This window comes from Streptomyces sp. JLBG701 (genome assembly GCF_058544905.1).
The window spans coordinates 54,457-165,329 of the sequence record NZ_CM178588.1 but is presented as its reverse complement, the minus strand read 5'-3'; the positions used below and the strand labels follow the sequence as shown (position 1 = coordinate 165,329).

At 70.8% G+C, this 110,873-nt stretch carries 103 protein-coding genes and 9 pseudogenes (2 of these 112 only partly in view); 65 read left to right on the top strand and 47 right to left on the bottom strand.

The genetic code is table 11. From position 1 onward, the window contains the following. From AC5DRG_RS00865 to AC5DRG_RS00835, 7 genes are all read left to right on the top strand, one after another. Window positions 1–950, top strand: partial view of an Acg family FMN-binding oxidoreductase gene (locus tag AC5DRG_RS00865; protein ID WP_491807368.1) — the 3' portion only. It extends 280 nt beyond the left edge of the window; the window shows 950 of its 1,230 coding nt (coding positions 281–1,230); its start codon lies off the left edge, out of view; it ends in the stop codon at window positions 948–950. Then, on the top strand, window positions 947–1,636 hold the full coding sequence (locus AC5DRG_RS00860; protein WP_491807367.1) for a hypothetical protein: 690 nt from the start codon (window positions 947–949) through the stop codon (window positions 1,634–1,636). The genes AC5DRG_RS00865 and AC5DRG_RS00860 overlap by 4 nt, the downstream gene beginning before the upstream one ends. 185 nt (window positions 1,637–1,821) lie before the next feature. Beyond that, a complete protein-coding gene (locus AC5DRG_RS00855; protein WP_491807365.1) occupies window positions 1,822–2,700 on the top strand; it encodes an alpha/beta hydrolase in 879 nt (292 codons plus the stop codon). 76 nt (window positions 2,701–2,776) lie between these two features. After that, window positions 2,777–3,067: a hypothetical protein gene (locus tag AC5DRG_RS00850; protein ID WP_491807363.1), complete on the top strand. Its 291-nt coding sequence runs from the start codon at window positions 2,777–2,779 to the stop codon at window positions 3,065–3,067. 75 nt (window positions 3,068–3,142) lie between these two features. Beyond that, window positions 3,143–3,364, top strand: coding sequence for a hypothetical protein (locus tag AC5DRG_RS00845; RefSeq protein ID WP_491807361.1), 222 nt, complete (start codon window positions 3,143–3,145; stop codon window positions 3,362–3,364). Window positions 3,365–3,896: 532 nt separating this feature from the next. Beyond that, window positions 3,897–5,036 (top strand): site-2 protease family protein, encoded by a 1,140-nt coding sequence (locus AC5DRG_RS00840; RefSeq protein ID WP_491807359.1) that lies wholly within the window; start codon window positions 3,897–3,899, stop codon window positions 5,034–5,036. Between the two features lie 193 nt (window positions 5,037–5,229). Beyond that, window positions 5,230–5,460 carry an OsmC family protein gene (locus AC5DRG_RS00835; RefSeq protein WP_491807357.1) on the top strand — a complete coding sequence of 77 codons (231 nt, stop codon included), beginning with the start codon at window positions 5,230–5,232 and terminating at the stop codon, window positions 5,458–5,460. Window positions 5,461–5,632: 172 nt separating this feature from the next. Here the strand turns inward: AC5DRG_RS00835 and AC5DRG_RS00830 are convergent, their stop codons facing one another. Beyond that, the gene (locus AC5DRG_RS00830; protein WP_491807356.1) at window positions 5,633–6,358 is read right to left on the bottom strand and encodes a hypothetical protein; all 726 of its coding nucleotides are present in this window, start codon (window positions 6,356–6,358) and stop codon (window positions 5,633–5,635) included. A 240-nt stretch (window positions 6,359–6,598) separates the two neighbouring features. Between AC5DRG_RS00830 and AC5DRG_RS00825 the strand changes: the two genes are divergently transcribed. The 8 genes from AC5DRG_RS00825 to AC5DRG_RS00790 all read left to right on the top strand — a co-directional run bounded on the left by AC5DRG_RS00825 (window position 6,599) and on the right by AC5DRG_RS00790 (window position 14,054). Next, the gene (locus AC5DRG_RS00825; protein WP_491807355.1) at window positions 6,599–7,198 is read left to right on the top strand and encodes an Rv1733c family protein; all 600 of its coding nucleotides are present in this window, start codon (window positions 6,599–6,601) and stop codon (window positions 7,196–7,198) included. A 97-nt stretch (window positions 7,199–7,295) separates the two neighbouring features. Further along, window positions 7,296–7,718, top strand: a complete 423-nt coding sequence (locus AC5DRG_RS00820; RefSeq protein WP_491807354.1) for an Hsp20/alpha crystallin family protein — start codon at window positions 7,296–7,298, stop codon at window positions 7,716–7,718. A gap of 464 nt (window positions 7,719–8,182) precedes the next feature. Next, the gene (gene acsA / locus AC5DRG_RS00815; RefSeq protein WP_491807353.1) at window positions 8,183–9,985 is read left to right on the top strand and encodes an acetate--CoA ligase; all 1,803 of its coding nucleotides are present in this window, start codon (window positions 8,183–8,185) and stop codon (window positions 9,983–9,985) included. Continuing rightward, window positions 9,982–10,995, top strand: coding sequence for a pyruvate dehydrogenase (acetyl-transferring) E1 component subunit alpha (gene pdhA / locus AC5DRG_RS00810; protein WP_491807352.1), 1,014 nt, complete (start codon window positions 9,982–9,984; stop codon window positions 10,993–10,995). The genes acsA and pdhA overlap by 4 nt, the downstream gene beginning before the upstream one ends. 15 nt (window positions 10,996–11,010) lie before the next feature. After that, the gene (locus AC5DRG_RS00805; RefSeq protein ID WP_491807351.1) at window positions 11,011–12,021 is read left to right on the top strand and encodes an alpha-ketoacid dehydrogenase subunit beta; all 1,011 of its coding nucleotides are present in this window, start codon (window positions 11,011–11,013) and stop codon (window positions 12,019–12,021) included. A gap of 1 nt (window position 12,022) precedes the next feature. Further along, window positions 12,023–13,489: a dihydrolipoamide acetyltransferase family protein gene (locus tag AC5DRG_RS00800; RefSeq protein ID WP_491807350.1), complete on the top strand. Its 1,467-nt coding sequence runs from the start codon at window positions 12,023–12,025 to the stop codon at window positions 13,487–13,489. Window positions 13,490–13,494: 5 nt separating this feature from the next. Then, window positions 13,495–13,767 (top strand): acyl carrier protein, encoded by a 273-nt coding sequence (locus AC5DRG_RS00795; RefSeq protein ID WP_491807349.1) that lies wholly within the window; start codon window positions 13,495–13,497, stop codon window positions 13,765–13,767. A gap of 89 nt (window positions 13,768–13,856) precedes the next feature. Then, window positions 13,857–14,054 carry a hypothetical protein gene (locus AC5DRG_RS00790; RefSeq protein ID WP_491807348.1) on the top strand — a complete coding sequence of 66 codons (198 nt, stop codon included), beginning with the start codon at window positions 13,857–13,859 and terminating at the stop codon, window positions 14,052–14,054. Between the two features lie 38 nt (window positions 14,055–14,092). On the opposite strand, the gene AC5DRG_RS00785 is transcribed toward AC5DRG_RS00790, so the two are convergent. From AC5DRG_RS00785 to AC5DRG_RS00745, 9 genes and pseudogenes are all read right to left on the bottom strand, one after another. Beyond that, complete coding sequence (locus AC5DRG_RS00785; protein WP_491807347.1) at window positions 14,093–14,602, bottom strand: flavodoxin domain-containing protein; 510 nt, start codon at window positions 14,600–14,602, stop codon at window positions 14,093–14,095. 60 nt (window positions 14,603–14,662) lie between these two features. Next, window positions 14,663–15,226 (bottom strand): universal stress protein, encoded by a 564-nt coding sequence (locus AC5DRG_RS00780; RefSeq protein WP_491807345.1) that lies wholly within the window; start codon window positions 15,224–15,226, stop codon window positions 14,663–14,665. A 285-nt stretch (window positions 15,227–15,511) separates the two neighbouring features. Continuing rightward, the gene (locus tag AC5DRG_RS00775) at window positions 15,512–16,249 is read right to left on the bottom strand and encodes a CBS domain-containing protein (protein WP_491807344.1); all 738 of its coding nucleotides are present in this window, start codon (window positions 16,247–16,249) and stop codon (window positions 15,512–15,514) included. A gap of 31 nt (window positions 16,250–16,280) precedes the next feature. After that, window positions 16,281–19,004, bottom strand: coding sequence for a bifunctional acetate--CoA ligase family protein/GNAT family N-acetyltransferase (locus tag AC5DRG_RS00770; RefSeq protein WP_491807343.1), 2,724 nt, complete (start codon window positions 19,002–19,004; stop codon window positions 16,281–16,283). Between the two features lie 131 nt (window positions 19,005–19,135). Continuing rightward, window positions 19,136–20,125: a GerMN domain-containing protein gene (locus AC5DRG_RS00765; protein WP_491807342.1), complete on the bottom strand. Its 990-nt coding sequence runs from the start codon at window positions 20,123–20,125 to the stop codon at window positions 19,136–19,138. A gap of 301 nt (window positions 20,126–20,426) precedes the next feature. Next, window positions 20,427–20,627, bottom strand: a pseudogene (locus AC5DRG_RS00760) (hemerythrin domain-containing protein); the annotation flags it as partial. Window positions 20,628–20,660: 33 nt separating this feature from the next. Then, window positions 20,661–21,551 (bottom strand): universal stress protein, encoded by an 891-nt coding sequence (locus AC5DRG_RS00755; RefSeq protein ID WP_491807341.1) that lies wholly within the window; start codon window positions 21,549–21,551, stop codon window positions 20,661–20,663. A 388-nt stretch (window positions 21,552–21,939) separates the two neighbouring features. After that, window positions 21,940–23,040 (bottom strand): annotated as a pseudogene (locus AC5DRG_RS00750) (ABC transporter ATP-binding protein); the annotation flags it as partial. A 537-nt stretch (window positions 23,041–23,577) separates the two neighbouring features. Then, window positions 23,578–24,444 carry a CBS domain-containing protein gene (locus tag AC5DRG_RS00745; RefSeq protein WP_491807340.1) on the bottom strand — a complete coding sequence of 289 codons (867 nt, stop codon included), beginning with the start codon at window positions 24,442–24,444 and terminating at the stop codon, window positions 23,578–23,580. A 182-nt stretch (window positions 24,445–24,626) separates the two neighbouring features. Here AC5DRG_RS00745 and AC5DRG_RS00740 point away from each other — a divergent pair, with 182 nt between their 5' ends. From AC5DRG_RS00740 to AC5DRG_RS00700, 9 genes are read left to right on the top strand one after another with little or no spacing between them, the layout of a single operon-like run. After that, the gene (locus AC5DRG_RS00740) at window positions 24,627–25,085 is read left to right on the top strand and encodes a hypothetical protein (protein ID WP_491807339.1); all 459 of its coding nucleotides are present in this window, start codon (window positions 24,627–24,629) and stop codon (window positions 25,083–25,085) included. Between the two features lie 10 nt (window positions 25,086–25,095). After that, on the top strand, window positions 25,096–26,022 hold the full coding sequence (locus AC5DRG_RS00735) for a serine/threonine-protein kinase (protein ID WP_491807338.1): 927 nt from the start codon (window positions 25,096–25,098) through the stop codon (window positions 26,020–26,022). Then, window positions 26,006–27,442, top strand: coding sequence for a V-type ATPase 116kDa subunit family protein (locus tag AC5DRG_RS00730; protein WP_491807337.1), 1,437 nt, complete (start codon window positions 26,006–26,008; stop codon window positions 27,440–27,442). The genes AC5DRG_RS00735 and AC5DRG_RS00730 overlap by 17 nt, the downstream gene beginning before the upstream one ends. Beyond that, a complete protein-coding gene (locus tag AC5DRG_RS00725; protein ID WP_491807336.1) occupies window positions 27,439–27,861 on the top strand; it encodes an ATP synthase subunit C in 423 nt (140 codons plus the stop codon). The genes AC5DRG_RS00730 and AC5DRG_RS00725 overlap by 4 nt, the downstream gene beginning before the upstream one ends. Before the next feature lie 2 nt (window positions 27,862–27,863). After that, window positions 27,864–28,085, top strand: a complete 222-nt coding sequence (locus AC5DRG_RS00720) for a hypothetical protein (protein WP_491807335.1) — start codon at window positions 27,864–27,866, stop codon at window positions 28,083–28,085. Further along, on the top strand, window positions 28,082–28,609 hold the full coding sequence (locus AC5DRG_RS00715) for a hypothetical protein (RefSeq protein WP_491807334.1): 528 nt from the start codon (window positions 28,082–28,084) through the stop codon (window positions 28,607–28,609). Before AC5DRG_RS00720 ends, AC5DRG_RS00715 begins: the two co-directional genes overlap by 4 nt. Further along, window positions 28,606–30,342 (top strand): V-type ATP synthase subunit A, encoded by a 1,737-nt coding sequence (locus AC5DRG_RS00710; protein WP_491807333.1) that lies wholly within the window; start codon window positions 28,606–28,608, stop codon window positions 30,340–30,342. The genes AC5DRG_RS00715 and AC5DRG_RS00710 overlap by 4 nt, the downstream gene beginning before the upstream one ends. Further along, window positions 30,339–31,733, top strand: a complete 1,395-nt coding sequence (locus AC5DRG_RS00705) for a V-type ATP synthase subunit B (protein ID WP_491807331.1) — start codon at window positions 30,339–30,341, stop codon at window positions 31,731–31,733. Before AC5DRG_RS00710 ends, AC5DRG_RS00705 begins: the two co-directional genes overlap by 4 nt. 4 nt (window positions 31,734–31,737) lie before the next feature. After that, the gene (locus AC5DRG_RS00700) at window positions 31,738–32,358 is read left to right on the top strand and encodes a V-type ATP synthase subunit D (RefSeq protein ID WP_491807330.1); all 621 of its coding nucleotides are present in this window, start codon (window positions 31,738–31,740) and stop codon (window positions 32,356–32,358) included. Between the two features lie 204 nt (window positions 32,359–32,562). Here the strand turns inward: AC5DRG_RS00700 and AC5DRG_RS00695 are convergent, their stop codons facing one another. From AC5DRG_RS00695 to AC5DRG_RS00685, 3 genes and pseudogenes are all read right to left on the bottom strand, one after another. After that, window positions 32,563–32,820 (bottom strand): DUF1876 domain-containing protein, encoded by a 258-nt coding sequence (locus AC5DRG_RS00695; RefSeq protein ID WP_491807329.1) that lies wholly within the window; start codon window positions 32,818–32,820, stop codon window positions 32,563–32,565. A gap of 301 nt (window positions 32,821–33,121) precedes the next feature. Then, window positions 33,122–34,729 carry an MFS transporter gene (locus AC5DRG_RS00690; protein ID WP_491807328.1) on the bottom strand — a complete coding sequence of 536 codons (1,608 nt, stop codon included), beginning with the start codon at window positions 34,727–34,729 and terminating at the stop codon, window positions 33,122–33,124. 437 nt (window positions 34,730–35,166) lie between these two features. Continuing rightward, a pseudogene (locus AC5DRG_RS00685) lies at window positions 35,167–35,373 on the bottom strand (DUF1918 domain-containing protein); the annotation flags it as partial. Between the two features lie 223 nt (window positions 35,374–35,596). Between AC5DRG_RS00685 and AC5DRG_RS00680 the strand changes: the two are divergent. Continuing rightward, window positions 35,597–36,271 (top strand): CBS domain-containing protein, encoded by a 675-nt coding sequence (locus AC5DRG_RS00680; protein WP_491807326.1) that lies wholly within the window; start codon window positions 35,597–35,599, stop codon window positions 36,269–36,271. Between the two features lie 31 nt (window positions 36,272–36,302). On the opposite strand, the gene AC5DRG_RS00675 is transcribed toward AC5DRG_RS00680, so the two are convergent. Then, complete coding sequence (locus tag AC5DRG_RS00675; RefSeq protein WP_491807325.1) at window positions 36,303–36,470, bottom strand: hypothetical protein; 168 nt, start codon at window positions 36,468–36,470, stop codon at window positions 36,303–36,305. A 147-nt stretch (window positions 36,471–36,617) separates the two neighbouring features. Here AC5DRG_RS00675 and AC5DRG_RS00670 point away from each other — a divergent pair, with 147 nt between their 5' ends. Then, window positions 36,618–37,493 carry a universal stress protein gene (locus AC5DRG_RS00670; protein WP_491807324.1) on the top strand — a complete coding sequence of 292 codons (876 nt, stop codon included), beginning with the start codon at window positions 36,618–36,620 and terminating at the stop codon, window positions 37,491–37,493. Window positions 37,494–37,792: 299 nt separating this feature from the next. Here the strand turns inward: AC5DRG_RS00670 and AC5DRG_RS00665 are convergent, their stop codons facing one another. After that, window positions 37,793–39,214, bottom strand: a complete 1,422-nt coding sequence (locus AC5DRG_RS00665; protein WP_491807323.1) for a wax ester/triacylglycerol synthase domain-containing protein — start codon at window positions 39,212–39,214, stop codon at window positions 37,793–37,795. A gap of 717 nt (window positions 39,215–39,931) precedes the next feature. Here AC5DRG_RS00665 and AC5DRG_RS00660 point away from each other — a divergent pair. From AC5DRG_RS00660 to fdhF, 3 genes are read left to right on the top strand one after another with little or no spacing between them, the layout of a single operon-like run. Next, the gene (locus AC5DRG_RS00660; protein ID WP_491807322.1) at window positions 39,932–40,186 is read left to right on the top strand and encodes a hypothetical protein; all 255 of its coding nucleotides are present in this window, start codon (window positions 39,932–39,934) and stop codon (window positions 40,184–40,186) included. A 4-nt stretch (window positions 40,187–40,190) separates the two neighbouring features. Next, the gene (locus AC5DRG_RS00655) at window positions 40,191–41,876 is read left to right on the top strand and encodes an NAD(P)H-dependent oxidoreductase subunit E (protein ID WP_491807320.1); all 1,686 of its coding nucleotides are present in this window, start codon (window positions 40,191–40,193) and stop codon (window positions 41,874–41,876) included. Next, a complete protein-coding gene (fdhF, locus tag AC5DRG_RS00650; RefSeq protein ID WP_491807319.1) occupies window positions 41,873–44,554 on the top strand; it encodes a formate dehydrogenase subunit alpha in 2,682 nt (893 codons plus the stop codon). Before AC5DRG_RS00655 ends, fdhF begins: the two co-directional genes overlap by 4 nt. 208 nt (window positions 44,555–44,762) lie before the next feature. Here the strand turns inward: fdhF and AC5DRG_RS00645 are convergent, their stop codons facing one another. Both AC5DRG_RS00645 and AC5DRG_RS00640 read right to left on the bottom strand, forming a co-directional pair. Further along, complete coding sequence (locus tag AC5DRG_RS00645) at window positions 44,763–45,737, bottom strand: Acg family FMN-binding oxidoreductase (RefSeq protein ID WP_491807318.1); 975 nt, start codon at window positions 45,735–45,737, stop codon at window positions 44,763–44,765. Window positions 45,738–45,779: 42 nt separating this feature from the next. After that, window positions 45,780–46,682 carry a universal stress protein gene (locus tag AC5DRG_RS00640; RefSeq protein WP_491807317.1) on the bottom strand — a complete coding sequence of 301 codons (903 nt, stop codon included), beginning with the start codon at window positions 46,680–46,682 and terminating at the stop codon, window positions 45,780–45,782. Window positions 46,683–46,880: 198 nt separating this feature from the next. On the opposite strand from AC5DRG_RS00640, the gene AC5DRG_RS00635 reads away from it, so the two are divergent. Continuing rightward, the gene (locus tag AC5DRG_RS00635) at window positions 46,881–47,717 is read left to right on the top strand and encodes a universal stress protein (RefSeq protein ID WP_491807316.1); all 837 of its coding nucleotides are present in this window, start codon (window positions 46,881–46,883) and stop codon (window positions 47,715–47,717) included. 49 nt (window positions 47,718–47,766) lie between these two features. On the opposite strand, the gene AC5DRG_RS00630 is transcribed toward AC5DRG_RS00635, so the two are convergent. Genes AC5DRG_RS00630 through AC5DRG_RS00620 form a run of 3 tightly spaced genes read right to left on the bottom strand, consistent with a single transcriptional unit; the run spans window position 47,767 to window position 50,869 of the window. Next, window positions 47,767–49,362, bottom strand: coding sequence for an ABC transporter permease (locus tag AC5DRG_RS00630; RefSeq protein ID WP_491807314.1), 1,596 nt, complete (start codon window positions 49,360–49,362; stop codon window positions 47,767–47,769). Then, entirely contained in the window at window positions 49,359–50,357 is a 999-nt protein-coding gene (locus AC5DRG_RS00625; RefSeq protein WP_491807313.1) for an ABC transporter ATP-binding protein, read from the bottom strand. Before AC5DRG_RS00625 ends, AC5DRG_RS00630 begins: the two co-directional genes overlap by 4 nt. Next, the gene (locus AC5DRG_RS00620; protein WP_491807312.1) at window positions 50,354–50,869 is read right to left on the bottom strand and encodes a nitroreductase/quinone reductase family protein; all 516 of its coding nucleotides are present in this window, start codon (window positions 50,867–50,869) and stop codon (window positions 50,354–50,356) included. The genes AC5DRG_RS00625 and AC5DRG_RS00620 overlap by 4 nt, the downstream gene beginning before the upstream one ends. A 544-nt stretch (window positions 50,870–51,413) precedes the next feature. Here AC5DRG_RS00620 and AC5DRG_RS00615 point away from each other — a divergent pair. The 3 genes from AC5DRG_RS00615 to AC5DRG_RS00605 are packed head-to-tail and all read left to right on the top strand — an operon-like array spanning window position 51,414 to window position 55,548. Continuing rightward, window positions 51,414–54,239 (top strand): cation-translocating P-type ATPase, encoded by a 2,826-nt coding sequence (locus tag AC5DRG_RS00615; protein WP_491807311.1) that lies wholly within the window; start codon window positions 51,414–51,416, stop codon window positions 54,237–54,239. Next, complete coding sequence (locus tag AC5DRG_RS00610; RefSeq protein ID WP_491807310.1) at window positions 54,236–54,895, top strand: potassium channel family protein; 660 nt, start codon at window positions 54,236–54,238, stop codon at window positions 54,893–54,895. The genes AC5DRG_RS00615 and AC5DRG_RS00610 overlap by 4 nt, the downstream gene beginning before the upstream one ends. Further along, window positions 54,892–55,548: a potassium channel family protein gene (locus tag AC5DRG_RS00605; protein WP_491807309.1), complete on the top strand. Its 657-nt coding sequence runs from the start codon at window positions 54,892–54,894 to the stop codon at window positions 55,546–55,548. Before AC5DRG_RS00610 ends, AC5DRG_RS00605 begins: the two co-directional genes overlap by 4 nt. A gap of 150 nt (window positions 55,549–55,698) precedes the next feature. Here AC5DRG_RS00605 and AC5DRG_RS00600 read toward each other — a convergent pair. Both AC5DRG_RS00600 and AC5DRG_RS00595 read right to left on the bottom strand, forming a co-directional pair. Further along, window positions 55,699–55,957, bottom strand: a pseudogene (locus AC5DRG_RS00600) (multicopper oxidase domain-containing protein); the annotation flags it as partial. Between the two features lie 367 nt (window positions 55,958–56,324). Then, window positions 56,325–56,549, bottom strand: coding sequence for a DUF397 domain-containing protein (locus AC5DRG_RS00595; protein ID WP_491807308.1), 225 nt, complete (start codon window positions 56,547–56,549; stop codon window positions 56,325–56,327). Between AC5DRG_RS00595 and AC5DRG_RS00590 the strand changes: the two genes are divergently transcribed. After that, window positions 56,541–56,933, top strand: coding sequence for a hypothetical protein (locus AC5DRG_RS00590; protein WP_491807307.1), 393 nt, complete (start codon window positions 56,541–56,543; stop codon window positions 56,931–56,933). The genes AC5DRG_RS00595 and AC5DRG_RS00590 overlap by 9 nt on opposite strands. Before the next feature lie 366 nt (window positions 56,934–57,299). Here the strand turns inward: AC5DRG_RS00590 and AC5DRG_RS00585 are convergent, their stop codons facing one another. Further along, window positions 57,300–58,457, bottom strand: coding sequence for a nuclear transport factor 2 family protein (locus tag AC5DRG_RS00585; protein ID WP_491807306.1), 1,158 nt, complete (start codon window positions 58,455–58,457; stop codon window positions 57,300–57,302). A 95-nt stretch (window positions 58,458–58,552) separates the two neighbouring features. On the opposite strand from AC5DRG_RS00585, the gene AC5DRG_RS00580 reads away from it, so the two are divergent. From AC5DRG_RS00580 to AC5DRG_RS00565, 4 genes are all read left to right on the top strand, one after another. Further along, window positions 58,553–59,572: a LysR family transcriptional regulator gene (locus AC5DRG_RS00580; RefSeq protein WP_491807305.1), complete on the top strand. Its 1,020-nt coding sequence runs from the start codon at window positions 58,553–58,555 to the stop codon at window positions 59,570–59,572. A 198-nt stretch (window positions 59,573–59,770) separates the two neighbouring features. Further along, window positions 59,771–60,601: an IS5 family transposase gene (locus AC5DRG_RS00575; RefSeq protein ID WP_491807303.1), complete on the top strand. Its 831-nt coding sequence runs from the start codon at window positions 59,771–59,773 to the stop codon at window positions 60,599–60,601. Further along, complete coding sequence (locus AC5DRG_RS00570; RefSeq protein ID WP_491807302.1) at window positions 60,598–61,020, top strand: hypothetical protein; 423 nt, start codon at window positions 60,598–60,600, stop codon at window positions 61,018–61,020. Before AC5DRG_RS00575 ends, AC5DRG_RS00570 begins: the two co-directional genes overlap by 4 nt. A 309-nt stretch (window positions 61,021–61,329) precedes the next feature. Next, window positions 61,330–61,923: an RICIN domain-containing protein gene (locus tag AC5DRG_RS00565; protein ID WP_491807300.1), complete on the top strand. Its 594-nt coding sequence runs from the start codon at window positions 61,330–61,332 to the stop codon at window positions 61,921–61,923. A 196-nt stretch (window positions 61,924–62,119) separates the two neighbouring features. Here the strand turns inward: AC5DRG_RS00565 and AC5DRG_RS00560 are convergent. After that, window positions 62,120–62,332 (bottom strand): annotated as a pseudogene (locus AC5DRG_RS00560) (transposase); the annotation flags it as partial. Window positions 62,333–62,661: 329 nt separating this feature from the next. On the opposite strand from AC5DRG_RS00560, the gene AC5DRG_RS00555 reads away from it, so the two are divergent. Then, entirely contained in the window at window positions 62,662–63,501 is an 840-nt protein-coding gene (locus tag AC5DRG_RS00555) for an IS5 family transposase (RefSeq protein ID WP_491807299.1), read from the top strand. A 91-nt stretch (window positions 63,502–63,592) separates the two neighbouring features. On the opposite strand, the gene AC5DRG_RS00550 is transcribed toward AC5DRG_RS00555, so the two are convergent. Then, on the bottom strand, window positions 63,593–64,531 hold the full coding sequence (locus AC5DRG_RS00550) for an SDR family oxidoreductase (protein ID WP_491807298.1): 939 nt from the start codon (window positions 64,529–64,531) through the stop codon (window positions 63,593–63,595). A 92-nt stretch (window positions 64,532–64,623) separates the two neighbouring features. Next, window positions 64,624–65,256, bottom strand: coding sequence for an NADPH-dependent F420 reductase (locus AC5DRG_RS00545; protein WP_491807297.1), 633 nt, complete (start codon window positions 65,254–65,256; stop codon window positions 64,624–64,626). Between the two features lie 269 nt (window positions 65,257–65,525). Between AC5DRG_RS00545 and AC5DRG_RS00540 the strand changes: the two genes are divergently transcribed. Beyond that, window positions 65,526–66,437, top strand: coding sequence for a LysR family transcriptional regulator (locus AC5DRG_RS00540; RefSeq protein ID WP_491807296.1), 912 nt, complete (start codon window positions 65,526–65,528; stop codon window positions 66,435–66,437). Window positions 66,438–67,248: 811 nt separating this feature from the next. On the opposite strand, the gene AC5DRG_RS00535 is transcribed toward AC5DRG_RS00540, so the two are convergent. After that, entirely contained in the window at window positions 67,249–67,860 is a 612-nt protein-coding gene (locus AC5DRG_RS00535; protein WP_491807295.1) for a TetR/AcrR family transcriptional regulator, read from the bottom strand. Between the two features lie 144 nt (window positions 67,861–68,004). On the opposite strand from AC5DRG_RS00535, the gene AC5DRG_RS00530 reads away from it, so the two are divergent. Together AC5DRG_RS00530 and AC5DRG_RS00525 are read left to right on the top strand one after the other, a co-directional pair. After that, on the top strand, window positions 68,005–68,739 hold the full coding sequence (locus AC5DRG_RS00530) for an SDR family NAD(P)-dependent oxidoreductase (protein ID WP_491807294.1): 735 nt from the start codon (window positions 68,005–68,007) through the stop codon (window positions 68,737–68,739). Window positions 68,740–68,771: 32 nt separating this feature from the next. Beyond that, on the top strand, window positions 68,772–69,395 hold the full coding sequence (locus tag AC5DRG_RS00525; RefSeq protein WP_491807293.1) for an NADPH-dependent F420 reductase: 624 nt from the start codon (window positions 68,772–68,774) through the stop codon (window positions 69,393–69,395). 581 nt (window positions 69,396–69,976) lie between these two features. On the opposite strand, the gene AC5DRG_RS00520 is transcribed toward AC5DRG_RS00525, so the two are convergent. Together AC5DRG_RS00520 and AC5DRG_RS00515 are read right to left on the bottom strand one after the other, a co-directional pair. Continuing rightward, window positions 69,977–70,237: a hypothetical protein gene (locus AC5DRG_RS00520; RefSeq protein ID WP_491807292.1), complete on the bottom strand. Its 261-nt coding sequence runs from the start codon at window positions 70,235–70,237 to the stop codon at window positions 69,977–69,979. Then, window positions 70,213–70,473: a hypothetical protein gene (locus AC5DRG_RS00515; RefSeq protein ID WP_491807291.1), complete on the bottom strand. Its 261-nt coding sequence runs from the start codon at window positions 70,471–70,473 to the stop codon at window positions 70,213–70,215. The genes AC5DRG_RS00520 and AC5DRG_RS00515 overlap by 25 nt, the downstream gene beginning before the upstream one ends. Before the next feature lie 302 nt (window positions 70,474–70,775). On the opposite strand from AC5DRG_RS00515, the gene AC5DRG_RS00510 reads away from it, so the two are divergent. The 9 genes and pseudogenes from AC5DRG_RS00510 to AC5DRG_RS00470 all read left to right on the top strand — a co-directional run bounded on the left by AC5DRG_RS00510 (window position 70,776) and on the right by AC5DRG_RS00470 (window position 77,788). Next, on the top strand, window positions 70,776–72,062 hold the full coding sequence (locus tag AC5DRG_RS00510; protein WP_491807290.1) for a flavin-containing monooxygenase: 1,287 nt from the start codon (window positions 70,776–70,778) through the stop codon (window positions 72,060–72,062). 10 nt (window positions 72,063–72,072) lie between these two features. Beyond that, the gene (locus AC5DRG_RS00505) at window positions 72,073–72,543 is read left to right on the top strand and encodes a RidA family protein (RefSeq protein ID WP_491807289.1); all 471 of its coding nucleotides are present in this window, start codon (window positions 72,073–72,075) and stop codon (window positions 72,541–72,543) included. After that, window positions 72,540–73,214: a DUF1028 domain-containing protein gene (locus tag AC5DRG_RS00500; protein WP_491807287.1), complete on the top strand. Its 675-nt coding sequence runs from the start codon at window positions 72,540–72,542 to the stop codon at window positions 73,212–73,214. Before AC5DRG_RS00505 ends, AC5DRG_RS00500 begins: the two co-directional genes overlap by 4 nt. Further along, window positions 73,211–74,365: a M20 family metallopeptidase gene (locus AC5DRG_RS00495; protein WP_491807286.1), complete on the top strand. Its 1,155-nt coding sequence runs from the start codon at window positions 73,211–73,213 to the stop codon at window positions 74,363–74,365. Before AC5DRG_RS00500 ends, AC5DRG_RS00495 begins: the two co-directional genes overlap by 4 nt. 462 nt (window positions 74,366–74,827) lie before the next feature. Continuing rightward, window positions 74,828–75,754 carry a LysR family transcriptional regulator gene (locus AC5DRG_RS00490; RefSeq protein WP_491807285.1) on the top strand — a complete coding sequence of 309 codons (927 nt, stop codon included), beginning with the start codon at window positions 74,828–74,830 and terminating at the stop codon, window positions 75,752–75,754. Between the two features lie 126 nt (window positions 75,755–75,880). After that, a pseudogene (locus tag AC5DRG_RS00485) lies at window positions 75,881–76,126 on the top strand (ArsB/NhaD family transporter); the annotation flags it as partial. Between the two features lie 27 nt (window positions 76,127–76,153). Beyond that, window positions 76,154–76,576, top strand: coding sequence for a universal stress protein (locus AC5DRG_RS00480; RefSeq protein ID WP_491807284.1), 423 nt, complete (start codon window positions 76,154–76,156; stop codon window positions 76,574–76,576). Between the two features lie 181 nt (window positions 76,577–76,757). After that, entirely contained in the window at window positions 76,758–77,054 is a 297-nt protein-coding gene (locus AC5DRG_RS00475; RefSeq protein WP_491807283.1) for a hypothetical protein, read from the top strand. A 302-nt stretch (window positions 77,055–77,356) separates the two neighbouring features. After that, window positions 77,357–77,788: an SRPBCC family protein gene (locus AC5DRG_RS00470; protein WP_491807282.1), complete on the top strand. Its 432-nt coding sequence runs from the start codon at window positions 77,357–77,359 to the stop codon at window positions 77,786–77,788. A gap of 573 nt (window positions 77,789–78,361) precedes the next feature. Here the strand turns inward: AC5DRG_RS00470 and AC5DRG_RS00465 are convergent. From AC5DRG_RS00465 to AC5DRG_RS00450, 4 genes are all read right to left on the bottom strand, one after another. Beyond that, window positions 78,362–79,264, bottom strand: a complete 903-nt coding sequence (locus AC5DRG_RS00465) for a M56 family metallopeptidase (protein WP_491807281.1) — start codon at window positions 79,262–79,264, stop codon at window positions 78,362–78,364. Further along, window positions 79,261–79,644, bottom strand: a complete 384-nt coding sequence (locus AC5DRG_RS00460; protein WP_491807280.1) for a BlaI/MecI/CopY family transcriptional regulator — start codon at window positions 79,642–79,644, stop codon at window positions 79,261–79,263. Before AC5DRG_RS00460 ends, AC5DRG_RS00465 begins: the two co-directional genes overlap by 4 nt. A gap of 88 nt (window positions 79,645–79,732) precedes the next feature. After that, the gene (locus tag AC5DRG_RS00455) at window positions 79,733–80,359 is read right to left on the bottom strand and encodes a hypothetical protein (RefSeq protein WP_491807279.1); all 627 of its coding nucleotides are present in this window, start codon (window positions 80,357–80,359) and stop codon (window positions 79,733–79,735) included. 78 nt (window positions 80,360–80,437) lie between these two features. Further along, window positions 80,438–81,781: an RNA-guided endonuclease InsQ/TnpB family protein gene (locus AC5DRG_RS00450; RefSeq protein WP_491807278.1), complete on the bottom strand. Its 1,344-nt coding sequence runs from the start codon at window positions 81,779–81,781 to the stop codon at window positions 80,438–80,440. 25 nt (window positions 81,782–81,806) lie between these two features. On the opposite strand from AC5DRG_RS00450, the gene tnpA reads away from it, so the two are divergent. After that, entirely contained in the window at window positions 81,807–82,238 is a 432-nt protein-coding gene (gene tnpA, locus AC5DRG_RS00445; RefSeq protein ID WP_491807277.1) for an IS200/IS605 family transposase, read from the top strand. Between the two features lie 133 nt (window positions 82,239–82,371). Here tnpA and AC5DRG_RS00440 read toward each other — a convergent pair. Both AC5DRG_RS00440 and AC5DRG_RS00435 read right to left on the bottom strand, forming a co-directional pair. Beyond that, window positions 82,372–84,141: pseudogene (locus AC5DRG_RS00440) on the bottom strand (phosphatidylglycerol lysyltransferase domain-containing protein); the annotation flags it as partial. Between the two features lie 492 nt (window positions 84,142–84,633). Continuing rightward, complete coding sequence (locus AC5DRG_RS00435; RefSeq protein ID WP_491807276.1) at window positions 84,634–85,080, bottom strand: hypothetical protein; 447 nt, start codon at window positions 85,078–85,080, stop codon at window positions 84,634–84,636. Window positions 85,081–85,162: 82 nt separating this feature from the next. Between AC5DRG_RS00435 and AC5DRG_RS00430 the strand changes: the two genes are divergently transcribed. The 7 genes from AC5DRG_RS00430 (at window position 85,163) to AC5DRG_RS00400 (ending at window position 94,545) form a co-directional block, all read left to right on the top strand. Beyond that, complete coding sequence (locus tag AC5DRG_RS00430; protein WP_491807274.1) at window positions 85,163–86,671, top strand: hypothetical protein; 1,509 nt, start codon at window positions 85,163–85,165, stop codon at window positions 86,669–86,671. Then, window positions 86,668–86,865 (top strand): hypothetical protein, encoded by a 198-nt coding sequence (locus AC5DRG_RS00425; protein ID WP_491807272.1) that lies wholly within the window; start codon window positions 86,668–86,670, stop codon window positions 86,863–86,865. The genes AC5DRG_RS00430 and AC5DRG_RS00425 overlap by 4 nt, the downstream gene beginning before the upstream one ends. A 47-nt stretch (window positions 86,866–86,912) precedes the next feature. Next, window positions 86,913–87,038 carry a hypothetical protein gene (locus AC5DRG_RS00420; RefSeq protein WP_491807271.1) on the top strand — a complete coding sequence of 42 codons (126 nt, stop codon included), beginning with the start codon at window positions 86,913–86,915 and terminating at the stop codon, window positions 87,036–87,038. An 809-nt stretch (window positions 87,039–87,847) separates the two neighbouring features. Next, window positions 87,848–89,347 carry an Ig-like domain repeat protein gene (locus tag AC5DRG_RS00415; protein ID WP_491807270.1) on the top strand — a complete coding sequence of 500 codons (1,500 nt, stop codon included), beginning with the start codon at window positions 87,848–87,850 and terminating at the stop codon, window positions 89,345–89,347. A 140-nt stretch (window positions 89,348–89,487) separates the two neighbouring features. Next, window positions 89,488–91,122 carry a carboxylesterase/lipase family protein gene (locus AC5DRG_RS00410; RefSeq protein ID WP_491807269.1) on the top strand — a complete coding sequence of 545 codons (1,635 nt, stop codon included), beginning with the start codon at window positions 89,488–89,490 and terminating at the stop codon, window positions 91,120–91,122. Window positions 91,123–91,241: 119 nt separating this feature from the next. Continuing rightward, the gene (locus AC5DRG_RS00405) at window positions 91,242–92,825 is read left to right on the top strand and encodes a carboxylesterase/lipase family protein (protein ID WP_491807268.1); all 1,584 of its coding nucleotides are present in this window, start codon (window positions 91,242–91,244) and stop codon (window positions 92,823–92,825) included. 157 nt (window positions 92,826–92,982) lie between these two features. Beyond that, window positions 92,983–94,545 carry a carboxylesterase/lipase family protein gene (locus tag AC5DRG_RS00400; RefSeq protein ID WP_491807267.1) on the top strand — a complete coding sequence of 521 codons (1,563 nt, stop codon included), beginning with the start codon at window positions 92,983–92,985 and terminating at the stop codon, window positions 94,543–94,545. A 1,059-nt stretch (window positions 94,546–95,604) separates the two neighbouring features. Here the strand turns inward: AC5DRG_RS00400 and AC5DRG_RS00395 are convergent. The 4 genes and pseudogenes from AC5DRG_RS00395 to AC5DRG_RS00380 form a co-directional block, all read right to left on the bottom strand. Continuing rightward, complete coding sequence (locus tag AC5DRG_RS00395) at window positions 95,605–96,153, bottom strand: TetR/AcrR family transcriptional regulator (RefSeq protein WP_491807266.1); 549 nt, start codon at window positions 96,151–96,153, stop codon at window positions 95,605–95,607. Window positions 96,154–96,178: 25 nt separating this feature from the next. Further along, window positions 96,179–96,652 carry a nuclear transport factor 2 family protein gene (locus AC5DRG_RS00390; protein ID WP_491807264.1) on the bottom strand — a complete coding sequence of 158 codons (474 nt, stop codon included), beginning with the start codon at window positions 96,650–96,652 and terminating at the stop codon, window positions 96,179–96,181. 216 nt (window positions 96,653–96,868) lie between these two features. After that, window positions 96,869–97,174, bottom strand: a pseudogene (locus AC5DRG_RS00385) (IS110 family transposase); the annotation flags it as partial. 105 nt (window positions 97,175–97,279) lie between these two features. After that, window positions 97,280–97,726 (bottom strand): hypothetical protein, encoded by a 447-nt coding sequence (locus AC5DRG_RS00380; RefSeq protein WP_491807263.1) that lies wholly within the window; start codon window positions 97,724–97,726, stop codon window positions 97,280–97,282. A gap of 211 nt (window positions 97,727–97,937) precedes the next feature. Between AC5DRG_RS00380 and fxlM the strand changes: the two are divergent. From fxlM to AC5DRG_RS00365, 3 genes and pseudogenes are all read left to right on the top strand, one after another. Then, a pseudogene (fxlM, locus tag AC5DRG_RS00375) lies at window positions 97,938–99,704 on the top strand (methyltransferase, FxLD system); the annotation flags it as partial. Window positions 99,705–99,795: 91 nt separating this feature from the next. Continuing rightward, a complete protein-coding gene (locus AC5DRG_RS00370) occupies window positions 99,796–100,935 on the top strand; it encodes a hypothetical protein (RefSeq protein WP_491807262.1) in 1,140 nt (379 codons plus the stop codon). After that, window positions 100,935–101,666: a class I SAM-dependent methyltransferase gene (locus AC5DRG_RS00365; protein ID WP_491807260.1), complete on the top strand. Its 732-nt coding sequence runs from the start codon at window positions 100,935–100,937 to the stop codon at window positions 101,664–101,666. Before AC5DRG_RS00370 ends, AC5DRG_RS00365 begins: the two co-directional genes overlap by 1 nt. Before the next feature lie 102 nt (window positions 101,667–101,768). Here AC5DRG_RS00365 and AC5DRG_RS00360 read toward each other — a convergent pair whose 3' ends face one another. The 8 genes from AC5DRG_RS00360 to AC5DRG_RS00325 all read right to left on the bottom strand — a co-directional run bounded on the left by AC5DRG_RS00360 (window position 101,769) and on the right by AC5DRG_RS00325 (window position 109,656). Beyond that, window positions 101,769–102,011, bottom strand: coding sequence for a hypothetical protein (locus AC5DRG_RS00360; protein ID WP_491807259.1), 243 nt, complete (start codon window positions 102,009–102,011; stop codon window positions 101,769–101,771). Window positions 102,012–102,320: 309 nt separating this feature from the next. Then, window positions 102,321–102,908, bottom strand: a complete 588-nt coding sequence (locus AC5DRG_RS00355) for an RICIN domain-containing protein (RefSeq protein ID WP_491807258.1) — start codon at window positions 102,906–102,908, stop codon at window positions 102,321–102,323. Between the two features lie 300 nt (window positions 102,909–103,208). After that, the gene (locus AC5DRG_RS00350; protein WP_491807256.1) at window positions 103,209–103,514 is read right to left on the bottom strand and encodes a hypothetical protein; all 306 of its coding nucleotides are present in this window, start codon (window positions 103,512–103,514) and stop codon (window positions 103,209–103,211) included. Then, entirely contained in the window at window positions 103,480–103,821 is a 342-nt protein-coding gene (locus tag AC5DRG_RS00345) for a class I SAM-dependent methyltransferase (RefSeq protein WP_491807255.1), read from the bottom strand. The genes AC5DRG_RS00350 and AC5DRG_RS00345 overlap by 35 nt, the downstream gene beginning before the upstream one ends. Window positions 103,822–104,196: 375 nt before the next feature. Beyond that, complete coding sequence (locus AC5DRG_RS00340) at window positions 104,197–105,696, bottom strand: DUF2637 domain-containing protein (RefSeq protein WP_491807254.1); 1,500 nt, start codon at window positions 105,694–105,696, stop codon at window positions 104,197–104,199. Between the two features lie 167 nt (window positions 105,697–105,863). Beyond that, the gene (locus tag AC5DRG_RS00335) at window positions 105,864–106,430 is read right to left on the bottom strand and encodes a bacterial transcriptional activator domain-containing protein (RefSeq protein ID WP_491813386.1); all 567 of its coding nucleotides are present in this window, start codon (window positions 106,428–106,430) and stop codon (window positions 105,864–105,866) included. A 980-nt stretch (window positions 106,431–107,410) separates the two neighbouring features. Next, window positions 107,411–109,183, bottom strand: coding sequence for a LysM peptidoglycan-binding domain-containing protein (locus tag AC5DRG_RS00330; protein WP_491807253.1), 1,773 nt, complete (start codon window positions 109,181–109,183; stop codon window positions 107,411–107,413). Beyond that, window positions 109,183–109,656 carry a TadE/TadG family type IV pilus assembly protein gene (locus AC5DRG_RS00325; RefSeq protein WP_491807252.1) on the bottom strand — a complete coding sequence of 158 codons (474 nt, stop codon included), beginning with the start codon at window positions 109,654–109,656 and terminating at the stop codon, window positions 109,183–109,185. Before AC5DRG_RS00325 ends, AC5DRG_RS00330 begins: the two co-directional genes overlap by 1 nt. Window positions 109,657–109,875: 219 nt before the next feature. Here AC5DRG_RS00325 and AC5DRG_RS00320 point away from each other — a divergent pair, with 219 nt between their 5' ends. The 3 genes from AC5DRG_RS00320 to AC5DRG_RS00310 form a co-directional block, all read left to right on the top strand. Continuing rightward, the gene (locus tag AC5DRG_RS00320; RefSeq protein ID WP_491807251.1) at window positions 109,876–110,028 is read left to right on the top strand and encodes a hypothetical protein; all 153 of its coding nucleotides are present in this window, start codon (window positions 109,876–109,878) and stop codon (window positions 110,026–110,028) included. A gap of 173 nt (window positions 110,029–110,201) precedes the next feature. Then, the gene (locus tag AC5DRG_RS00315) at window positions 110,202–110,735 is read left to right on the top strand and encodes a DUF4262 domain-containing protein (RefSeq protein ID WP_491807250.1); all 534 of its coding nucleotides are present in this window, start codon (window positions 110,202–110,204) and stop codon (window positions 110,733–110,735) included. Between the two features lie 36 nt (window positions 110,736–110,771). Further along, a protein-coding gene (locus AC5DRG_RS00310; protein WP_491807248.1) for a hypothetical protein crosses the window boundary here: on the top strand, window positions 110,772–110,873 show its 5' end (the start). The gene runs 234 nt beyond the window's last position; 102 of the gene's 336 nt are visible here — the first part of the coding sequence; it begins with the start codon at window positions 110,772–110,774; the stop codon falls past the right edge of the window.

Here is a 110,873-nt window from a genome sequence, read left to right as displayed (position 1 = left end):
AGCCGTGGATCTTCCACGTCGGCGACACCGGGATCGACCTGTTCGCCGACCCGGCGCGGCGGATGGCCGCCCCCGACCCGTACGGCCGCGAGATGCGCGTCGGACTCGGCTGCGCGTTGGAAAATCTCGTGCTGGCCGCCCGGGCCCGCGGATACAAGCCCCGGGCCGTCCTGTTGCCCGACGCGTCCGCCTCCTCGCTGGCCGCCCGGGTCGAACTCACGACCGGCCCGGTACGGACCTCGGCCCTCTACGACGCGATCGGCGACCGCCGTACCAACCGCGGCCCGTACGCCGACAGGCCCCTGCCGGACGGCTTCCTGGACGAACTGACCGCCCTCAACGACACCTCCGGACCGGTCCGCCCGGTCTGGCTGACGACCGCCCGGGCCAAGAAGGAGATGGGCGCGCTGCTGGTCGAGGCCGCGCAGGCGGTGACGGCCGACGAGGCGCAGTCCAAGGACGGCTTCCGCTGGTTCCGTGGCGACGCGGACGCCATAGAGCAGCACCGGGACGGCCTCACCCTCGACGGTCAGGGCCTGGGTGCCCTGACCACCGCCGTCGCCAAACTGCTGCCGACGACCTCCCGCACTTCCGGCGACAGGTTCTGGGTGAACCAGACCCGCACCGTGCACACCAGGACGGCTGCCGCCTACGGCGTGCTGCTGGTGCCCGACCCGCGTGATGCGGCGCAGCAGCTCGCGGGCGGGCGGCTGCTGCAGCGCATCCACCTGGCCGTGACCGCGCGTGGGCTGGCCCTGCAGCACATGAACCAGATCACCGAACGCATCGACCGCGACCTCAGCCTGGGCCGGAAGCCGGAGTTCGGCCCGCGGCTGGCCGCCCTCGTGATGGACCCGGACCGTCAGGCGTTGGTCGCGTTCCGGCTGGGCCGTCCCGTACGCCCCGGGCGGCCGAGCCCGCGTCGGCCGGTGTCGGAGGTGGTCCTGTGAGTACGCGATCCGACCGGTACGCGGCACGGTCGGGGCTGCTGGGCGGCGCGCTCGGCGTGACGGCGGGCATCGTGCAGGCCGCCGCGGGCGGGGAGTTGGGGGCCTGGGCGGGGCACAAGGCGGATCCGGTCCCGTTGGGCCTGCTGACCATCGCCCTGTCGGGCCTGGCCCTGGTGGCGGCCGTGGTCCGACTACGGGCGACCCGGCCACCAACCGCCGTGCGCCGCACGGCTCTCGCGGGTGCCGGGCTGGTGGCGGGGACGGTGTGCTTCTCCACGGTCGGGCGGCTGTGGTGGCTGCCCGGGGCACTGCTGCTGTCGGCCGCGGTCGCCGAGATCCGTGCGGCTCCCGCCGACGTGGCCCGAGTCGTCCGCCGTGCCTGGCCGGCGATCCTCACCGGCGTGCTGGGTGCCTGCCTGATGCTGGTCGCGTCGGCCGCCGACTCGTCCCTGGTGCTGTGGACGGGCTTGGTCGGCGGGCTCGCCGTGGCGTTGGCACCGTGGATCGCGGGCCGCTCCGTTCCCATCGCGGTCGCCGCCCTCCTGCTCGGGGCAGTGCCGTTCGCGGTGATCACTTGGTGGTCCGCAGTCACCCCGCTCGCGGCCGCCCTGGCACTCCTCACCGGCACGGTGGCGATGCGTCGCCACCACCGGCACCGTTTCTTCGAACCCGGGGGCCCGAGTTGACGACCAGGCCCGTCCCGCGCCTCCCGAAGAGGACCACAGCCACGCAGCCTTGACCGCTCGTTCGAGGCCGGTGGCACGGTCTCACCGGCACACGTGTTCGAAGTGCCGGCCCGAACGCCGCACCGTCGATGCCGCCTTCGAACGGGCCGATCGGTGCACACCAGCGTGTGCAACGGACGTGCAAGGTGCCGGAGCGTACGTCACTTCAGGGCCGAACGCCCACCCGGATCACCGGCATCGCTCTGCTGTCCACGTCGGCCGGACAGCTGAACGGTACCCCGATGGGGCTGCCGCCCGCCGGTGCCCGCCTGCTGCACCGGGCCCTGGCAGTCGGCCTGCCCCAGCTCGCTCGCCTGCCCGCGACCGTCGACGCCGTAAGCCGCCACACGGGGCTCCTGGCCTTCCGGCTCACCCGCCCGCTGCTGTACCGGTCACCGGTCGAGCCGACCGCGGTCCGGGTCACCATCCACGCCATGGCGCGTGTCCCTGTCACCACCATCGCCGCCTGCTACCCGGCCCTGATGGCCCACGACCAGTACGCGGCCCTCCCTGCCCTGGGACGCTGCCCTGTCCTCGTCGCCGTCGGTATCAATGACCAGATCACCGCCGCCATCCACAGCGCCCCCCTCACCGAGCGGATCCCCTCTGCCGAACTCGCCGTCGTCCCCAGCGCCGCGCACCTGCTCCCGCTGGAACGCCCGGACGACATCAACGCGTTGCTCCTTGAGCTCCTGACACGCAGCACGGCAGCAGCCCTACCACCGGGCTCGGCGACCGCGCCCGGCGCCCCGAACCCGGAGAGCGCCCGGCCTTCGATCCCCGTACGCGGCCCCGACCAAACGCCCGTGCTGGAGCCGGGTCGCCCTCACCTGGCAGGACTCCGGCACCCGGACCCACCTGATGGTCCAGTCCGACCTGGTGACCATGCCTGTTTCCGGCATCAACTCCGACAAGTAGCTGTTCCGCCGTCGCCTCGGCCATCACCTCCGTCGTCACCAAGGGGCCTCTCGGCCGCGTGGAGGGCCTCTCGGCCCCTGTCGTCACGTCGGCCGGAGTGTGCATGATGACCGCACGCCCCGGCCGTGCCTCGACACGGTGGACGAAGCGGGTCCCGAGGAGGACGTCCTGGAGGTGGTCGCCATGAGTACGGTTCCCTGGCGCAAGTCGCGCAAGCGCCCGATGACCGTTGTGGACCTGCCGTGCGCGCAGCGCACCGTGGGCGTGGAGGCCGTGCTCCGGCTGCCGAACGTGATGATGCTCGCGGTCGAGGACGCCTGCACCCAGATCGCCCTGACGGACTGGCGACGCCGCGAACCGCCCCGCTGGCGGCCCCAGGCACGGCACCGCTGGCATGGCGAAGGGCGGCGACTGGAGGCCAAGAAGGACCGGCTGAAGGAGCTGGCCGCGAAATGCCTGGACACTCCGGACTGACCGAACCGCACCGCACCCGCAGCTTCCGACCTTGGACTCCTGCGTGGTCGTGAGTGGCTGGTCCACTCTGTCCTCGTGGGATACGCCAGCGCACACGGCTGCACTCGCGCCGTTGCGGAACGCATCGCCGCCAAGCTCGCCGAACACGGCCTGGACACGGAGGTGCACGCCCTGCAGCCGCACCGTGAGGCCGGTGCCTACGACGCCCTCGTCCTTGGCAAGTACGGCGACTACCAGGGCTGGAAGGACATCGACGCCTGGGTGTCCATGGCCCGGCAACTGAGCTCGACCGGCTGACTGTTCGCCTCCTCACGGGCTGTTCGGTACCCGGCGCCGCCGTCGTCAGCGACTTCGTCGCACAGCCGAAGAAGTAGAGGCCGTTGTCCGCGTGCAAGTGCGCGGCTGCTCTTGCCTGCCTTGCCCTGCCAGGACACCTTGCCGTCGGCCCACCGAACGACGGTGAATCACGGCCGGTCGTCCCCGGGACAGGGGCCGAGTGGCCCGCCCCGGGTCACCGCTCCGTGTCCGACGATGAAGGTGTGGAACGCGGCGAGGGGAAGTGCGTCGTGAACTGCTACGACTGCGCACTCGACGACACGGTGACGCCGGCGGTCGCGGTGTGTGACCGCTGCGGGTGCGGGGCGTGTGTATGGCACGCCCATGTCTTTGGACGCTTGGTGGAGCACATGGCCGGCAGGGGGACGGGTTACGAGCGGAAGCTCGCGCGGCGTGCGACGTGCGGGGTGTGCCGTGAGATCGAGGCGTTCGACCATGTGCGGTGCGCCGGGTGGGTTCGGGAAAAACCGTACCGAGGAAGGCGGGGAGTCCGGTGAAGGAGACACTGCCTCTGGGGCGGATAGCCGGTGTCCGCGTCGGCCTGCACTGGAGTGTGCTGGTCATCGTCGGCCTGGTGTCCGTCATGCTGGCGATCGGCCGCTTCCCCCAGGCCCATCCCGGCCATCCGGGCTGGGCGTACTGGGGGCTGGCGCTGCTGACGGCCGTGGTGTTCCTGGCCTCGCTGCTGGCGCACGAACTGGCGCACGCGGTCGTCGCCCGGCGCAACGGAGTCAAGGTCGACGGCATCACACTGTGGATGCTCGGCGGAGTCGCCCGCCTGCAGAGCGAAGCCCCCACCCCGGCCGCGGAGTTGCGGATCGCCGCGGTGGGGCCGCTCACCAGCGCTGCGGCCGGCGGGCTGTTCACCGGCCTGGCGCTGTGGCTGGAGGAGCTGCACGCGTCCGGGGTCGTGGTCGAGGCCGTCGCGTGGCTGGCCGCGATCAACATCGTGCTCGCCGTCTTCAACGCGATACCTGCCGCTCCGCTGGACGGCGGGAGGCTGCTGCGGGCGTTCATCTGGCATCGCACCGGCGACCGGCTCCGGGCCACCCGCGGCGCGACAGCCGCGGGCCGTATGCTGGGCTGGTTCATGGTCGTGACCGGGTTCGCGGCCGTGCTGTTCGCCGAGGATCTGTCCGGGCTGTGGCCGGCCCTGATCGGCTGGTTCCTGATCGCCGCCGCGACCGCCGAGGAACGGCAGTCGGAGGTGCGTGGTGTGTTGGACGATATCCCCGTCAGTCGCGTGATGACCCGAGATCCGGTCACCGTGCCGACTGCGGTGACCGTTGACCGGTTCCTGGCCGAGGGCCCCTTCGGCCACTACCGTCACTCCGCCTTCCCCGTGCTCGCCCCGGACGGGACGGCCGCCGGACTGGTCACCGTCGTACTCGTCAACCAGATCCCGCTCCAGGCCCGCGACACCACGACGGTCGGTGACGTGATGCGTCCGCTCTCCGACGTAGTGACGGCCGCCCCGGACGACCTGGTCGTGGATCTGCTGCCCCGACTGGAGGCGAGCAGGGACCGCCGGGCCCTGGTCCTCGACGACGGACAGCTGGTCGGCATCGTCACACTCGCCGACGTCAGTCGTGCCCTGACCTGGCTGACCACCGCCCCCCGGGCCAGCTCCTGAGCGACTCGCCCTCGCAGCACGGCCGAGAGCACCCGAAGGAGGTGCGGTGATGAACACGAACTCACCGTCGACCAGCCCGTCGAGGCCGGCGGCGACAACGACGGCCCCCCCGTCGAGCTGTTCGTCGTCTCGCTCGCCGGCTGCGTCGCGTTCCCCCGGTCTCGACTTCGCTCGACCGGGAGAGACCCCCATCGTGGGCCGCTTCCTGCAGCGGCACCACCTGCCGTACGGCCAGCTGCAGGTCAGGCCCGCGTTCGACATGACGGACGACCGGCCCGCCCGGGGCGCGACCGTTCGCATGCGGATCCTGCTGCCCGTCCAGTTGAGCAACGCGCGGCAGGAGGCCCTGCGTGTAGTGGTCGACCACTGCACCGTGCGCAACACACTGCGGATGCCGCCCGAGATCACGATCGAGGTCGGCTGATACGGAGGAGTCCTTGCCGCCGCAGTCTGCGTGCCCGGGCATTCCACCGGTCGATCTCGTCCCGGCTGCGGTGGTCGCAGTGGCGGCCGCATGTCGCTGGGCAGGGCCCTGGGCTCGTACAGCCGGCGACGCTCTCAGCGACGGTGAGAGGCAACCGTGTTTCTCGTGCCCGTCATCGCTCGCTGGTGGCGATGTAGCGGCCGTGCCAGGTGTGGTCCCATACGGCGCCGGTGGAGGCGTTGACCGACAGCATGCCGCTGATCTTCCCGGAGCGCAGGGTGTGCAGAGTGTAGTAGCCGGGGTACGCCTCGGCCTCGCCGACGGTGAGGTCACCGCCCTGGCTCCACAGCCACTGGCGGGCGCGATCCTGGGCCTGGGTGGGGGTGAACCGGGTCTGGGTCCGACCGCGGTGGTGCATGCCGTACTCGGTGTTCCACATCATCGCGGGGCCGTACTCGATTCCGGTGTCGCCGTCCGTCGGGTCGACGAGGACCTCGGTGGCCGGCTTTCCGTCCGGGGTCTGCAGTTCGGCGTAGAAGTTCCGCGAGAACTGCATGACCTCGCCGACGCGCAGCCCGAACCGCTCGGCGAAGGCGTCGGCGTGCCGGCGGGCCTGGTCCAGGCTCTTGACCGGGATGCCGTCGCCGGGGAGCCAGTAGTACCCGCCCATCATGCCCGGCCCCCAGGAGCCCCAGTCGTCACCCATCATGCCTGGCCCCCACGAATCCCAGTCGTCCCAGCCGTCACCCGACGAGCCCGGACCCGGCGGGGCAGGAGCGGCGGTGGCCGGGCTGCGGAACGTACCGCTGGAGGTGCTGTCACCTGTCGCGCATCCTGCGACCGGCGTGCCGACCAGTACCAGGGCCGCCAGCGCGGCGGCGGTTCGCCTGCTGGACACGATCATCACCTTCCGAGCCGTTGCTGCCGCGACCGCACGACCCGGCGCCGCGGGACTGTCCTTCCTGACAGCTTCGCTCCGGGAGGAGGGCCGGCCCAGGGGCCGTTCGGACCTGGCAGGTGCGCCGGTCGGTCCGTGCCGTGCCTGGTCGGCCCCTCCCATACGCCCGGGGTGACGAGAAAAGTTCCAGGTGGAGGACGTCGGTGACGGTCGCCGGTGGGCGTGAAGGGGTGTCGACCGATGGCGAAGTTACGTCACAGGAATGTGACCAAGATCCGGTTCTGGCGGTGGCGGCGCAATCCGCTACGGCGCCGGAGCGACCGCGTGGAGGCCTGGATTGTGCTCGGCGCCTGGATTCTCGCCCTCCTCGGCGGCCTGCTCGCGGGTCGGGCGGCGACGGGGTCTGCGGAACACAGCCTTGCCGCACGGCGAGCGCAGCTCTACTCCGTCTCGGCGGTCCTGATCGAGGACGCTCCGAAGAGTTCGCCTCTGCCGACGTCCGGAACCAGCGACGACACGGTGAGGGCGAAGGTGCGCTGGACCACCGCCGACGGTTCGACTCACACGGGTCTGGCGAGGGTCGAGCCCCGCACCATGAAGGGCACCTCGGTCACCGTGTGGACCGACCGCACGGGCAGGCTGGTCCGCACGCCCGCCAGCGCGACGGAGGCGCGGCTGCAGGCAGTTCTGATCGGCGCGTCGGCCGGGCTGTGTGCCGGGGGTGCCGTGCTGGGGGCCGGATGGCTCGTGCGCGGACGGCTGGACCGACGGCGCATGGCGGAGTGGGACGCGCAGTGGGCTCGGGTCGGCCCGCAGTGGAGGAAGCGGATGCTCGGCTGACAGGGCCGACCGGGTCCGGCATGGGGCCGGTCGGCCCACGCACGTCCCGGCCCCGCAGCATGACGCTGGAAGTGGAGGAACAGAGAAGGAGGGAGACATGAGCGGCATGATCGAGCGGTTCCCGGGCTGGCCGACGCTGCCCGACCTCTTCGGCTGGGTCGAGTCCGGGATTCCCGGGGCGCACGCGGTCCCGGGAATGCACGGCATCCGAGTCGAGGAGCACCTGGCGGACGGCACGTACGTGCTGAAGGCCGAGCTCCCGGGCATCGACCCGGCGAAGGACGTCGAGATCACCGTCTCGGAGGGTGTCCTGACCCTGCGAGCCGAGCGCAGTGAGGAGACCACGGAGAAGCACCGTTCGGAGTTCCGCTACGGCAGCTTCGCCCGCTCCGTCCGGCTGCCGGCCGGCGCCAGGGGCGACGAGGCCGGCGCGGAGTACAAGGACGGTGTCCTGACCATCACGGTCCCGGTCCCGGAGGCGAAGACGGGCACCAGGACCATTCCGGTGCGGCACACCTGAGCGTGGGTGGCGCGCTCAGCCGCACCACATGTGCGCGGCCGGTTCGCACTTCCGACCGTGCACATGTGTGTCCTGGTCTGCCAGTGCCTTCGCGGGCGCCCAATGGTCAGCAGCCGCACGGGAGTTGTCCCCGGCACGGCCCCCCAGGTCGGAAGCCGACCAGCGTGTGTGGGGTCACCCGGCCGCTCCCGTCCCGCTGGGGTCTCGACCCACCGGCGCATGCGCTCATCCAGTACGCCACCGAGTCGATCCCGCGTACGGTGCGACCGGTTCCGTAGACGCACGCCGTGGGGCATGCCGAGGACGCTCGGCACTCTCCTGGGGCCGACCGTCCCCGCTCGCACCGCCTCGCGTGCCGCGCGACGCGGGACGCCGTCCGGCCCGGTCCGGAGGCCGTTCGGCCCAGTGCGGGCGGCACGGCCTGGGCGGATGGTGGATACAGGCCCGCAGGGAAGGGAGGCGTCATGCCCTGGGAGACGATCCGCAAGGACACTCCGCCGCCGGTTCCGCCCAACCTGGAGGACTACGAGAAGGCGTGCGTGGACTTCTCCTGGTCGGGCGCGCGCGCCCGACTGTGCGGTCTGCCCGGCGGGCGCGGACTGAACATCGGGTACGAGGCCGTGGACCGGCACGCCGAGTCCGATCACGGGACGGCGGTCGCGCTGCGCTGCGTGGGCCGCGACGACTCCCTGACCACGGTGACGTACCAGGAGCTCGCCAGGTCCACCGCCCGGTTCGCGAACGTGCTGCGCGGGCTCGGCGTCGGCCGGGGCGACCGGGTCGTGACGCTGCTGGGGCGGTGTCCCGAGCTGTACACCGTGGTCCTCGGCACCCTGAAGAACACCAGCGTCCTGTGCCCGCTGTTCTCCGCCTTCGGCCCGGATCCCGTGGCGCAGCGGCTGCGCCTGAGCAATGCCCGGGTGCTGGTCACGACGGCCGCCCTGTACCGCCGGAAGGTCGCCGGGCAGCGCGAGCGGTGCCCCGAGCTGGAGCACGTGCTGATCGTCGGTGAGGGCATCGATGAATTGCCCGGCACGGTCTCCTACGACGCGCTGATGGCCGACGCGCCGGACGCCTTCGCCATCCCGCCGACCTCGCCCGACGACTTGGCCCTGCTGCACTTCACCAGCGGCACCACGGGCACCCCCAAGGGCGCCGTCCATGTGCACGAGGCGGCCGTCGCGCACTACGCGACCGCGGCGTTCGCCCTCGACCTGCATCCGCAGGACGTGTTCTGGTGCACGGCCGATCCGGGCTGGGTCACCGGCATGTCGTACGGGATTGTCGCGCCGCTCATGCACGGTGTGACGGTCGTCGTGGACGAGGGCGACTTCGACGCCCGCCGCTGGTACCGAATCCTCGCCGAGCAGCGCGTCAGCGTCTGGTACACGGCCCCGACGGCCCTGCGGATGCTGATGCGCACGACGCCGCGCACGGGGTCGCACGCCCTGCCAGCCTCCTTCGACCTGAGCGCACTGCGCTTCATCGCGTCGGTGGGCGAGCCGCTGAACCCGGAGGCAGTGGTGTGGGGGCGGGACGTCCTGGGGCTGCCGGTGCACGACAACTGGTGGCAGACCGAGACCGGCGCCATCATGATCGCGAACTTCGCGGGCTGTGAGATCCGGCCCGGCTCGATGGGGCGCCCGCTGCCCGGTGTGGAGGCGGCGGTGCTGGGGCGTGGGGAGGACGGGCGCGCCGAGGTCACCGACGGCCACGTCGCCGTGCTGGAACAGCCGGACGTGGAGGGCGAGTTGGCGCTGCGCCCCGGCTGGCCGTCGATGTTCCGCGGCTATCTCCACGACGAGGAGCGGTCCGCGGCGGCGTTCGCGGGTGGCTGGTACCTCACCGGCGACCTCGTGCGCCGTGACGCCGACGGCTGGTACTGGTTCGTCGGGCGTGCCGACGACGTCATCAAGTCGGCCGGGCACCTCGTCGGGCCGTTCGAGGTGGAGAGCGCCCTGATGGAGCACGTGGCGGTCGCCGAGGCCGGAGTGATCGGGCGGCCCGACCCGGTCGCCGGGAACATCGTGAAGGCGTTCGTGTCGCTGCGGCCCGGCTTCGAGGCCACCGCCGCCACGCGGCAGGAGCTGCTGGCCTTCGCCCGGCGCCGCCTCGGCCCGGCCGTCGCCCCGCGCGAGATCGCCTTCGACCAGCACCTGCCGCACACCCGCAGCGGCAAGGTCATGCGCCGCCTGCTGCGGGCCCGTGAACTCGGCCTGCCCGAGGGCGACATCTCCACCCTGGAAGGAACGGAGGGGTCCGCATGAGTTCCACCGCCCGCACCCCGCGCAAGACCAAATCCAAGGCACGGTCGAAACAGCAGACGGAGCATCAGCTGGCCCTGCTCGGCTCGATGCTGCGCATCCGCCGGTTCGAGGAACGCTGCGTGGAGCTCTACAGCGCTGCGCGGATACGCGGGTTCATGCACCTGTACATCGGCGAGGAGGCCGTCGCCGTCGGCGTCAATGAGGTGCTCACCGAGGTCGACGCGGTCGTCTCGACGTACCGCGAACACGGGCACGCCCTGGCCCGCGGCGTGCCCGCCGACGCGATCATGGCGGAGATGTTCGGGAAGGCCACCGGCTGCAGCCACGGCCGCGGCGGCTCCATGCACCTCTTCGACGCGAACCGCCGCTTCTACGGCGGCAACGCCATCGTCGCCGGCGGCCTGCCCCTCGCTGCCGGCCTCGCCCTCGCCGACCGCATGAACGGACGTGACCGGGTCACCTGTTGCTTCTTCGGCGACGGCGCCTTCGCTGAGGGCGAGTTCCACGAGACGGCCAATCTCGCCGCCCTGTGGCACCTCCCCCTGCTGCTCGTCTGCGAGAACAACCTGTACGCCATGGGCACGGCCCTGGAACGCCACCAGGCCCAGACGGACCTGGCGATGCGCGCCGCCTCGTACGGCATGGTCTCCTGGGCCGTCGACGGGATGGACGTGCTCGCGGTTGAGGACGCGGCCCGGCGCGCGGCCGAAGGCATCCGCTCAGGCACCGGGCCGCACTTCCTGGAGATGCGCACCTACCGCTTCCGGGCTCACTCGATGTACGACCCTGACCGCTACCGCGACAAGGCGGAGATCGAGCAGTGGAAGGAACGCGACCCGATCGAGCGGCTCGTCAGGCAGCTGCGCGAGCACAAAGGGCTGACCGACAAGGCGCTCACCGCACTGGAGGACCGGATCTCCGCCGAGATCGACGGCGCCGTCGAGACCGCCGAGCAGGCGCCGGAGGAACCGGTCGAGGACCTCCTGAAGTACGTCACCAGCCAGGTGTGAGGAGGCGAGTTGACCATGACCGCGACCGAAACTGTGACCGCTGATCCCGCCGAGCGCAAGACGACCTACCGGGAGGCGATGCGCGAGGCCCTGCGGGACGCGCTGCGCGCCGACGAGAGGGTCTTCCTGATGGGCGAGGATGTGGGCCGCTACGGCGGCTGCTTCGGCGTCAGCCTCGGCCTGCTGGAGGAGTTCGGCCCCGAACGAGTCCGGGACGCCCCGCTGTCGGAGTCGGCGTTCGTCGGCGCCGGTATCGGCGCGGCCCTGGCCGGCATGCGGCCGATCGTCGAGATCATGACGGTCAACTTCAGCCTGCTGGCCCTCGACCAGATCCTCAACAACGCGGCCACCCTGCTGCACATGTCGGGTGGGCAACTGGCGGTCCCGATCGTCATCCGGATGACCACCGGCGCCGGACGGCAACTCGCCGCCCAGCACTCACACAGCCTGGAGGGCTGGTACGCCCACATCCCGGGCCTGCGCGTCCTGGCCCCGGCGACCATCGCCGACGCCCGCCACATGCTGGCCCCGGCGCTCGCCGACCCCGACCCGGTGCTGATCTTCGAGCACGGCAGCCTGTACAACGCCTCCGGCGACCTCCCCCTCGACGCGGGCCCCGTCGACCTCGACCACGCGGCGATCCGCAGGCCCGGCACCGACATCTCCCTGATCACCTACGGCGGCGCGCTGCCGAAGGCACTGACCGCCGCGGACGAACTGGCGAGCGGCGGCATCGACGCGGAGGTCATCGACCTGCGCACCCTGCGCCCGCTGGACGACGCGGCGATCGGCGACTCGGTCGCGCGCACACACCGCGCCGTCGTCATCGACGAGGGCTGGCGCACCGGCAGCCTGGCCGCCGAGATCTCCGCCCGCATCACCGAGCACAACTTCTACGACCTCGACGCCCCCGTTGCCCGGGTCTGCAGCGCCGAAGTGCCCATACCGTACGCCCGCAGGCTGGAGGAGGCCGCACTGCCACAGGTCGCGGACATCGTCGTGGCCGCACGAGGGGCGGTGGGATGAGATGGGCGAGTTCACGATGCCCTCACTCGGCGCCGACATGGACGAAGGCCTGCTGCAGGAGTGGCTCGTCGGCCCGGGGGACAGGGTCGGCAAGGGCGATGTGGTGGCGGTAGTGGAGACCGACAAGGCGGCCATCGAGGTCGAGTGCTTCGAGTCGGGAACCGTGGGGCGGCTGCTGGTCGAGCCCGGAACGCGGGTTCCGGTGGGGACGCCGCTCGCGGTGATCGACAGCGGGGCGACGGCCGTCGTACGGGAGGCCGCCCCCGCGGAGGCCGTGCCCGAGCCGGTGGCCCGAACGGCTGCTGAGCCCAGCCCTGCGGAAGCTCAGCCGACGCCCCTCGCGCAGCCGGTGTCGGCGACGGACGAGCAGGAGCCCGTCCGGGAACACGTCCTCGTGGCGGCCGCTCCCGTGGCACCGCGCCCGGAACCGGCCGCCGAGGTCCGGCCGGTCGTCGGAGCCGGGCCGCTCGTGCGGCACCTCGCCGCGGAGAAGGGCGTCGACCTGACGGTCGTGCACGGCACCGGACGCGGCGGCCGGATCACCCGCGCCGACGTCGAGCACGCCGAGCCCGCCCCCGGGGAACGGGTGCGGGCCACGCCGTACGCCCAACGGCTCGCCCGTGAACTCGGCGTCAGTCTCGCCAGGCTGCACGGCACGGGCGGCATGGGGGCGGTCCGAGCGGCGGACGTGCACGAAGCCGTGCGCGCGCGGGGCGCTGCCGCCCCCGAAGAGACCCCACCGCCCCGGGAGCGTCCCGAGGAGCCCGGGCCGACGCCGTCGCACGAGAGCCGTGAGGGCGGGCGCACGGCGCTCATGCGCCGGGCCATCGGCGACCTCATGAGCCGCTCCAAGCGGGAGATCCCGCACTACTACCTGTCCACCACCATTGACCTCACGGCCGCCGTCGAGTGGCTGCACCGCCGCAACCGAAGCCGCCCGCCCGCGGACCGCCTGGTCCCCGCGGCGCTGCTGCTCAAGGCCACGGCCACCACGGCCCATGACGTGCCGCAGCTCAACGGCTTCTGGCAGGACGGCGACTTCACGCCCGGCGCCGGAGTGCACCTGGGCGTCGCCGTGTCGCTCCGCGACGGAGGACTGATCACACCGGTGATCCACGACGCGGACACGCTCAAGCCCGAGGAGCTCATGGCCGCGCTGAAGGACCTCGTCCAGCGGGCCCGCAGGGGACGGCTGCGCGGCAGCGAACTCGCGGGCGCCACCCTCACCGTCACCAACCTGGGCGAGCAGGGAGTGGAGACCGTGTTCGGCGTCATCCACCCGCCCCAGGTGGCCCTGGTCGGCTTCGGCGCGGTCGTCGAACGGCCCTGGGCGACCGGCGGCCTGCTGGGCGTACGCCCCGTGGTGACCGCCACCCTGTCCGCCGACCACCGCGCCACCGACGGCGCGATCGGGGCCCGCTACCTCACGGCCGTCGACCGACTGCTGCAGGAACCCGAGGAGCTGTGAACCGGATGAAGCCCTTGAACAGCACGGAGGCACTGACCCTCGTCAAGGAGTCCATCACCGAGATCGTTCCGGACGCCGACTTCACCCACGTCCGGCCCGACGACAAGTTCCGCGACGCGCTGGAGCTCGACTCGCTCGACTTCCTGAGCCTGGTGGAGCTCCTGTCGGAGCGCACCGGCGTACGCATCGACGAGGACGACTATCCCGAACTCACCACCTTGGCCGACACGGTGGACTTCCTGGTCGCCCGGACCGGGCAAGGGCCACTTGGGACCTGAGTCCGGCCCGGAGGGCTCATGTGCCGTGCCCCGCAACGGAGTTGGCTGGCGGTAACGGGGAACGGCATGAGTCCGAAGGGAGCGAGACCGTGGGTACGAGTCTCACACCGCAGTTCTGGGAGCTGTTCGCCGTCCTGCTGTTCGCGGCCGTGGGGGTGATGTTCGTCCTCACCGCGGTGCTCGACGCGCTCGCTGTCCGTCTGCTGCGCCGACGCGTACGCAGGCCACCGACGCAGAAGCCGTCCCGGCCGGCGACCGCGGATCACCCCATGTCCGTCCGCTGCTGAACTCCGGGCCGTAAAGGCCGCTGGGTGACGGCCCGCCGTCACCCGGGAGTCAGCTCCTCGGCGATCCCCGCTGCCCAGCCGCTGATGGCGTCCCAGTCGCGGTAGTCGCCGAATCGGCCGCCCACCAGGTAGAACAGGATGCGTCCGGTGCGGGGCAGCTGATCTCGTGCGATGACGCCGGAGAACAACTGGTGATCCCGGAACGGCAGGTCACCGGGCAGGCTCTCGACGATCAGCGGGATTTCCTTGGGCGCCAGGCGCTTCCACGGGCCGCGCAGCGCGCCCGGCATCCCGACACTGAAGATCCACACAGGACGGGAGCCCAGTACGTCGAGGTTGTCACGTACGAAGTTCTTGGCCGCATCCAGCCAGGTCTGCCCGTGCACGGCGCTGCCCAGGACGAATGCCCGGTAGGCGTCGGCGTCGTCCACCGTCTCCATGGGCCGTGCCTCGGCCTTCAGCCCGGCCTCGCTCAGCCAGGCGGCCACCCGCTCGGCGATTTCGCACGTCGAACCGTGAGCGGTCGCATATCCCACCAGAACATCCATGACGTCACCTCGACGTTCCGCGATCTCTTCGGGCGGGCTTTGGCCGTGGTCGCCCGGCGATCACCCTGTGGCCGCACCCCTGGTGCGGAGTTCCCTGGCGTTCGCTGTCTGTTGTGCGCCGCCGCTTCTGGCCGTGGGGAGCGCCCCGGCGGCGACGGGCGGCGACGCGGGCCGATGCGGGGCGGGCACCGCGACCACGGGGACCGTCGCCTGCCGCAGGCAAGCGCGGGTTACTGGACCCGTCGCGGGCTGGTCGTAGGAACCGTGGGGCGTGCGCCCCAGCGCGAGCAGCAGGGCGCCGTGCGCCTGCTGCAGCAGCACCCGCGCGGGTGGCCCCTCCACCACGACCGCGCGTACGGCGCTGTCGCTCCGCGGCCCGAAGACCTCGCGGAGCGTCGAGGCGAGCAGATGTGCGGCCCTCTCCTGCTGCTCGGCGGCCGTCGGACGCGCCGCGACGGGGGCGTAGGGGGCGAGCCGCGGCCCGGTCGGCTCCCAGGCGTGCACGGCGACGACATCCGTGTGCAGGGCGTGAGCCTGCCGGGTCGCCCAGCGCAGTGCCTCCCTGGACGCCTCCGACCCGTCGACGCCCACCACGATGCCGTTGCCGACGGCGAGTTCGTTCATGGCAACCTCCCCGGATGGCCTCCTGCTCCCACCGTGGCTCACACAGGGCGGGCCAGGCGTGGGCCGAGTGGCTCCGAGCGGGTGCCGAACGGGTCGTTTCTGGGGCGGTCGCGGGGGGACGTACGGTTCTGCCGTCTGGTCGAGCCGGAAGGGCAGGCGCACGCCGGTGGCCCTCGATGACCACCTCGTGTTCGCCGGGCCGCCGGACGGTGCCCGCAGGCCGCCAGGAACGTGATCAGTCCGAGGACTTCGGCTGCGACGAGTTCGAGCGAGTCGGGAGCAGGCTCACAGCTTGCGCAGCCAGTCGTCGGCCACGCCGTGCAGGGCCTGTTCGGCGGGCTGGAAGTGGGTGTCGTCGATCCGGTACGACAGCTGGTCGACGACGCCGACGACGCCGTCCATCCGGCTCGTCATGCCGAGGGCGATCGGCTTCTCGCTGCGCCGCTCCACATGCCCTGCGAGGGTGACTACACCGTCCTTCACTGTGACCGTGACAGTCCGCGGCGCCATCCACAGGGTGTTGACGATGACCTCCTGCTCCACGTCGCGGCGGATCTCGTCGTCGGTGCGCAGGAAGACCTTCAGCAGGTCGTGGCGGGTGACGATGCCGACGAGCCGGTCCTCCTCGTCGACCACGGGCAGCCGCTCGATGCGGTGCTCGGCCATGAGACGGGCGGCCGTGTTGACCGGGGCGTCGGCGTGCACGGTGACGGCGGGCGCCGACATCACCCCGCCGGCCGTCAGCGCCCGGCTCTTGGCCGCGGTCTGCCGGACATGGTGGCTCAGCCGGCGCAGCCGGGCCGTCCAGGTGTCGAGGGTGCTGTCCGGCGCGGGTTTCCAGGACTGGTGGAGCATGAGGTCGGTCTCGGAGATCACGCCGATGACCTTGTCGTCCTCGTCAATGACCGGGACCCCGCTGATGCGGTGTTCGCCGAGGGTGCGCACCACTTCCTTGAAGGGTGTGCCGTACTCGGCGGTGACCACCTCGTCCACCATGAGAGCGCCGATCTTCGTGAGTTGCATGGCTGATCCCTTCTGAGCGGTCGGGACCCGGTCAGCGCAGTCGGCGCAGATAGGGGTCGTGGGCGTGGCGTGGCAGGATCCGCACGCGGGCGTCGAGTGCGCAGACGCCGTGAGGCCCGGCCAGCACCGGGTTGAGGTCGGCGTCGGCCAGTTGCGGCAGATCGCAGGCCATCCGGGACAGCCGGTGCAGCAGCTGTTCCAGGGCTTCGGGGTCGGCTGTGGGGCTGCCGCGGTATCCGAAGAGCAGCGGGGCGCAGCGCGGGGAGGTGATCAGGTCGTGGACGTCGCGGTCGGTGAGCGGGGCGAGACGTCCGGCGTGGTCGGCGAGGAGCTCGGTCGCGGTTCCGCCGAGTCCGAAGAGGACCAGCGGGCCGAAGACGTCGTCCTGGACGAGTCCGGCGAACAGTTCGGTGCCGCGCTCGGCCAGCGGCTGGATCACCACGCCGGTCAGCCGGTCGCCGAAGCGGGTGACCAGGTCCCGGTGGGCGGCCCTGACCTGGGAGGCGTTCTGCAGGTCGAGGTGGACGGCGTGCTGTTCGCTCTTGTGCAGCAGTCCGGGCCAGTGGGCCTTCATCACGGCGCGCCCGTCGGGGCCGGCCAGTCGCTCCGCTGCGGCGACCGCCTCGTCCTCGTTGCGGGCCCAGGCCCAGGGGATCTGCGGGATCTGGTAGCAGCCGAGGAGTGCGGCGGTTGTGCGCGGGTCGAGCCAGCCGCCGTCCGGGTTCTCGTCCAGGAACGAGGCGACGAGTGCCTGGGCCCGCTCGGTCTCCACATCCGTCAATTCCGCTACGGATCCGGGAGGCCGGCGGAGCCAGTGGGCGCGGTCGGCCGCGTGGGCCAGGGCGCGGGCGGCGTCCTGGGCGTCGGAGTAGGCGGGCACGGTGGCGTCGTTGCGGGTTTCGAGCAGTTCGACGCGGGCTGCCTGGGCGGGCAGGACCGCGACGACGGGGCGGGGTAGCGGGCCGGGGATGGGGGTCCCCCCGGTCGAGCGAAGCCGAGACTGGGGGAGGGTGAGGGCACGGGCCAGGTCGTCGCCGGTCGCGGCGGCGATCGCGGTGGGTACGAGGGTCACCAGAACGGTGTCGACCGCACCGTGCTTGGCCAGGCGGTTCACGCAGGCGCGCAGCTGTTTCTCGCTCACGGCGGCGGTGGCGTCGACGGGGTTGGTGGCGGTGGCGCCGTCGGGCAGGAGTGTGAGCAGTTCGTCGACCAGTGCGGCGGGCAGCGGCGGCACGAGGAGCCCGGCGTCCGTACAGGCGTCGGCGGCCAGTACGCCGGTGCCGCCCGCGTTGCTGAGGATCGCGACCTTCGTCCCTGTCGGCAGGGGCTGGGAGTGCAACAGGGCGGCGGTGTCGAGGAGTTCGCCGATCGTGCGGGTGGCGGTGATGCCGGCCTGGGTGAACAGGGCCTGCCGGGTCATGGTGGGGGTGGCCGCGGCGGCGGTGTGCGAGGCCGCGGCGCGCCGCCCGGCCTGCGACCTTCCGGCGTCCACGGTGAGCACCGGCATGGTGCGGGTCACCCGGCGGGCGGTGCGGGAGAAGGCGCGCGGGTTGCCGAAGGACTCCAGGTGGAGCAGGGCCAGTTCGGTGTGTCCGTCGCTCTCCCACCACTGCAGCATGTCGTTGCCGCTGACGTCGTACTTGTCGCCGAGCGAGACGAAGCTGGAGACGCCGATGCCGAGCCGGGCCAGTCCGTCCAGCAGCGCGATGCCGACCCCGCCGGACTGCACGGCGACTCCGGCCGTGCCGGCGCCCGGGTGCCGGGCGGTGAAGGTCGCGTCCAGGCGGGTGTCGTCCTCGGTGTTGGCCAGGCCCAGGCAGTTGGGGCCGGCCAGGCGCATCCCGTGGCGGCGGCAGGCGCCCTTGAGGGCACTGGCCTGGTGGGTGTCGAGGCCGGCGGTGACGACGAGCAGGGCGCTCACGCCCGCGGCCCCGCACTCCTCGGCCACCTGCGCAACGAGAGCCGCGGGAACGGCGACGACCGCGAGTTCGGGCACCTGCGGCAGCGCGGCGAGGGACGGATAGGCGTGCACTCCGGCGATCAGCGAGACCTCCGGATGCACGGCGAACAGACGCCCGGTGAAGGACCCCGTGGAGATGTTCCGCAGGATGGCGCGCCCGACGGAGCCGGGCTTGCGGCCCGCGCCGATCACCGCGACGGACCGGGGCCGCAGCAGCGGCCGCAGGCTGACGATGTCGGCGAGCCGGCCGCGGGCGTCCACGGCACTCAAGTAGGCCTCGTCCTCGGAGAGTTCGACGAGGCAGTACACCTCGGGACCCTCGAAGCGACGGGTGACGCGCAGTCCGAGATCGGTGAAGACGGTCAGCACCTCGTGGTTCTCGGAGAGGGCGCGGGCGGTGAACGCGGTGATGCCCGCCGAGCGGGCGGCATCCGCGAGGTGTTCGAGCAGGAGGGTGGCCACACCGCGGTGGTGCCAGTCGTCAGCGGTGGCCAGCGCGATCTCGGCCTCGGTGTTCTCGGAGGGGACTTCGTACTCGGCGAGGCCCACGAGGCGGCCGTCGTGCTCGGCGGCCAGTGCCCGGTAGCCGGGGCGCTCCGGCCGCGCCACACGGTCGGCGGCCTGCCGGGCGGAAACCCGGCTGATGGAGAAGAACCGCAGTCGGAGGTTCTCCGGCGACATCTCCTCGTACAGCCGCAGCACTTCGCCGCGGTCACCAGGACCCGCCCGCCGTATCCGAACGGTCGTGCCGTCCGTCAACAGGGCGTGCACCGGGGCCTGTTGGGTGTCGGTCATCACACGTCTCCCCTCCGGACTTTGAGTTCAGCGTCCCGCGCAGACGCCCGGGGACCCAGGGGCCGAGCGGCCCAGGCAACTGTCCATACGGCCTGATTGCGATCTCCTCGTGCTGTCCCGTACAGCCGCCGTCAGCGGTTCACGGTCAATGGCACGGTGTCGACGGTGACGGGCTTGCCGTCCTTGGGGGACAGGTAGTACGCGGTGAGCAGGCCCGGTCCGCTGCGGGCGGCCTTGTAGGGGAACGTCACATCGAAGGTGCCGCGGGTGCCGGTGCCGGAGGTCGCCTTGACGCGCACGTCGGCGGCGGTGTGCCCGGTGGTGTCGGTGACCTTCAGCCGGAACACGGCCTCGAACGTGTTGGCGCTGCCCCAGACCCGTACGGGGGCGCTTACGGTGTCGCCGATCAGCGGGGATTCCACCAGGACGGCCGGGGCCAGGTCCTCGAAGTCGGCTCGTCCCACGGGGCCGTTGAGGACGATGCCCTCGCCGCCGAAGGACTTCACCGGCTTGCCGTCGAGTTCGAACCGGACCGAGTGGATGGTGGGGAAGCGGGTCGCGGTGAACACGACCTGGGCGAGGCGGGCCTGCATGGACAGGCTGCCGCCGCCGTCGTCGTACCGGCCGGAGAGGTCCACGGTCGCGACGTGGTCGCGGACCACGACGGAGTGCAGCGTGGTGCCGGACGGGATGGCCGTGGTGCGGCTGTGAGACCGTTCGTAGCCGCTGGGGCCGGCCAGCAGGGCGCGGACTGCTCCGGCGGCGGTGGCCGGGGTGGTCACGGTGCGCGGGGCGGGCGAGACCTGCTCGCCGTGCAGGAAGTAGACCGCTGCGCGGATCTGCTTGGTCGCGGTGCCTGTGCCGCCACTCGTCGAGGGCGCGGGGTGTGTCGTGCCCGGGGCGGTGGACGGCGACGGCGCGGAGGGTGCGGGCGTTCCGGTGGTACCGCCCGAGGTGGCTGTGCCGGCCGGGGGCCGTGAGGGTTGGTCGGTGCCGCTCGGCGTACCCGAGCCGTCGCTCGTGCCGCACGCGGTGACCGTGAGCAAGGGGAGCGTCAACACCGCGGTGAGTGCTGTGCGGTGGCGGTGGAAGGTGTGGGCGCCCGGGGCTTCTCTGTTCATGGCAGCCTCCTGAGACACTTCAATCAAAGCCTTGTCGGAGGCGGACTTCCAGGGCTGATAGGCACTGGCCACGAGGCCGACCAGGGTGACTCCACGGGCCGTTCGGCCCTGCGGCATGGGCGGTGTAGTTGACGGGGCGTCACGTATCCGAGCCGGTGGCCGGGACGGCGCAGGGCCAGGGCTGCGCGACTGATGAGCGCCGTCGCGAAGAGGGCGAGGATGCGCAGGATCGCGGGCAGGTCGCCATTCCGGGACGCCAAGGTGACCCAGCCCGCCGTCCGGCACCGGCGCGCACGACGGCTCACGGGACGAGGGAGAAGTAGTTCTCCTCCTCCTGGGTGAAGTGCAGGCGTAGTACGGTGCGCAGCCCGTAGAGGCAGGCGCGCGGGTCGTCGAGCTGCTCCGGTGCCCGGCCCCCGTCGGCGTCGACGAGCGTGAGGTGGGTGGCGATGCGCCGGGCGAGTCGTTCGATCTCGGTGTGGGCGCGGCTCATGGTGGCGGTCCATCGAAGCCTCGCTCGGCTGCCCCGGGCGTATCAGTCGTGCGGGACGACGGCGACCGGGCACGGCGCGTGGTGCAGCGCCGCGTGCGCGACCGGCCCGAGCTTCCAGGTCAGGTGCGACGGATGCCGTCGGCGACCCACGACCACGAGTCCGCTGTGCGCCGCGGCGTACAACAGCACCGCCGCGGCTGGACCGGTCGAGACCTGTTCGACGACGGGGGTGTCGGGAAACTTCTCGCGCCAGGGCGCCAGCGCGGCCGCGAGCCGTATGCGTTCCTCCGCCTGGTAGCGGCTGTCGGCGCGCCCGGCGGCCATCGTGTGCGGGTAGGGCACCAGACTGGACAGCGGGAGGGCCCGTACGGCACGCACGTGCATTCCGCGCGACGTGGCGGAAGCGAACGCGAATTCCAGTAGGGATTCGGAGGCCGGTCCCGGCTCCTTCACGCCGACCACGATCTCATCGCGGTCGGCCGCCGCAGGGTGCTCCCAGCCGTTCTCGACGGCGGGGTCGCCGGCCCGGACGGTCACGGCCGGACACCGCGCGCGACCCAGGACGTGCAGGCTGATGGAACCGAGCAGGAAGCTCGCCGTCGATCCGTGTCCGCGGGAGCCGAGCACCAGCAGTGCCGCAGTCCCGCTGAGGTCCAGCAGCGCCTCCGCGGCGGGGGACGAGGCCAGTTCCGTGGTCAGGGTCAGACCGGGGTACCGGTGGCGGAGCTCGGTCTCGGCCCGTTGGAGTGCCCGTCCCCCGTACTGCTGCTTGCCCAGAGCCTCCTGGGCGGCAGGCACATCGAGCGGCTGGGTGGTCCAGGAGTGGAAGAGAAGGAGGGGCAGTCGCCTGTCCGCAGCTTCGCGGGCGGCCCACCATGCGGCCGTCATGCCGGCTGGGGAGCCGTCGAGTCCGACGACGACGGGACCGGTCATCGCGCACCTCCGGTGTCGGCGCGGCGCGCAGGGGCTGCTGCGCCGCGCGCATTCCCCCACTTCGGTCACTTCCAGGGTCGTCGCCGGACGGCCGCCAGGCGAGGGCCGGACGGTTCGCTCCCGGGGGCCGTCCGGCCCTGCGGCGGATCGGCCGTGCCAGGAGGGGTTGAACCTTGGAGAGGCGCGGCGAGGGCTGCCCGGCCGATGTCGCAGGGCTCGGACCCCGCCGTATTGGGCGGGCTCAGTCCGCCGGGGCCTCCTCGGACGCCGACGTGCGTTTCGCGAGCGGTGCGGTCGCGTGATCCGAGTCCCTGTTCTGAGGGCTCGGTGCGTCCGCCGAGACGGTCTGTTCGGTGACGCGTACGTCCGCCCGGACCGACCCCGTGTCCTCGGAAAGCCGCAGGCCGGTTCCGGCAGAGAAGCAGTGCACCGCATCATCGCGTACCGCGACGCGGAGCTGGGATCCCTTGCTCTGGGTGGGGCGTCCGGGAAGCCGGACGACGACCGGGGTGAGGTCCTGGCCGAGCTTCGCGGTCGCGTGGAGGTAGGCGACGGCGCCGGTGTCCTCGACCGCGTCGATCACCAGGTCCAGTGCGGGGGTCTCCAAGTCCTCGGGGGAGAGCACCTGGAACTGCTCGGGCCGGATGCCGAGCGTGAGCTCGGTGGCGTCCTCGGCGGCCGCGGACCCCAGGATGTCGCGGGGCAGCGGGACGGTCAGTCCGTCCAGTCGGACGCCGTCCGCGGTCAGCGGGAGTCGGAAGAGGTTCATCGCGGGGGAGCCGATGAAGCCGGCGACGAAGGTGTTGGCCGGACGCTCGAACACCTCCTTGGGTGTGCCCACCTGCTGCAGTACTCCGTCTTTCATGACGGCCAGGCGGTCGCCCATGGTCATGGCCTCGACCTGGTCGTGGGTGACGTACACGGTGGTGGTGCCCAGACGGCGCTGGAGTACGGCGATCTGGGTGCGGGTCTGCACGCGCAGTTTGGCGTCCAGGTTGGACAGTGGCTCGTCCATCAGGAACACCTGGGGTTCGCGGACGAGCGCCCGTCCCATCGCGACGCGCTGGCGCTGGCCGCCGGAGAGGGACTTGGGCTTGCGGTCGAGGTAGTCGCGCAGGTCGAGGATGGCGGCGGCCTCCTGGACCCGTTCGTGGATGCGGGGTTTGGGCATGCGGGCGATCTTGAGGGCGAAGCCCATGTTGTCGGCCGTGGTCATGTGCGGGTACAGGGCGTAGTTCTGGAACACCATCGCGATGTCGCGGTCCTTGGGCGGCAGATGGGTCACGTCCCTCTCGCCGATGCGGATCGAGCCGGAGTCGACGTCCTCGAGCCCGGCGAGCATGCGCAGGCTGGTGGACTTGCCGCAGCCGGAGGGACCCACCAGCACCATGAACTCGCCGTCTGCGATCTCCAGATCGAGGTCGCAGACCGCCGGACGGTCCATGCCCGCGAAGCAGCGGGTGGCCTTGTCGAAGGTGACTGTCGCCATGATCTCCCCCTCCCGGGAATCTCTCTACAGCCCAGCCTGGAACGGTTGTTGGCGCAGCCGCAGGCCCCGACCGGCCCCTTCCCGGGCCGGTCGGCCCCTTCGCTCTCCGCGAGCGCGCGCCGGTCCCGCCCGAGGGCGTGCCCGAGCACGGACTCCGGCGACTCGGATCCCGTCTCCGTCGATGCCGGCGGGCGCCGGGCCTGCCCCTCCGAGGGGCCGGGCACCGTGTGTGAGACCACGCCTCAGGACCCGCCGGACATGTCCACCACGCCTTCGTTCGGCGGCACGTCCACCTCGCAGTCGGACATCCCCGGGCTACCGGTTCACCACCGTCACCGGAGGACTCAAGGCCGACAGGGCCCACCACCCGGTAGTGGAGTAGCGGATACGGCGGGGGAGAGGCGGCAGACTCGTTCTTCTGACGGTGTGGAGAGGGCGTTTCCTCGCCGGGACCTGCCTCTCCGACCCGGCGGCAACGCGGCATGACCGGCGTCACGTTCGACGACAGCCCTGAACACACCGCGCGCGTAGCCCTTCTCATACGGCGATGAGGTGGTCCACCACCGCGACCACATCCGCGATCTGTTCCACCGCCGACCTCAGCTGCGGGATCAGTGCGGCGTCCAGCGAGCCCTTCAGCGTGACCACGCCGTTCAGGACCTGCACCTGCACACGTGCCGGATCGATGCCCAGCTCGCCTTCGATGACGCCGGTGACGACCTCCGTCCGGATGGCCGCGTCGTCCCGGACCAGGGCCTGCAGCAGCTCACTACGGCTGATGACACCCACCAGGTGTCCCTTGTGGTCGGTCACGAACAGCTGCCTGATCCGGGAACGGGCGGCTGTGCGCGCCGCATCGATCACCGGGGTCCAGGGGTGGACGGTGAGCGCCGGTGCGGACATCAGGGTGGCCGCCGTCTCTCCCGCGTCTGTGGCACGTGGCCGCAGTATCCGGGCGAATGCGCCGGGGCGATCGCCCGCGGCAAGGGACGCCGCCCGGGCGAGGAGGTCGGACTCCGCGATCACGCCGATCACCTGTTGGGCGTCGTCCACCACGGGTACGGCCCCTGTCTGCCAGCGAGCCAGCATCCGGGCGACGTCCAGGAACGGCGTGTCGCCGGGAATTCCGGCCACGGACCGCCGCATCACGTCGCGCACCTGAAGCTCCGCGATCGTGCCCGCCTTCTCATGAGGGTGCCGGGACGTGCCGACTCCGGTCTTCGCGGCGGGGAGTGGTGCCTGGACGGCGGCGGACGCTGAGTGCGAGTGGGCGGCCATGGCCTGCAGGTAGCGCACCATCATGTCCTGATGGAACTCTTCGGCCGGTGCCGGGGCGAACGTCGGCACGCGATGCCGTGCCTCCGCCGACGCGGCAGTGTGTTGTCGTGCCTCTCGGTCGTTCATGGCTACCTCCCACCGTGCGTGCAGACCACGACCCCTGTGTTCTCACCGTCTCGCCGACGCATCGGCCAGGACAGGGCCGACCGGCCCCTTCCACAGGGCAAACAGCCCTAGAGAGGCTTTCGTGACCTTCGTAACGTGAGAGTGGGTCACGGCGGGCGCCGCCGTCGGGCCCGGAGGTTCTCATGCTCGGGTTCCGAGAGTTCCGTATCCGTCTTCGGCTGGCCGGTTCACCCGGCCCGGCCGCACCGGGAGGTGTCCCCGCCGACCGGTCGGCCGAGCTCACGGCCGAGCTGGAACCCCCGCTCACGCAGCTGGACGACACCGCGGCCGAGGCCGACCGGATCCGTTCCGCCGCAGTCCGAGAGGCGGAAACACGACGTCGCGCCGCTGTTCTGCAGGCCGAGGACATGGTGCGGGCGGCGCGGGCGCAGGCCCTGGAAGTCAGAAGCGAGACTGCGGCGCGGATCCGGGAAGAGGCCGTCGCCGAGGCCGAACGGACGGACGCCTCGTCGCGGCGGACGGTGGAGGCGCTGCGTGAGAGGGCGCGTGAGCGCACGCCTGCCTTCGCGGCGCGCATGGTCGCGCGGGTGGCGGGCGAACTGACCGTGGTCCGTGGCACCGAGCAGAGCGGACCGGACTAGGAGGGTTGCGATGGGCGCGGGCTGGGTCGCGGGGGTGACACGGGCCAGGTCGATGGCCGTGGGACGCCTCGGCCCCGACCGGGCACGGGAACTGGCGGATGCGGCCACCCTGCCCGATGCCCTGCGCGCGTTGGCCGGCACCTCGTACCGGCGCGCCCTCGATGCGGAGGCCGAGTCCGCCGAGGCTGGGCGGGCGGTCTTCGGTGCCCTGCTGTGGCAGCTGCGAGTGCTCGCCGGATGGCAGCCCCGCCTGGGGGTCGCCGCCGTACGCCAGCTCGCCGCCGGCTTCGAGATCGCGAACACCCGGGACCATTTGCGTGCCCTGTCCGGCGAGCCGCGACCCGCGCCGTACCGGCTGGGGGCGCTGGCGACCGCCTGGCCCCGGCTGGCCCGCACCGCCTCTCCGGGCGAGGTACGGGCCGTATTGACCGCCTCCGCGTGGGGAGACCCCGGGGGCGAATCGGCGCCAGCGGTCGTGACCGGGATGCGGCTGTCGGCGGACGCCCGCCTCATGGCCGACGTACCGCAGTCGGCCCGGTGGGCTGCGGGCGACGCCGCGCTGCTGGTGGCTCGCGAGACTTTCTTGCTAGGCCGTGGCCCGACCGGACGGGCTGCGGCGTATGCCGAGCGGATCCTGGGTCGGTCCGCCGTGCGGGCCTCGTCCTACGGCGACTTCCGCGCCCGGCTGCCGTCGGCGGCCCGCTGGGCGCTGGAGGACACCGAGCGGCCCGAGGACCTGTGGCGGGCCGAGGCCCGCTGGTGGCCCGCGGTCGAGAAGGACGGACTGCGGATGCTGAACAAGGCGCGCTTCGACGTCTCGCCGGTCGTGGGCGCCACCGCGGTGCTGACCGTCGACGCGTGGCGGGTGCGTGCCGCCCTGGTGGCCGCCGCACACGAGGGGTGGGCACGGGAGGACTTCGATGACCTCCTGGAGTGACTCCCTGACGCCGACGGCGCCGGTCCGCATGCAGCGGGTGGCCGTCGTCGCCCCCCGCGGCGTGCTGCGGGACGTGCTTGTGCGTGTCGCCGACGCGGGCTGCGTGGAACTGGACCGTGCCGACGACACGGCTCGGGGCACGGGATCGGCGGCACGGCGGCTTCAGACGATGCGCGCCGAACCCGCCACGCCCCTGCTCTCCCGCACAGCGCCCGATCTCGACGCCCTCCAGGCGGCGGGCCGGGCCGACCTCCTGGCCGGCGAGGCACAGTTCGAGAGCTACCGCGAGGCCGCGGTGCGGCATGGCGCGGTGGCCGCCCTGGCCGGCTGGTGTCCTGTGACCCAGCTCCCCCGGCTCAGCAGCAGCCTGGCCGACGCCGGAGGTGCCGTCGTGCCGCTGCGCGCGCCGCGCGGCATCGATCCGCCGACCCAGCTGGCCGCCACAGGCCCGGTACGGCGCTCCCTCGTGCCCCTGGTACGCACCTACGGGACGGTCCCGTACGCCGACGTCGACCCCACGCTGCCCGCCGGGATCGCCTACGTCGTCATGTTCGGGATGATGTTCGGCGACGCGGGCCACGGCGCTCTGCTGCTCCTCGGCGCGCTGCTGCTGCGGCTCGGGCGCCCCCGCCGACTCGCGTCGCTGCGACCCGTATGGCCCTTCGTCGCCGGAGCGGGGCTGGCGAGCACCCTGGCCGGATTTGCTTACGGGGAGTTCTTCGGCCCCACGGGCGTGCTGCCGGTGCTGTGGCTGAACCCGCTCGACGAGCCCGTGCGGCTTCTGGCGAGCGCGGTCGGATTCGGCGCGCTTCTCCTTGCCCTCGCCTACGCGGCGGGCATTGTGAACCGGTGGCGGGAGAGCGGACCCGCCGGGGCACTGTACGCGCCGTCCGGCATCGCCGGCGCCTCGGTGTTCCTGGGGTTCGCCCTGGTCGCCGGGGGAGCGTTCCTGCACGGGCCGGTGCTCACGGTGAGCGGCTCCATGATCGCCCTGGCTGGACTGCTGCTGGCCGGCACCGGGCTCTTCGCGGCATCGGGAGGCGGTGCCTCCGGCGGCCTGCAGACCGGCATCCAGCTCTTCGACGTGGTGGTCCGGATCGGGTCGAACACGATCTCCTTCGCGCGGCTGGCGGCGTTCGGGCTGACGCATGCCGCGCTCGGCGGGATCGTCTGGCAGGGCACGACCGGCCTGGCCCGGGGCGGGCCCGTGATGCTCGTCGCCGCGCTCCTCGTCTTCGTCCTCGGCAATGCGCTCGCCTTCGCGCTGGAGGCATTGGTCGCCGGTGTGCAGGCCCTGCGCCTGGAGTTCTACGAGCTGTTCTCCCGGGTCTTCGACGCCGAGGGCCGGCCGTTCCGGCCCTGGCACGTGCCCACACAACACGGAGTCCCCGCACAACATGGAACGGAGGCGATGACATGATCGCCTGGCTGATCGCGCTGCCCGTGCTCGTCGCAGCGTTCGCCGTCACCCGCCGACTGCTGCGCCGCCGCAGTCCGGGGGTGCTGCGGTCGATCCTCGCGGCGGACGCGGCACTGTTCACCGGAGCCCTGGTACTCCTGCTGGTCGCCTTGAGCGGTGGTTCGGCACAGGCCCACACGGCCACCGCGGCCGCGCAGAGTTCCGGCTCCAATTCCGCGGCGCTCATCGGCGCCGCCATCGCGGTCGCCGGCGCCTCGATCGGCGCGGCGATCGCCGTCGCCTACACCGGCGCCGCCGCGCTGGCGGTGATGAGCGAGCGCCCCGAACTCTTCGGCCGGGCCATGGTCATCGTCGGCCTCGCCGAGGGCATCGCCATCTATGGACTGGTCGTCGCCATCATCCTGCTCGGAAAGACCTGACCATGGCTCACATCGCGGCGATCGGGGAACGGTTGCGCATCGCCGGACTGGCGTCCGCCGGCGTCGTCCTGTGCCCCGCGGAGGAACCGGAGGCAGTGCGCACAGCCTGGCACGGGCTCGCGCCGGACGTGGAACTGGTCATCGTCACACCGACCGCGGCCGAGGCACTCGGCGAAGGACCGGTGGACGGGCAGGGCCCGCTCATCGCGGTGATGCCGCCATGAGGGCCTCACTCCCCCCGGAAGCCGGTGCCGCGCTCGAGCCGGTGCGGGCACAGCTGCTGCGGGCCGCCAGGGCCGAGGCCGAGGCCATGCTGGCCGAGGCCGACGCCCATGTCGCGGTCGTACTCGCCGATGCCGAGGGCCAGGCCGCGGCGATTCTCTCCGAGGCCCGCAGGTTGGGCGAGGCCGACGCCGCGGCCGCCCGCGACGCCGTGCGCACCCGCAGCCGCAGGGCCGCCCGGGCCCGCGAGCTCGCCACCCGCCGAGAGTGCTGGGAGGAGCTGGGCCGACTGGTCGTGCACGGCGTCGGGGACCTGCGCAGGACAGATTCCTATCCGGGTCTTCGCGCCCGGCTGACCGCGTACGTCCGCGACGCGCTGGGCCCCGACGCCCGGGTCACCGAGGCCCTCGGCGGAGGCGTGGTCGGCGAGGCGGCGGGCCGCAGGCTCGACTGCAGTCTGGCCGCGTTCGCGCGCCGGGCACTGGAGCGGACCGGCACGGAGGCGGAGGAGTTGTGGGCGCCATGACGTTCGAACCTCAGGGCCACGGCCGCATTCTGCGGGTCACCGGGCCGCTCGTCGAGGCCGAGGACGTCGGCGGCACCGCGATGAGCGATCTGGTCGCACTCGGTGACGCCGGGCTGCCCGGGGAGGTCGTCGCGATCCGCGACCGGGTCGTTACCGTCCAGGCGTACGAATACACGGGTGGTCTGGCCCCCGGTGCACCGGTGCGACCGCTCGGCAGGCCGCTGTCGGCGCCACTGGGACCGGGGCTTCTGGGCGGCATCTTCGACGGGTTGCTGCGCCCGCTGGCGGCAGCGGGCGTGTGGCTGGAGCCCGGAGGCGTCGGTCGACCGGACGGACAGCGGCCGGAGTGGGCGTTGGTGCCGCAGGTCGCAGCGGGCGACTCCGTTGCGCAGGGGGACGTCCTCGGCGAGATCCACGGCGCGGGACCGGTTCCGCTACGGGTGCTGGTGCCGCCCGGCCGCTCCGGCCCGGTGGACCACATCGCGCGCGCGGGCCGCCACCCAGAGGACGCGGTCGTCGCGTCCGTGGCGGGCACCCCGGTCCGTATGACGACCGACTGGCCCGTCCGCCGGCCCCGCCCCGTCCGGGAGCGTCTGGAGTCCGGCAGGGCGCTGGGCACCGGCCAGCGGGCCATCGACCTGCTCTTCCCGGTGGCCGTGGGCAGCACGGTCGCCGTGCCCGGCGGCTTCGGTACCGGCAAAACGGTGCTGCTGCAGCAGATCGCCAAGTGGTGCGACGCGGACGTCATCGTCTACGTCGGCTGCGGTGAGCGGGGCAACGAAATGGCCGACGTCATCGAGGAGTTCACGGCGCTGACGGACCCGCGCACCGGAGGGCGGCTCGCCGACCGGACCGTGATCATCGCCAACACCTCCAACATGCCCATGATGGCCCGAGAGGCCAGCATCTACACCGGGGTTACGGTCGCCGAGTACTTCCGCGACATGGGCCTGGACGTGGTCGTCATCGCCGACTCCACCTCCCGGTGGGCCGAGGCACTGCGCGAGTTCGCCTCCCGTACCGGTGCCCTGCCCGCCGAGGAGGGCTATCCGGCGGGCCTCGCCTCGGCGATCGCCGCGTTCTACGAACGGGCCGGGGCGGTGACCACCCTGGGTGGCTGCAACGGCTCCGTGACGGTGATCGGCGCGGTGTCCCCGCCCGGCGGCGACATGGCGGAGCCGGTCACATCCCACACCCAGCGCTTCGTCCGCTGCCTGTGGACCCTGGATCGCGAACTCGCGTACGCCCGCCACTACCCGGCCGTCTCCTGGGCCCAGTCTTTCTCCCGCGACGCGGAGACGCTCGGCGCCCGCCACGCCGTGACGGACGACCCGGGCTGGCCCGCCCGCCGCGCACGGGTGGCGGGCCTTCTCGCCGAGGCCGACCGGCTCGCCGACCTGGTCGACCTGGTCGGTATCACCGCACTGCCCGCACAGGAGCGGATCAGTGTCCTGGGCGGTCGGCTCGTGCGCGAAGGAGTGCTGCAGCAGAGCGCCCTGTCCGAGCGGGATGCCTACAGCGGCGTGGAGAAGACGGCCGCACTGGCCGAGGCGGTACTGGCCATCGTCGACCGGTGTCGCGAACTGGCCGATTCCGGGGTGCCGGCTGCGCGCATCGAGGAAGTCGACTTCTCGCCCGTGCTGCGCGCCCGCGAGGAGGCGGGCCCGCACGACGCGGCGACCGTGGAGACGCTGGGCAGGATGATGCTCGACCGGCTCGGGGAGGTGTCGTGAACAGCACAGAGGACTGGGGCCGCATCGAGTACACGTCGGTGCGCGAACTGCGCGGTCCCCTCGCGGTCGTCGACAAGGTGGAGGGGGTCGGCTGGGACGAGTTCGTGCTGTTCACCCTCGACTCGGGGGAGCAGCGGCACGGACTTGTGCTGGAGGTCGACCGCGGCACGGCCGTGGTGCAGGTGCTGGAGGACACCGCGGGCATCGACCCGGCACGGATCCGGGCCGCCTTCACTGGAGCGCCGCTGCGCATCCCGGTGGGTCCCGGCTGGCTGGGCCGGGTGTGCAACGGCCGAGGCGAGCCGCTCGACGGAGGGCCGCCCGTCTTCGGCGCCGCCGCCTCCGCGGTGGGCGGCCGCCCCATCAACCCGGTGCGCCGCGAGCCGCCCGCCGAACCGGTGCTGACCGGGGTCAGCGCCGTCGACGCCCTCACCACCCTCGTACGAGGCCAGAAGCTGCCGGTGTTCTCGGCGGCGGGTCTTCCTCACCTGGAGCTGGCCGCGCAGATCGCGGCCCAGTCGACGGCTGGGGGAGAGCCGTTCTGCGTGGTCTTCGCCGCCATGGGAGTGACCCACGCGGACGCCGACTTCGTCCACGACGCGCTGGAAGAGCGGTCCGCCGCAGGCGAGTTGGTGCTGCTGCTCAACACCGCCGACGACCCCGTGATCGAACGCATTCTCACCCCGCGCATCGCGCTGACGGTTGCCGAGCAGCTGGCCTTCGGCGAGGGACGGCACGTGCTGGTGGTGATGACGGACATGACGAGCTACGCCGAGGCGCTGCGCGAGGTCTCCGCGGCCCGCGGTGAGATCCCGGCCCGCCGCGCCTATCCCGGCTACCTCTACAGCGACCTGGCGTCCCTGTACGAGCGGTGCGGGCGTATCCGGGGCCTGCCCGGGTCGGTCACTGTGGTGCCGCTGCTCACCATGCCGGCGGGCGACATCACGCACCCCGTACCGGACCTCACCGGGTACATCACCGAGGGGCAGATCGTGCTCTCCCGCGAGATGCATGCCAAGGGCGTTTATCCGCCGGTGGACGCGCTGTCCTCGCTGTCCCGGCTGATGCGCAAGGGCGCGGGCCCCGGCCGTACCCGCGACGACCACCTCGACATCGCCGCACAACTGCTCGCCGCCCTGGCCCGGGCCCGGCAGATCAAGGAGCTCGCCGACCTCGTCGGACAGGCGGCCCTCAGCCCCACCGACCGCCGCTACCTCGACTTCGACGAGGCGTTCGCCCGCGGGTTCGTGGCCCAGCGGCGCGGCGAACTGCGCACGCTCGAGCAGACCCTGGAGCGCGCCTGGCAGGTGCTGCTCACCCTGCCCCGCAGCCAACTGGCCATGCTGCCTGCCGAGTTCCTCGACGCGCACGGCGCGACGGAGGGCGGGTGATCCCATGGCGGACCTGCGGATCCCGCCCGGACGGGCCGGCCGGCTGAGACTCCGCCACAGCCTGGAGGTCGCGCGGCGCGGCGCGGACCTGCTCGACCAGAAACTGCGCATCCTGCGCGCTCGGCACGAGGAGTTGGTGCGCGCCGAGCACACCGCGCAGGACCGCTGGCACGAGCGCCTGCGGGAGGCCGAGACCTGGCTGCGGCGCGGACTGCTCCTCGGCGGCGAAGAGACCATGGACACGCTGCACACCACGCGTCCCGCCGAGGTGGAGATCGTCTGGGTGTCCACGATGGGCGTACGACATCCCGAGGCCGCGTCCTGCACGGTGCCGGAACGCGAGCCGGAGGCCTTGTCGCCCGCGAACACCGCGCTGATCCATGCCGAGGCCGCATACGCCGAAGCCCTGCGCACCGCAGCCGACTACGCCGTCACACGCGCCGCGGCACGCGCAGTCGGAGCCGAGGTGCTCAGCACCCGTCAGCGCGTGCGCGCCCTGCAGCGTCACTGGATCCCGCGGCTGGAGCAGGCGCTGGCCCGCGTCGACCTCGCCCTGGAACAGAGCGAGCACGAGGACGCGGTGCGCAGGCGCTGGGCCGTCCGTGCTCTTGAGGACGACCTGTGACGGCAGTTGGTGGCAGCGCGCGCCGATTGCCGCGGGACTCGTCGTCGCGACCACCGGCGAGGACGAGGACAACTTTGTCATCAGCCTCCTCGCGTCCCGCCCCGGCAGCCGACCGGAAACCTCCGGTCGGCTGCCAACGCCCCGGCGACGGGGGATCGGTGAACTGCGAGGCGGCTTACGACGTACGCCGTCGTACGCACGCGGTCACGGTTCGGCGGGACCCGCCAACTGGACGATGTCGTCGGAGGCGACGTCGTGGAGCCGGATGGCGAGGTCCTCCAGGGCGCGGCTGGCGGCGAGTTCGTCGCCGATCTCCGGAATGGAGCGGTCGATCGGGTTGCGGCGGGCCACGCCCCGGCCGGTGACCGTCGACGTGTCCCGGGTGTTCAGGACGGCACGTGCGTGGGTGTCGTCGCCTTCCTCGGTGATGTAGATCTGTACGGTCCACTGCTTGGCTTCCATCGTGATCACTCCCGAGCGGAGGGTGCGAGGTCCGGGCGCCGGGCGGGCCGGTCCGCAGGGACCGGATCGGGACTGCGGGGAGCACCCGGGACGGCTCGTCTCCACTCCTCAGACTGCGCCTCCCCGCGCAGTCGGTCCAGGGCCGAACGGCCCGCCCGGAAGACGTCATCGTCCGTCCTCCCGGGAGGCATCTCCGATGCGTGACGGCAGTCAGGCCCGTGCTCGGAGGGGGCACGGCTCTTCTGTCGCAGGACCTCGGTCAGCGGCAGGTGTCCGACGGCAGATGTGTCGTCGTGCCGGGCTATGGCTGGGGGAGGCCTGGCGGAGGCGGGTCGGCCGCACCCCGGGATGCGACGGGCGGCCTGGACGGCCGGGCGGGCAGGGCGGCGAAGGCCAGCAGGGCCCCGCTCGCGGCGACGCAGGCTGCGACGGTGAGGCCGAGGCTCATGCCGCTGACGAACGCGGAGCGGGCCAGATCCGCGAGCATCCGCCCGGAGGCTCCGCCCACGCGCCCGGCCAGTTCGAGTGCGCCGCCGAGCGAGCCGAGCACGCTGTCCGACACGTCGTGCGGCAGCCGGTAGGGCGCCAGCGGTGGGCCCATGCGGTCCTGGTAACGGGTGGTCAGCAGACTGCCGACCACGGCGACTCCGAGAGCCCCGCCCAGCTGGACCGAGACCCCGTTGGTGGCCGAGCCCACCCCGGTGTCGCCCAGGGGCAGGGTGCCCATGAGGGAGTCGAGCGCGGCGGGGACGACGAGGCCGGCGCCCAGGCCGAGCATGAGGAGACCGCCCAGCAGATCCTCGTACGAGGAAGACGCCTGTGCGGTGGACAGCTGCCACAACCCTGCCGCCACGACCACCAGGCCCGTCCCGACCACCGCCTTGGTGCCCGCCCACCGCACCAGAATCGGGGACAGCGGGGCGACCAGCGCCAGCAGGCCGGCCACCGGCAGGACCCGCACACCGGTCTCCAGGGCGCTGTAGCCGAGACTGAACTGAAGGAACTGGGTGAGCACGAACAGGGCCCCGAACAGCCCGAACATGGCTAGTGCCACCGAGGAAGTGGCGATCGAGAACCGGCGGTTGCGGAAGAAGCCCAGGTTCAGCATGGGGTGCGTGCTGGCCCGCTCCCAGAGCGCGAAGCACACCAACACCACCAGTCCGGTGCCGCCCGCGCCGAGCACTGGGCCCGAGGACCAGCCGCGCACCGGCGCCTCGATGACCGCCCACAGCAGCAGGCCCAGCCCCAGGACCGACAGGAGCGATCCGACCGGGTCGGGTCGCAGCGCCGCCGGGTTGCGGGACTCCGGCACGAGGACGGCGGCGCAGACCAGGCCGAGCAAGGCGATGGGGACGTTGACCCAGAACACCGATCCCCACCAGAAGTGTTCAAGGAGCAACCCGCCGGCCACGGGCCCGATGGCGATCCCCAGACCGCTGGTGCCCGCCCACACTCCGATCGCACGCTGCCGCTCACCGGCATCGCGGAAGACGTCGGTGATGATCGACAGGGTGGCGGGCATCATCATCGCCGCGCCGACGCCCATGCCCGCCCGCGCCGCGATGAGCATCTCCACCGAGCCGGAGTAGGCCGCCCACGCCGAAGCCGCCCCGAACACGGCCAGCCCGGCGGTGAAGACCCGCCGCCGCCCGAACCGGTCCGCGCTGCTGCCCGTCACCAGCATCAGTCCGGCGAAGACCAGCGCGTAGGCGTCGACGATCCACTGCAGTTGGGTCGTCGTCGCTCCGAGTTCCTTCACCAGGGTCGGGAGCGCGACGTTCAGGATGGTGTTGTCCAAAGTCACGATCAGCAGCGACACACAGAGCACCACCAGGGCGACCCACCGGTTCCTCGCCCCTTGCTTCTGCGGTGCGGCGGCTGCTGACGGTATGCCACGTAGATTCGCCATGACCCCATGGAGCGCCTCGTGAGCCGCGGTCGTCAGGTGCCGAACGTCCCGGAGCGGGACCGGATGGGGTGTGGCCATGCCAGCCGGTGATCACGGGTGTGTCGGTGACTCTTTGCGACACCGGGGGCTTGCGGTGGGGGCCGGTGCATTCCGTACTCCGAGGGGGCGTCGACGGGACCGAGGCCCCTGACACGTCGAATCGCGGTGAGAAATCTGACCTGTGGAGCCTCCGTGTCTTGTCATCGTGTCACCGCAGCGGGGGCAACCTCCAGGGCCGGGCACCGGAGTGCTCGGTCATCGCCGTTCCACGGCCGGGCGGGTATCGCCTTCCGCGCGGCGGCCGCGCGTCAGGAGGGTGCCCCGGCCGGGGGCGGGGTGCTGCCGGACACTACGCCCGCCTGCTCACGGCCTCATCCGTGCTTGGCTTGGGGTGGCTCGTCGGGGCTTCCGGTCCTGTGTCCGGCATGGCGGACATGTGCGTCGGGGCCGGGGAAGACGAGTGTCACCTCGTCCGTGTCCGACCAGTGCACGTCGTAGGGTGGCGTTCCGTCCTCGTGGTGCAGTCCGACGATCTCGCCGTCGCGCCTGGTGGTGCCTGTGGTCGGGCTTTCGACAATGAGCTGATCGCCCAGTTGAGCTCGCATGGTCGCCGTCCTTCCCTTCCGCGGAGTGCTGCTGTACTCAACGTGACACGCGCGGCGTTCCACCGCATGGGCTCGAAAACCCTCATCCGGGGGGCCTAACAGCCCGGTCTCCGGGCCGACCGGCCCTAAATCGGGTCCTGACCGGCTTACTCGTGGGCGACCGGCTCCTGACACGCTTGACAGGTGACCACCACCGGCTGTCACCCCGGAAGGGAGAGGCGCCATGCACCACCGCACGGTCGCAGAACTGATGACACGAAATGTCGTCCGGGCCAGGCCCGACACACCGTTCAAGGAGATCGTCAAGCTGCTGGCGGAGAACGACGTCACCGCCGTACCCGTGGTGGACGACCTGGACCGCCCGATGGGTGTGGTGTCCGAGGTCGATCTGCTGCGCAAGTCCTCCGGCCAGACCGATCCGTCCGGCCGCCCACTGCTACCGCAGCTGGAGGCGTGGGAGCGGGCCAAGGCCGAGGGCACCAGGGCCGAGGAGCTGATGTCGGCTCCTGCAGTGTGCGCGCGTGCGGACTGGACCGTGGTCGAGGCGGCTCGCCTCATGGCTCTCCAGAACGTCAAGCGGCTGCCCGTGGTGGACGAGGCGGACCGGCTCCAGGGCATCGTCAGCCGGGGTGACCTACTGCGGATCTTCCTGCGCCGTGACGACGCCATCCGCGACGAGATCAGCGAGGACGTGCTCCGGCAGACACTGGGCCTGGCCCCCCTGGAGGTGACGGCCGACGTGCGCGAGGGGCAGGTGACCCTCCGGGGATCCGTCGAGGCGAAGAGCCTGATCCCCGTCATCGATCGGCTGTGCCGGAACGTCGACGGCGTGGTCTCGGTCTCCGACCACATCACGTACCGGACCGACGACTCGCGGAGCGTCTCGGCCGGGACGTGAGCAGTGCGGCACCGGGCGCGTCTTCAGCCGGTCACAGGGGCAGGCCAACCGCGGGACGATTGGCCTGCCCGGTCGCGGACGCGCCCATGTCCGCGTTGTCGCCCTCAGCGGCATCCACCAGCTGCTGGGCGAGGTCGTGCATCGCCCCGCCTCCGTCGGCGAGCACGCATGGTGCGGCCTTCGACGCGATCGCCGTCACACACGCGACCAAATGCGCCGCAGGAGGATGTGGAGTCATCCTCGTATGAGAGGCGCAGTACCCGGCACGTCGGCGCGGATGCTCGCTCGTCGAGTACCGCTCACGCTCACCGTCCTCCCAGCTTCTTACGAGACGGAGGAAGTCGCCATGGAGCCAGTTGTCACCGTGGGCCTCGACGGCTCACCCGAGAGTCTTGCCGCGGCCCGCTGGGCCGCCGACGAGGCGGAGCGGCGCAAGCTCACGCTGCGCCTGTTGCATGCGTGGCCCCTGCTGGTGCCGGAACCGACCCAGGTCCCCGCGGAGGTGGATCAGAATTACTGGGCGAGGCGGATCGTGCACAACGCGAAAGCGGAGCTCCAGGCGCGCCACCCGGCCCTCGTCATCGTCGGCAGCCTGGTCGCCGCCGACGCCCAGGCTGCGCTGCTGCACGCGGCGTCGGAATCCGAGATGCTCGTGCTCGGCTCGCGGGGGCTGGAGCCTGTCGAGAGGTACTTCGTGGGTGACGTCAGCATGCCTGTTGTGGCACGGGCCGAGCGGCCGGTGGTCCTGGTGCGTGCCGAGACGCGCCAGGAAGGGCTGTCGCCCACCGCGGGTACGGCAGCGGGCGTAGTGGTGGCGCTGAGAATGCGTGGTCCCTGCGACGACCTGCTCGAATTCGCCTTCGGTACCGCCGTGGCGTGGGGCGTGCCTCTGCGGGCCGTCCACGGCCGAAGCGTGCCGGTCCATGCGCACGTTCCCTGGGGCGTGGACCATGACATCACCGAGGAGATCACGCGGGATGCGCAGAAGAGTCTGAGCCAGGTTCTCCGTCCCTGGCGCGAGAAGTTTCCGGGCGTGGTGGTGGATGACGGCGTCGGTCTTGAGAGTCCCGCCAGGGCCGTCGTACGGGCCGCCGTGGGCGCCGGGCTGTTGGTCGTCGGCCGACGCAAGCACCGTCCTGCCCTGGCCCCACGCCTGGGCTCGGTGGCCCACGCCGCCATCCACCACGCGCGCTGTCCCGTAGCCGTCGTCCCCCACGACTGAGACGGGCGACCGCAGAGAGCCGATGCGCCCGTGCTCCGGCCCGGCGCCGACGCTCTGGAACGGCTCGCTGACGGTGGGCAGGGGGCCTACGGGACCTCGTGTGTCTCCGCCTACGCCGATCCCGCGGGTGCGCGGCGCTCCCCGGTCCGGCTCGATTCCCTCAGGCCGCCCCGTCCTGCGGTGGGGGACGGGGCGGCCGGCCCCACTCCTGCACACCTCGGGAGTCTCTATGGTGACGCTGCATCAGGAGGTGGGCCGTGCGTGGCGATGAAGCCGCTTGACGGTCCGAGGGCCGACGCTCAGTCTGCGGCCGGAGGAAGGCTGTACGGGCCCGCGTCGCCGCCGGGCGGTGCCTCGCCGGCGGCCTGTGGATGCCGGATGAGCAGGTCGAGTTCGGTGCGCAGTGCGTCGGCCGGCTCCTCGGGGTCGGGGAAGTGGTCGGGGTCGACGGTCGTCGTCACGGTGAGTGTGCCGGCGTAGGACAGCACTTCGAAGTAGACGGGGATGTTCCCGCCCGGGCCGACGCCGACCGGGACGGCGGAGGTGACGGGAGACCCTCCGAACGTGACCTGTTCGGCGGGACCGCGCACGTGGGTGATCAGGGTGTGGAACCGGTGCTGGTGGTTGAGGTACCAGCGGAAGCCGCCGAGCGCCGCCAGAGGGCGGAACAGCCCTCCCAGCACGGCGATCGGTGGCGGCCCGGTGGCGGCCGCCCGGTGTGCGCGTACCTGGTCGGCGACCTGACGCAGACGATCGGGCATGGCGCCGGTGGCCGGTACGGACACGAGCATCGGGCTGACCATGTTGCCCAGGTCGGGCCCGCTCTCCGGGGGACGGCCGGACACCGGCACGCAGACCACGAGTGTGTCGAGGGTCTCCCTTCTGCCCGACAGCACGCGGTGCAGCGCGCCCGCCACCGCGACCAGGACGGCGTCGTTGGCCGTCGCGCCGTGCCGGTGCGCGGCCGCCCGGACTGCCGCGAGGTCGGTGCGGACCACGCCCAGCCGACGACGCGGGCCGGTCCGCCGGTTCAGTGAGCAGGGTGTGGCCCGTGGCGGCCGAATGCCTCCCCCGGCGTGCACGGACATGCGCAACAGGTGCCACGACTGCGCGACATGGCCCAGTGCGGCCAGCCGACTCGTCAGCGCGTCGCGGGCGAGGGAGACGGAGGTGGGTGAGGGCCGGGGGAAGGGCACCTGGGCCGCGTCGGCCGGGACGTCTACGAGGTTGGCCAGTACCGCGAGCCCGCCGACCCCGTCGGCGAGCGCATGGTGCAGGACGAGCACCAGAGCACGTCTGCTCTCGCCGAGACCGGTGACCAGCGTGGCCGACCACAGGGGTGCCGTGCGCGGCAGCCGGCTCGCGACCACTGACAGGGCGGTGTCCAGCAGCGCCCCTTCGTCGTCCGGTCGGGCGCAGTCCACCGCGCGGACGTGGTTGCGGACATCGAACCCGGGAGCGTCGGCCCACACCGGGCCACCACAGCCGAAGGGCACCCGCACCAGCCGCTGGCGCAGCCGCGGCACGGCCGGAACGCGCTCGGCAATCAGCCGACGGACACGCTCCAGGTCCAGCTCGTCGGCCCCGTCGAGCATCAGGAGGACCCCGAACTGCTCGGGCACCTCCCCGCTGTCCATCGCCAGGAACGCCCGGTCCGACGGGCTCGCGCGCTCGATCACCGGTCGTCCCGGTTGCGAGGACTTGTCGGCCGTCGTTGCCATGGTCCCAGCGAAGCAGCCGTGGGCCCCGGGGACCAGAGCCGAAGGTCCCCGGCATCGGCCGTGTCGGCCGCACTGTCCACCGGAGGCCCCACCGACCCCCGGGGACCCGAAATGATCCCCGGACTCCCCGTCCCTGGCCCGGACCCGACGCTCTCGCTGCGGCTCCGGCCGGTCTGGCGATCGGCCGGAGCCGGCTCCTTCGATGCTGATCCCCCTCGGCCGAAGCGGACCGGGCGTTGCGGCGTGGGGAGGTGCGGTGACGTTTCCATGTCCGGCCTCCGGAATGGTTCCCGAAGCGTGCAGGTGCCGGGCCCGTGGGCCGTACGGAGATCCCTTGCGACGACAGCGCGTCGCCCGTCAGCCGGACGCGGGCCCGGCACAGGGGGCGGGTGGCCGGCCCGCCCCCTTCCCGAGGAGCCGCCGTGGCGGCAGACGCCGGTCCCCAAACCGGCGCCGCCCGCGAGCCGGACACCCTCTCCCTCGTCCCGCGGGCTGGCTTCCCACGTTCAGGCCGCGGGTGGCGCCGCAGCAGGGGCCGAACGACTCACTCACGGGGCCGACCGGCCTCAACAGGACTGCGCCCAAAGGGCGTTGACGAACCACGGGAAGCCCGACCGACACTTGGCGGAGACCTCTGACACGCACGCCACAGGGGCGGCAGCGAGGAGCGAGACAACAGTTATCTACCCGTGCCGACCTCGTCGTCGGCCGCTTCGCATGACCGATGAAGACTCGGTTTTCGCGGGGCCGTTCGGCCCTCGGCAGGATCCGCCCGGTCCCTGCGGATACTCCTTCCGCAGCACATGCGGCACAACGGTCGCGCACGTGAAGTCCTCGATCCCCGTGATCGGACGGATGGTCGGCCTGGCCTCCGCGCATCCGGTGCTCTCCTGCGTGACGGCGGTGGCGATCATTTCGGACTTTCAGCGCCGCTTCCGCGATTGCGGCTTCGTCTGGCCGACTCCACGATGAAGGCATGGTTCCCGTCGGGCCTGCCGACCGTTTCGACGCGTTCCGGGCCCTGGCCGACAGGCGTGGGCGGCCTGGAGACAGGCTGATCGAGGCCCTGGCCAGGGCCAGGGCCGGAACCGAGGACGGCCCCGAGGTCTGGGCGCCTCCTGTCGCCACCCGTGTCGGACTGCCTGCTGCCTCCGGGCTGGGGCCGGCCGGCTACTACGCGGACCTGGCCGCCCCGCACGGCGACCGTCATGTCCGGGTGTGCACCGCGACGGCGTGCTTCGCCACGCAGGCCGGGCGGCACCTCGCCGATGTGGAGCACGAGCTGGGCGTCATCCCGGGCACGGTCTCACCGGCTGGTGATGTGTCGGTGCAGGACGTTCGCTGTCTCGGCTATTGCTACGCCGGGCCCGCGGCGCTCGACGGTGCCACGCCCTGCACGGGTCCGACCCTCGCCGGTCAGCTCGCCGGGCGAGAACCATCGTGGGCGCCGGAGATCCCGGCGGCCGACGACACCGGCGACCCGGTGCTGCTGGGCGGCGTGGTGTCCGGCGAGCGGACGTGGCAGGTGTGGCCCAGGACGGTGACAGAGAGCACCCCGGACGAGGTCCACAGAGAAGTGGCGGCATCCGGACTGCGGGGGAGGGGCGGCGCGGGGTTCCGAGTGGCCGCGAAATGGGAGGCGGCCGGCCGCGCGCCCGCCACCGTGGTCGTCGCCAACGGCGACGAAGGCGATCCGGGCTCGTACGCCGACCGGCTGCTGATGGAGGCCGACCCGGGGCGCGTACTGGAGGGCCTGGCCCTGGCCTGCTTCGCCTGCGGTGCCCGCCAGGGTGTGGTGCTGGTGCGCTCGGAGTACCCGGCCGCTCTGGCCCGGATGCGGGATGCGGTCGGGCAGGCGTACGCCGACGGCCATCTCGGCCCGCCCGTGCACGGAACCGCCACCGCACTGGACGTCCAGGTCGTCGAGGGCGCCGGCTCCTACGTCGCCGGTGAGGAGACCGCGCTGATCGCGAGTCTGGAAGGCGGTCGCGGATGCGCTCGCCCGCGCCCGCCGTATCCGACCGAGCGCGGCCTGTGGGACGCGCCGACCGTGGTCAACAACGTGGAGACTCTCGCAGCCGTCCCCTGGATCGTCCGGCGCGGCGGCGAGGCGTACGCCCGGCGCGGAACGCCCGCCGAGACGGGAACGAAGCTGGTCTGCCTGTCCGAGCGGTTCGCCCGGCCGGGTTGCTACGAGGTCGAGCTCGGCACCCCGGTGCGACGGATCGTCACCGAGCTGGGCGGCGGCCTGAAGGACGGCGCCGAGCTGGTCGCTCTCCAGGTCGGCGGACCGCTGGGCGGCTTCCTCGCCGCCGACTCGCTGGACGTACCCCTGTCCGAGTCGGGGCTGGCGGCCCGGGGCGCCGCCCTCGGCCACGCCGGACTGGTCGCCTTCGACCAGCGCGTGACACCGCAGGAAGTGCTGCGGCACATCTGGCGGTTCGCCGCGGCCGAGAGCTGCGGCGCCTGCTCGCCCTGCCGGGTCGGCTCGCGACGAGGCCTGGACATGGCATCCGCCGGCACCCCTCCCGGACAGGAGTGGCAGCGGCTTGCGCGGGTCCTGGCCGAGGCGAGCCTGTGTGCTTTCGGACGGCGGATCCCACCTGCCGTACGCAGCCTGGCTCGCGCATACGGGGATCGACTGGCGGGATGGGACCCATGACCGGAGTCGAGGTCGACGGCGCGAGCGTCGACGTGGCCGAGGGGGCTTCGCTGCTCACGGCGGTGCGCGCGGCCGGGATCGAGCTGCCCGCGCTCTGCTCCGACGACCGGCTCGGCCCCGCCGGCTCTTGCCGCACGTGCCTCGTACGGGCCGACGGGCGGATCGCGGCGGCCTGTGTCACCCCGGCGTCCTCCGGTGCCCGCGTCGAGACCGTGACCGAGGATCTTGTGCGGCTGCGCCGGGACGCGGTGGAGCTCATCGTCTCCGCCCTGCCGCCCCGTGCCCTCGCCCCGGACAACACCGGCGAACTGTCGCATGTCTGCCAGTCGTTGGGGATCAGCCCTGAAGCGGCGCAGGGTGCCGGAGGCCGGAGCGGGGACGACTCCCACCCGTACGTCCACCTCGACCGGGACCTGTGCATCGCCTGCGGCCGGTGCGTGCGGATGTGCGCCGAGGTGCAGGGCACCTTCGCGCTCACCCTGGTCGGCCGGGGCGGCGACACGGTTGTGGCCCCCGGCACCGGCGGGCCCTGGGCCGAGTCGGACTGCGTGGCCTGCGGCGGCTGCGTCGACACCTGTCCCACGGGGGCGATCACCGAGCCGGGACCGGCACGGGGGCTCACCTCCGCATCCCACCCCGCGGCGGCCACGACACGCACCACCTGCGGCTACTGCGGCGTTGGCTGCACCCTCGACGTGGTCACACAGGACGGCGAGGTCGCCGCGGTGCTGCCGGCCCGGGACGGCCCGGTCAACCACGGGCACGCCTGCGTGAAGGGCCGTTTCGCCCACGGGTTCCGCACGTCCCCCGAACGGCTCACCCGGCCACTGATACGACGCGACGGCCGCCTGGAACCGGTGAGTTGGGACGAGGCGCTCGGCCATGTCGCTCGCGGTCTGCGAGACGCCGTCGCGGCCGGTGGCCCGGACGCCGTGGCGGCGATCTCCTCGGCCCGCGCCACCAACGAGGAGAACTACCTCGTACAGAAGTTCATGCGGGTCGTCGTCGGCACGAACAACGTCGACAACTGCTCCCGGCTGTGCCACTCCCCGTCCGCCGCCGGCCTGACCGCCTCCTTCGGGCTCTCCGGCGGCACCGACACCTTCGACGACGTGGAGCGGTCCGACTGCCTGCTGGTGGTCGGGGCCAACCCCGTCGAAGCCCACCCGGTGGTCGGGGCGCGACTGCTCCAACGGGTGTTGCGCGGCGCCCGGTTGGTCGTCGCCGACCCCCGCGCCGTGGGCCTGGCCCTGCACGCCGACGTGCACCTGCGGCCCCGGCCCGGCACCAACGTCGCGCTCTTTCACGGGCTCGCCCACGTCCTACTCACCGACGGACTGGCCGACGAGGACTTTCTGCGGGAGCGGGCCACCGGTCTGCCGGAACTCACCGCGCTGCTGGACGACTACCCGCCCGACCGGGTCGCGGCCGTCACCGGGGTGCCCGCGGCGGACCTGGTCGCCGCCGCCCGGCTGTACGGCCGTGCCCGACGGCCCGCGATCGTCTACGGCCTGGGCGTCACCGAACACCTCCACGGCACGGACGGGGTGCGGTCGCTGGCCAACCTGGCGATCCTGCGGGGCGCCGTGGGCACGGACCGGGGTTACGGGGTCAACCCGCTGCGCGGCCAGAACAACGTCCAGGGCGCGTCCGACATGGGGGCGCTGCCCGATCTCCTGCCCGGCTACGGGAAGGTGACCGACCCTGCCGTACGAGCCCGGGCCGAAGCGGTATGGGGCGTACCGGTTCCGGAACGCCCCGGCCTGAGGATCCCGGACATGTTCGCCGCCGTACGGGCCGGGGAACTGCGGGCGCTGTGGGTCATCGGCGAGGACGTGTGCGCCACCGATCCCGACACGAACCGGGTGGCCGAGGCCCTGGAAGCGTGCCCGCTGGTGGTGTGCAACGAGCTGTTCCTGTCCGAGACCGCCCGCCATGCCGACGTCGTGCTGCCGGTCGCGTCCTGGCTGGAGAAGGACGGCACCTTCGTCAACTTCGACCGCCGGTTCCAGCGGGTCCGCCCCGCCGTGCCCCCGCCCGGCGAAGCACGCAGCGACTTCGACACCGTGAACGCCCTCGCCGCGGCGATGGGTGTCGACCTGGGCTGTCCGACTCCGGCCGACGCCCTGGCCGAGTGCGGACGACTCGCGCCCGTCTTCGCCGGACTCACCCATGAGCGGCTGGACCTCGAGGGCGCCGTCCCCTGGCCCTGCCCGGACCCGGGACAACCGGGGGAGGCCAAGCTGTACACGGAGCGGTTCGCCACTCTCGACGGCCGGGCCCGCCTGGCCGCCGCCCCCTATCTCCCGCCCGGCGAGCAGCCGGACGACGACTATCCGCTGGTCCTGGTCACCGGGCGGCGCTGGGCGCACTACAACTCCGGCAGCATGACCCGGCGCGGTGGCAACCTCGCGCTCGATCCGGTCGACTTCCTCGACCTCCACCCCGATGACGCCGGCCGGTACGACGTGCGCGACGGCGAGCAGGTCGTGCTGGAGAGCCGGCACGGCCGGGCCCAGCTCATCGCCCGCGTCGGTGAACAGACGGCCCCTGGCCAGGTCTTCTGCTCCTTCCACTTCCCCATGAGCGGCGTGAACCGCCTCACGTCCGAGCACGTGGACACCGTCACGTCCTGCCCCGAGTACAAGGTCACGGCGGTCCGCGTAGCCGCGTCGTGACGGCGACAGTCCTGTCCGGCGTCAGCGGACGTGGCGGCGCGGCGGGGAGGAGTTCGGGCTCAACGAGGTGGCGGGTGGAGGGGGTTGTGGCGAGACCCGGTCGACCATTTCACCGCCCTCTTGGCCGCCGTACGACTTCCCGCTCAACGGGGACGCCTGCGCGAAGTCCTGACTCGGGCCGTGCCACACGGCGGTGGGGCGGCCGCTGTCACTCCGTGGCGAGGACCGCGTCGGCCGGTCGTCGTGGGGTCGGCCGGCCTCGGGTGGCGTGGCCGAGGCGCAGGAGCATCTGGGGGAAGTCCCTGCGGACGAGCGTCGTGCGCAACTGGGTGCGCAGTCGGGGCACTTCGAGAGGCTGGGTGTGGAAGGCGGCCATGGCCCAGCGGGTGGTGGCGTGCAGCAGGACGCGCTGCAGGGCCTGTCCGGCGCACAGCCAGTCCTCCCGGGTGTCGTGCCGCGTGGTGAGGAGGACGATCAGTCCCGTCCCGGGCGGCCAGACCGCGGGTGCGGTGGGCGGGGTGCGCGTGAAACGGAGGAAGTCGCGCCCGGCGAGACCGGTCCGGTCCGGGTGGCCGTCGCAGGCGTCCAGGGGGACGCCGTCCGCACGCCCGTCCCGGGTCCAGTGGGCCAGTTCCGCGACGCGTCCGGGCTCGGCGCGGTTGATGGCTTCGGCGGCGCGGACCAACTCGGCGAGGTCACTCTGTGCGTGGCGGGATTCCACCGTGTACAGCTCGGCGCCCTCGGCCCGTGCGTGCTCGCGCAGTTCCCCGACCAGCGGCTGCGGGAGCGAGGAGTGCTGGAACGGGCCGCGGTGCGTGTGCCGTTGCCGCAGGGAGCGGTACATCAGGTTCTCGTCGGTGCTCGGTCGGCCGTACGCTCCCCAGCCGACGCCGGCGAGATGGGCCGGGTTCCCCGGATCGGGGAACACCCGCACGACGGGCCGGAAACCCAGGTGCTGCATCGCGATCCGCAGGTTGAACAGGGCCGCGCCGCAGCTGATGACCTGCTCCCGCCCGTCGGGGTCGGTGAGCGGGAGCCGGCGCGCGGGGTCCGCGTACAGGTCGAGGCCCGTCCCCCGGTTGACGAACAGCCAGGGCTGGGTGTTGTGGACCGAGGGTGCGGTGACGGCCGCGCGGACCAGGTGGTTGGCCGCGTGGTCGACCCGGGTGCGCGTTGCGTCCATGGCGGGCATCACCGTTCGTCGCTGTCTTGTCTTCGCGGGGGCTCAGTCGTGCGCCACGACGGCGACGGGGCAACGCGCGTGGTGGATCACGGAATGGGTGACCGGGCCGGTGTACGGGCCGAGGTGGGTCTCGCGCACGCGGCGGCCGACGACGAGCAGCCCGGCGCCCGAGGCGGCGCGCACCAGCCGGGTTCCGGCCCTGCCCTTGACGACCGTCTCGGTGACCTGGACGCCGGGGTACTTGCCGCGCCAGTTCTGCAGCACGGCGGTGAGGAAGCCGCGCCACTCCTCCTCGCGCCGGGACCCTTCGCCGATGCCGGGCCCACCGGAACCGGGAACGACGGCCGACGAGTTGTCCCAGGCGTGGACCGCGTGCAGTGTCGCACCGCGCAGTCGGGCCGCCTCGAACGCGAACTCGATCACCTCGTCGCGCGCGTCGCCCACGTCGATGCCGAGAACGACGTCACGGTACGGAGTGAGGAGCGACGTATTGCCGTCCTCGTCCGGCAGATGCTCGTCCTCGGAACGCTCCCCGGCCTCGACCAGGACGACCGGCCGGGTCGCCCGGGCCACGACGGCCTGGGCCACGGACCCGACGAGGAATCCGGTGAAGCCACTCAGACCACGCGAGCCGAGCACGAGCAACTCGGCCTGCTGCGCTGCGTACGCCAGGGTCGCGGCAGCCGGGCCCTCGACCTGGTCGTCGGTGAGCCGAGCCTCGGGGCAGGTGCGCGCGATGCGGTCCTCGGCCTGGCGCAGGATGCCCCGTCCCACGTGGCGTCGCACCGCGCTCGCCGAGGCGGAGGGCGGCTGATCCGGGCTCAAGCCGGAGGCGTGCACCAGGTGCAGGGGGAGATCGCGGCGCACCGCCTCCCGGGCGGCCCACTCTGCGGCGGCCAGGCTCTCGGGGGATCCGTCGACTCCGGCGACGACCGGTCGTGACATGGCGGGGCACCTCCGTGGTTCTCTCGCGTGGTCGGTCTCTCTCCGTCCTGCTCTCATCGTCGTGCCGGGCCGTCGCGCGGCGCAGGGTCCACCGGTCCCAGGCTTTGCCCGTACGGCCCCTGCGTGGAGGGCCGCGCCGCGGATGACCGTGGGACACGGACGTACCGGATGCCGTGTCCACGCAGGAGGCGAACTGGCATGAGACGGACGATCGTTGTCGGAGTCGACGGCTCCGCTCGGAGCAGGGCGGCGGCGGACTGGGCGGCGCGGGAGGCCCTGCGGTGCCGGCTGCTGCTGCAGGTGGTGCATGTGTCGGGGCTGTCCGGGAGGGATCTGTCCGCGTCGTGGCCCGACCCTCCCGAGACGCTGCCGGGCCGGACCGTGCCCGAACTGACCTCCCATCCCGCGGAGTTGGCGGTGGAGGAGATCCGGATCGACGGTGAGCCGGCGCCGGAGCTGCTCGCTCTGGGCGTCTCGGCCGAACTGCTCGTGCTCGGGATGCGCGGCGCCGGGGGAGTCGCGGGGCTGGCGGTCGGTTCGGTGGCCAGCGCGGTGGCCGAGCGCTCCGCCCGGCCGGTGGTGCTGGTGCCGGGCGGACTCGCCTGCACGGGCACCGGATGGCGAACGGACAAGGTCGCACTCGGCGTTGACGCCCGCCGGCCGGACGACGCGGCCATCGACTTCGCCTTCGACCGGGCGAGCCGCCTGAATGTCCGCCTGCGCGCGGTGCACGCCTGGAGGATGCCGGAGCCCGACGCCGCCCTGCCACCGTTCACCGCGCCGGGCAAGGACCGGGCCGCCCGGGAGGACGACGAGGTACAGCTCCTGTCCGACATCCTGCGCCCGTGGATGGAGAAGTACCCGCGGGTGCGGGTGCTGGAGGACGTCGTGCTCTTCGGCGTCGGCGAGGCCCTGGTGCGGGCTTCGGACCGGGCGGAGCTGCTGGTGGCCGGCCGGCGCGGGAACAGGCTCGGCTCCGCCCTTGGCAGGCTTGTCGAGCATGCCGGATGTCCGGTGGCCGTGGTGCCGGCGTGACGAAAGCCGGCTGCCCGGTCTGTATGTACCGCGGAGTCACCTCGGTCGGCTAGCCGATGTCTCGTCGGCGGAAGGCGGCCAGGCCGGTTGCGGTCAGGGCGGCTGCGATCGCCGTCAGGATCAGCGGTGTGGTGGCGGTCGGGTCGTGGGCAGGGAGTTGGGGGAGGTGCTGGAACGGGGAGAGGTCGAGGAGCCAGTTCGGGAGGTCGAGGATGTCGCCGAGGATGCCGGCGACGAGGCACAGACCGAGGACGGCCCAGACGGCGGCCACTGCGCGCGGGGCGAGTCCGAAGAGGGCGATCGCGAGGCCGGCGAGGACCCACAGGGCCGGGGCGTAGAGGAGCGCGGCGCCCAGCAGACGGGGGATCTGGCCGGGGTCGTGGCTGACCAGGGCATAGGTGAGGCCGGTGCCCAGGCCCGCGGCGCCGAGCACCAGGACGCTGCCGGCGAGGGCGACGGTCAGGTGGCTGCCGGTCCAGTGGAGGCGGGAGACGGGGGTGGCCAGGACCGGCTCGGCATGCAGGGCGGTCTCCTCACCGCGCGGACGCAGCGCGGACTGGACGGCGTAGCCCGCACCGATGAGGGCGACGGTGAGCAGCGAGCGGGTGAGGTAGGCGTCGGTGAGGGTGGCCCCGCCGAGGCTGGCGATGACGTCCCGTACGGTGTCGTTGTCGCCGATGAGGTCCTCGACGTCGTCGGCGACCCAGCCGTAGGCGGCCCCGGCGAGGAACACGGAGCAGCTCCAGCCGATCAGGCTGCCGCGCTGCAGGCGCAGGGCGAGCCCGAGCGGCCGGCCGAGGCCCGGTGCCGCACTCGACGGGCCCGGGCGGGGTGGCACGAGGCCGGCGCCGAGATCGCGCCGGTCCGCCAGGGCCGACGCCAGACCGAGCGAGGCGGCGGCGCAGGCGGCCGCGACGAGCAGGGGCCACCAGCGTTCACCGGCGTAGGGCCGCGTCTTCTGGACCCAGCCGATGGGCGAGAACCAGGACGCGGTCCCGTCGCCGATGTCCCCGACGGCGCGCAGCACGAACGCGGCGCCGAGGAGGGCCCCGGTGCTGCCGTGGACCACCCGGGTGTTCTCGCTGACCTGGGCCGCGACGGTGGTGAGGGCGGCGAAGACCAGTCCGAGGGCGAGGAAGGAGATGCCGAGGGCGACCGAGCCCGTCACCGGCAGGTCCAGGGCGAGCAGCCCGAGTGTCACGGCGGCGGCGACGGCCGTGTTCATGGCGGTCACCACGAGCAGTGCCGCGGCGGCTCCCGCGTGGCGGCCGGTCGGCAGGGCGCGGACGAGTTCGGTGTGGCCGGCCTCCTCCTCGCCGCGGGTCTGCCGCCCGATCATGAAGATGTTCATCAGGGCGACGACGACCAGCCCGATCGTGCCCGTCTGGAACGCCACCTCCCCGCCCATCGTGTCGAGTGCGAGCGGCGGCCCGTTGAAGGCGATGGCGGCAGCGTTGTCCTGGCTGCCCCGGGCCGCCACGTCGAGGTCGTGCTGGGTGGGGTACAGGCCCTTGACACTGGCCGCCGTCAGCAGCACAAGCAGCGGGATCGCCACGACCCAGATCGCGATGCGGACGCGCTCGCGGCGCAGCAGGAGCCGGGTCAGCGTGCCGGTCCCGGTCAGCTCGACGGCCGTGGCGTTCACGACCGGCCACCGTTCTGCCCGGTCCCGCCCAGGCGGCCGTCCGAGAGCTTGCGTTCCTCGGCCAGCTCGTCGCCGTAGTGGCGCAGGAACAGCTCCTCCAGTGTGGGCGGCTGGCTGGTGAGGGTGCGGATGCCGAAGACGCTGAGGTGGCGTACGGCCTCGTCGAGGTGGTCGGTGTCGACGTCGAAGCGGGCCCGGTGGTCGTCGGCGCGCAGGTCGTGCACGCCGGGCAGCGCGCCGAGGCCGGTCGCCGGGCGGGCGGTGTGGACGTCGATGGAGGTGCGGGTGAGGTGGCGCAGCTCGGCCAGGGTGCCGCTCTCCACGGTCCGTCCGGCCCGGATGATGTCGACCCGGTCGCAGAGGGCCTCCACCTCGGCCAGGATGTGGCTGGACAGCAGCACGGTGCGGCCCTCGGCCTTCATCTCGCGGATGCAGTCCTGGAAGACTGTCTCCATCAGCGGGTCGAGCCCGGAGGTCGGCTCGTCGAGGATCAGCAGCTCCGCGCGGGACGCCAGCGCGGCGACCAGACCGACCTTCTGCCGGTTGCCCTTGGAGTAGGTGCGGGCCTTCTTCGTCGGGTCCAGCTCGAACCGCTCCAGCAGCTCGTCCCGCCGGGCCTTGTCGAGGTCGCCGCGCAGCCGCCCGAAGACGTCGATGATCTCGCCGCCGGTCAGCTTCGGCCACAGGCTGACGTCGCCCGGCACATACGCCAGCCGCCGATGCAGGGCGACCGCGTCGCGCCACGGATCGCCGCCCAGCAGCTCGGCCCGGCCGGAGTCGGCCCGCAGCAGTCCGAGCAGGACCCGGATGGTGGTGGTCTTGCCCGCGCCGTTGGGACCGAGGAACCCGTGCACCTCCCCGGTGGCGACGCTCAGGTCCAGCCCGTCGAGGGCGCGGGTCGGCCCGAACGTCTTCACCAGGCCCGAGACGGAGATCGCGACGGTCCGTCCGGAAGCGGGGGCGGGGGTTCCCGCAGTGGCGGACGTGGTGGTCATGACCTGCTCCGATCGCTCGGCTCCGGCCGGTCGGGGCGGATGCGGAAGACCGGGACCCGGTCGGCGATCCGGGCGAACTCCTCCAGCGGGGCCCGCCGGTCCACCGGCAGATGCGGCCGGGCTCCCGGAGCGAGGGCGAGGTAGCGGCGCAGGACGGGCGCGCGGGCGCCGACCTCGACCTCTTCGAGTCGTACGGCCTCACGCCTGCCGTGCCGCAGCACCACGCGCCCGTCGGCCGCTCGGACGTTGCGCACCCAGTTCACATCGCGGCCGAGCATCGCCACCAGATAGCGCTCGCCCTCGTGGTCCGCGACCACCAGAGGCAGCGAGATACGGCGGCCCGTACGGCGCCCGCGCACCTCCATCGCGACCAGGCGCCGCGGCGCGAGCCCCGCCGAAGCCATGAGCACCGACTGCCGGTTCATCACGCGTGCCAGGCGGCCCGGGCGGCCGCCTCGGTACATCCATCGGTCGAACCGGTGCAGTCGGCGTGCCGAGTCATCGCGTCCCATGTCTCACACCCGCCTCGGAACGCCACCGCACTCCCGAGTGGCGACACGCCTCTCGTGGAGGAACTCCGCTGCGGCCTGCCTGGTCGTGAGCACGGTTGTCCCCTCTCTGCGCAGGGCGGCTGACATCCCTCGCCCACCAACCTCCGTCCGTTCACCGTCCGTTGGCTAGGGCCGGTCGGTACCTGGAGGGCGCTATCCGGCCCGAGTGTCCGGGTGCGGCTGGTCGCCGGACCCGCGCCCGGGGCTGAACCGCCGCCGCCCCACCCGTGACACAGGCCCGGACCGCCCCTGCTCCAGCCTGTGAGCGTCCCCACCTCACCCGCCTGCGCAGACTCGCCGTCGGGCGTCGACGCGCGGGCCGTCGTCCCGCAGGGGCCGAACGGCTCCCGGTCGGGGCCGTACGGCCCGCGCCCGCGAGGCTGGGCTCCACGGATTCTGGGGTGATGAACGCCGTCCACACGCCGCCTCGGGCACCGCATGCGATCCCAGGTACCGGGATTGCGGCCCACAACGGTGGCCTCCACGATGAGGACATGGCCGCCCGATGCGATGCCCTCCGGGCCCGCCCGGCCGGGGCGCTCAAGCCCACGGCCTTACGCGTGGTCGCGCCGTGACGGCGAGCGGTCCCGCGGTGCAGACCCTGGCGACCCGAGACGTCTTCGCCGCGCTGGACACCACACCGCGGGGAATCGCGCCCGCGGAGGTGGCCGTGCGGCGGGCGCGGTACGGCCCCAACGAGCTGCCGCGGCCTCGGCGCAGGGGCTGGTGGCGGGACCTTGTCGGCCAGTTCACGGACCTGTTCGCGGTGGTCCTGCTCGTCGCGTCCGCGATCACCTTCCTGGCGTACGGGCTCCAGGAACCCCGGGACACGGGCACCCTGCAGCTGGCCGTGGCGATCCTCTGTGTGGTGCTGTTGAACGCGGTGATCGGCTTCGTCCAGGAGTACTCCGCGGAGCGGACCGCCGAGTCGCTGCAGGCGATGGTGCCGCACACCTGCCGGGTGCTGCGCGGCGGGGAGCGGCAGGAGCTGTCCGCGCGTGATCTGGTCCCCGGGGACGTCGTGGTCCTGGAGGGCGGGGACGCGGTGCCGGCGGACTGCCGTCTCGTGGAGGCGCACGAGGTCTCGGTGAACAACGCGGCGCTGACGGGGGAGAGCGACGCCGTCGGCCGTACCCGCCAGCCGGTGGCGGACGGGCCGGTGCTGGAGGCCCGCAACTGCGTGTTCATGGGCACCGACGTCGTGGCCGGCACCGCGAAGGCCGTGGTGTTCGCGACCGGTGCGGCGACCGAGTTCGGACGCATCTTCCGGCTCGCGGCCGCGGCGCCGCGCCAGAAGACCCCCCTGCAGCGCCAGGTGGCCTTGATGGCCCGCCGGGTGGCGGGCGCGGCGCTGGCGATCGGGGCGCTGCTGTTCGCCGTACGGCTGCCCGCCGGCGAACCCCTCGTCGAGACCTTCGTCTTCGCGCTCGGCGTGATGGTCGCCATGGTGCCCGAGGGCCTGCCCGCGACGCTGTCGGTGTCCCTGGCGATCGGCGTACGCCGCATGGCCCGCCGGCACGCTCTCGTCAAGAAGCTGTTGGCAGTGGAGGCACTGGGCTCCACCACCGTCGTGTGCACGGACAAGACCGGCACCCTCACCCAGGCCGAGATGACCGTCGTACAGGTGTGGGCGGGCGGCGTCCGGCACCCCGTCTCCGGAGTCGGGTACGCGCCGGCCGGCGAGGTGACCGACCCGCAGCCGGTGCGCGAACTGCTCCGCACGGCGGCCCTGTGCAGCGACGCCCGCATGGTTCCGCCCTCGGACCACGAGGGCTGGCGCGTCCTCGGCGACACCACGGAGGGAGCCCTGCTCGTCGCCGCCGCCAAGGCCGGTCTCGACCCGGCAGCCGAGGAGGCCGCCACTCCTCGCGTGACGGAGTTCCCCTTCGACTCGACCCGCAAGCTGATGAGCACCGTGCACGACGACCCGCGCGGCGGCCACCACGCGTGCGTCAAGGGCGCGCCGCAGGAACTGCTCGCCCGCTGCACCGCCGTCGTGTGGAAGGGCGAGCGGCAGCCGCTGACCGAGGAGCTGCGCGCGGCGGTGACCGGCGCCAACGACGAACTGGCCGCCCAGGGACTACGGGTACTGGCGGCGGCGTCGCGCTCGCTCCCCGACGGCCGTCCCACCCAGGACGAGGCCGAATCGGGCCTCACCCTCCTGGGCCTCGTCGGCATGTTCGACCCGCCCCGGCCGGAGGTCAGTGATGCCGTCGAGGCCTGCCAGCACGCCGGTATCCGCATCGTCATGGTCACCGGCGACCACCCGCTGACCGCGGAAGCCGTGGCCCGCCGGGTGGGCATCGTCCGGCAGCCCGAGCCCACCGTCGTCACCGGCACCCGGCTGGACACGCTCGACGACGACGCCCTGGACGCTCTGCTCGCCGGGTCGGGCGAGCTGCTGCTGTGCCGGGTCAGCCCCGAACACAAGATGCGGGTGGTCACCGCCCTGCAGCGGCGAGGCGAGGTCGTCGCCGTCACCGGCGACGGCGCCAACGACGCACCGGCCCTCAAACACGCGGACATCGGGGTCGCCATGGGCGCCTCCGGCACCGACGTCGCCCGGGAAGCCGCCGTCATGGTGCTGCTGGACGACTCCTTCGCCTCCATCACCACCGCGGTGCGCTTGGGCCGGTCGGTCTACCAGAACATCCGCAAGTTCCTGATCTACCTCTTCAGCCACAACATCGCCGAACTCGTCCCGATCCTCGCGGCCACCTTCGCCGGGTTCCCGCTGGTCCCGATCACCGCCGTACAGATCCTCGCGATCGACCTCGGCTCCGACGTCCTGCCCGCCCTGGCGCTGGGCGCCGAGCCACCGGAACCCGACGTCATGGACCGCCCGCCGCGCTCCCGGCGCGAACGGCTGTTCTCCACCGCAGTGATGGGCCGGATCCTGTTCCTCGGCGGCATCCAGGCCCTCGGCGTGTGCACCGTGTTCTTCTGGCACATCCACGCCTCCGGCATCCCCTACGCCGACTTCACCGAGGACGACACCGTCTACCGGGAGGCGATCACCATGGTCCAGGCCGGGATCGTGGTCAGCCAGTTCTTCAACGCGCTCGCCGTGCGCACCGACCGGCAGAGCGTGTTCCGGATCGGTCTGCTGTCCAACCCCTGGCTGCTGGCGGCCGGTTGTTTCGGCATCACCCTGATGGCGGCCATCAGCTACGCACCGCCCCTGCAGGCCGTCTTCAACACCGCCCCGCTGGCTGCCGCCGACTGGGCGGTCCTCGCCGGATTCGGCGCGCTGCTGCTGGCCGCCGAGGAAACCCGCAAGTGGTGGCTGCGCCACCGCCGACCCGGCCCCCGGAAGGAACGAGCGCAATGAGAGTGATCATCGCGGGCTGTGGCCGGGTGGGATCCGCACTCGCCGTCCAGCTCGTCGCCGAAGGCCACGACGTACAGCTCGTCGATCGCCGACCCAGGACCCGCAGGCTGCTGCCGACCGGCTTCCCCGGCGGCTTCCACCAGGGCAACGCCTACAGCCGTACGGTGCTGGAGGCCGCCGGGATCGAGCACGCCGACGCGTTCGTCGCCGCCACCTCGGGCGACAACAGCAACATCGTCAGCGCCCGCACGGCCAAGGAGACCTACCGGGTCCCCATCGTCCTCGCCCGCATCTACGATCCGCGTCGGGCCGACATCTACCGCGAGCTCGGCATCCCCACCATCGCCAGCGTCCGCTGGACCGTGCACCAGATCCACCAGATGCTCCTGCACCGCCACCTCACCCCGGAACTCACCTTCGGCAACGGCGAAACCCTGCTGGTCCGCTCCGAGCTGCCGTCCTACGTCAGCGGGCGGCGGCTGGCCGAGTTCGACGTGGACGGCGAGATCCGCGCCGTCGAGGTCACCCGCGGCGGCCGCTCGCTCGTACCCGCCCACAGCACCCGCGCCGAGCCCGGAGACCTGGTCACCTTCGCCGTCGCGGCCACCGCACTCGGCCGCCTGCGCGGCTTTCTGGACAAGGAGCTGGGGACATGAAGGCCCTCATCGCCGGCGCGGGGCGCCTGGGCACCCAGATCGCCCAGGTCCTCGCCGCAGCCCGCAACGACGTCACCCTCGTCGACATCGACGACGACCGTGTCGCCGATCTCGAAGGCCGCCTTCCCGTACGCCTCCTGGCCGGCGACGCCTGTGAACCCAGCATCCTGGAGCACGCGGGGGTGCTCACCGCCGACCTCGTCATCGCGGCCACCGGCGACGACGAGGACAACCTCGTCATCAGCCTCCTCGCCAAGCGGCAGTTCGAGGTGCCCCGTGTCGCGGCACGCGTCAACGACGCCGAGAACACCTGGCTGTTCGACCAGAACTGGGGCGTCGACACCGCGGTCCCCGCCGCCACCCCGCTGATCTCCCTCATCGAGGAAGCGACCGGCGCCACGGACACCGTCGCCCTGCTGCGCCTGAGCAAGGCCGGCGTCGACGTCATCGAGACCGCCATCACCCCGCAGTCCAGCGCCGCAGGACACACCCTCGCCGAGATCTCCCTTCCCGCGGGCACCGTCATCGCCACCGTCATCCGCGACGGCCAACCCACCGTCCCCACCCCCGAGATGCGGCTCCGGCCCGGTGACGAACTCCTTGTCGTCTCCCACGCCGCCACCGAACAGGAGATCCACGCCGCCTTCCAGTGACGTCCGTCCGTCTCTGCCGAGGGCACTGGCCGAGGGGTCGGTGTGCCGCGCGCGGTGCCAACCCAGGCTCCCCCGCTCCGTGACAGCCCCCGGTCAACTCCTGACCGTCCGAGGTGCCCGGGGCGGCCTGGGCCCTGCGGCACTGCTGGATCAGCCTTGGTAGCCCACCAGCGCCATGATTCCGGCTTCGCTGTGGTAGGCGTTGTGGCAGTGCAGCATCCACTGCCCCGGATTGTCCGTGTCGAAGAACACCGACAGTGTCTTCTTCGGCAGGGACGATCGCGGTGTCCTTGCGCGGGCCGCTGCTGCCGATCTGGTAGGTGTGGCCGTGCAGGTGCATCGGGGGCCACATGGTGGCGGTGTTGACGAAGTCCAGCCGTACCCGCTGGTCTTCCTCGACCGTGAGGCGAGCAGCTCGGCGGCCCGCTCGCGCTGCTGCTCGGCCGACGAACGGGTGGACGCCGGGGCGTACGGTGTGTATCCGAACGTGAGCGGTTCATAGGCGTGCACGGCCACGAGCGGCGCATGCAGGGCGAGGGCGGAGTACGCCTGTCACCCAACTGTCCTGGGCGTCATGAAGAAGCTGCGTTCATGATGCCGTTCTGGCTGAACCACCAGATGACAGGGATTCGTTTCTGGGCCGGTTGGGGATCTTTAGACCTGGCACCGCACAAACGAACACGCGCCGAACCTGGGTGGGTCGACGCGCGAGTGGCGTCGGTGTTCCTCCTCTACACACCAGGGGAGGAGCATCGACGCTTCTGTTCGTGAACGGACTACAGATCGACTGAGTGTGAGCGAGCCAGACCGATGAAGGCGGACCAAGCCCTGACGGGTACGACGAGCGCAGGCCCCGCCATGTCCTTCGAGTCTCGGATCCCAACCTCGGTGTTCAAGTCGGCGATCTCGACGCAGGCACCCCCCTCGCCGGAACTGTAAGAGGACTTGAACCATGCTCCCTCGGGGGCAAGCTCGGTGAAGACGGCGCGCTTTTGGATCATGTCTTCTCTCGCTTCAATGTCTCAACGAATGTGGGGGTTTCCTCGGGCGGTTGCGCCGAGGCGATCATGGTGTTGAACCAGCGGTTGAACCGGGCGACAGTGGCAGGCCTGTCCGACATGGACACCGCGCTCCCCAGGCCGCTGTCTACCTGCACGGTGGTGGGACGGTCTCCGCGCCCGACCGGTGCATTCGTCATTGAGGTTCAGGACGCCCTCCGTGACTTCCCTGACTTCGGCGAGGTCGTGAAGTGGGAGCCGGCCGAGGGCGAGAAGCCCCGCGGTCTGTGGACTGCGCGCCGGCTCGGAGCCGAACTCGACTACGCCCCCACGGTCGACGGAAAGATTGTCCAGGCGCTGATCAATCCGCCCTCAGCGCCCGCCTGAACTCCCGGCCGCACGCCGTACCCCCTGATCGGCCATCGAGGTGCCCTGGCGCCTCGCACCCGTCGAGGCCCACGTCCCCGCTACCAACTCTCCCTGGCCAATACCCCTGAGGTCCTGATGACACCTTTACAGGCGCTGATGCCTTGTCTCCAGACGCTCGTCCCGCTCCCCACCAGACATCGGTCGGTCGGGACGGAAGAGGTCTTGAGGCGCCCGCGCAGGCATGGGATCTGCCGATGAGCGGAGAGTTTCAGCCGCAGTTGGGGTGTTTACGAGTGGGGCTGACGTGCGGCGACAAAGGGCCCTGGAGATCGTTCCCCGTGTGCGTAGTGATCGTTTCCCGTGGACAGGGATCGGTTCCCGCTCTCAGGAGTGGCGGTGATACGCCTTGTTGGCGATGCGCCAGCCCTCGTCGGCGCGGACCAGCAGGAAGATGTCGGTGAACGTGTCGGCGCCGTGCGACAGCGTCATGGTGGCGGTCGCGACGGTGCCGTGGACATCGATGGCGTCGATGCGGCGGGTGCGAGTCGGTTCGTCCGAGGCTGGCTGGCCCTGGAAGAGGGTGCAGTACTCGTCCAGTCGCCAGGAAACGAATGAGCCGTCTCGGATCCCTTCGATGTGGGCAGTGGGCAGGAACGCGCAGCGGAAGTGGGTGGGGTCGCCGGTGGCGTGTCCGCGGATGTAGGCGTGGAGCGGTTTGAGCACGGCCTTCTCCACGGCGGGGACCGTGGCGGCGACGGCGATGTCGGCCTCGGGGGCGGCAGGGGTGTCGGCCAGGCCGGCCGCGCTGCGCAAAGGGGTGTCCGACGCGGCAGCCAGCAGTGCCATGTCCTTGGCGAGCGCGCCGATCGTGAATTCGGCCATGGCATCGGTCGGCTCATCGAGGAGGAAGTGTCGCTTGCGGGCCACGAGGCCGGCGAGCTGGCCGAGTTCGAGGATGTCCAGCGTCTGGGTACGGGGCAGGCCGAGGGCGTCGGCTTGCCGCAGTGAGTCACGCAGTGCGAGGACGGCACCGGCGAGGCTGTTGTTGGCGATCAGCTTGAGCGTGGCGGCGGTGGAGGCGTCGTCCGCGCGCCGGACGGTGCCCAGCGTTTCCAGAACCGGTCGGACTCGGTCGAGTGCGTTCTGGTCGGCGGCGGCGAGGATCTGCAGGGTGCCCGCGGCTGCAGCCGGCACCGAGCCGAGCAGGGGCGCGTGGACGTAGGACGGGCCGAGTTGCCGGGCCAGCCTCGATGCTTCGGCGGGGGCGACGGTGCTGGTGTTGAGCACGATCGTGTCCGTTCGCAGTGAGTCACGGACGTCGTCGAGGACTTGCTGGCAGGCCGGGCCATCGAACAGTGCCAGGAGGACGAGGTCTGCCTGGGCCACGGCTTCGTTCGGGTCGCCGGTCGTCTTGACGGTGCCTGATGTGCGCCCTGAGCGGGTCCAGCCGACGACGTCCCAGTCCTGGGCGGCCAGGCGTGTCGCGATCGCGCCGCCCATGCGCCCCAGACCGAGGACGGCGATCGTGTGCGGTGTGGTCATGCGCGTCACAGTGGTGCACCTCAACGGATGCGACAAGCGCAGATTGCGCATGCCCGCCCTGCGGGACTCGCATACCATCTGGGCATACTGCCGCCATGGATCTGACTGTGTGGCGGGCCTTCGTGACCGTGTGCCGGGTCGGATCGCTGTCGGCGGCGGCAGCCGAGCTGAATCACACGCAGTCGGCTGTCTCCCGGCAGATCGCCGGGCTGGAGCGGCAGCTCGGCGTGCCTCTGGTGGAGCGCCATGCTCGTGGTGTGCGTCCGACGCCGGCCGGTGAGGTGTTCCGGCGTCATGCCCTGGCCACGCTCAACGAGGCCGACCGCGCCGTTCGCGCGGTACGAGACGTTCGTGACGGAGTGTGTGATCGTCCCCTGGCCATCGGAGCCACGCCGTCTCTCGCCGCGGGGATCGTCCCTGAAGCCGTCCGGGGCCTGCTGAAGCAGGCCGGATCCATCCGGTGGAGCCTGCTCCCCGGCCTGAGCGCACAACTGCACAGCCGCGTGGTCGCCGGCGATCTCGACATCGCCGTCGTCACCGACGCTCCGCCGGGACTGGCCGTCGACCCGCGGGTCGACCGGCGGTTCCTCGGGCTGGACGAGATGGTCGTTGTCCTGCCCGCCGGTCATCCGCTTGCCGGGCGCGGGCCGGTGCGCATTGAGGCGCTGGCCGACGACACCTGGGTCGAGGACAACGACGGCTCTGCGGCGCTCCTGCGCCAGCACGCCGCTCGCGCCGGAGTCAGCGCCCGCATCGACCTCACCGCGGCCGATCTGCCCGGCAAGCTGGCCCTGGTCGCCACTGGTCATGCCATCGCGTTGATCCCCGGGGTGCTGACGAGCGCGCTGCGGGCCGATGTCACCACGGTTGGCCTTGTGGATCCCCCGACCCGCGGTATCTACACGATCACACCGCGGCGCGATGCCCACCCCTGCGCAGCGTCTCTGCACGACCGGCTCGCCAGGGTGTTCGCGTCGGGCGGTCCAGCTCAAGCCGCTCACCAGCCGGATGGGATGGGCACCCACCAACCCCACGCGCCCGCTGGCCAACCTCCCACGGAAATAGAATCCCGCACCGCCCCGCTATCCGCACCCGAACCTCCCGACCAGCCCTGAAGCGCGGGCATCATCAGCCCGGAAAGCATCAACTGATGTGACTCCAGGGCGACTTGGCCCTGGAGCCTTGAGGTCGTGTGGAGATCGCGGCTGTTAGAGGGCGGTATGCGAGTTGGTGGGTGCTTTGTCGTCACCTGAACGTGTGTGACTGCGGCGTCCCGGCCGGTCGGCGGGCTCGGGCATGCTGGGCTGGCCACCGTGAGCGAGCGCAAGCCCTACAAGACGGACCTGTCCGACGAGCAGTGGGCGCTGATCGAACCGGTGATCGCCGCGTGGAAGGCCGCACACCAGTCAGTCAGTGGCCACCAGGGCCGGTACGAGATGCGGGAGATCGTCAACGCGCTCCTCTACCACGGCCGCACCGGCTGCCAGTGGGACCTGCTTCCACACGACCTGCCGCCGCGTGGCGCGGTGATGTACTACTTCACCAAGTGGCGCGACGACGGCACCGACCAGACCATCGACGATCTGCTGCGCTGGCAGGTGCGGGAGAAGGCGCGGCGGAAAGCGGACCCGAGCCTGGTGGTGCTCGACACCCAGAGCGTGCACGCGGCGGCCGGGGTGCCCGCGGAGTCGACGGGGTGTGATGCGGCAAAAAAAGTACCGGGCCGCAAGCGCGGCCTGGCCGTTGACGTGTTGGGCCTGGTGATCGCGGTGGTGGTGCTCGCCGCGTCCGTGCACGACAACGCCGCCGGCATCGCGCTGCTGGACAAGGTCGCCGCCGACACCGACACCGTGCAGAAGGCCCTGGTCGACCAGGGCTTCAAGAACGCCGTCGTCGCGCACGGGATGCAGGTCGGCATTGAGGTGGAGATCGTCGAGCGCAACCCGGCGCAGACCGGGTTCGTGCCGATCCCCAAGCGGTGGATCGTGGAGCGCGCTTACGGGATCTTGATGCTGCACCGCAGGCTGGTGCGTGACTACGAGCACCTGCCGCGCAGTTCGGAGTCGCGGGTGTACTGGGCGATGACCGCGGTGATACTGCGCCGGCTGACCGGGGCCACCGCTGCGGCCTGGCGCAGCGCATGACCGGCGGGGAGCTGACCCTCGGGGCGGTTGTGGCGCGGCTGGAGGAGCGGGAGGGGGAGATCGCTGCGCAGGCCGAGGCGACGAGGGAGCAGATCGCGCAACTGACCGTACGGCTGGACGAACTCGGCCGGGCCGCCGAGGAGGTCCGGATCACCCGCAAGACGCTGCTGGAGCTGCCCGATCCGCCCCCGCCCGCGCCGCCGGCCCGGAAGCTGCCGGACCATCCGGCCTACCAGCAGATCATGGCGGTGTTCGCCGCGGCCAACACGCCGCTGCGGGCGCGGCAGGTGTGCGAGGCGATGGACATGGAGATCGCGCCCAACAACATCAACAACGCCCGTCTGAAGCTCAAGCGGCTGACCGAGCGCGGAATCCTGGTCGAGACCGAGCAGGGCTTGTTCACTCAGCCGCGGCCGTAGCCGCCCGGCGACGCCGCGACCAGCCCACTTACCCTTCCCGAAAGGGCGAAATCGACGGATGCCTCGCCGGAACCGGGCTATCACTCACATCCACGACAACCCGAGTTCAAGCTCAGTAGGTGCTCGCAGCACGGTCTCGTTGAGACGCCCTGGTGGGGCGTCGCCGATCGATCGCAGGACGACGGGAGACAGGGCCATCCCGTGGACTGTGACAACACGTGTGCAACTAGTGAGCAATCGAGGGGTGGTTAACTCCGTCATCGTCGGCTGCAATCTGGGCCAACGCTCCTCTAGGTGAAGGAAGTTGACATGACGCACACGAAAAGCCTCGCCCCGGGCCGTGCTGAGGGGGCTCAGGCAGCGCAGCTCCGGACTTCAGGGCGCTTCGCTCGCCGTGCGTGGACGATGCTGCTAGCTCTGGCCACGTCCATGGGGTTCATATTCTTGAATGCCGGTTCCGCGTCCGCCCTCAATTACGACGACCTCATCGGCACGAACTTCCTGCGCAGCTGGCAGACCGGGCGCTGCCTGGACAGCAACGCCAACGGTGATGTGTACACACTTCCCTGCCAGCAGGGAAACCAATACCAAATGTGGACGCTTCGTTACCGGTACAGCAGCCTCGGATGGGATTTCGTGAGAATCCAAAACGTAGCGACCGGACGCATCCTGTACTCCTGGGGTTCGGGAGAATATAACGATGGCCCTCTGATCCTCAGGACCGGCACCGTGGCAGAGTTCGGACAGACGTTTGATTGGGCCGGCTGGGGGAAGGGCTGGGACAATGTCCAGCTCACCACTTCCCACCGGTATGGCGAATGCCTGGACAGCAACTACGCCGGAAATGCCTACATGACGACTTGCGGCAACAACGACTACCAGCATTGGAAGCTGGGTTACTAGCGCAGCCTGATCCGGGGGAGCCACATATCGCGGCTCCCCCAGTGGTGTTTCTGTAGGGGCGCCCGTTAGGGCTGAGGGAGTAATGGAGACCAGGGAGTCGTCCGCGCCAGTCCCGGATCTATGACGCCCCGCCAGGAAGCAGCACAGTGGTGACAGCCACCCCTGCCAACAGTGCCTACGGTCCCGCCGTCATCACCGCACCACGCGGCGGCAGGTCGTGCGGAAGCAGGTCCCACTGGCAGCCGGTGCGGCCCTGGTAGAGGGGCGCGTTGATGATCTCCCACATCTCGTACCGACCCTGATGGCCGCTGACCGAGGGATGCGCGGCCTTCCACGCAGCGATCACCGGCTCGACCAGCGCCCACTGCTCGTCGGACAGGTCCGTCTTGTAGGGCTTGCGCTCGCTCACGGTGGCCAGCCCAGCATGCCCGAGCCCGCAGACCGGCCGGGATGCCGCAGCCCCACACGTTCAGGTGACGACAAAGCACCCACCAACTCGCATACCGCCCTCTGAGTGGGCGTTTGGATATGGTCTACACCGTTATGCCGCTCTTGCGGCTAGGGCTCTTTGCGGTGATTTACACTCCATGTGCAGCTTCGCGGCCTTCCGGGCCCGAGTCCCAGCGCCCATTTCCTCCGCCTCTCGCGCCCAGATTCCGTCTGGTCTATGGACGTCATAGAAACGCCGTACTGATGAAGTAACGCTGTCAGCGGCGTTGTTCGTATAAGAGCCCTCTCGTGAGTCAGCGGAAGCCGTACCCCAGCGACCTGTCCGACGCCCGATGGGCGTTGATCGAACCGACCTTATCCGCCTGGAGAAAAGCCCGACTCGACCGCAGACCCACCGGCCAGCCGGCCCAGGTCGAGCTGCGCGACGCCTTCAACGCAATCCTGTACGTCAACCGAACGGGAATCCCCTGGAAATACCTCCCACACGACTTCCCAAACCACGGCACCGTCTACGCCTACTACGCCGCCTGGCGCGACGAAGGAATCCTCGCCCAACTCAACTACGACCTCACCGGCCTGGCCCGGGTCAAGGAAGGCCGCAAACCCGAACCGACCGCATCCGTGATCGACACCCAGAGCGTGAAGACCTCCACCAACGTACCCCTGGCCAGCCAGGGAACGGACGCCGCAAAGAAGATCGTCGGCAGGAAGCGGGGCATCATCACAGACACACTCGGCCTGCTCCTCGCCGTGACCGTCACCGCCGCAAGCCTGTCGGAAAACGCCGTAGGAATACACCTGCTCGACCGGGCCAAGAAGACCTACCCCACCATCTCCAAGAGCTGGGTCGACACCGGCTTCAAGAACGCCGTCATCGAGCACGGAGCCAACCTCGGAATCGACGTCGAGGTCGTGAACAGAAACCCCGAAATCCGCGGCTTTCACGTCGTCAAAAGGCGCTGGGTCGTCGAGCGAAGTCTGGGATGGATCATGCTTCGCCGGCGCTTGGCCCGAGACTACGAGACCCTACCCGCCAGCTCCGAAGCGATGATCCACATCGCCTCGATCGACAACCTCACCAAGCGCATAGCGGACGAGACGACACCCACCTGGCGAGGCACCTACTAGGGCATACGGGGTGATCTTCATAAATCAAATGCCCTCTCATAAGAGCCGAACTTGCCGGTTGCCGGGCTCGTTTCGATCCCGGTTCCCGCTGTCAGCCGGCCGGGAAATAGTGGCCGGTGTCCAGATCGGCGAGCAGGCCGGGCTGGGCGGGTTCCCAGCCGAGGGTCCGGCGGGTGATGAGGTTGGAAGCTGGGTAGCTCTGCGTGACGATATTCGTGAGGAACCCGAAGTACCCCGGCGTCATCAGGGCATCGTTGGGAACGCTCACGGCGGGCAGGCCCAGGCGGCTGGCGATGGCCTCGGCGATCTCGCGGAACGGGATGGCCCCGTCCCCAACCGCGTGCCAGTATCTGCCAGCTGACCCCTTCTCCAGCGCCAGGCGGAACAAGGTGGCGGCATCGCGGATGTGCACGGCGTTCCACAGGTTCGCGCCGTCGCCGTGGTAGCCGACGAACCCCCTTTCCTTCGCGAGCGCGATCAGCGTGGGGAGGAAGCCGGCACGATCGGTCGTGCTGTGCGCGATGGTGGCGATCCGCACGACCGAAGACCGCACCCCCTGCTCGGCGAGGTCGACTACGGCCCTTTCCACGACGTTGCGGATCCTCAGGGTGCCTTTGTGCTCCTCGCCGGCGGGGAGGGCCGGGTCCTCCTCGGTGGCCGGCCGGCCCAGGTGCTGCCCGGGTGAGCCAATGCTCCCCGCCGTGACCAGCGGCTTTCCGGTTCCCGCCAGTGCCTCGCCGTACGCGAGCATGATCGGGAGCTCCGCAGCGGCCACGGCGTCCATCCCGCCGGCGGGCAGCAGATCCTGCCTGTGGGCCACGTGGATGATGCCATCGGAGCCCGCGGCTGCCTCCTTGAGCCCGTCGAGATCCTGAAGGTCGCCGCGACGCACCTTCGCGCCGAGCGCGGACAGGGCCGCCGCGGAAGCGTCCGACCGGGCCAGGCCGGTGACCTCGTGCCCGGCGGCGATGAGCTCGGGGATGATGTACGAACCGGAATGGCCGGTCCCCCCGGCGACGAATACGCGCATCTGACTGTCCTTGTGAGGGTAGGTGCAGGGTCTTTTCGTGCCGTAAGTGAACTGGCGTAATGCGGCACGAGAGATAGGGGTAGGGGGTGTTCTCAGCTGAGAAGGGTGATGCCGAGGGAGAAATTGGTGTGCTTGACGGAGTGGTTCATGAGGCCCAACTCCAGCAGGCCGACGTTCTCCAGTGCCCGCGCCATGAACAGTTCCCCCGTGTCCCAGGGGCGCAGCCCCAAGCTCTCGACGAACGCCGACACGCGTGCCTTCGCCTGCGCGTCGTCGCCGGCGATGAACACGTCCAGAGGGCGGCCCTCGGCCGGGCCGGCCGCCAGAACGTGGGAGAACACAGTGTTGAACGCCTTGACGACATGCGCATCGTCGGGAGCCGCCTTGGCGATCTCCTGTGCGCCGGAACTGTCGTCGGGCACGACGAAGCCCTGCAGGTCGGGGGCTACGGGGTTGGTGATGTCAACGATGATCTTGCCGCGCAGTGCGTCCCCGTGCTCCCTCACCACCGCCGCAGCGCCGGCGTACGGCACGGCGAGGACAACGATGTCCCCGGCCGGGGCGGTGCCGGCCGTCCCGACAGTGGCGCCAGCGAGCGCAGCGGCCAATTCCTTGGCCTTGGCCGGGTCGCGGCCGGTGATCTCGACTGCGTTGCCGCCGGCGAGCGCCCGGGCGGCCAGTGCGCGGGCCACGTTCCCCAGGCCGATAATGCTGATGCTGCTCATGGAGTTCCTGCTTTCTGGAGCTGGATAGGACGCCATGCCCACCCCGTCGTTGTTAACGGTTTTGTCGTCGACGCCGTCGAATTACGCGATGGGGGACGTTCAATTCCTGATGTGCTCATTCTGGGCCTGGGCCCTCCGATGTCGAATTCTTGTGCCGAATTCGCTCGGACTATTAGGTACCTATTCAGGTTGCCATTGGCCTGAGTGGGCGTCCAATACTTCTTTCAGCCGTGGTCATACCCTGGAGGCATCACCGACTGGGAGGCGCCATGGATCTGGACCTGCGCAAACTGCGTTATTTCGTCGCTGTGGCCGACCATTTGCACTTCGGCCGCGCCGCCGATGAGCTGCACATCGCGCAGCCGGTGCTCAGCCGGCAGATCCGTGCGCTCGAGCAGGATCTCGGCGCCTCACTGTTCACCAGGGATCGCCACGGCGTGGAGCTGACAGATGCGGGCCGGCAACTGCTAGCTGACGCCGGTCCGCTGCTCGCCTCAACCCACGCGGTCCGCCGCCGGGTGTCCGCGGCCGCCGGCGGCAAGCGGCGGCTGATGGTCGGTTTCCGGGCCGGCGTTGCCGTCACCCCGGCGGCCCGTGCGTTCGCGGACCGGCACCCGGACGTGGTCGTGGACGTGCAGCGGATCGAAGGGGACGACCAGGCTGCGATGCTGCTCGACGGCCGCATCGACGTCGGCTATGTGCGGCTGCCCATCGACGAGGCCGGCCTGCGCGTCACCCCGCTGTACACCGAGCCGCGGGTAGCGGTACTGCCCGCCGGACACCGGTTGGCCGGCAAGGAGGAGGTCACCGAGGCCGACCTGGCCGGCGAACCGCTGGTCTGGCACGGTGACCCGAGCACGCAGCTCACCAAGCGCCCGCTCCCCAACGCCGGGTACCCGGTGCGCGGGGTGGACGAGACGCTCGAGCATGTCGGGGCCGGCCGGGGCATCTCCTTCCTGGCCCGTTCGGCGTCCGTGTTCTACTCGCATCCGGACGTCGTCTATGTGCCCATCCCGGATCTGGTGCCCGACCAGGTGTGCCTCGCGGTGGCGGCATCGCACACCTCGCCGGTGGTGGATGACTTCGTCACTGCGGCTCAGTCGACGGCCGAGATCACGGCAGAATGTGGGAACTACGAGATGTGGCAGCTTGGAGGCGATGCCGTCACAAGGCACGCTTGAGCAGTTCAACTGACCCCGTTCATCCTGCGCTGAAGAGTGAAATGACCTGACGGAGTGGCGCTGTTGCGGCTGAACTCTGGGACGGTTCCGTTCTTCGGCCAGCAGTTGTCCGAGGGAGCCCGGAAGCACCTGAGACCGACTGGAAGTACGTGCTGCGGACGCGGCTCAAGTCGGCTGATCGCCCTGTCGTCGGAGCGGAGCCGTTCACCAGCGGTCTGCCGTTCGTAGCGTCGGGAGTCGGTCCCTGGGATCCAGAACCCGACGGCGGGTTCCAGCCGGACGTGTTGGCCGCCCGTCTGTTGGCCTTCGTTTCGGGCTGGCGTGGCCAGATGGACCACCCACTGATGATCGGCGTGAATGGTTCAGCTGGCTCGGTCCAGAAGTCAACGCCGTGCTGCCCCGCGAGGAGAGCGCCGCGGTGGAGTGGATGAGAGGGGTGGCAAGTCTCTGGCTCGTAGAGGTTTTGAGGTTGCGGGTGGCCCGCCAGTGACACTGGCGGGCCACCCGCAACCTCAAAACCTCCCAGCTGCGTACGAGTTCTTCATGCGCCACCGTGTACGGATTATGCGATCAGCCGTCTGTTCGAACCGGCGGTGCGCCAGCGCCCTGGGCCGGGATGACGGCCTCGAACTCCTGAAGCCTTCGCGGGTCGCCGGTCTCCCCGGCCGCTTCTGCTGCGGCCTTCAGCAGGCGGGCGGGCAGTTCCGTAAAAGCCAGCAGGCTTGGGCCAGGTGCCGGGCGGCTGGTGTCGCGTACCAGCGGGTGCAGCCGTGCGACCGGCAGCGCGTCCAGCCGGGCGCGGAGTGCCAAGTCAACTTGGCACTTCCTCCCGTCGCCGGTCATCGCCGGCTGTGGCGGGGATGGCGTTGTCGATGAGGACGGCGGCGATGGCGGCGGCGGTGGGGAAGGCGTCGGTGTTGAGGACCCGGGTGCGGGCCGCGGCGCCGTCGATGAGCAGCGCGAGTTGTTCGCCGAGCTGTTCAGGGTCGGCGGCGCCGGCTTCGCGGGCGGTGTCGGCGAGCCGCGCGGCGACGGCTTTCTTGTAGTCGCGTGCGTACTGGGACGCGGGGTGCTCGGGGTCGTGGAGTTCGACGGCGGCGGCGATGTAGGGGCACAGGGGGGTGGTGGGGGGGATGTCGAAGGCGGCGAGGAGCCGTTCGCGGGGCGTGAGGTCGGTGCGGTCGAACACGCCGGACAGAACGGAGGGGTCGAACCGGCGCAGGTACTCGGCGACGAGTTCGTCCTTGCCGGTGAAGTGCTGGTAGGCCGTGCGCTTGGACACCTGGGCCGCCGCGCAGAGCTGGTCCATGCCGGTGCGGTTGATGCCCTGCTCGCGGAACAGCTGCTGGGACGCGCTGAGGATGCGCTCGCGGGCGCCCCGGCCGCGGCGGCGGCCCGTGGGGCCCTTCTCCAACTCCGTCATGGCTCCACCGTACCGCAGCTGGGTAACGACCGGTGTACATAGTTTGCGTCCCGGCCGCCCGCCCCGTACCGTAAGCACACAGGGCGGTGTACATAACACCGTCGCCCCAGGTACATACGGCACCACCGACTCAAGGGAACGACCATGGGAAAGCTCGACGGCAAGGTCGCGGTCATCACCGGCGGCACCACCGGCATGGCGCTGGCAGGCGCGAAGCTCTTCGTCGACGAGGGAGCGCACGTCTTCATCACCGGCCGCCGCCAGGACGCCCTGGACGAGGCCGTGAAGCTGATCGGCCGCAACGTCACCGGGGTCCAGGGCGACGCCGCCGACCTGGATGACCTGGACCGCCTGTACGACACCGTCAAGCGGGAGAAGGGCAGCCTCGACGTGCTGTGGGCCAGCGCCGGCGGGGGCGAGCCCGCCCCGCTCGGCGAGATCACCGAGGCCCAGTTCGACACCTGGTTCGGGCTCAACGCCCGCGGCACCCTGTTCACCGTCCAGAAGGCCCTCCCGCTCTTCAACGACGGCGGCTCCATCCTCATGACCGGCTCCAACGCCTCCCTCGGCGCCTTCCCCGGCTGGAGCGTCTACGCCGGCAGCAAGGCCGTCCAGCAGGCCTGGGCCCGAATCTGGCTCAACGAGCTCAAGGACCGCCGCATCCGCGTCAACGTCCTGACCCCCGGCCAGGTCGCCACCGCCAAGCAGGAAGAACTCTTCGACGAGGCCACCAAGCGCCAGTTCGAGTCCCTCATCCCCCGCGGCCAGATGGGCCGCCCCGACGAGATCGCCACCGCCGCCCTCTTCCTCGCCTCCGACGACTCCAGCTACGTCAACGGCATGGAACTGGTCGCCGACGGCGGCACCACCGCCATCTGAACCGGACAACCACAACCAGGGCAGGACATCTGATGAGCAGCATCAGCATCATCGGCACCGGGAACATGGCCCGCACCATCGGAGCGCGGGCGATAGCGGGCGGCAACACCGTCGAGGTCATGGGCCGCGATCAGTCCAAGGCCGCTGACCTGACCAAGGCTCTCGGCGGCGGCGCCACGACGGGAGAATGGGGCACCGCCCCGGCCGGGGACATCGTCATCGTGGCCCTGTTGTACGACGGCGTCGTGCCGGTCGTCGCCCAGTACGGAGACGCTCTCGCGGGCAAGGTCATCGTCGACATCAGCAATCCCTTCAAGTCCACGTTCGACGGGCTGGCCCACCGTGAGGAGACCTCGATCGCGCAGGAAGTCGCCAAGGCGGCCCCGGCCGGCGCCAGCGTGGTGAAGGCGTTCAACACCGTCTTCCGTCATGTCCTGGAGAAGGGTCGGCCCGACGTCTTCATCGCTGGCGATAATGCGCAGGCCAAGGCAAGTGTGGAGGCGTTCATCGAGAGCCTGGGGCTGCGCCCGCTGGACGTCGGCGGCCTGAAAATGGCGCACTGGCTGGAAGGAGCGGGCGTGGTCACGGTGGGCCTCGCCAACCACGGGGTGGGGAACTTGGACTTCTCCCTCAGCATCACCGAACTTCCCGTCTGAGCTAGTCTGGTGGCCGACAGTCACCAATCTACGTTCCGCGGCAATCGGTCAAGGTTCAGTTGGCAACGGACATCCAGTCACATTGGTGAGCGGGTGTTTTGTGACTTTGACTCGTAGTTGGCCAGGCGCTGTTTGCGGGGTGCACGTCGCGGGGCGGCGTTGATTCGTAGTTGGCCAGGATGTTGACCGTTAGTTGGACAGAGCGGCCCCAGGTCTTCGTGGTGAATCGCTCCGGGCCTGATCGAGGAGTGGCGTCACCGGCCGCCTTCGCCGAGTTCATCCGTGAACCCATCATCCGGAGGACCCGCGAGGGCCTGGCCGCCGCCCGTAGCCTCGTCGGCGGACGGCCCACTGTCGCCACCGCGGAACTCATCCGCGCTGCCTGTGACCTCCTGACCGATCCCGGCCACTCCATCGCCTCATCGCCGAACAGCTGGGCGTCTGGCGCTCGGCAGGGGCAGGTGGGCGGTGTGGACAAGGCCGTCAGGGCCCCCGGCGAGACCGTTGTTCTTCTTCACACCAAACTGAACTGCCGTCGGGGGCCTGCCGGTTACGGCCACCCGCGCGGCGGACGAAGGCGGCTACGGGCGGGCGGTGAACCGTCCGTCGGGCCGTTTGCGCAGCCGGCCGCGGTCGGCGGCCTTGGTCATCTTCCCGCGCAACGGCTGCAGCCTGCCGCGCACTCGCGTGTCCAGGCCCAGCTGTTCACCGACCGACTTGACCTGCACCGGGCCGTCGGCGGCTCGGACGATCGCCAGGATCCTGCGGTGGCCGCCGGGCAGCTCGGCCTCGTCGGGATTCTCGCCTCGGAGCGGGATCAGCAGGACCGCCCGGCCCGCCACTCGGGCGGGAGTCGGGACGACGGTCGCGGTGGTCTCCTGAGCGGCCCGGTCCTCTCCGCCGGCCGGTTCAGGAGCCGCTCGGCGATCACCAGCTCCTCCCGCCCGGCCCGGATCTCCGTCACCTGTCTGGCCAACTCCTCGGCGAGCGTGTCCAGTTCACTCCGGCGAGCCGTGATCCGTTCCAGCTTCTGCATCCCCACGCTCTCCCGGCGTACCAGCTCGGTGACGGATCGCAAGAGCGGCACAGCGGCCGGCGCACCGAAACCGACAACACCTCCGGCCGACAGGCCGGACGACCTTCACCATGGACACCGGCCGACAACCAGTACGAGTACCCCGCCCATCCCTCACACCAGACCCCGCGATCTGCGAACTTCGCGGTGCACGGGCCGCACCGCCTGCCCTTGAATCTGAAAATCAGATCACCCGGAACGGAAACATCTATTGGACAGAGTTTCGGGCGCGTTCGAGGATGTGCCGTGCGGTAGCACAGTCAACGCGACACCCGGGAGGGACTACCGCCTGAGCGGAGGCTGACATGCCGAGTGAAGAGACTGAAGTAGTCGTCGTCGGGGCGGGCCAGGCAGGCGTGGCGATGAGCGAGCACCTCGGGGCCCACGGCGTGCCGCACATCATCCTGGAGCGGCACCGGGTCGCCGAGCGGTGGCGCTCGGAGCGGTGGGATTCCCTCGTCGCGAACGGGCCTGCGTGGCACGACCGGTTCCCGGCTCTGGAGTTTCCCGACGTCGACCCCGACGGTTTCGCGTCGAAGGAGCAGGTCGCCGACTACTTCGCCGCGTACGCCGAGAAGATCGGTGCCCCGATCCGGTGCGGCATCGAGGTGACCTCGGTGCGCAGGCACGACGGTCGGTCCGGCTTCCGGGTCGAGACGTCGGAGGGTTGTATCGACGCGCGCTTCGTGGTGGCCGCGACCGGACCGTTCCAGCGACCCGTGTTCCCGCCCATCGTCCCGGAGGGCGCCGTCCCGGTGCAGATGCACTCCAGCGGGTACCGCAACCCGGAGCAACTGCCGGTGGGCGCCGTCCTCGTGGTGGGGGCCGGCTCCTCGGGGGTCCAGATCGCCGACGAGCTGCGCCGGTCCGGACGCCAGGTCCACCTCTCCGTCGGTCCGCACGATCGGCCTCCCCGCGAGTACCGCGGACGTGACTTCTGCTGGTGGCTCGGTGTGCTCGGACTTTGGGACGCCGAAACGCCTCCCCAGGGCGCTGAACATGTCACCATCGCGGTCAGCGGTGCCCGCGGCGGCCACACCGTGGACTTCCGTGCCCTGGCCGACACCGGCATCGAGCTCGCCGGACTGACCGCGTCCTGCAACGACGGAGTACTGCGCTTCGCGCCGGATCTCGCGACGAACATCGCGCTCGGCGACGACAAGTACCTCTCCCTGCTCCGCGCGGCCGACGAGTACGTCGAGCGCAACGGGCTCGACCTCCCCGAGGAGCCGGAGGCCCACGTCCTCGGACCGCTCCCGGACAGCGTGACCGATCCCCGACGGGAACTCGACCTGGCCGAGGCCGGCGTCACCTCGATCATCTGGGCGACGGGCTTCGCCGCCGACTACGGCTGGCTCGACGTCGACGCGTTCGACGAGAACGGACGGCCGGACCAGCGACGGGGAGTGTCCCGCGAGCCCGGCGTCTACTTCCTGGGCCTGCCCTGGCTGTCTCGCCGCGGATCGAGCTTCATCTGGGGCGTGTGGCACGACGCCAGGTACGTCGCCGACCACATCGCGATCCAGCGGCGCTATCTCGCGTACGGCATCACCGACCGGCCCGGCGCCGCGCCGGCGACCCGGAAGAACTGAGGAGCGGAAGATGACCTCCACGAGTGAGGGCCGCCAGGTGAAGGCCCCGATCGTCGCCGGCGGACACACCCGGATCCGCCCGTTCAACACGCGCGAGACCTATCCCGAGCAGAACCTCGACAACGACTTCTGCCAGGCCGTCGTCGCCGGCAACACGGTGTACGTCCGAGGCCAGATCGGCCAGAACCTCGACACCAGCGAGTCCGTGGGCATCGGCGACGCCGAGGCGCAGGCAGAACAGGCCATGGCGAACATCAAAATGCTGCTCGAAGAGTCGGGCAGCCGGATGGAGCACCTGGTCAAGGTGACGATCTATCTGATCGACCCGCGTTATCGAGAGGCGGTGTACCGCACCGTGGGCCGCTGGACCAAGGGCGTCCACCCGATCTCCACCGGCCTGGTGGTCTCCGCCCTGGCTCGCCCCGAGTGGCTGTGCGAGATCGACGCCGTCGCCGTGATCCCCGAGGAGGACCGGGCATGACGTTCTCCCTCGTGGTCCGAGACGGCGAACGGTTCGGCATCGCGGCCAGTTCGTCGAGCCCGGCGGTCGCCGCCCGGGTCGCCCATCTGCGGCCCGGGGTCGGCGCGGCGGCCTCACAGAACATCACCGACCCCACACTCGGTACGCGTCTGCTGCGGGAACTGGCGGAACACGGTGACGCGGAGCGCGCCCTGGCCGACGTCACGGGCGCGGCTCAGAACGCGACGTCCATCGCATACCGCCAGCTGACCGTGCTGGGCCGTACCGGACCCGGGTTCGCCTACAGCGGCTCACGGACCCTGGGTACACACGCCTCGGCCACCGCGGTCGGCGCGGTGGCGGCCGGCAACATGCTGTCCGGTGAGCACGTCCCTGGCGTTCTCCTCGACGCATGGTCCGTGGCCACCGGTGAGCTCGAGGAGCGTCTGCTCACCGCCCTGCGGGCCGCGGTCGCGGCCGGCGGCGAGGAGGGACCGGTGTACTCCGCGGGCCTGGCGGTCGTCGCGGACGTGGGTTGGCGGGTGACCGACCTGCGGGTGGACTGGGCCGAAGATCCAGTGGACCGGCTCGGTGAACTCCTCGACATCTGGATGCCGCAGCGGGACGACTACGTACGGCGCGGACTCGACCCCGCCTCCGCCCCCTCGTACGGCGTGCCGGGTGACCGGTGACGGGCGCGCTGAAGAAGGCGGCCCGGCAGGCGGTCGGCCGTCATGCCGAGGAACTGATCGGTCTCTCCGAGCGGTTGCACGCCGACCCGGAGACGGCCTGGGAGGAACACCGGGCCGCCGCCGCCGTCCCCGAACTGCTGGACCGCGCCGGATTCGACGTCACCTCTTCCTACCTGGGCCTGGAGACGGCGTTCTACGCCCGGTTCGGCAACGGGCCCGTCCGGATCGCGTTGTGCGCCGAGTACGACGCGCTGCCGGGTCTGGGGCACGCGTGCGGCCACAACCTCATCGCGGCGAGTTCGGTCGGCGCAGCGCTCGGCCTGGCCGCCGTCGCCGACGAAGCCGGTCTCACCGTGGAGGTCTACGGCACCCCGGCCGAGGAGGGCGGCGGCGGCAAGATCGAGATGCTCGGCCGCGGGGCCTTCGCCGGGGTCGACCTCGCGATGATGGTGCACCCGGCGCCGGTTGACGTGGCCGAGGCCCGTCCCTTCGCGGTCAGCCATTCCAAGATCTCCTACACCGGGAAGTCCGCGCACGCCGCCGCCTACCCGGAGGCCGGGGTCAACGCGGCCGACGCTTTCACCGTGGCCCAGGTCGCCATCGGGCTCCTGCGCCAGCAGTTGCCGGCCTCGGCCAGGGTGCACGGCGTGGTGACGCACGCCGGGGACGCCCCGAACGCCATCCCGGAACGGTCGAGCGGACGGTGGTACGTCAGGGCCGAAACGCTCGCCGAACTGGCCGAGCTGGAGCCGCGCGTCATGCGGGCCTTCGAGGCGGGCGCCCTCGCCACCGGCTGCGACCTGGAGATCGAGCCGGAGAGCCGGCCGTACGCGGAGTTCCGCACGGATGAGACCGCCCTCGGGCACTACCGTGCGAACGCCGTCGCACTGGGGCGGGAGTTCGCGCCGCCCGGACAGGCCGCGCGGATGAACCGGGCCTCCACCGACATGGGCAATGTCTCGCAGGTGGTGCCGGCCATCCACCCCTACATCGGCATCGGCTCCCTGCCCGCCACCAACCACCAGCACGAGTTCGCCGCGTACTGCGTGGGCGGAACGGCGCAGCGGGCCCTGCTCGACGGAGCGACCGCGCTGGCCTGGACCGGTGTGGACCGAGGCGTGCCGGGCGGGGGAGCGGCTGTGTGCCGGTGACGGTCCGCGGCGCGGCTGTGCGCCCCGGCCGCGTGCCGGGGATGGACCCGGGCGACGTCCAGCCCGGGTCCGGCTTCTCCATCCGTACCTACGGGGAGGTGCGTATGCCCACCTGTGACAGCGGCGCCACGTCGGCCACCGAGGCCGAGGTGGCCACCGACGTGGTCGCACTGCGCAGGAGCGTTGTGGCGGGAGCCGTCGGCGTGTTCGTGCACCGGTTCGACCGGGCTGCGTGGGCCTGTCTCGCCGGTACCGTCGCGACCGTCCTCTTCCCGTCCGAGAACGGCACGAGCGGACGACTCGCCGTGGGCGGCGTGGTCGCCGCCCTGTCCCCGAAGGAGACCGCCGGGTCCGCGCTGCTGCGCCCGGAGGACGTCTCCGTGACACCGTTCGAGCGGGTCCAGGGGCCGCCGGCACATAGGGTCGGGCACGGACACGGTTCACCGGGCACAAGGGTCTCGCATGACGTCACCGCTGGGTTTCACTCTCGTTCAGCTCCGCTACTTCCTGGTCGCCGCCGAGCGCGGGTCGATGACGGAGGCGTCGCTGGAGCTCCACATCGCGCAGTCCGCGGTGTCCACGGCCATCTACAACCTGGAGCGGGACCTGCGGGTGCAGCTGTTCATCCGCAGACGGGGCCGGGGGCTGACCCTGACACCCGCCGGGGAGAGGCTCCAGCAGCAGGCGCGTGATCTGCTGGCCCGCGCACGCGAGGTCGAACGAGAGGCCCGGGGAGACGGCGAGGTCATCTCCGGGCCGGTGGCCGTCGGCTGTTTCGTGACGCTGGCCCCCTACTACCTGCCGCCCCTGTTCAGCGAGTGCACCAGACGCTATCCGGGCATCGAGATCGACGTGGTGGAGGCGGAGACGGACCAGCTCGTCCACGCCCTGGCGGCAGGGCGTATCGACTTCGCCCTCACCTACGGCCTCGGTCTGGCTGCCGAGCCGGAACTGGACAGTGAGACGATCGCCCGTGCCCCGGCCTATGTCATCGTCGCGGCCGACCACCCGCTGGCCGGTCGGGGCAGTGTGGAGCTGACCGAACTGTCCACGGAACCGCTCGTCCTGCTGGACCTTCCCCGCAGCCGCGACTACTTCCACTCGCTGGTGGCCGCCACCGGCACCGCGCCCGATGTCCGCTACCGCACCCAGAGCTACGAGACAGTACGTTCGCTGGTGGCCCGAGGACTCGGATACTCCGTGCTCAACCAGCGGCCCGCGACCAGTCAGACGTACGGCGGCGGTGAGGTCGCGGAACTGCAGTTGCGGGACGGCGGGCCCCCGCTCGAAGTCAAGATCGCATCTGTGGGCGGCGTGACCCAGAGCACCCGCGCCCGAGCGGTGATGGACCTGTTGCGGGAGATCGCCACCCGGTCCGCCAAGCGCTGAGGCGGCAGCCGCTCACCGGGAGGGGATCCGATCGGTGGCCGTCAAGCCCTACAGGCCGGCGCAGCCCGTCACCGCCCGTGCGTGGGCCAGAATCAGCTCACGGGCTCTGTCGACGCGCAGAGCCGCGTGCTGCCGCTCACTGCCCCGGCCGGGCCCGGCGCGGTCCTGGCGGTGCTGCTCGGCGTCAACATCGGCCCCAACCTCACGTACGCCGGATCGCTGGCGACGCTGCTGTGGCGGCGTATCGTGCGCGACTACGACAGTGAGGTGGAGCTGGGCGAGTTCACCCGGCTCGGCCTGTACACGGTGCCCGCCGCGCTCGCTTGCTCGGTGGTGGCGCTGTGGGCGTCGCTGCGTCTGATCGGCACCTGACCCGAGCGGGAGTTGGAGGGTGAGCGGATGGCCGTCATCGTCTGGATCGTCGAGGGCACCTGGCCCGCCTGCGTGGACGCCGCCCGCACTCACGCCCCCGAGGGCGCCGAGGTCGTGCTGTTGCATGTGACCGGCCACGAGGTCCCGGGCGCCGCGCATGGCGCCTTCGGGGGCCTGCTCGGCCGCGGCCACCCCGAACGAAACCCCGGCGCCCGGCTGGAGCACCTCTCCGCCACCTCCGCCGGGCAGCTCCTTGAGCTGGCAGCCGACCGGCTTGGCCGAACCTGCACCCGGATGGAGCGCACCGGCGGCATCGAGCGGGAGGTCGTGGTCGCCGCGCAGGGCGTGGAGCTGCTCTTCGTGGCCCGGGACGGCGACCGCACCCACGTCGGCCCGAAAAGCCTCGGCTCGGCCAGCCGCTTCGTCGTCGACCACGCCCCCTGCCAGTAGAGCACTTGCTCGTTGTCCCGTTCCAGGGTTGCCACTCCCGTGACGGTCACGCTCCAGCCCGCATCAGCTCCGCCACATCCCCGCCCGCCGTTCCCGCCCCGGAGGCGGAAGCGGTGCCCCGGACCTACGGTGGTTTGGGTGAGTGCTGTCAAGCCGAGCCGGCGTTCCGGAGGAGTCTGCGATGGAGGAGCACTTCGTCTGGGTGACGACGCGCCGCATCAAGCCGGGCACGTTGGAGGAGTTCGAGCGGGCGTGGCGCCCGACTCCGTACCCGCACACTCTGCGCCGCGCCTACGCGTACTGGTCCGAGGACGGACGGGAGATCACCGGGGTCTCGTTCTGGGACTCAAAGGAAGCGTGCGACTCCTGGCGGGCTTCCGACGCGGAGGATCGGCGGCGTCAGGCCATGGCCCCGTACGTCGTCGAAGAGTGGGAAGGCTTCTACCGCGGCGGCGAACTCGCCGTCCCCGTGCGGTAACCGTCGGCCGTGGGCGAGCGGTGCCGCCGTGGGCCACGGTGCTCCTGGCCGGTCTGCCGGGACGACGGCAGCCCGGGGCTCCCGGCAGACCGGCCCCGGTCATGCTGATCTCGGCGTCGCGGAGCGCCCCGGGCGATGCCGCTCGCAGGGTCGGCCGGCAAGACCGGCACCCGCATCGGCGCCTCCCTCGAGAAGCGGTGAGAGTACAGGGCACGCTTGCCTGGGGGCGCTTCCCTCCCGCGACCGGAGCATCCTGGAGGCATGCCCCTTCGGGCCATGAACCGAACTGTGAGGTGGCCGATATGAGCACTCTGGAAGAACAGATCGACATCGGCGTTCCGATCGACAGGGCCTGGAACTGTCTGCACCGCGTGGAGAACTATCCGCGGTTCCTGGACGGCGTACGCGAGGCCCGTTCGGAGGGTGGGCACCGGGCGCACCTGGACGTCGACGCGGGCGGCCGGGCCCAGGAGTTCGAGGCCGAGATCACCGACCGTGGCAAGGAAAGGGTGATGGAGTGGCGGACCACGAGCGGTCCCGACCTGGCGGGAACCTTCTCGTTGCTGCCCATCGACCGGGAACACACCCGGGTCCAGGCCCGGTTCGAGTACGACCCGGGCACCGTCAGGGAGGCGTTCGGCGGGCCGAAGGGATTCGCCCAGGCGGCAGCGATCGAACGGCTCGTACGCAATGACCTCAAGCAGTTCAAGGAGTTGGCGGAACAGGAACGGTGAGCCACGCGAGGATTCGCACGGAAGGCCTCCAGCCGTTGCTGGGCCATGAAGGCGTTCGCGATCCGTCTGGAGCGCTCGTCACTGGCCCGGCGTGGCCAAGAAGGGGCCGGACGCCTTTGGACGGTGCAGCACCAGGTACCGGTGTGCTCAGCACGACGCAGGTGGTCTGATCAGGAACAACAGCATCACGCAGCATCAGTCGTCACCAGGCAACACGATCACTCCTGCCCTCGTAATGCGTAGGCCTCGGGTTCGGATCCCGGAGGCGGCTCCGAGGGAAACTGCAAGTCAGGGACTCTAACCTGCGGTTTCTTTGTTTTCTTGACCTTGGAAGGTGCCCATGTAGCGCTTCGGCTGTCTGTGCATGGATTTACGTAGGTCAGAGGTTTCACGGTCGGCTGATGTGTGAGCCAGTATGGGTGCGGCGTGGGGTGGCCGAGGCTCGCTGTGCGTCGGTGCGAAGCGCCGGCCCATTCGCTGTCCGATGCGGCGGCGGGCGACGATGCCCCGCAGCCCGTGGTCGATGGTGCTGCTCGAGACCACCGAGCTGTACTCGGACAGCCCGTCCGGGTCCTACCAGACGACGTGTTCCAGGAGTTCGAGGAGGTCTCCGGTGGCGTCGGCGGCGCCTAGGGCCGGGAGAACGCCCAGGGCGAGGACGGCTGCGGCGATGGACCACAGGTACGGGGGCGGCGTGGTCTGGAGGGCGGCGACGCGGCGGGTGACTGCGCGGTCGGAGAAGCTCAGCGCGCAGGCGGGCCGCGGCCGCCCGGCGATCAGGGCCGCCTTGGCCAGGGCGAGGGCGGTGGTGTTCCGGTCTCCCACCGCCTCGGCGGCCTGCTCGTCGGCCCACCGTTCCACGAGGTAGGTGACGGTCGTACGCACCGGGGTGAGGAGGGGGTTGGCCGCGGCGGCGAGGGTGACGGCGTACACGTACCGGGCGTGGCGGTGGGTGAGGTGGGCGCGTTCGTGGGCGAGCAGGACGCGGCGCTCGGGAGGCCGCAGGGCGCCGAGCATGGCGGCGGTGACCAGGATCCGGCCGGGTACGGTCGAGGTGGCGGGGATGGCGAAGGCCTGGGGGACGGGGGATGCGGCGACGATGAGCTCGGTGTCGGGCGGGTGGCCCTCGCAGAGCCGTTGCAGGGTGCGGCGGGTGGCGTACTCGGTGCGCAGGGCCCGGTAGATGCGGTGGGCGATGACCGCGAGGGCGAGGATCGCGGCTACGGCGATGATCTCGGGGACCGGTTCGGGCAGGTGCCGTCCGTCCTCGCGGGCCTCGGCGGCGACCGGCGGGGCCTCGTTGATGAGGGTGGTGGCCAGCAGGATCAGGGCCCAGATGGTGGCGGCCGCGGTGAGGACGGCGGCCACGGTCAGGACGCGGGCGGCCAGGGCAGGCGCCACCCGCCAGCCCACCTGCGGGGCCACCGTGGCCAGGAGCAGGGACAGGACGAGCGGGATGTAGACGTCGATCCTCATGGGCCGCTCCCGCCGAGGAGGTCGCGCAGGGCACGCTCTTCTTCCGGGCTGAGGCCGGTGACGAACTGCTGGAGCGCGGCGATCGGGTCCGGGCCGCGGTCCAGGGCCTGGTGCATGGCCTCCGCCGTGAGCTCGGCGGCGTTCTTCGCCGGGCGGTACGCGCCCCGGCGCCCGTCGACGTCGCGGAGCACGAGCCCCTTGTCGTACAGCCGCTTGAGGATGGTGTGCACGGTGTTGTAAGCGAGACCACCGCCGATCTCGGCCTGGATCTCGGCCGGGGTCAGCGCCTGTTCCGTCGCCCACAGGGCGGCGAGGACTTCGCTCTCCAGCTCACCGGCGCTGCGCCGGTCCGCTCTGCCGTGGGGGGATGTACCTGCCATACGGTCACCTTACAGCGCGTAGGGTTTCGCGAGGCTGGCGCGCGGGTCCCGGCAGAGACGAGGGCGGGGCACCGACGACCGGCGCGCCTCAGGGGGAGGTGTGGGCTGCGAACATGTCCGCGACACGCTGGGCCGTGGCGTGGCCCAGGCCGCGTTGCATCCAGTAGCTGTAGGCGACGGCGCCGAGCCCGGCGAGGGCGCCGGTCAGGGTCAGGGCGATGTAGAGCCAGGCTCGTTCGTGTCCCCAGGTCCCTGGGGACAGAGTGTGGAACGCCTCGGCGAGCCCGAGGCCCACACTGGACGCGTAGAAGGTTCCGCACAGGAACAAGAGGCTCGTGACATGGCGCTTTGAGCCGGTGAAGACGTGAGACTGCCAGGCGATTACGGGCACGCCGACGCGTGGGTTGATCTCCTTCTCCAGGCCCCGTTTGTACCCGATGAGAGCCCGGGTCATGTTGTTCAGATACAGGCCGTAGGCGATGACAATGGCGACGGCCAGCGGGAGCCACATGAGCAAGTAGCTCTTGTCTCCCCCGATGGCGACGGTCGCGGCGACCGCGACCACCGTGCTGCCGGCGGCGAGTATGCGATCGCCCGACGTCGTCAGGGCCGAGATACGACTGGCCGTGTCCCGGCATTCGTCGATTAGCCAGTTGACGATCTGCTCGTCGGTGAATTGCGGCGACGAACCGGGGCCGTGCTGCTGTCCGGGCACCTGGTCAGGTTCCCACGGACGTAGCCCTTTCTTTGAAGCTCTCCCCTCCCTTCGCAAGCTCAGGAAGGGGATTCCCGTCTACCTTGCGGCGACAGGCTTGACGGTTTTACCCGCCCTGCGACCGCGCCTTCCGGCGGCCGGGACCTCCACGATGACGTGGCCGATCCGGTACAGGTGCAAGATGTTCCGAGCCGCGTTCCAGTCGGCGTTCGCCGTCCAGCCGCAGTCGGGGTTCTTGCAGGAGAACAGTTCCTGGCTCTCTCGGCTGCCGGGGGTGGTGAGTCCGCAGGCTGAGCATCGCTGGGAGGTGTGGGGGGCGGGGACCTTGACGAGCTGGCCGCCGTATCGGGCGGTCTTGTACGTCAGTATCGTCACGGTGCGACCCCACGCTTCCTGGGCGATGGAGCGGTTGAGTCCGGCCTTCGCCTTGGCCCCGTTGCGCAGGAACGCGTCCTCGTTGTGGGGGTCGGGCTTGGGGGCCGGGCTCTTGGTCATGCCGAGGATGTTGAGCTGTTCGACCACCAGCACGCCGTACGTGCGGGCGAGATAGGTGGTGGTCTGGTGCTGCCAGTCCAAGGCTCGTCGCGTGGCTTTTGCTCGGAGCTGCTTGATCTGGTCGTAGGTGTGCTGCAACCGCTTGGAGGTCTTCTCCCCGCGCTTGCGGAACGTCTTGCGGTGCGCGGCCCGCCGCTCCAGCTTGAGGAGCTTGGCCTTCTCCTTCGGGGTCAGCCACTTGTCCCGGTCGGCGGTGCCGTCCGGAAGTCGAGGCGGCCGCCCGTGGTCCTGGTGGTCCTTGCTGGACAGGGCCAGGGGGATGTTCACCCCGGCGTCGATGCCGACCTCCGGCCCCTGGTGGGGCTCGGGGGCGCGTTCGAGGGTCTGGACGCGGAAGGCGATGTGCCAGCCGTTCGTTTCCTTCACGAGGCGGGCGCCAGTGATCCGGTTCTCCTTGTCAGCCCGCTTGCCGACCGGGAGGTCTTTGGTCCAGCGGAAGCGGACCCGGCCCACCTTGGGAATGTTGACCATGCCCCACCGGCGGTGCACGCGGACGATGTTCAGGTCCCGGCCCTGCGGGATGTCCACGGACATCGACGAGCGGAAGCGGCCCTTATGGTTCGGCTCGTCAGCCCGGCCTTCCCAGCAGTTCACCCAGGCGCGCAGGTACGTCTTCAAGATGGCCTGCGCGGCCTGAGCGGGGAGGACGGCGAGGTAATCGAGGTCCTTGCGGGCCTGCCGGATCGCCTCATCAGCGAGAGACAGCTTCGTGTCGCCCTTCGGCGTCATCTGCCACCAGGAGTGCAGGCAGTTCCACATGGTGCGGGCCGCATGCGCCTGGTCATCGATGAGCCGGATCTCGGCAGGGCTCAGCGCCAGTCGGGCGCGATGCCCGAACTGCCGCTTCACCAAACCGAGTTCGTTCATGACGATCACTATACACTTTTGGTTTATGTCACCACGCTGGAACCCGAACCCTGACGTACGCACCGGCCGTCACGTCGTCTACAACCTGCACGTGCATTTGGTGTTTGTCACCAAGTACCGACGCAAGGCATTCACGGACGAGATGCTGACGCGCTGCGAAGAGATCATGCGAGAGGTCTGCACGGACTTCGAAGCGGACCTCAAGCAGTTCAACGGCGAAGAGGATCACGTACACCTGCTCGTGCACTACCCGCCGAAAGTCCAGCTCTCCAAGCTGGTCAACTCCCTCAAGGGCGTCTCCGCCCGCTTGCTGCGCAAGGAGTACGACGGGCACGTGCGCCGGTACCTGTGGGGCGGGCACTTTTGGTCCGGCTCGTACTTCGCCGGAAGCTGCGGCGGGGCGCCTCTGACCGTCGTACAGCAGTACATCGAGCGGCAGAAACGCCCCGTGAGATGAGCTGAACAGTGCAGACCCGCGCTTCGGTGCGGGTCACACCTATTTCGAGATGGCCTTCACCCCCGGCGTAAACGCCGGAGCACTGGCCAAGATCAGAGGTAGAGCAGTTGGCCTGCTCCGCGAGATGCGGAGCGCGTCGACGGCGGAAGAGCGCGGGCAGGCTCGGTGGGGTGAGGAAGCCCTCGGCTCGGGCGCCGGCGATGCCGATGCGGGGGAGGTCGCTGGTCTTCTCGAAGAGGAGGAAGCGGGGTTCCCGCACGGGGCGGTACTTGGCGTTGGCGCGGTAGAGGGATTCGATCTGCCACCAGCGGGAAAAGAAGGTCAGCACCGAACACCACAACCGCAGGACGGGGCCTGCGCCCAGACGGGAGCCGCGTTCGAAGACGGCGCGGAACATGGCGAAGTTCAGCGAGACCCCGCCGTACCCCGAACTCGGCCGCGTGCAGGAGGAGTTCGACGACCATGAACTCCATCAGGCCGTTCTCGCAGGCGCGGTCGTGGCGCAGCAGGTCCAGCGACAGCCCCGTGCTCGCCCCAGGAGACGAAGCTCAGCAGGGCGCGGGGCTCACCCTCGCTGTCGCGGCACTCCAGCATCAGGCAGCGGCCGTCGCCTGGGTCGCCGAGCCGTCCCAGCGCCATGGAGAAGCCGCGTTCGGTCGCGCCGTCCCGCCAGTGGCCGGCCTTGTCGATCAGGGTGGTCATGTCGTCGTCGGGGATGTCTGCGTGGCGGCGGATGTGCACGGTGTACCCGGCGCGGCCGACGCGGTTGTGGGCCTGCCGTACGCCCCGCATGGCGCGCCCGTCGAGGGTGAAGTCGGCCAGGTCCACGATGGCCTCGTCGCCCAGCTCCAGGGCGTCCAGGCCGTGCCGGGCGCAGATGACACCGGCCTCCTCGCTCGCGCCCATAACGGTCGGCGTCCACGCGTGGCGGCGGGCCTCGTCCAACCACGCGTCGATGGCGCCGGGCCATGCCTCGGGGTCGCCGATCGGGTCGCCGGAGGCAAGACTGACGCCGCCGATCACCCGGTAGGTGACGGCGGCCTTGCCGCTGGAGGAGAAGACGACGGACTTGTCGCGCCGTAGCGCGAAGTATCCGAGGGAATCGCGTGCGCCGTGCCTGGCCAGCAGTTCGCGCAGCCGCTTCTCATCCCGTTCGCCGAGCAGTTCGCGACCGCGCGGGGCGCGGAAGCAGGCGTACAGGACGAGGAGGAAGGTCGCGGCGATCAGTATGTTGATCGTGACGTCCACCCAGCGGGGCGCGTGCACGGCGTCGACGCGGTCGGCGAACGGGCCGACGCTGATGCCGTGCAGCAAGGTGTAGGCGATGAGGTCGTGCAGGGAGGCTCCGGGCAGCCGGTTGCTGGCGCCGACGAGGAGGGTGCCGATGGTGCCGCTGACCAGGATGCCGGCGGCTCCCACGGCCATGGCCGGCTTCGGGTTGGAGCGGTCCCCGACGGCCTGGAACTGCGTGCGGCCGAGCAGCAGCGCGGCCACGAACAGGCCGGTGAGCAGGGCGGAGAGCCAGTTGAAGGCGTGCTGACGGTAGGGGGCCTGGGGCAGCGCGAGGGCGTACAGGGTGAACAAGGGGCCCGCGAGCAGCATGTTGAAGATCCACGCGGCCCGTTTGCGGCGCCGCATCACCACGGCGAGGAACAGGGACCAGCGCCGCCGAGACCAGGCCGGCGGTGGCCAGATAGGGGGTGAAGAATTTTTCGCCCGCGTTGTGCTCGAGGACCTCTTCACGGAACGGCAGCGAGACGACCGCCGCGATGTTGAGCGGGGCGATCAGCCGCGGGTACCAGACCGTGGCCGCGGCTGCCCGTGGCCGGAGCCGCGAGAGGGGGTGCGGCCGTCCAGTCCGTGCGGGGGCGGGGTGCGGGAGCGGGGTTCGCTGCTGGGGGATCAGGGCTGGCTGGTGTGCGGGCACCGTGAGGGATCACCTTGGGGACGGGCCGAGGGTACCGGCGCGGACGGGGACTGGCGGACGGGTGGGCTTGTGGCGCGAATGCCCCGGGGGCGTCGGCGAGGGCGGGGCACGGGCGGGGGAGCTGGCGCATCCGGGGACGGGGTGTCGGCGGCGTCCTTCAGAGGCTGGTAGGCGCCGCCGGTGTCGGAGGCGGACGTGAGCAGACCCTGTTCACAGAGGTGCCGGAGGATGACGTACACGGTGCTGTGCGCGAGATCGCAGCCGAGCTCGGCCTGGATCCCGGCCGCGGTCAGCGCCCGGTCCGCCGCCCACTAAGCGGCGAGGACTTCACTCTCCAGCTCACGGGCACCCTGCTGCTCACTCCTGCTTGCGGTCACTGCCGCCTGACCCTCACCGAGTCGGCGAACAGCGTCTTCCCCTGCTCGCGATCGCCGATCCCGTAGGCGTTGAGCAGCAGGAAACGGATCCTCACCCGGCCTGCTCCCGCGCGCACACGATCGACAGGTTGTCCTTGACCGTGAAGTACGGCTCCACCCGCACCCCGGCGGCGCGCTGCACCGGATGCACGAAGGACTTCTGCCGGCCGGCGATGTCGTCCCAGTGCCTGCCCACCCGCAGCGGCTCCTCTCCCATGTCCGCGCCGTGGCAGTCGAGGTACAGGTCCCAGACCCATTCCCGGGCGGTGCAGGCGGTGGCCAGAGCTTGCAGCGGGATCCGTACCTGGAACCGGCCGCCGTAGTCGTCGGCGGGCAGGCGCATCTCGGCGTGGCTTCCGCCGCGGGCCTTGAGGACGAGGACGGCCTTCTCGGCCGTCGCTCCGACCAGGAACAGGCGCAGCAGGATCTGTCCGTCGCGAGACCGGACCTCGTCGACCTCCGCCCTGCACTCCTGCGGACCGCGCGTTAGTTTGACCATGTTCGTCCCTGGCATTCGCCACTGGTCCTACAGTCTGTAGTGTAATGAAACCCTACATCTTGTAGGGTGTGAAGGGCGAGTGATGACCAGGACCCTGAACACGACGTTCGACCGTGCCGCCCGCCGTAAGCCGCCGCTGAGCGCGGGCACGTGGTGGGACCGGAGCGGCGAGTGGTGGCCGGCGGCGGTGGCGGGCGCGTTCACCCTGGTCCAACTGGTCGTGGTGCGGCCCGGGATGGGGCTGGGCTGGGACGAGGCGGTGTACGTCAGCCAGGTCAGCGGGCATGCTCCGGCGGCGTTCTTCAGCGCGCCGCGTGCCCGCGGCATCTCCCTGCTGGTCGCCCCGATCGTCTCGTGGTCGTCGTCCACGCCGCTGCTGCGGGTCTGTCTGGCACTGCTCTCCGGGCTCGCTCTGCTCGTTGCCCTCCGAGCTTGGCGGGGCCTGTTTCCCGTACGGGTGCTGGCACTGGCGGGCGCCCTGTTCGCGAGCCTGTGGGTGACCGTGTTCTACGGTCCGCAGACGATGCCCAACTACTGGGTGGCGATCGGCGCGCTCGCGGGCGTCGGCTGCTTCCTGCGCGCCCAGTCCGATCGCAGCCGGCGCGGTGCGGTGTGGGGGCTGGCGGCGAGCGCGGCGCTGATGGCGTGGATGCGGCCCCCGGACGCCGTCTGGGTGAGTCTGCCGCTGCTCGTGGCGTTGGTCGCCGTGCGCCGGTGGCGGCAATGGCGGCTGCTGTTCGCTCTGGTGGCGGGGCTGGTGGCCGGGGCTGGCGAGTGGGTGATCGAGGCGTACCTCCGTTACGGCGGCCTGGGCGCCCGGCTGGCCGAGGGCTCCCGGATCCAGGGCGGCCTGGGCTTCGACAACGCCGTCGACGACCAGTTGCGCAGCCTGGCCGGGCGCACGCTGTGCCGCCCCTGCACCGGGTCGATGCCGGCCGAGCCGCTGCTCGCCTGGTGGTTCGCCCTGCCGGTGCTCGCGCTCGTCGGGCTCGTGGCGGCGATGAGGGCCCGGCGCACGGCGGCCACACTGCTGCCCCTGGCCTGCGCGGTGACGGCGGCGCTCCCGTACCTGTTCCTGATCGGGTACGCCGCGCCCCGCTTCCTGCTGCCCGCCTACGCGCTGCTGGCCATCCCGGTCGCCGACGCACTCGTCTGGTTGTTCACCGCCACGGGCCGGAGATGGCGCCCCCTGGCCGTCACCCTCGTGGCGGTGGGGCTCACCGGGCATCTGGCGGTGCAGTACGCGGTGTTGCGGCACACCGTGGAGCGCACCACGGACGCCCACCAGGGCTGGGCCCGGGTCGCCGACGAACTGCACCGGCTCGGCGTACGCCCGCCGTGCCTGCTCACCGGGCACGAGGCGGTCCCGATCGCCTTCTACGCTGGGTGCTCCTCCGTCGCGACCAGCGGCCCCAACGCCAACACCACCAAGGCGGCCATCGCCCGGGCGGCGCGGCGGGAGCCGGCGGCCGTGCTGACGACCCGTACGGGACGGCCCCCCTCCTACGCCCGAGGCTGGCATCCGCACCGGATGGACAACGGCACGTTCGCCCATGTCGCTCCCGCCGCGTCAAAGAGCGGACGCCGATGACCACACCGTCCGGCGCACCCGTCATCTCGGGAAGACGGGCCTCCTGGCACACCGCGGCCACGCTGCTCGTCCTGCTCGTCGCGGCCGTGCTCGCGGCCCGGCACTGGACGGTCATCGACACCGGGACGCGGGAGTTGGCCGCCGCCGACCGCGGTTGGCTGCCGGTGCCAGCCGTCGTCGGACGCTCAGCGTGAACCTGCGGTCGACCATCTCTTTGTGTGTGATCGACCAGGCCCATGCGGTGCCCGGTACCGAAGTGGTGGTGCTGTGGGGCAGGCCGGGAACCGCACAGCGGGAGATCAGGGCGACGGTGACCGCACTGCCCTTCAAGCCGGACCGACGGCGAACCGACGTCTCCGTGCTGTGAAGAGGTCAGCGCGGGCCACTCCATGGCCATCGAGCGCGTCTCTGAGGTGATCGGTCAGGGGCACCGCCAGGTGGTCCCGGGTGGCGGCGTGCGCGTGACTGCGGACGGCGGTGGTTTTCTACCTGCATCCTCTGCAACCAATGCCTGCGCATTCTGATGGTTACGCCTCGATGGTGAGTGTTTCATCCCGCTATGGCGGCAAGGAGGTTGGGGCGGTCAATTGGGTACACTCCGGACACTGTCAAAGCCCCCATCGATCGACGGAGACGGCAGAAGTCCATGGCCAACCGGGTGATCGAGGGAGGCACTCCCGGTATCGCAGTGCCGTCGTACCCGGTCGCGACGCCTGGGGCGGGGCTCGCATCGCGTGAGGCTTCGGGTGTTGAACGAACCCGTTGGTAACAACTCCCCACCGCTGCAGGAGCCTTGCCCTCCTCCTTCCGCTTGCCTAAGACTCTCCAACGGTTGACCGCAGAATCATGCGCGCTTGGTTCATGTTCTGTTCGGGTTGCGGGACCCGGTCCACATGCCGCGCGGGCGACGGAGCCCGCAGTCCGTCGTACTGCGTGGCAGTCCGCCCTTGGGAGGGCTGGCCCATGACCTCATCGCAGCACGACGTCCACGGGGGCCCGAGCCGCCACCGAACACTGATCGGACGAATGCGGCGGCTCTGCCTCGGCATTCGTGCTCCTCGCCGCTGTCTCCCCGGCACCCCCGGCCTGACTGTCCACCGTCGAAGTCGAAGGCCAAAGCGCGTACGACCCGGCGTCAGACGCGCGGCGGCCGCTCTGGCCACGGCCGCCGTGGCGATGGCCCAGCCGGCCTCGGCCCTGCCGCAGGACGACCGCCGGCCGACGAGCCTCGCCTCGCCGCAGGTCGTTCACACCGGTACCGCCCCCACCGGCTATGAGGTCACCTTCCGGATACGCGACCCGGAGGCGACCCGGATGCGGATCAAGGGCGAGTGGTTCTTCTCCGCCGCGTCCGACTCCAGCCCCACGACCTCCGCCGGACGGCTGCCGAGCCAGTGGCGGCCCGGCGACTTTCCGCTCGCCCACCCCAGCGCGACCGGCGCGAACTGGCCGGTGGCGGACCTGGTGAAGAACGAGAAGAGTGGTGTGTGGTCGTTTACCACGCCGCTGCCGTCGGGGGTCTTTACCTACCAGCTCTACCGGAACTGCGACGCCACCGCGCCCGCCCTGGCCGGCTGCACGCCCATGGCCGATCCGGCCAACCCGCCCTGGAACAAGAGCGGTTCGATCGAGCCGACCAGCCAGGTCTACGTGCCCTCGGACCCGAGGTTCGGCACCGAGGACTATTCCTGGCAGGCTCCGGCTCCGCGCGGCCACCGCGGGACGCTGACCAACGTCACCTACCCCTCGCCGCTGTCCACCAGCCCGCCCGGCAGCCACGACCTGGTCGTCTACACCCCGCCCGGCTACGACCCGGACCGCGCCACCCGCTACCCGCTGCTCGTGCTCAACCACGGGGGTGGCGGCAATGAGATCGACTGGTCGACCCAGGGTGCGATGGCCCAAATCGTCGACAACCTGATCCGGGAGAAGAGAATCCAGCCCCTGGTCATCGCGAACACCAGGGCGGGCGGAATCTCCGGCGGCACACCCGGCTACGCCACCGACGTGCTGGATTCCGTGATCCCGTACATGGAAGCCCACTACAACGTGGCGGCAGAGCCGCGCGGCCAGGGATACGCGGGACTCTCCGCCGGGGGCGCACGCGGCAACGAGCTGCTGTTCAACCACACCGCGCGGCTCGGCTACGTCGGCATCTGGTCCTGCTGCAACAGCGGGATCCGGCCCCCGGGCGATCCGGTCTACGACAACCCCGCGCTCAAGGAGCTGATCGGGCTGCACATAGCCGTCGGCACTCAGGACCCCATCGCCCCCTTCGCCCAGGACGAAATGGCCGGACTGACCCAGGCGGGCGTGCCGTTCACCTCGTACGCGGTCAACGGAGGGCACAACTGGCACTTCTGGCGCGGCGCGCTGCGCGACTACCTCACCCGGGTCGCCTTCCGCACCACGACCACCGAGCTGCATGCCCGCCCCACCGCGGTCGGCGTCGTACTGCGGGCCCGCGTCGCACCGGCCACGGACCAGCCCGCCGAGCCCACCGGCCGGGTGCGGTTCCTCGTGAACGGCACCCCCTACGGGGCGCCCCGCGCACTCCACCACGGCACGGCCACGCTGATCGTCCCCGCGTCTGCGCTGCCGCCCGGCCCCGTCACGTACGAGGCCCGCTACGACGGGGACCGCTTCTACGCAGGGTCCAGCACCGCTGACTCCTGAGCCACCGCGACTCCCCGGCGCACGCGCCGACGCGCTGCATCGAAGGCGGCGCGGCACCGCACGCCCACGTTCCGTTGCCGTACAGACCGGCCCCGCTCCGGGCCCGGTGCAACGCGCAGTAAGAGGAGGCACGAACCACCATGAGATCCAAGCTGAGAACGCTTCTGGTGGCGGGGGTGTCGGCCGCGGTCGCAGCGACGACCGCTCTGACGGCCACGGCGCTGTCCGGGAGCGCGTCCCCGGACAGCGCCCCCGCGAGCGGGTACCCGGGCAAGCACCCGGTCGTCAGCACCGACCTCGGGAAGCTGCGCGGCCAGGCCGACGCGCTGGTGACCTCGTACAAGGGGATCCCGTACGCCGAGCCGCCGACGGGCGCACTGCGCTGGAAGGCTCCGCGACCGGCTGCGAAGTGGAGCGGAGTGCGCAACGCCACCGAGTTCGGCGGATCGTGCACCCAGGGCGCGGGCTGGGACCCGGGCTACGACAAGCCCACTTTGAACGAGGACTGTCTGTACCTCAACGTCTACCGGCCCTCGAACAGCACGAAGAAGAACCTCCCGGTCTTCGTGTGGAACCACGGCGGCGGGAACACCGGCGGGGCCGGCCGGGACACCAACCCCGACAAGTTCGTCACCCGCCAGGACGTCGTGTACGTCACCATCAACTACCGTCTCGGCGCCATGGGTTGGCTCTACACCGATGGGCTGAACGCCGAGAACAAGGACGGAGCCGCCGGCAACTTCGGACTCCTCGACCAGCAGGCGGCCCTGCGCTGGGTGCAGAAGAACATCCGCGCCTTCGGTGGGAACCCGGACAACGTCACGCTCGCCGGGCAGTCCGCGGGCGCCCGCAACACCTGCACCCAGCTCGCCGCGCCGGGCGCACGCGGCCTGTTCGACCGCGCGATCCTGCAGAGCGGCGGCTGCAACTCGCCCGCCCGGTCCACCGCGGAGGCCGCGGAGAGCGGCGACCGGTTCGCCGCCGAACTCAACTGCCCCGTCGGCACCGGACAGTCGTCGTGCCTGCGCACGAAGAGCCCGGCCCAGATCCTCGCCGCCCAGCAGAAGGTCGCGCAGAACGCCTCGGTCTACGGCACGGCCGCGCTGCCCGAGGATCCGCTGGCCCTGCTGAAAGCAGGAAAGCTCACCAAGCTGCCGGTCCTCGTCGGCGGCACCTCCGACGAGTCGCAGCAAAGCGTCTTCGGCCAGTACGACTACCGCGGCAACCCGCTGACCGCCGCGCAGGTCGACGCGCTGGTCGAGCAGAACTACCCGTCCGGCGCGGACCGGATCCGCGCCGCCTACCCGGTCGACGACTACTGGTCCCCGACAGTGGCCTGGGGCGCGATCCAGAGCGACCAGCGCGCCTGCCGTGACCAGACGCTGCGTGAGCGCCTGGCCGCGGACACCACCTCGTACGCCTATGAGTTCGCGGAGAAGGACGGCCCCGCCTTCACTTCCATCTGGCGCCTGGACACCGACTACCCGTTCGGCGCCACCCACGTGAACGACCTCGGCTACCTGTGGGACTACCTCGGCACCGCGCTGCCGTTCAGCGCCGAACAGGTCGCGCTGTCCAACCAGATGATCAGCTACTGGGGCAGCTTCACGAAGGACGGTGACCCCGGCGTCAAACTGGCGCCCGCCTGGCCGAAGTACACCGCCCAGGGCACGCTCCTGCAGTTCCGGGCGCCCAGTGCCCAGCGGGTGAGCCACGCGCAGATCGACGGGGAACACAACTGCTCCCTGTGGGACACCATCAGCCCCGCGCCCTGAGGCACCCCGCACCCCCCGTTCCGCGCGGCGGCCCCGGCCCGGGTCGCCCGCTCCAGCCCCGCCTTCGCCGGCCGCGCGTGTGCACCCGCACGTGCGCGGCCGGCCCTGAGGAGGAACGAGTGCTCAGAAGACATGCCCTGAGAGGACGGCTCGCCGCCTGGACCGTGGTCCTGATCCTCCCCGCCACGGCCCTCGGCGCCACCACCGCGACCAGCACCGCCGACAGTGACGCACGCGGCCGCTCCGCCCCCGTGGTCCGTACCGACAATGGCCCGCTGCGCGGCGTGGCCGCCACCCGAGCCGACCAGTTCCTCGGCATCCCCTACGCCCAACCGCCCCTGCGCGACCTGCGGCTCGCACCGCCGGCCCGCCCCGACGACTGGAGCGGGGTGCGCGCCGCCGAACGCCAGTCCCCGGTCTGTATCCAGTTCGAACCCACCGGCATCCGCGAGGAACAGGCTGTCAGCGAGGACTGCCTCTACCTCGATGTCCACCGGCCCGCCCGAACGGCGAAGAACGCGAGGCTGCCGGTGATGGTCTGGTTCCACGGTGGTGCCCACACCCAGGGCACCGGCGTGATCTACGGCGGCAGCACCATGGCCGCGAAGACCGGCACCATCGTCGTCTCGGTCAACTACCGCCTGGGCGCGCTCGGATTCCTCGCCCACCCGGCACTCAGCGCCGAAACCTCCGAGGGCTCGGGCAACTACGGGCGCATGGACCAGCGCGCCTCCCTGGAATGGGTCCGGCGCAACATCGCGGCCTTCGGCGGCGACCCCGGCAACGTCACCATCTATGGGCAGTCCGCGGGCGGCGGTGGCGTCTGTGACCTGTTGGCCATGCCGTCCGCGCGCGGTTTGTTCCACCGGGCGATCGTGCAGAGCTCGGTCTGTCTGGCGAGCCGGACGACGCTCGCGGCCGGCGAGCAGAGCGGCGTGGGGTTCGCGAAGGCCGTCGGCTGCACCGACCCGGACGCCGTGACCGCGTGCCTGCGCAAGGCGTGGCCGGGCACGCTCGTCGCCCACCGGGCCGACTACCTCGGAGCATCCAAAGCCGGTGGCGGCCTGCTGCCCAAGTCCTTCGCCCAGGCCTTCGCCGACGGCACCTGGAACAAGGTGCCGTTGCTCACCGGCAACACCCGCTCGGAGAACCGCCTCACCTTCGCGTACACCGGGATCACCGCCGAGGGTTACCAGGCCGAGGTACGCAGGCTGTACGGGGAGCGCGCCGACGAGGTGCTGCGGCTGTACCCGCTCAGTGCGTTCAAGAGCCCGTGGGACGCGATCACCCAGGTCCAGACCGACGCCTCACGTGCCTGCTCCAGTCTGCACACCAGCCGTACCGTCGCGGCCTCGTGGTCCCGGGTGTACCGCTACGAGTTCAACGACCCGACCTCGCCGACCCTGTACGGCTTCCGCATCCCCGGCGAGGACATGTCCAACGCGCACAGCGCGGAGCTCGCCTACCTCTTCGACTTCACCTTGGGCGAGCGTCCGCTGACCAAGGAGCAGGAGAGGCTGTCCGACCAGATGATGCGCTACTGGGGCGCCTTCGCGCGCAGCGGCGCCCCGAATGCCAAGGGACAGCCGGCCTGGCCCCGCTTCGACGACACCGAGCGCGTGATGCAACTGCGCGCCGGTGGCGCCAGCGCCGTCATCACCAGCTACGCGGCCGACCACCACTGCGACTTCTGGCTGAGCTGACTCAACGGCATTACCTCCCGGCAGCGCCCCGTCCGTGGGGCGCTGCCCATCCCAGCGAGAGGACACGATGATGCGAACACCCAAGCCATCGGGACGCATACGGCGAGGACGTTGCGCGGGGTGGCTCGCGCCCGCCTGCGCCGCCGCTCTGGCGGCCGTGCTGGCACTGGGTTCCGGCACACTTCTCCCCGCGTCGCCGCAGGCGGCCGACGCGCCGGCCGACAAGGCCGCACCGCTGGTGGTCAAGACCGGGAACGGCGCGGTCCAAGGCGTGGCCGGCAACGGACACCGGGCTTTTCATGACATCCCCTACGCGGCTGCCCCCGTCGGTGACCTGCGCTGGCGTCCCCCGCGGCCGGCCGAGGACTGGCGGGGCGTGCGCGGTGCGTCCGAGCCCGGCGCCGACTGCGTGCAGACCGCCGTGGCGTGGCGCCCGGCGGCGGCCAGCACTGATGAGGACTGCCTCACCCTGAACGTGTGGACGCCGCGGGAGGCGAGCGGCGGAGCCGCTCGCCCGGTCGCCGTCTGGTTCCACGGCGGCGGGTCCGTCAACGGCGCGGGCCGCGACTTCGAGCCTGTCGCCATGGTCGACAAGGGCGACGTGGTCGTCGTCACCGTCAACTACCGCCTCGGCGCCCTGGGCTTCCTCACCCTGCCTCAACTGGACGCCGTGGACGGCGCGGACAGCTCCGGCAACTACGGCCTGCTGGACCAGGTCGCGGCTCTGCGCTGGGTCAAGGCCAACATCGCCCGCTTCGGCGGTGACCCCTCCCGGGTCATGATCGCCGGCCAGTCCGCCGGGGGCTCGGGGGTGTGTGCCCTGCTGGCGTCCCCGAGGGCGGCCGGGCTGTTCAGCCGTGCGGTCATCCAGAGCAGTACCTGCGGCGCGACGAACCGCGAGGCGGCCCAGCGCACCAACACGACGTTCGTGAAGGCGCTGGGCTGCGACGCGCCGCAGGCCGCGCAGGTGGTGACGTGCCTGCGCGGCAGGACGCCCGCCGAGATCGTCGACGCCCAGCAGGAGGGCGGCTCGTGGGGCCGGGTGACCCAGAAGGGCGTGCTGCCGGTGCTGCCGCGGGACGCCTTCCGCTCCGGGGACTTCAACCGGGTGCCGGTCCTGTTGGGTGGCACCTCGCACGAGGACCGGGCCTTCGTCTACGAGCAGAACGACCTCGTCGACCAGCCGGTCACCGAAGCCGTCTACGCCGCCGCGGTGCGGGAGGAGTTCGGGGCGGACGCCGGCCGGGTCCTTGCCCGCTACCCGGCGTCGGCCTATGAGTCACCGGGCGCGGCCCTCGCGCACGTGCGTACGGACGGGCCGCGGGTGTGCACCGCCCAGCTGCCCATGGCGGCGGATCTGACCCGGACCGTGCCGGCGTACGTCTACGAATTCCGCGACGAGACCGCCCCGCTGCGCCCGTACGAGCTGGTGCCGTCGTCGTTCTCACTCGCGACGCAGCACTCGGCCGAACTGCCCTATCTCTGGGGGGCGAACGCCATGACGCCCCTCACAGCACAGCAGCGAAGGCTCTCGTACGACATGATCGCCTACTGGGCCGAGTTCGCCCGGACCGGGGCCCCCGCCCCCGACGGGCTGCCTGAGGTCCCGCGCTACAACGCGGCGAAGCCTCGCCAGATAGCCTTCGATACCGGTGGCCCGCGGCTGGTCGACGACATGGCCGCGAGGCACCAGTGTTCCTTCTGGACCTCGCTGTCCTGACGGTTTCCGGCCTGATCCGTCCATACGCCGCCTCCGCCGACCGGCATCCATCGCGGCAGTCCCGTCCTCCGTCCGCACCGCAGGCGGTCTTGGCCTTCTCGGCATTTCCGGGATCGGAGTCGGCCACCAGGTAATCGGACACCGCCGAAGGTCAGGTACACGGTGGCCAGACCGGCCAGAGTGCCCATGATTCGAGGCGGCAAGATCGGCCCAGAACCCGTGCCGATCTTGCCGCCTCTGGTACGCAAGTTCTCAAGCGGGGCTGGTTTGATTTGGCCCAGGGTCACGGCCCGAAGTGATCGCGGTCCGGTCTCTACACATCACGCGGGTGCAGCTTCGGCGGTACGGCGTCGGCGCGGGCCGCCGAGGGAGTTGTTCGCGATTGGCCGCGTCCAGTGCATGGACTTCGCTGCGTCGGGTGGGCCTTCTATGGCCCACCCGGTCTGACCTGCTCTTTTCCCAGTTCCTGACGTATTGCCAGTCGTTTTGTGGGACGTATGTGGGATCAGGCGACCTGTGGGATTCGTGGTACGCCAGTGCCTCCCAGTGAGTGGTGTGCATCGTGAAGTTGCTGGTCACGGATCTGGTGCGAGGATCGGGAGAGCTACTCGCGCTGGTCGTCGGCCGGTGTCCACGGCGAAGATCGTCTGACATGTCGTTCGGAGCCGTCCTCGGTTTGTGCTGCGCCGACCGCGGTGCCGCTCTTACGATCCTGGGCCGGGCTGGGCCGGGAGAGCGTGGGAGGGTGGGGATGCGGGAGCTGGAGCAGACCACGGCTCGCGGAGTGAACTGGACACGCTCGCTGCGCAGTTGGCCAAGCAGCTGCAGGTGGTCCCGGCCGAGAGGGAGGAACTCGTGATCGCCGGGTCCTGAACCGGCTGGCCGAGCAGGACCGGGCCGCGGCGGAGGCCGCCGCGGCCGTCGCCCCGACGCCCGCCCGGGAGGAGGCTGACCCGCACGAAGCCTGCCCGCCGGCGGGGCGAAGAAGCCGAGTCCTACCGGCCGAGCTGGCCTACGAGGAAGAATCGGGGCCGTCGTTGCCGAACTGCCGGTGTCGGGTCATCGAGCGGTGAGGACGTGCGCCCACGGCTCATCGATGTCGGCCAGACCCAGCACGGCGACCACGTTGTCGAGCATTCCGGCGCCGAACCAGCGCCGCACGGCCTCATCGTCGCCCAGCAACCGCCGAACGGTGTCAACCTGCTTGGCGTAGCACCGGCGCACGGCCTGCTCCACCAGCGGCTCGCCGACGGCACAGTTCGCGTGCATAAGGAAACGCAGGATGTTCCGGTCCGCGACGAGCGCGGCGTAGGCGCCGCGTGCGGCATCCAGTGCCGCCTCGGGCGCATGCCCGGTCCCATCCGACGCCGGCGAGTGAGCGACCAGCGTGTCGGTCATCACGACGGACACGTGGTCGACCACTGCCGCGAACAGTGCTTCCTTGTTCGGGTACAGGCGATACAGATACGGCTGAGAGACGCCGACCCAGTCGGCGATCTCGTGCGTCGTCGTACCGTAGAAACCCTTTTGCGCGAAGCACTCGACCGCGGCGGCCACGATGGCCCGACGTCGTTCATCGCTCTTCGTGCTGGTACCGGCGGCAGGCATGGGCGTCAGTCAAACACGGCTCCCCTCAGCCTCCAAACGTCACGCTGAGGTCGGAGTCGGACGGCACGTCGTCGGGCGTGAGTGCCTCGATCGCCAGCAGCGGGTTCCAGTAGTCCAGGTAGTGGGTGATGAGCCCTTCCTCGTCGGTCCGGACGACGGAGATGCACTCCTGCTCGTACGGCTTGCCGGTTGGCAGCGCCGTGCCCGTCGAGCGGAATTCGGCGATCGCCAGGTTCGGGTCGACCGTCTCGTGGAACGCCAGGTCGACGAACTCGACGTCGAAGGTCTCGGGGAAGTTGCTCATGTGCGCGAGCAGTGCGTCATGCCCCTTCACCTGCCGGGGCACGCCGGCCAGCGCGTACGGGAACTCGAGCACCGCGTCCGGGGCGAACAGCTCGACCCATTCGTCGGTGCGTCCGGAGGCGGTAAGGCGCAGGTGCTCGGCCACGGCGTGCTGGGCGGGGGTGCGGTGGGCGGCGCCGTCTTCCTGGACTGTCATTTTCACTCCTACGTTAGTGGTCGACCTATAACCTACCACGCCGTGAGCCGTTGTGCGGGTAGTCGAGCAGGCGGTGACGCCAGGGGATCCCGATCACGCAGAGGATGGCGTCGGTCACCGGGAGACTTCGCGGTTCGTCAGGACCAGCAGAGCCCTCACCAGGGCGGTCGCCCACTTCGGGTCGGTGCGTACCTTGCCGAGTACGCGCCAGACACCTCACGTTGCCAACGCGTCAAGCGGCGGTGGCGAGTTCGGTGGGAAAGCGGTGCGTTCGTCGAACAACTTGCGCCGCTTAAGACAGTGATAGAGCTGTCCAAGCATTCGATTGACCAGGTTCCGCAGAGCGGCCGCGTGCCAGTCTCCGTGTTCGTCGCGGCGCCGACGGTAGTGGGCCTTGGCCCCGGGTGATCCGTTCGGAGCGGCGAAGGCCCAGAGGTAGTCGGCGTGGTTGAGTCGGTCGTTCTTCACCCACCGCCGCGTGATGCTCGACTTCTTGCCGGAGGCGCGGGTGATGGGCGAGGAGGCCGTCAGGGCCCCCGGCGAGAGGGTTGTTTTTCTTCACACCAAACTCAACTGCCGCCGGGGACCCGCCGGTTACGGTCTTTAAGGCACCCGCCGACGGCGTGGCTACGAGCGTGCGGTGAACTTCTCGTCGGGGCGTTTGTGCAGCCAGCCGCGATCGGCGAGCTTAGTCATCTTCGCTCGCAGCAGCTCCAGCTTGCCGCGCACCGAAGCGTTCAGACCCAGCCGCTCGCCGACCGCCCTGACCTGCACCGGACCGTCGGCCTCCCGCACGATCGCCAGGATCTTGCGGTAGTCGCCGGGTGGCGCGCCCTCGTCGGCCGCGTCGCTGCGGTGCGGGATGAGCAGGACTGCCCGCCCGGCCACCTGCGCCGCTGCCGGAGCGACAGCCTGGGCGTCGGCCTGGACCTGCTCGGCCAGGCGGTTCAACACCCGCTCCGCGATCGCCAGTTCGTCCCGCTCGACCTGGACCTCCTGAAGCTGCTTGGTCAACTCCTCGGCGAGGGCGTCCAGTTCGCTCCGGCGGGCGGTCATCCACTGCCTCTCTTGCATCCCCCGCGCCCTCCCGCGTTCTCACGGCGTGCCGACCTGCTGACGGATCGTAGGCGGGAGCCGGTCGTGGGCGCAGCCGAACCCGGCATCCCGTGGGAACCGGACCTGCCCGATGCTCTACACCATGGCCATCGGCCACCGACCGGCACGAGTACCCAACTCGCCATTCACACCGGACCCGTGACTTGCGACTTCACGATGCACACCGCTCCATGAGGACAGTCGGCACCTGCTCACCTATCAACCCGGCCCCGGGCGACGGGGGCGCCGGGAGAGCGCCGTCCTCCTCTTCAGCTCCCTGATGCGGGCCGCCCATCTGGACTGGTTCGAGCAAGGCGACGTGTGGGCGAAAGCCGCCTTGCTGCGACCGGCGACCGCAGCCCTCACCCCGGAGCGGGCCGCCGCCCTGATACCGGCCATGCGCACGTTGATGACCGTCGACGCTCGCAGCCTCTGCCGAACGGACGGCCCGCTCGACGGGCACGCCGAGTGGGTGGCCGCCTTCGAGCAGGCCGGTACGACGCTCGCCCACCTTGCCACCGGGGGCGGGCTGGTACGGGGACTGCGAGCAGTCATCGCCCACCACGTGATCTTCCACTCCAATCGCGCAGGTCTCCGCCCGGACTACCAAAGCGCCCTGTTCAACACCGCACGAGAGGCAGTAATGGGATCGAGTGACAACACCGCGTCGCCCTCCAAAGGCACGCAGGAAACCACTAGCTTCAAGGCGGTGAACACCGACACGATCGCCACCCCCGGGGCCAAGGCCGAACGACTCCGCAATGCCCTCGTCGACCAGATCCGCGCATCCGGGTACGCCCGCACGCCCGCCGTCGAGGCCGCTCTGCGCACCGTGCCCCGACACCTGTTCGTGCCCGACGCCTCGCTCGAAGACGCGTACGCCAACGTGCCGGTCAACATCAAATACGACACCACCGGCACGTCAATCTCCTGCGCCTCCCAGCCCGGAATCGTCGCCCTCATGCTGGACCAGCTGGAAGCCCAGCCCGGCGAACGCATCCTCGAACTCGGCGCCGGCACCGGCTACAACGCCGCCCTGCTCGCCCAACTGGTCGGCAATGCCGGACACGTAACCACGATCGACGTCGACGACGACCTCGTGGAAGGAGCCCGCGCACACCTCGACGCGGCCGGCTTCTCCAACGTGGAGGCCATGACCCGAGATGGAGCCGTCGGCCATGCCCAGGGCGCCCCGTACGACCGGATCATCGCCACCGTCGGCGCGCACGGCGTCCCCCACGCCTGGCTCGACCAACTCGCGCCCGGCGGACGGCTCGTCGTTCCCCAGCGTCTTAAGGGCAGTGTGTCCCGCTCCATCGCCTACGAGCAGCGCGACGGCCGCTGGACGAGCATCGGCAGCAAGATGAACACCTTCATGCCGCTGCGACGCGGCATCGCCGATGACGACCGCCGCGTCATCCCGCTCAGCAGGGACGGCGCCGTACGGCTGCAGGCCCCCGCCGGGCAGCCCATCGACGCCGACGCCCTAGCCGGTGTGCTGGAGCAGCCGCGCACCGAGGAGTGGACCGGCATGACGGTCCGCGCCATGGAGTCGCCGGAGTGGATGGAGCTGTTCGTCTCCTGCTCCTTGCCCAGTGGTCTGATCCGGATGCTGTTCCCGCAGGACGCCAAGGGCACGCTGCTAACCGAAGACCCCTACCCGTCCTCCACCGCGGTCGTCGACAAGGGTGCCGTCACCTACCTCGCCCGCCGCCTGTCCAAGAAGAAGACCCCCGAGGGCGGCAAGCTCTGGGAGTTCGGCGTCATCGGGCATGGGCCCGGCGGCGACGAACTGGCCGCGAAGGTCGCCGAGGCGATCCGCATCTGGGACCGCAACTACCGGGGGCGCGAAGCCTCCTTCGGCATCCAGCGTCTCGACGCACCCGCGATCGAGCAGCAGCCCGGCCTCTTCTCCCTCGACACCCCGCTGAACCGCATCATCGTCGACTGGCGGTAACGCCAGCCCGGACGTGAAGGGGGTGGAGCCCGAAGGCGTTGCCCACGGGCTCCACCGGTCCCGACCAACACCGTCACCCCCAGGGGGACCCATGGACCCGCACGGCCCGATAGCAAGGCGTTTCCCGCTCGTTGCCCGATTCCGGCCCGCCTGCCTGCCGCTGCCCCAGCGCGTACAAGCACTGGTTGACCTGGCCCGCAGGGCAGCACAACAGCGCGAACAAGGACTGGCCTCCACCGTCTTCAACCAGTCCGCGCTCCTCGCCTCCGACCTCGGCCTTGCCGACCTCGCCCGGTCGATGTGCCACCGCCACGCCAACGCCTACCTGCGGGCGTGCCCCCTATCCGCAGCAAGCACCATCCGGGGTTTGGAACCCCTGGTCAACCTTGCTCGCTTACAGATCCGCGCCGGCAACACCGACGACGGCCGTCGACGGCTCCTGGACCTGTACGAAGCCGTCGGTACCGGAGACAGCGTTGTCTTCGAAGGCATCACCGTGCTTGCCGACCTCACCCGCACCAACGAGGACCGGCAGGAAGTACGGGCGTGGCTGTGGCGCGTCCTGCTCGCCGACGGCACACGCACCCTCACCACCACGGGCCGCTGGCGTGAGGCCCTGGCTCACATCGAAGAGCATCGGGGCATCGGTACACGGATGCTGGACGGACGCCAAGTCGCCGTCGTCGCGGCCCTCACCGCTGGTGACACCAAGCGGGTTGCGGACCTAATCACCGGGACAGCGCCGGGTGACCCGTGGGAGCAGGAAGTCACCAACTGCCTGACCGCACTGTGCCGCCAAGAAGCACGGCAGGATACCAACGCCTGTCTCGCTACCCTCGTGAACGCTTACCTGAGCCACGATGCCAAGCCGGGGCTGACCGTTTTCGACATCCGGCTCGGCCTGACAGTCCTCGACGCGGTCGACTCTGCCGATCAACCTGCGACCGGCCTCCTCGTCGATGACCTGGTCCGACGAACCACCGAAGCCCGCAACGGGTATGCGGCCCGCGAGGTCCTGGCGCACCCTCTGTTCCTCGCGCTCGCCACAGGTAGCCAGGTACAAGACTGCAAGGGCTTGGTTCGGGCCTGTGCACTCGACGCCGGAGCATTGCCGGAAGAGGCGTATCGCGACCTGTCCACCGCTCTGGAATGGAGCGAGACCATGCTCAACTCCTCACTGACTAGCGCGACGTCAAGGGTCCGCATGTTCCAACCCCGGGAGGTGGGTTGATGCCGAAGCTCCCCAGCTCGGACGATCCGGGATCGTGCACCGGCTGCAATTCCCCGGAGTTCATGAATCGTCAGGCGTGGACGATCTACGGACGGTTCCAGCTGGACAGGGGATTCCGGACTCCGGATCCCGACCAGATTCACTGGGGCACACCGGGCGACGCCGGGCCGGGCACCGGTGTACTCCGCGACATCCGCGGCAAGCGGCTGCTCGACTTCGGCTGCGGCGGCGGCCACTACGCCGCCCACCTCGCCCGCGACCACCACGCCCATGTCGACGCCATCGACATCGCGCCCACTCAGCACCAGCGTGCCCTCCTCCAGTACGCCGATGTTCCCGGGGTCCGCTTCCTGCTCGGGGACGCCGTCGACCACCTGCACCGGTGCGAGCCATACGACCTGGTGTATTCGGTCCACGGCCTCGGCTACCTCCACCCACACCACAGCCTGCCCGCCCTGCACCGCGGGCTGTGCCCCGGCGGACGGCTCGTCTTCTCCGTCCTGCACACCGACCTTCATCACCAGCCGCCCTCCAGCAGCGTCGAACCGCGACAGCTGAAGGTTCAACTGAAGGGCCTTGAGCCGCAGGACGTGCAGCTGTGGGTGCTTTCTCCCCAGCTGTGGGAGGACGTGCTCACCGACCACGGCTTCACCGTCGAGGCGATCGACCTTCTCCACCGTCAAGCCGGCGACCCGGTCGTCGACCAGCTCATCCAGGCCCACCGCGCCTGAACAACCTCGGTACCCTGGACGTCGGGCTCGACGGTGTGGACGTTCATGTATTTCCCCAGGGCCGAGTTCACGTAATTCCCCAGCCCCGGGCGCCGATGGCGGTTACTTGACCGGCGGTCTGGCGGCCTTCTCGGCGGGCAGGTCCCGTTCATGCTGGCCCGTCCCCACCTTCCGCCCCCGCTGGGCATCCTGGCGAACCTCAGCGAGGGCGACGCGGTGCCCGCGGAACTGGGCGCGGATGCGCTCGACGACTGGACGGCCCGGTTCATCGCGCAGTTCGCGGCGCCCCGCGCAGCGGCTCACCATCGAACGGGACGGCCGGACGGAGCATGTCGTGATCGACATGGACGCCGAAGCGTGGGCGGTCGTCTTCCAAGCCGGCGGACGGTGGGATGGTCCGGCAGGGCGGCACGGCGTGCCTGTGGGACCGAATTGCCGAGCGCGTTCACACTGTTGCAGTCGGACGGGCGCCCGTCGGCCGACCGCGTGCGGTTGCACGTCGGCCCCGACGGGCAACGCCTCACTGGGACGTGACTGTGATGGTGATCCTCTGGCTTCCTGCCTGAGCGCCTGCGTACAGTCACCGGGTAACTCGAACTGCCTTGTCGGTACGGGAGGCCGCAACCGGCCTCCCGTACTCGGGTGAAGGCTGGCTCAGAAGCCGACCTTCCACTTCTGGTATCCGCCGCCGTTGCAGCCGAGCATGTAGGCGTTTCCGGCGCTGTTGCTGTCCAGACACATGCCCTCAGTACGGTTCACGAGCTGGACTTGGTCCCAGCTCGTCCCGACCCCCAGCCACGTATTGAGGTTCCACGCGGCCGCCCCCGGGGTGCAGCTGCTGGTGTAGGGGTACCGCGCGCCGTCCAGGTTGCCCCAGAACAGGCAGAGTCCGGTCGCCTGGTTCCTGAACCGGACGATGTCATAGTCGATGTGAGCGTGGTACACCACACTCCAGGTCTGGTAGGCGTTGCCCTGCTGGCAGGGATTTGTGTAGACGGCGCCGTTGCTGTTGCTGTCGAGGCAGAGTCCTGTTGCCCAGTTGCGCAGGAGATCCGTCTTGATGATGTCGCCGCTCAACAGGGCGGACGCGGAAGGGGCGTTCATGAATGTGAACCCCAGCGACAGCAACAGAGCGAGTACGCCGGCCCACGAGCGGCGCGAGAAAAGCCCCGGGAACGAGGTCCGGGTGGAGGCTTGTGCGTCGTCCGCCTGTCCTGTGTCCTGCCCCTCGATGCCAGCCATGCTCATGTTCTCCGTTCCCGAACTCACCTTGTGTGGCGCCGCGTTGAGAGCGTACCAAGTGCGAGTGGCTGTTCGGCTCTTGCGGCCGATGAGCGGTTAAGTGCAGGGATTCTGGTCGCGAATCGTTGTGTCGTTGTCCGGTCCGTCCGATCGGCTGTCGGGGACGGTGGCGATCTGGCGGTTGGTGAGTTGTTCGGCGGTCAGGGTGGCGAGTAGGTGGCCGGGGATGGTGAGCCCCGCGTCGCGCAGGGCGGTCCTGGAGAACCGCCCAGAATGGGGAAAACCGCCAGCGATGCCGGATCAGCGGGCGGGTTTCTCCCAGGTCAGCGAGTACCGGCGCAGCACACGTCGGCGGTAGCGCACGCCGGGCAGTAGCCGTCTGGCAGCAGCCCGCACCTGCCCGTAGCTCATCTGCGGGTAGGTGACCGGCATGCCCTGCGGACCACGCGCGCGACGCAGCACCTTCGTGATCCGCACGATTGGGGCGGACGCGATCAACGCCGCCCATTCCATCATGCTCGCCTCGCGGGCCGGACCGACCACCACCAGCGTGCCGCCAGGCCGCAGCAGTTCACGCATGCGAACGAGGGCTGCCTCGAAGTCCATGTGATGGATCGTGGTCACCGAGCAGACGAAGTCGTACTCCGCACCGGGAATCCGCGGTGAGGAAGTCTCCCTCGACGAAGGTGAGTTGCGGGTGACCGGCAGCCAGCTCGCGTGCGCAGGCGATCATCTCCGGCGACTTGTCGATCCCGGTGACGTGCTTCGCCCGCCCGGCAAGCTTCCGTGCCAGCAGCCCGTCCCCGCAGCCAACGTCCAGGGCATCGCCACGCCCCTCGGGAACAGACCGGAGGATGCCCGGGTGCCGGGCGACGTTGGTGTTCCAGTACGGCTCTGCGGCGGGCTGGCGCATCGGATCATCGTAAAGCCCGGTCATGGCCTGCCGAGTGCACACCGACCGATCCGCCGTCCCCATGGGGAGTCGTGATCGCAGGGATGGGGAATTACGTGACGCTGATCATGCAGATCGTGGGGAATTACCTGACCGTCGACAGACGTCGTCACCGGGTAACTGTCGCCGAAGACAACCCGGGTTGGGCCCTTCAGAAAGAGATTCAACGTGCTGGCCCCGCTGCTGGGCGTCGTTGCTCACTGCCCTGCTGCGGTGCAGCGTCCCCGTTGCCAGCGTCCTTGGCCGGCAGGTGGGTCAGGTACTGCCACCGCAGGCTGCTAGGTGCAGAGGGGCGGTGCGGTCGTCGGCGGCCGTGAGACGTGGTGTCTGTCCGGGTCAGGACATCCCTTGATGGTGCAGCGTTTGCCAGCGGCGTTCGAAGGTATCCCGGTGTTTGTCGAGGTCGTTCATGTGGATGGGTCTGTTGTATTGGGCGGTGATGCCGAGCTGCGCGAGTTCCTTGGTGACGCGGTCGAGGGCTGGTTGGTCATCGACGTTTCGGTGCCGGGCCCAGATGGTGTAGATCCGGAACTGGAGGAGGTAGCGGGCGAGTGTTTTGGCTTTGATGGGCTGGCCTTCGTGGTCCAGGATTCCTTGGCGGGCGAGGTGCGCCGACAGCTGGCTCGCGTCTGGTTCTGCCTCCCGCTGTTGTTGGAGGTCGTGCCAGGCCAGGTAGTAGCGGTCGACGGGCGTGAGGCTGCGCTGAGTGAGTGTCGCCTCTTCCTCACGCGTCGATGTGCGGTGCGGAAGAGGTGGGTTGGGCTCCGCGTTGTGACCGGAACGTGGCGCCTGTGCATGGTGCGGAGGGGACACGGCGTCTGGGGAGCGCCTGGGGTGTGTTCCCTCGGCGGCTGCGTGGGCTGGGCCAGTGGTGCCGAAGACGGCCTCTTCCGGACCGGTTTGCTTGGCGGTCGTTTCCTCGTGCTGCTCGGCTTGCTGCTCTTCCGCATACCACTGGACGTTCTGCTCCTGGTCGTCCGTGGGGTCGGAGCCGCCCTCGTAGGCGCCCCCTTGCAGCGGGTCGTCGAACCACAGGTTTCCGTCCGGCCAGGATGGTTGAGTGTGCTCTGGCTGCTCGGGGTGCTGGTTGGCATCGAGGTCGGGGTGCTGCGGGCTTTGAGGTGGTGTTGCGCTGGCTTGTGCTGTGTGAGTGGCGGGAGTGTTCGCGGCTGGGTTGGCCGGGGGAGTTGGGTCGGACTGCGGCGAGGGTTCGATGCCTGCCGCCGCCAGGCCCGACGGGGCCGTCTCGGCGAGGGGGACGCCATAACGGGCCAGGCGCAGCGGCATCAGGGACTCCACCGGGGCCTTGCGGCGCCATGCCCGGCCGAAGCGGGCGTGCAGGCGGGCCTGGTAGACCAGGCGCTCCTGCTCCAGCTTGATGACCTGCTCGTAGGAACGCAGCTCCCACAGCTTCATCCGCCGCCACAGCAGGAACGTCGGGATCGGCGAGAGCATCCAGCGCGTCAGCCGGACACCCTCCATGTGCTTGTCCGCCGTGATGTCCGCGATCCGGCCGATCGCATGCCGGGCCGCCTCCACCGACACCACGAACAGGATCGGGATCACCGCGTGCATCCCCACACCCAGCGGATCCGGCCAGGCCGCCGCGCCCTTGAACGCGATCGTCGCGATCGTCAGCAGCCACGCCGTCTGACGCAGCAGCGGGAACGGGATCCTGATCCAGGTGAGGAGCAGATCCAGGGCCAGCAGGACACAGATACCCGCGTCGATGCCGATCGGGAACACATACGAGAAGTTCCCGAAGCCCTTCTTGATGGCCAGCTCACGGACGGCCGCGTACGAACCGGCGATGACCACCGCACCGGCGACGACCACGGTGATGAGGCCTCGTTGGGCACGGCTGAGGACGGCCGGTGCAGTGCGCTGCGTCGGCGAGAGGGCATGCGCCTGCGTTGGATAGTCGTCCGGATCGGGCCCCGGGGGAGGGGGCGGCGTGGGCGCGTGGGCTTGCCATGAGGGGGACGGTGCCGGTGGGGTCGTGGTCATCGGTGCTGCGCCCGGGGGGAGTGGGGTATGCCGAGCAGGTCGTTGATGAGCTGCTCGCTCTCGGGCTCGGGTGAGCAGTCGAGGGCGGCGTTGATCTGTTGCAGGCGGGTGAGGGCGGTGTGGAGGCCTGACCGGTTGCCGGCCGCGTGCTCGATGCGCATCCAGTCCCGGTAGAGGAGTTCAGCGCTGTCGTCGACGTCGAGTCCGGTGACGATGGCGCGCCGGGCGGCGCTGAGGTCGTGGTGCGCGCCCGCAGCGGTGCGGTAGGTGGCCACGGTATGCACCACGTCGACGATGCGCGTGATCATTTCCTGCTGATGCGGCTCGGCCCAGGGAAGGGGCTTGCCCGCGAACGGCTTGCCCCGCACCAGAGAGAGCGCCTTCTCCAAGTCGGTCAGGCCGTCCGCGCCGAGCGGCAGAGCGCGTTCGACGATCTGCAGGAAGCGGGTCCAGTCGCAGCGCACGCCGGGAGCCAGCCGGTAGGGGTCCTCGCCGGACTTCCGGCGAGGCACATAGGGGCTGCCGGTGGGATCGCTGCCCAGGGAACTGCGCAGGCCTTGCATCCGTGCGTTGAGGGTGCTCGTCGACCAGGGGCTGACGGGATCCATGTCGGAGCACAGGACATCCGCGCTCCGCCCGGGCCGGAAGAACAACAGTGCCGCGAGCTGCGCCATCCTCGGGCCGTGGCCGGTGTTGTCCACGGCGTCCACCTCGACCGGGCCCAGCACACGGATCTCCGGGGCATGCAGGTCATGCGTCTCGCAATCGCCCGCCTCCGGCGCCGGGCCGCCCTCGAAAGCATGCTCGCCGTCAGCCGCCTGCTGCTCCGGCACCTCTGTGGCCGAAGCCACTGGCGCGTCGGCGCCCGGCCCGTGTTCCTCCCCGGTTTGCGGCGATGGCACGGTGGTGGGCAGGAGAAGCAGTCCGGACGGATCGGTGGTGGCGGCGAGCAGGGCAGGAAAGACCGTGCCGCTCACGTCCGCTGCCGATGTCGGCGAGAGGAGCGTGCCCGTGTCGGGCGCGGGCACTGCAGATTCCGCTGGCCTGGGCTGTTGCACGAGGTCTGGCTCGTCCGGGATGTCCTGCCACGGGCCCTCGGTCGGGTGCGCCGGCTGCGCGGACACCTGCAGAGCGGTGGTGATCTGAAGGTACGCGGCGTGCTCCAGGCGCTGCACCGTGATGTCGGTGCCGGCCGAGTCGAGATGCTGCGGGTCGCTGACCGAGGCGTTGAGGATCTCCGCTTCCGGGAAGTGCGCGGCCGCCGTGCTCGCCGGGGCGATGAGGGTGACGGGAAGCGTCCCGGCCTTGTCGATGAGGTCGGCGAACTCCCAAGCGGTGTCCGGGTCCAGGCCCGCCGCGCACAGCAACACGTAGGGCTGATGGCTGGTCTCGGGCATCTGATGGGCCTCCAGCAGCCGTTCGCTCAAGTCCCGCAGCGCGTGCGAGGGGTGGCGCATGTGCGCGATCCGCGTGGTGGGCAGCAGTTGCGGCAGGTCCTCGCCGAACCCCACCGTCACGACTTCGACTTCGCCGGCCCACGGGCTCATCCCAAGCTCCAGGGCGAGCGAGGCGCATACCTCGGTGATGTGGACCGGATCGCCGTCCAGCAGCACAGCGGAAATCCGAGCGAGGTTGAGGAGCAGAAGGTCACCCCCTTCAGTGCTGCCGATCGTGACCAGCCCCGGGTACGGCGCCGGGACGTCGCGGGCGGCCCCCTCGTCCAGGAGGGAGGCATCGACGGGCAGCGCCCACCATCCGCCCTTCCCGGAGACGAAAGGCGCCTGCGGCTCCCGGGCCAGGTCCTCGGGCAGCACCTCCATCGTGCAGGCACCGATCCGCGCGGCCCGCAGCGGCGGCAGGACGGCAGTCTCCCCGAGGCCTGCGTGGTGGGCCAGGGTCCGCAGGCCACGTCCAGGCGGGCCGCGCCGCCCGGTTCGGCGGCCGCTGCCAACTGGGCCTCGGCGGGGGAGGTATCCGGCGCGATGGCGATCGTCTCGCCCGGTTTACGGCGGCGGCGCTGCAGCGTCCGGCGCAGGGCGAGGGCGCCGGTGATGGCGGCCGCCAGCAGCGCGCCGGCGCCAAGAACGGTGAGCAGGTTCAGCGAACTGCCGGCCGCAGCCGGTGCCGGTGTCTCGGACGTGGTGGGGGAGACCGCGGATCCGGATGGCTCGGCCGAGGGGGAAGCGGCGTTGGATGAGGTGGCGGAGGGGGAAGTCTGTTCTGGCCCGGGCTGCTCGGCGGGATGGCTGGCCGGTGCACTGGGGGCCGACGATTGTGGCGCGGGAGCCGTGGTGTGGCCCGGGGCGGGTACCTGGCTGTCCGGCTCGCCGTCCTGGTTGCTGTCGTGGGGCGGATCGTCTTGCCCGCGCTGGGGGCCGGGCACGGTGACCTGCTGCCCGGCATAGATGACGTCCGGGTTGGTGATGGCGGGCAGGCCGTCGGACTGCGACTTGCCCCGGCTGGCTGCGAACAGCTGCGGCCAGTCGTTGCCGTCGCCGAGCTCCTGTTGAGCGATCTTCGACAGGTAGTCGCCGGAGTGGACCGTGACGACGTGCGCGCTGTCATCGGCGGCAGCCGGGGCGCCGTCACCCAGCTGCGTGCGGACGCCTCCCTCGGCTGCGGTCTCGGGCATCTCCAGCCGCCAGCCGGGCTGCAGGAAGCTGTTGGCGTGGAAGACCTGGCCGTCGGCCATGCTGCGGCCCTCATTGAGCGCGGCGATCTCGCGCCACCGCTCGCCGTCTCCGAGCTCACGTTCGGCGATGCTCCACAGGCTTTCGGCCGGCCGTACCTCCCGCACCGTGTATGTACGGGACGTCGGCGTGCTCGCAGCGGCCGTCGTGGCCTGGGCGGTTCTGGCGGCCTGCGGAGCCTGGGTCTGGCCGGTCAGGCGGGCCGCGGTGGTGGCGGGTGCGGCCTGGGCATCGGAGGCCAGGGCGGAACTTGTGGGCAGCAGGACCAGGATGCTGCCGATCAGGAGGGCGGCGGCGCGCTGGGAGGAGCCCAGACCGCGCGGCGGGCGCCAACTGCGGCCGCGCAGCTGCGCGATCAGCTCGCGTACGGCGCAGAACGTGAACTGCGCCCACCCCATCCAGCCCACCGCGACGAGCAGCAGCAGGAACGCCGCACCGGTGTCCTGCCGGTCGAGCAGGTGCGCGAGGTCGTCGTGGCTGGAGGCCCAGATGACCGGGGTGACCCAGGCCAGCAGCAGCGGCAGCCCGGCGACCGCACCGCCCAGCACGAGCAGACTCAAGCCCGCGGTCAGGACCCGGCCCAGGATGCGGCCGGATGGCGCGGCGGGGGAGTGGGTGGTGCGCATCAGTTTCCTAATTCGGGAGCGGTGACACCGTGCAGGAGGGTGGCGGTGCCGTGTCCGGTCACCGGCATCGAGGAGATGCCGGCCGCGGGCAGGAACTTCGTGTCGTACGTGCCGTTCACGGTCACGGTGATCGTCTTGCCGTTGGCGGAGACGGTCACCGTGCCCGTCGCGCCGACCGCGTGCAGGTAGGCCTGGGCGGCGGCCTGCGCGTCCTGCGGGTCGACGACGATCGCCTCGCCGGTGATCGCCTGGGCGGGGTCGATGGCCTGCCCGCCGGCCCGGGCGGCTTCCCCGGCGATGAAGTCGGCGCGTTCGGTGGCGCGCATCTTGCCGCCGCCGTCGACGGCCACGCCGATGATGCCGATCAGCGCGATCACGCACCCCGCGACGAACACTGTGACTCCACCGCGGTCATCGAACCGGCCCCGACCGAACCCGCGCTGGCCGGGGGAGCGTTGCTGGGTGCAGGTCATCACTCGCCCCGTGTCGGAAAAGTCGTCAGTTCGGCAGCCGTCGCCGTTTGCAGGCCGAGCTCTTCCGCTGTCCAGGGGCTTAACTCGATGGAGTGAAGTTTCTGAAGCATCTCCACGAATCATGCGGATCCTCCGATATTCCTGAAGCACCGGCTCTCCTGGTGAACTGGAGCGGTCACGACGCTGGCGACCTTGCGGAATCTGGCCTCGCCGCGGGTCGTGAGATCGGCGGTTGAGGAAGAGGACTTCGAGCAAGAAATCGTTGACCAGTACGCGCTGGCCCTGGCCGCGACGGGGGCGGGGGACGGCACGGTGGAGTTCAACTGCAGTGCGGCCGTGGACTTTGTGCGCTCCAGCGAGCGACGGCTGTAGGCGGTCGGGGAGATGCCAAGCGCCTGCACGACATGTTCGGCCTGTCCATCAACGCCAGCCTCCGCTACACCGATGTCGTCGACCACCCGGGCTTCGCCGACGTCACCCCGTCGGAGTGACCAAGCCCCCTCCCGCCGACCTTGCGGCCAACCCACCCCCGTAGCCTCACGGCTATGCCCACCGGTCACACCGCCTGCCACTGCGTCGTCTGCCAGGACATCAACGAACTGGACCCCCGCACCCAGTCGACCGTCGACACCATCCATCAGCACGGCTGGCAGGTCATGATGATCCCCGCCGACGACCTGGGACCGGGCTGGGCCTACACCATCGGCTTGTGGCACCAGCACCGGATACCCGAGCTGGCCATGTTCGGCCTGGACATCTCGCGGATGCAGACACTCCTCAACGACCTCGCCCGACGGGCTGTCGATGGACAACTCTTGGAAGCCGACCAGGAACTGCACGACATCGCGAACGTCCCGGTCGTCCTCAAACCCGTTGACTACCGCTGGTACAAGGCGTTCTTCGGCACCGCGATCGGCTACTACCGCAAGCCGCCGTTCCCGTTCCTCCAAGTCGTCTGGCCCAACCGTGACGGAGCCTTCCCCTGGCAGCCCGGCGGAGAACACCTCCTGGACCGCCAACCCCGGTTGTCGCTGCGTCCCGACGAGCACCCCGTCGGGGTCTGGACGCAGGATCTGTGAAGAGGCAACCGCAGCGCCATCGCGGACAATGAAGCCATGACGCGCTGGTTCCGCAGCTACTGGGCCGAGGAAGACACCTGGTTCTACTTCGAGGTCGACGCCGACGGCTGGGTCACCCGCCAGGTCGAACTCCACGGA

What these genes read in the sequence shown, in the direction of transcription:
- AC5DRG_RS00780 (WP_491807345.1), bottom strand. Translation starts at nt 15,226, where the DNA reads ATGAACGAACTCGCCGTCGGCAACGGCATCGTGGTGGGCGTCGACGGG.
- AC5DRG_RS00330 (WP_491807253.1), bottom strand. Translation starts at nt 109,183, where the DNA reads ATGCGCACCACCCACTCCCCCGCCGCGCCATCCGGCCGCATCCTGGGC.
- pdhA (WP_491807352.1), top strand. Translation starts at nt 9,982, where the DNA reads ATGAGTTCCACCGCCCGCACCCCGCGCAAGACCAAATCCAAGGCACGG.
- AC5DRG_RS00550 (WP_491807298.1), bottom strand. Translation starts at nt 64,531, where the DNA reads ATGCGCGTATTCGTCGCCGGGGGGACCGGCCATTCCGGTTCGTACATC.
- AC5DRG_RS00490 (WP_491807285.1), top strand. Translation starts at nt 74,828, where the DNA reads ATGACGTCACCGCTGGGTTTCACTCTCGTTCAGCTCCGCTACTTCCTG.
- AC5DRG_RS00635 (WP_491807316.1), top strand. Translation starts at nt 46,881, where the DNA reads ATGAGACGGACGATCGTTGTCGGAGTCGACGGCTCCGCTCGGAGCAGG.
- AC5DRG_RS00595 (WP_491807308.1), bottom strand. Translation starts at nt 56,549, where the DNA reads ATGATCCAAAAGCGCGCCGTCTTCACCGAGCTTGCCCCCGAGGGAGCA.
- AC5DRG_RS00625 (WP_491807313.1), bottom strand. Translation starts at nt 50,357, where the DNA reads ATGACCACCACGTCCGCCACTGCGGGAACCCCCGCCCCCGCTTCCGGA.
- AC5DRG_RS00745 (WP_491807340.1), bottom strand. Translation starts at nt 24,444, where the DNA reads ATGAACGACCGAGAGGCACGACAACACACTGCCGCGTCGGCGGAGGCA.
- AC5DRG_RS00755 (WP_491807341.1), bottom strand. Translation starts at nt 21,551, where the DNA reads ATGACCGGTCCCGTCGTCGTCGGACTCGACGGCTCCCCAGCCGGCATG.
- AC5DRG_RS00585 (WP_491807306.1), bottom strand. Translation starts at nt 58,457, where the DNA reads ATGACCACACCGCACACGATCGCCGTCCTCGGTCTGGGGCGCATGGGC.
- AC5DRG_RS00365 (WP_491807260.1), top strand. Translation starts at nt 100,935, where the DNA reads ATGCCGAAGCTCCCCAGCTCGGACGATCCGGGATCGTGCACCGGCTGC.
- AC5DRG_RS00335 (WP_491813386.1), bottom strand. Translation starts at nt 106,430, where the DNA reads ATGCAAGGCCTGCGCAGTTCCCTGGGCAGCGATCCCACCGGCAGCCCC.
- AC5DRG_RS00770 (WP_491807343.1), bottom strand. Translation starts at nt 19,004, where the DNA reads ATGACCGACACCCAACAGGCCCCGGTGCACGCCCTGTTGACGGACGGC.
- AC5DRG_RS00480 (WP_491807284.1), top strand. Translation starts at nt 76,154, where the DNA reads ATGGCCGTCATCGTCTGGATCGTCGAGGGCACCTGGCCCGCCTGCGTG.
- AC5DRG_RS00735 (WP_491807338.1), top strand. Translation starts at nt 25,096, where the DNA reads ATGGGCGCGGGCTGGGTCGCGGGGGTGACACGGGCCAGGTCGATGGCC.
- AC5DRG_RS00670 (WP_491807324.1), top strand. Translation starts at nt 36,618, where the DNA reads ATGGAGCCAGTTGTCACCGTGGGCCTCGACGGCTCACCCGAGAGTCTT.
- AC5DRG_RS00430 (WP_491807274.1), top strand. Translation starts at nt 85,163, where the DNA reads ATGACCAGGACCCTGAACACGACGTTCGACCGTGCCGCCCGCCGTAAG.
- AC5DRG_RS00580 (WP_491807305.1), top strand. Translation starts at nt 58,553, where the DNA reads ATGGATCTGACTGTGTGGCGGGCCTTCGTGACCGTGTGCCGGGTCGGA.
- AC5DRG_RS00500 (WP_491807287.1), top strand. Translation starts at nt 72,540, where the DNA reads ATGACGTTCTCCCTCGTGGTCCGAGACGGCGAACGGTTCGGCATCGCG.
- AC5DRG_RS00470 (WP_491807282.1), top strand. Translation starts at nt 77,357, where the DNA reads ATGAGCACTCTGGAAGAACAGATCGACATCGGCGTTCCGATCGACAGG.
- AC5DRG_RS00610 (WP_491807310.1), top strand. Translation starts at nt 54,236, where the DNA reads ATGAGAGTGATCATCGCGGGCTGTGGCCGGGTGGGATCCGCACTCGCC.
- AC5DRG_RS00545 (WP_491807297.1), bottom strand. Translation starts at nt 65,256, where the DNA reads ATGAGCAGCATCAGCATTATCGGCCTGGGGAACGTGGCCCGCGCACTG.
- AC5DRG_RS00425 (WP_491807272.1), top strand. Translation starts at nt 86,668, where the DNA reads ATGACCACACCGTCCGGCGCACCCGTCATCTCGGGAAGACGGGCCTCC.
- AC5DRG_RS00825 (WP_491807355.1), top strand. Translation starts at nt 6,599, where the DNA reads ATGGCGAAGTTACGTCACAGGAATGTGACCAAGATCCGGTTCTGGCGG.
- acsA (WP_491807353.1), top strand. Translation starts at nt 8,183, where the DNA reads ATGCCCTGGGAGACGATCCGCAAGGACACTCCGCCGCCGGTTCCGCCC.
- AC5DRG_RS00655 (WP_491807320.1), top strand. Translation starts at nt 40,191, where the DNA reads ATGGTTCCCGTCGGGCCTGCCGACCGTTTCGACGCGTTCCGGGCCCTG.
- AC5DRG_RS00395 (WP_491807266.1), bottom strand. Translation starts at nt 96,153, where the DNA reads ATGCCTGCCGCCGGTACCAGCACGAAGAGCGATGAACGACGTCGGGCC.
- AC5DRG_RS00450 (WP_491807278.1), bottom strand. Translation starts at nt 81,781, where the DNA reads ATGAACGAACTCGGTTTGGTGAAGCGGCAGTTCGGGCATCGCGCCCGA.
- AC5DRG_RS00800 (WP_491807350.1), top strand. Translation starts at nt 12,023, where the DNA reads ATGGGCGAGTTCACGATGCCCTCACTCGGCGCCGACATGGACGAAGGC.
- AC5DRG_RS00690 (WP_491807328.1), bottom strand. Translation starts at nt 34,729, where the DNA reads ATGGCGAATCTACGTGGCATACCGTCAGCAGCCGCCGCACCGCAGAAG.
- AC5DRG_RS00765 (WP_491807342.1), bottom strand. Translation starts at nt 20,125, where the DNA reads ATGAACAGAGAAGCCCCGGGCGCCCACACCTTCCACCGCCACCGCACA.
- AC5DRG_RS00475 (WP_491807283.1), top strand. Translation starts at nt 76,758, where the DNA reads ATGGAGGAGCACTTCGTCTGGGTGACGACGCGCCGCATCAAGCCGGGC.
- AC5DRG_RS00795 (WP_491807349.1), top strand. Translation starts at nt 13,495, where the DNA reads ATGAAGCCCTTGAACAGCACGGAGGCACTGACCCTCGTCAAGGAGTCC.
- AC5DRG_RS00345 (WP_491807255.1), bottom strand. Translation starts at nt 103,821, where the DNA reads ATGCGCCAGCCCGCCGCAGAGCCGTACTGGAACACCAACGTCGCCCGG.
- AC5DRG_RS00370 (WP_491807262.1), top strand. Translation starts at nt 99,796, where the DNA reads ATGGACCCGCACGGCCCGATAGCAAGGCGTTTCCCGCTCGTTGCCCGA.
- AC5DRG_RS00850 (WP_491807363.1), top strand. Translation starts at nt 2,777, where the DNA reads ATGAGTACGGTTCCCTGGCGCAAGTCGCGCAAGCGCCCGATGACCGTT.
- AC5DRG_RS00460 (WP_491807280.1), bottom strand. Translation starts at nt 79,644, where the DNA reads ATGGCAGGTACATCCCCCCACGGCAGAGCGGACCGGCGCAGCGCCGGT.
- AC5DRG_RS00505 (WP_491807289.1), top strand. Translation starts at nt 72,073, where the DNA reads ATGACCTCCACGAGTGAGGGCCGCCAGGTGAAGGCCCCGATCGTCGCC.
- AC5DRG_RS00435 (WP_491807276.1), bottom strand. Translation starts at nt 85,080, where the DNA reads ATGGTCAAACTAACGCGCGGTCCGCAGGAGTGCAGGGCGGAGGTCGAC.
- AC5DRG_RS00360 (WP_491807259.1), bottom strand. Translation starts at nt 102,011, where the DNA reads ATGTCGATCACGACATGCTCCGTCCGGCCGTCCCGTTCGATGGTGAGC.
- AC5DRG_RS00730 (WP_491807337.1), top strand. Translation starts at nt 26,006, where the DNA reads ATGACCTCCTGGAGTGACTCCCTGACGCCGACGGCGCCGGTCCGCATG.
- tnpA (WP_491807277.1), top strand. Translation starts at nt 81,807, where the DNA reads ATGTCACCACGCTGGAACCCGAACCCTGACGTACGCACCGGCCGTCAC.
- AC5DRG_RS00325 (WP_491807252.1), bottom strand. Translation starts at nt 109,656, where the DNA reads ATGACCTGCACCCAGCAACGCTCCCCCGGCCAGCGCGGGTTCGGTCGG.
- AC5DRG_RS00315 (WP_491807250.1), top strand. Translation starts at nt 110,202, where the DNA reads ATGCCCACCGGTCACACCGCCTGCCACTGCGTCGTCTGCCAGGACATC.
- AC5DRG_RS00570 (WP_491807302.1), top strand. Translation starts at nt 60,598, where the DNA reads ATGACCGGCGGGGAGCTGACCCTCGGGGCGGTTGTGGCGCGGCTGGAG.
- AC5DRG_RS00640 (WP_491807317.1), bottom strand. Translation starts at nt 46,682, where the DNA reads ATGTCACGACCGGTCGTCGCCGGAGTCGACGGATCCCCCGAGAGCCTG.
- AC5DRG_RS00725 (WP_491807336.1), top strand. Translation starts at nt 27,439, where the DNA reads ATGATCGCCTGGCTGATCGCGCTGCCCGTGCTCGTCGCAGCGTTCGCC.
- AC5DRG_RS00715 (WP_491807334.1), top strand. Translation starts at nt 28,082, where the DNA reads ATGAGGGCCTCACTCCCCCCGGAAGCCGGTGCCGCGCTCGAGCCGGTG.
- AC5DRG_RS00465 (WP_491807281.1), bottom strand. Translation starts at nt 79,264, where the DNA reads ATGAGGATCGACGTCTACATCCCGCTCGTCCTGTCCCTGCTCCTGGCC.
- AC5DRG_RS00540 (WP_491807296.1), top strand. Translation starts at nt 65,526, where the DNA reads ATGGATCTGGACCTGCGCAAACTGCGTTATTTCGTCGCTGTGGCCGAC.
- AC5DRG_RS00820 (WP_491807354.1), top strand. Translation starts at nt 7,296, where the DNA reads ATGAGCGGCATGATCGAGCGGTTCCCGGGCTGGCCGACGCTGCCCGAC.
- AC5DRG_RS00805 (WP_491807351.1), top strand. Translation starts at nt 11,011, where the DNA reads ATGACCGCGACCGAAACTGTGACCGCTGATCCCGCCGAGCGCAAGACG.
- AC5DRG_RS00680 (WP_491807326.1), top strand. Translation starts at nt 35,597, where the DNA reads ATGCACCACCGCACGGTCGCAGAACTGATGACACGAAATGTCGTCCGG.
- AC5DRG_RS00535 (WP_491807295.1), bottom strand. Translation starts at nt 67,860, where the DNA reads ATGACGGAGTTGGAGAAGGGCCCCACGGGCCGCCGCCGCGGCCGGGGC.
- AC5DRG_RS00350 (WP_491807256.1), bottom strand. Translation starts at nt 103,514, where the DNA reads ATGGACTTCGAGGCAGCCCTCGTTCGCATGCGTGAACTGCTGCGGCCT.
- AC5DRG_RS00720 (WP_491807335.1), top strand. Translation starts at nt 27,864, where the DNA reads ATGGCTCACATCGCGGCGATCGGGGAACGGTTGCGCATCGCCGGACTG.
- AC5DRG_RS00410 (WP_491807269.1), top strand. Translation starts at nt 89,488, where the DNA reads ATGAGATCCAAGCTGAGAACGCTTCTGGTGGCGGGGGTGTCGGCCGCG.
- AC5DRG_RS00710 (WP_491807333.1), top strand. Translation starts at nt 28,606, where the DNA reads ATGACGTTCGAACCTCAGGGCCACGGCCGCATTCTGCGGGTCACCGGG.
- AC5DRG_RS00785 (WP_491807347.1), bottom strand. Translation starts at nt 14,602, where the DNA reads ATGGATGTTCTGGTGGGATATGCGACCGCTCACGGTTCGACGTGCGAA.
- AC5DRG_RS00355 (WP_491807258.1), bottom strand. Translation starts at nt 102,908, where the DNA reads ATGGCTGGCATCGAGGGGCAGGACACAGGACAGGCGGACGACGCACAA.
- AC5DRG_RS00390 (WP_491807264.1), bottom strand. Translation starts at nt 96,652, where the DNA reads ATGACAGTCCAGGAAGACGGCGCCGCCCACCGCACCCCCGCCCAGCAC.
- AC5DRG_RS00530 (WP_491807294.1), top strand. Translation starts at nt 68,005, where the DNA reads ATGGGAAAGCTCGACGGCAAGGTCGCGGTCATCACCGGCGGCACCACC.
- AC5DRG_RS00775 (WP_491807344.1), bottom strand. Translation starts at nt 16,249, where the DNA reads ATGCAACTCACGAAGATCGGCGCTCTCATGGTGGACGAGGTGGTCACC.
- AC5DRG_RS00620 (WP_491807312.1), bottom strand. Translation starts at nt 50,869, where the DNA reads ATGGGACGCGATGACTCGGCACGCCGACTGCACCGGTTCGACCGATGG.
- AC5DRG_RS00510 (WP_491807290.1), top strand. Translation starts at nt 70,776, where the DNA reads ATGCCGAGTGAAGAGACTGAAGTAGTCGTCGTCGGGGCGGGCCAGGCA.
- AC5DRG_RS00695 (WP_491807329.1), bottom strand. Translation starts at nt 32,820, where the DNA reads ATGGAAGCCAAGCAGTGGACCGTACAGATCTACATCACCGAGGAAGGC.
- AC5DRG_RS00605 (WP_491807309.1), top strand. Translation starts at nt 54,892, where the DNA reads ATGAAGGCCCTCATCGCCGGCGCGGGGCGCCTGGGCACCCAGATCGCC.
- AC5DRG_RS00525 (WP_491807293.1), top strand. Translation starts at nt 68,772, where the DNA reads ATGAGCAGCATCAGCATCATCGGCACCGGGAACATGGCCCGCACCATC.
- AC5DRG_RS00645 (WP_491807318.1), bottom strand. Translation starts at nt 45,737, where the DNA reads ATGGACGCAACGCGCACCCGGGTCGACCACGCGGCCAACCACCTGGTC.
- AC5DRG_RS00665 (WP_491807323.1), bottom strand. Translation starts at nt 39,214, where the DNA reads ATGGCAACGACGGCCGACAAGTCCTCGCAACCGGGACGACCGGTGATC.
- AC5DRG_RS00700 (WP_491807330.1), top strand. Translation starts at nt 31,738, where the DNA reads ATGGCGGACCTGCGGATCCCGCCCGGACGGGCCGGCCGGCTGAGACTC.
- fdhF (WP_491807319.1), top strand. Translation starts at nt 41,873, where the DNA reads ATGACCGGAGTCGAGGTCGACGGCGCGAGCGTCGACGTGGCCGAGGGG.
- AC5DRG_RS00660 (WP_491807322.1), top strand. Translation starts at nt 39,932, where the DNA reads ATGACCGATGAAGACTCGGTTTTCGCGGGGCCGTTCGGCCCTCGGCAG.
- AC5DRG_RS00565 (WP_491807300.1), top strand. Translation starts at nt 61,330, where the DNA reads ATGACGCACACGAAAAGCCTCGCCCCGGGCCGTGCTGAGGGGGCTCAG.
- AC5DRG_RS00415 (WP_491807270.1), top strand. Translation starts at nt 87,848, where the DNA reads ATGGCCCAGCCGGCCTCGGCCCTGCCGCAGGACGACCGCCGGCCGACG.
- AC5DRG_RS00740 (WP_491807339.1), top strand. Translation starts at nt 24,627, where the DNA reads ATGCTCGGGTTCCGAGAGTTCCGTATCCGTCTTCGGCTGGCCGGTTCA.
- AC5DRG_RS00615 (WP_491807311.1), top strand. Translation starts at nt 51,414, where the DNA reads ATGCGATGCCCTCCGGGCCCGCCCGGCCGGGGCGCTCAAGCCCACGGC.
- AC5DRG_RS00380 (WP_491807263.1), bottom strand. Translation starts at nt 97,726, where the DNA reads ATGCAAGAGAGGCAGTGGATGACCGCCCGCCGGAGCGAACTGGACGCC.